The sequence below is a fragment of the Salmonella sp. 2018103 genome (genome assembly GCF_026247685.1).
GTDB classification, from domain to species: domain Bacteria; phylum Pseudomonadota; class Gammaproteobacteria; order Enterobacterales; family Enterobacteriaceae; genus Salmonella; species Salmonella enterica.
Genome location: NZ_CP111029.1, coordinates 456,346 through 570,900 on the forward strand (window position 1 = coordinate 456,346; position 114,555 = coordinate 570,900).

108 protein-coding genes, 2 tRNA genes and 1 pseudogene (1 of these 111 only partly in view) are annotated in these 114,555 nt (G+C 53.3%); 66 read left to right on the forward strand and 45 right to left on the reverse strand.

Annotation, left to right across the window (positions count from 1 at the left end):
- Nucleotides 1–2,078, reverse strand: partial view of an efflux RND transporter permease subunit gene (locus OLG56_RS02190; protein WP_001273283.1) — the 5' portion only. The gene continues 1,036 nt to the left of window position 1, outside the view; the window shows 2,078 of its 3,114 coding nt (coding positions 1–2,078); its start codon is at nt 2,076–2,078; the stop codon falls past the left edge of the window.
- An 11-nt stretch (nt 2,079–2,089) separates the two neighbouring features.
- Entirely contained in the window at nt 2,090–3,247 is a 1,158-nt protein-coding gene (locus OLG56_RS02195) for an efflux RND transporter periplasmic adaptor subunit (protein WP_000160383.1), read from the reverse strand.
- Nucleotides 3,248–3,658: 411 nt separating this feature from the next.
- Between OLG56_RS02195 and envR the strand changes: the two genes are divergently transcribed.
- A complete protein-coding gene (gene envR, locus OLG56_RS02200) occupies nt 3,659–4,321 on the forward strand; it encodes an acrEF/envCD operon transcriptional regulator (RefSeq protein ID WP_001085721.1) in 663 nt (220 codons plus the stop codon).
- A gap of 2 nt (nt 4,322–4,323) precedes the next feature.
- Here envR and OLG56_RS02205 read toward each other — a convergent pair whose 3' ends face one another.
- The 13 genes from OLG56_RS02205 to acuI form a co-directional block, all read right to left on the reverse strand.
- Complete coding sequence (locus OLG56_RS02205; protein WP_001145337.1) at nt 4,324–6,423, reverse strand: putative bifunctional diguanylate cyclase/phosphodiesterase; 2,100 nt, start codon at nt 6,421–6,423, stop codon at nt 4,324–4,326.
- A 149-nt stretch (nt 6,424–6,572) separates the two neighbouring features.
- Nucleotides 6,573–6,737 carry a DUF2556 family protein gene (locus OLG56_RS02210; protein WP_000620015.1) on the reverse strand — a complete coding sequence of 55 codons (165 nt, stop codon included), beginning with the start codon at nt 6,735–6,737 and terminating at the stop codon, nt 6,573–6,575.
- An 82-nt stretch (nt 6,738–6,819) separates the two neighbouring features.
- A complete protein-coding gene (yhdJ, locus tag OLG56_RS02215; RefSeq protein ID WP_000642611.1) occupies nt 6,820–7,704 on the reverse strand; it encodes an adenine-specific DNA-methyltransferase in 885 nt (294 codons plus the stop codon).
- Nucleotides 7,705–7,789: 85 nt separating this feature from the next.
- The gene (gene fis, locus OLG56_RS02220; protein ID WP_000462905.1) at nt 7,790–8,086 is read right to left on the reverse strand and encodes a DNA-binding transcriptional regulator Fis; all 297 of its coding nucleotides are present in this window, start codon (nt 8,084–8,086) and stop codon (nt 7,790–7,792) included.
- A gap of 25 nt (nt 8,087–8,111) precedes the next feature.
- Nucleotides 8,112–9,077: a tRNA dihydrouridine synthase DusB gene (gene dusB / locus OLG56_RS02225; protein ID WP_001219664.1), complete on the reverse strand. Its 966-nt coding sequence runs from the start codon at nt 9,075–9,077 to the stop codon at nt 8,112–8,114.
- 660 nt (nt 9,078–9,737) lie between these two features.
- The gene (gene prmA, locus OLG56_RS02230; protein WP_001145849.1) at nt 9,738–10,619 is read right to left on the reverse strand and encodes a 50S ribosomal protein L11 methyltransferase; all 882 of its coding nucleotides are present in this window, start codon (nt 10,617–10,619) and stop codon (nt 9,738–9,740) included.
- Between the two features lie 11 nt (nt 10,620–10,630).
- Entirely contained in the window at nt 10,631–12,082 is a 1,452-nt protein-coding gene (gene panF, locus OLG56_RS02235; protein WP_001175682.1) for a sodium/pantothenate symporter, read from the reverse strand.
- Entirely contained in the window at nt 12,072–12,314 is a 243-nt protein-coding gene (locus OLG56_RS02240) for a YhdT family protein (RefSeq protein WP_000340016.1), read from the reverse strand. Before OLG56_RS02240 ends, panF begins: the two co-directional genes overlap by 11 nt.
- A gap of 108 nt (nt 12,315–12,422) precedes the next feature.
- The gene (gene accC / locus OLG56_RS02245; protein ID WP_000884627.1) at nt 12,423–13,772 is read right to left on the reverse strand and encodes an acetyl-CoA carboxylase biotin carboxylase subunit; all 1,350 of its coding nucleotides are present in this window, start codon (nt 13,770–13,772) and stop codon (nt 12,423–12,425) included.
- Nucleotides 13,773–13,782: 10 nt separating this feature from the next.
- Nucleotides 13,783–14,253 (reverse strand): acetyl-CoA carboxylase biotin carboxyl carrier protein, encoded by a 471-nt coding sequence (accB, locus tag OLG56_RS02250; RefSeq protein ID WP_000354628.1) that lies wholly within the window; start codon nt 14,251–14,253, stop codon nt 13,783–13,785.
- 392 nt (nt 14,254–14,645) lie between these two features.
- Nucleotides 14,646–15,245: a protein-methionine-sulfoxide reductase heme-binding subunit MsrQ gene (gene msrQ / locus OLG56_RS02255; RefSeq protein ID WP_001240053.1), complete on the reverse strand. Its 600-nt coding sequence runs from the start codon at nt 15,243–15,245 to the stop codon at nt 14,646–14,648.
- On the reverse strand, nt 15,246–16,250 hold the full coding sequence (msrP, locus tag OLG56_RS02260; RefSeq protein ID WP_000723877.1) for a protein-methionine-sulfoxide reductase catalytic subunit MsrP: 1,005 nt from the start codon (nt 16,248–16,250) through the stop codon (nt 15,246–15,248).
- Between the two features lie 112 nt (nt 16,251–16,362).
- Nucleotides 16,363–17,337, reverse strand: coding sequence for an acrylyl-CoA reductase (NADPH) (acuI, locus tag OLG56_RS02265; protein WP_052942986.1), 975 nt, complete (start codon nt 17,335–17,337; stop codon nt 16,363–16,365).
- A gap of 203 nt (nt 17,338–17,540) precedes the next feature.
- Here acuI and csrD point away from each other — a divergent pair, with 203 nt between their 5' ends.
- The 8 genes from csrD to tldD all read left to right on the forward strand — a co-directional run bounded on the left by csrD (nt 17,541) and on the right by tldD (nt 30,002).
- Entirely contained in the window at nt 17,541–19,481 is a 1,941-nt protein-coding gene (csrD, locus tag OLG56_RS02270; RefSeq protein ID WP_001241372.1) for an RNase E specificity factor CsrD, read from the forward strand.
- Nucleotides 19,482–19,788: 307 nt separating this feature from the next.
- Complete coding sequence (mreB, locus tag OLG56_RS02275; protein WP_000913396.1) at nt 19,789–20,832, forward strand: rod shape-determining protein MreB; 1,044 nt, start codon at nt 19,789–19,791, stop codon at nt 20,830–20,832.
- A gap of 64 nt (nt 20,833–20,896) precedes the next feature.
- Nucleotides 20,897–21,949 (forward strand): rod shape-determining protein MreC, encoded by a 1,053-nt coding sequence (gene mreC, locus OLG56_RS02280; protein ID WP_000802538.1) that lies wholly within the window; start codon nt 20,897–20,899, stop codon nt 21,947–21,949.
- 2 nt (nt 21,950–21,951) lie between these two features.
- Entirely contained in the window at nt 21,952–22,440 is a 489-nt protein-coding gene (gene mreD / locus OLG56_RS02285; protein ID WP_000179403.1) for a rod shape-determining protein MreD, read from the forward strand.
- A gap of 8 nt (nt 22,441–22,448) precedes the next feature.
- The gene (locus OLG56_RS02290) at nt 22,449–23,042 is read left to right on the forward strand and encodes a Maf family protein (protein WP_000210306.1); all 594 of its coding nucleotides are present in this window, start codon (nt 22,449–22,451) and stop codon (nt 23,040–23,042) included.
- Complete coding sequence (rng, locus tag OLG56_RS02295) at nt 23,032–24,501, forward strand: ribonuclease G (RefSeq protein ID WP_000123188.1); 1,470 nt, start codon at nt 23,032–23,034, stop codon at nt 24,499–24,501. Before OLG56_RS02290 ends, rng begins: the two co-directional genes overlap by 11 nt.
- A gap of 110 nt (nt 24,502–24,611) precedes the next feature.
- The gene (gene yhdP, locus OLG56_RS02300; RefSeq protein ID WP_061377264.1) at nt 24,612–28,412 is read left to right on the forward strand and encodes an AsmA2 domain-containing protein YhdP; all 3,801 of its coding nucleotides are present in this window, start codon (nt 24,612–24,614) and stop codon (nt 28,410–28,412) included.
- A 144-nt stretch (nt 28,413–28,556) separates the two neighbouring features.
- Entirely contained in the window at nt 28,557–30,002 is a 1,446-nt protein-coding gene (tldD, locus tag OLG56_RS02305; protein ID WP_000055936.1) for a metalloprotease TldD, read from the forward strand.
- 121 nt (nt 30,003–30,123) lie between these two features.
- Here the strand turns inward: tldD and aaeR are convergent, their stop codons facing one another.
- A complete protein-coding gene (aaeR, locus tag OLG56_RS02310) occupies nt 30,124–31,053 on the reverse strand; it encodes an HTH-type transcriptional activator AaeR (protein ID WP_000440300.1) in 930 nt (309 codons plus the stop codon).
- A gap of 181 nt (nt 31,054–31,234) precedes the next feature.
- Here aaeR and aaeX point away from each other — a divergent pair, with 181 nt between their 5' ends.
- The 5 genes from aaeX (at nt 31,235) to OLG56_RS02335 (ending at nt 35,505) form a co-directional block, all read left to right on the forward strand.
- Nucleotides 31,235–31,438: a p-hydroxybenzoic acid efflux pump operon protein AaeX gene (gene aaeX / locus OLG56_RS02315; RefSeq protein ID WP_000051840.1), complete on the forward strand. Its 204-nt coding sequence runs from the start codon at nt 31,235–31,237 to the stop codon at nt 31,436–31,438.
- A gap of 7 nt (nt 31,439–31,445) precedes the next feature.
- On the forward strand, nt 31,446–32,378 hold the full coding sequence (gene aaeA, locus OLG56_RS02320; RefSeq protein ID WP_000855138.1) for a p-hydroxybenzoic acid efflux pump subunit AaeA: 933 nt from the start codon (nt 31,446–31,448) through the stop codon (nt 32,376–32,378).
- A gap of 5 nt (nt 32,379–32,383) precedes the next feature.
- Entirely contained in the window at nt 32,384–34,351 is a 1,968-nt protein-coding gene (gene aaeB, locus OLG56_RS02325; protein ID WP_000510913.1) for a p-hydroxybenzoic acid efflux pump subunit AaeB, read from the forward strand.
- 178 nt (nt 34,352–34,529) lie between these two features.
- On the forward strand, nt 34,530–34,988 hold the full coding sequence (gene tnpA, locus OLG56_RS02330; protein ID WP_000502119.1) for an IS200/IS605-like element IS200F family transposase: 459 nt from the start codon (nt 34,530–34,532) through the stop codon (nt 34,986–34,988).
- A 244-nt stretch (nt 34,989–35,232) separates the two neighbouring features.
- Complete coding sequence (locus OLG56_RS02335) at nt 35,233–35,505, forward strand: barstar family protein (RefSeq protein WP_001103888.1); 273 nt, start codon at nt 35,233–35,235, stop codon at nt 35,503–35,505.
- A gap of 59 nt (nt 35,506–35,564) precedes the next feature.
- On the opposite strand, the gene yhcN-B is transcribed toward OLG56_RS02335, so the two are convergent.
- From yhcN-B to argR, 3 genes are all read right to left on the reverse strand, one after another.
- Nucleotides 35,565–35,831: a DUF1471 family stress response protein YhcN-B gene (gene yhcN-B, locus OLG56_RS02340; protein WP_000853277.1), complete on the reverse strand. Its 267-nt coding sequence runs from the start codon at nt 35,829–35,831 to the stop codon at nt 35,565–35,567.
- Nucleotides 35,832–35,934: 103 nt separating this feature from the next.
- Nucleotides 35,935–36,198, reverse strand: coding sequence for a peroxide/acid stress response protein YhcN (gene yhcN, locus OLG56_RS02345; protein ID WP_000695695.1), 264 nt, complete (start codon nt 36,196–36,198; stop codon nt 35,935–35,937).
- Nucleotides 36,199–36,562: 364 nt separating this feature from the next.
- Nucleotides 36,563–37,033 (reverse strand): transcriptional regulator ArgR, encoded by a 471-nt coding sequence (gene argR, locus OLG56_RS02350; RefSeq protein WP_001257852.1) that lies wholly within the window; start codon nt 37,031–37,033, stop codon nt 36,563–36,565.
- Nucleotides 37,034–37,447: 414 nt separating this feature from the next.
- Between argR and mdh the strand changes: the two genes are divergently transcribed.
- The 10 genes from mdh (at nt 37,448) to OLG56_RS02400 (ending at nt 47,075) form a co-directional block, all read left to right on the forward strand.
- Nucleotides 37,448–38,386, forward strand: coding sequence for a malate dehydrogenase (gene mdh / locus OLG56_RS02355; protein WP_000861586.1), 939 nt, complete (start codon nt 37,448–37,450; stop codon nt 38,384–38,386).
- A 119-nt stretch (nt 38,387–38,505) separates the two neighbouring features.
- Entirely contained in the window at nt 38,506–39,135 is a 630-nt protein-coding gene (locus tag OLG56_RS02360) for a GntR family transcriptional regulator (RefSeq protein ID WP_000723776.1), read from the forward strand.
- Nucleotides 39,122–39,787, forward strand: a complete 666-nt coding sequence (locus OLG56_RS02365) for a GntR family transcriptional regulator (protein WP_061377027.1) — start codon at nt 39,122–39,124, stop codon at nt 39,785–39,787. The genes OLG56_RS02360 and OLG56_RS02365 overlap by 14 nt, the downstream gene beginning before the upstream one ends.
- Nucleotides 39,788–39,997: 210 nt before the next feature.
- Nucleotides 39,998–41,266, forward strand: a complete 1,269-nt coding sequence (locus OLG56_RS02370) for an SLC13 family permease (RefSeq protein WP_000433390.1) — start codon at nt 39,998–40,000, stop codon at nt 41,264–41,266.
- Between the two features lie 32 nt (nt 41,267–41,298).
- Nucleotides 41,299–42,198 carry a L(+)-tartrate dehydratase subunit alpha gene (gene ttdA / locus OLG56_RS02375; RefSeq protein WP_000045349.1) on the forward strand — a complete coding sequence of 300 codons (900 nt, stop codon included), beginning with the start codon at nt 41,299–41,301 and terminating at the stop codon, nt 42,196–42,198.
- Nucleotides 42,198–42,815 carry a L(+)-tartrate dehydratase subunit beta gene (ttdB, locus tag OLG56_RS02380; RefSeq protein WP_000162405.1) on the forward strand — a complete coding sequence of 206 codons (618 nt, stop codon included), beginning with the start codon at nt 42,198–42,200 and terminating at the stop codon, nt 42,813–42,815. The genes ttdA and ttdB overlap by 1 nt, the downstream gene beginning before the upstream one ends.
- Nucleotides 42,816–42,970: 155 nt before the next feature.
- Nucleotides 42,971–43,213 (forward strand): oxaloacetate decarboxylase subunit gamma, encoded by a 243-nt coding sequence (locus tag OLG56_RS02385; protein ID WP_000180123.1) that lies wholly within the window; start codon nt 42,971–42,973, stop codon nt 43,211–43,213.
- Nucleotides 43,214–43,228: 15 nt separating this feature from the next.
- A complete protein-coding gene (oadA, locus tag OLG56_RS02390) occupies nt 43,229–45,010 on the forward strand; it encodes a sodium-extruding oxaloacetate decarboxylase subunit alpha (RefSeq protein WP_061377028.1) in 1,782 nt (593 codons plus the stop codon).
- 12 nt (nt 45,011–45,022) lie between these two features.
- Complete coding sequence (locus OLG56_RS02395; RefSeq protein WP_061377029.1) at nt 45,023–46,324, forward strand: oxalacetate decarboxylase subunit beta; 1,302 nt, start codon at nt 45,023–45,025, stop codon at nt 46,322–46,324.
- Between the two features lie 19 nt (nt 46,325–46,343).
- Nucleotides 46,344–47,075 (forward strand): triphosphoribosyl-dephospho-CoA synthase, encoded by a 732-nt coding sequence (locus OLG56_RS02400; RefSeq protein ID WP_000602024.1) that lies wholly within the window; start codon nt 46,344–46,346, stop codon nt 47,073–47,075.
- A 33-nt stretch (nt 47,076–47,108) separates the two neighbouring features.
- On the opposite strand, the gene degS is transcribed toward OLG56_RS02400, so the two are convergent.
- The 3 genes from degS to zapG form a co-directional block, all read right to left on the reverse strand.
- Nucleotides 47,109–48,179: an outer membrane-stress sensor serine endopeptidase DegS gene (gene degS / locus OLG56_RS02405; RefSeq protein WP_000497705.1), complete on the reverse strand. Its 1,071-nt coding sequence runs from the start codon at nt 48,177–48,179 to the stop codon at nt 47,109–47,111.
- A 92-nt stretch (nt 48,180–48,271) separates the two neighbouring features.
- Nucleotides 48,272–49,639, reverse strand: coding sequence for a serine endoprotease DegQ (gene degQ / locus OLG56_RS02410; RefSeq protein WP_000716690.1), 1,368 nt, complete (start codon nt 49,637–49,639; stop codon nt 48,272–48,274).
- A 156-nt stretch (nt 49,640–49,795) separates the two neighbouring features.
- Entirely contained in the window at nt 49,796–50,194 is a 399-nt protein-coding gene (gene zapG / locus OLG56_RS02415; RefSeq protein WP_001519074.1) for a Z-ring associated protein ZapG, read from the reverse strand.
- 192 nt (nt 50,195–50,386) lie between these two features.
- Between zapG and zapE the strand changes: the two genes are divergently transcribed.
- The 11 genes from zapE (at nt 50,387) to nanQ (ending at nt 59,713) form a co-directional block, all read left to right on the forward strand.
- Complete coding sequence (zapE, locus tag OLG56_RS02420; RefSeq protein WP_023212287.1) at nt 50,387–51,511, forward strand: cell division protein ZapE; 1,125 nt, start codon at nt 50,387–50,389, stop codon at nt 51,509–51,511.
- A gap of 301 nt (nt 51,512–51,812) precedes the next feature.
- Nucleotides 51,813–52,241, forward strand: coding sequence for a 50S ribosomal protein L13 (rplM, locus tag OLG56_RS02425; RefSeq protein ID WP_000847559.1), 429 nt, complete (start codon nt 51,813–51,815; stop codon nt 52,239–52,241).
- Between the two features lie 15 nt (nt 52,242–52,256).
- Complete coding sequence (gene rpsI / locus OLG56_RS02430) at nt 52,257–52,649, forward strand: 30S ribosomal protein S9 (protein ID WP_000829815.1); 393 nt, start codon at nt 52,257–52,259, stop codon at nt 52,647–52,649.
- 313 nt (nt 52,650–52,962) lie between these two features.
- Entirely contained in the window at nt 52,963–53,601 is a 639-nt protein-coding gene (sspA, locus tag OLG56_RS02435; RefSeq protein ID WP_000257298.1) for a stringent starvation protein SspA, read from the forward strand.
- 5 nt (nt 53,602–53,606) lie between these two features.
- The gene (gene sspB, locus OLG56_RS02440) at nt 53,607–54,107 is read left to right on the forward strand and encodes a ClpXP protease specificity-enhancing factor (RefSeq protein ID WP_000366112.1); all 501 of its coding nucleotides are present in this window, start codon (nt 53,607–53,609) and stop codon (nt 54,105–54,107) included.
- A 108-nt stretch (nt 54,108–54,215) separates the two neighbouring features.
- A complete protein-coding gene (gene nanR, locus OLG56_RS02445) occupies nt 54,216–55,007 on the forward strand; it encodes a transcriptional regulator NanR (protein WP_000382923.1) in 792 nt (263 codons plus the stop codon).
- Nucleotides 55,008–55,141: 134 nt separating this feature from the next.
- The gene (gene nanA / locus OLG56_RS02450; RefSeq protein ID WP_001029667.1) at nt 55,142–56,035 is read left to right on the forward strand and encodes an N-acetylneuraminate lyase; all 894 of its coding nucleotides are present in this window, start codon (nt 55,142–55,144) and stop codon (nt 56,033–56,035) included.
- 115 nt (nt 56,036–56,150) lie between these two features.
- Nucleotides 56,151–57,641: a sialic acid transporter NanT gene (nanT, locus tag OLG56_RS02455; protein WP_061377030.1), complete on the forward strand. Its 1,491-nt coding sequence runs from the start codon at nt 56,151–56,153 to the stop codon at nt 57,639–57,641.
- Between the two features lie 46 nt (nt 57,642–57,687).
- The gene (locus tag OLG56_RS02460; RefSeq protein WP_000054439.1) at nt 57,688–58,377 is read left to right on the forward strand and encodes an N-acetylmannosamine-6-phosphate 2-epimerase; all 690 of its coding nucleotides are present in this window, start codon (nt 57,688–57,690) and stop codon (nt 58,375–58,377) included.
- Nucleotides 58,374–59,249 (forward strand): N-acetylmannosamine kinase, encoded by an 876-nt coding sequence (gene nanK, locus OLG56_RS02465; RefSeq protein ID WP_000208970.1) that lies wholly within the window; start codon nt 58,374–58,376, stop codon nt 59,247–59,249. The genes OLG56_RS02460 and nanK overlap by 4 nt, the downstream gene beginning before the upstream one ends.
- Nucleotides 59,246–59,713 carry an N-acetylneuraminate anomerase gene (gene nanQ, locus OLG56_RS02470; RefSeq protein WP_000979901.1) on the forward strand — a complete coding sequence of 156 codons (468 nt, stop codon included), beginning with the start codon at nt 59,246–59,248 and terminating at the stop codon, nt 59,711–59,713. The genes nanK and nanQ overlap by 4 nt, the downstream gene beginning before the upstream one ends.
- Before the next feature lie 81 nt (nt 59,714–59,794).
- Here nanQ and OLG56_RS02475 read toward each other — a convergent pair whose 3' ends face one another.
- The 4 genes from OLG56_RS02475 to tnpA (OLG56_RS02490) all read right to left on the reverse strand — a co-directional run bounded on the left by OLG56_RS02475 (nt 59,795) and on the right by tnpA (OLG56_RS02490) (nt 64,092).
- A complete protein-coding gene (locus tag OLG56_RS02475) occupies nt 59,795–61,075 on the reverse strand; it encodes a cytosine deaminase (RefSeq protein ID WP_001630971.1) in 1,281 nt (426 codons plus the stop codon).
- Nucleotides 61,062–62,315 carry a cytosine permease gene (codB, locus tag OLG56_RS02480; RefSeq protein ID WP_001542969.1) on the reverse strand — a complete coding sequence of 418 codons (1,254 nt, stop codon included), beginning with the start codon at nt 62,313–62,315 and terminating at the stop codon, nt 61,062–61,064. The genes OLG56_RS02475 and codB overlap by 14 nt, the downstream gene beginning before the upstream one ends.
- Before the next feature lie 115 nt (nt 62,316–62,430).
- Nucleotides 62,431–63,534, reverse strand: a complete 1,104-nt coding sequence (locus OLG56_RS02485) for a PDDEXK nuclease domain-containing protein (protein WP_061377031.1) — start codon at nt 63,532–63,534, stop codon at nt 62,431–62,433.
- A 153-nt stretch (nt 63,535–63,687) separates the two neighbouring features.
- Nucleotides 63,688–64,092 carry an IS200/IS605 family transposase gene (gene tnpA / locus OLG56_RS02490; protein ID WP_001169102.1) on the reverse strand — a complete coding sequence of 135 codons (405 nt, stop codon included), beginning with the start codon at nt 64,090–64,092 and terminating at the stop codon, nt 63,688–63,690.
- Nucleotides 64,093–64,150: 58 nt separating this feature from the next.
- On the opposite strand from tnpA (OLG56_RS02490), the pseudogene OLG56_RS02495 reads away from it, so the two are divergent.
- Nucleotides 64,151–65,378, forward strand: a pseudogene (locus tag OLG56_RS02495) (RNA-guided endonuclease InsQ/TnpB family protein).
- Between the two features lie 181 nt (nt 65,379–65,559).
- Here the strand turns inward: OLG56_RS02495 and gltD are convergent.
- Both gltD and gltB read right to left on the reverse strand, forming a co-directional pair.
- The gene (gltD, locus tag OLG56_RS02500; protein WP_000081633.1) at nt 65,560–66,978 is read right to left on the reverse strand and encodes a glutamate synthase subunit GltD; all 1,419 of its coding nucleotides are present in this window, start codon (nt 66,976–66,978) and stop codon (nt 65,560–65,562) included.
- A 9-nt stretch (nt 66,979–66,987) separates the two neighbouring features.
- Nucleotides 66,988–71,448, reverse strand: coding sequence for a glutamate synthase large subunit (gene gltB / locus OLG56_RS02505; RefSeq protein ID WP_061377033.1), 4,461 nt, complete (start codon nt 71,446–71,448; stop codon nt 66,988–66,990).
- Between the two features lie 671 nt (nt 71,449–72,119).
- Here gltB and mnmL point away from each other — a divergent pair.
- From mnmL to mtgA, 4 genes are all read left to right on the forward strand, one after another.
- On the forward strand, nt 72,120–73,049 hold the full coding sequence (mnmL, locus tag OLG56_RS02510; RefSeq protein WP_023214003.1) for a tRNA modification radical SAM protein MnmL/YtqA: 930 nt from the start codon (nt 72,120–72,122) through the stop codon (nt 73,047–73,049).
- Between the two features lie 93 nt (nt 73,050–73,142).
- Nucleotides 73,143–75,479 (forward strand): aerobic respiration two-component sensor histidine kinase ArcB, encoded by a 2,337-nt coding sequence (gene arcB / locus OLG56_RS02515; protein ID WP_000809826.1) that lies wholly within the window; start codon nt 73,143–73,145, stop codon nt 75,477–75,479.
- Between the two features lie 226 nt (nt 75,480–75,705).
- A complete protein-coding gene (gene elbB, locus OLG56_RS02520; RefSeq protein ID WP_000719811.1) occupies nt 75,706–76,359 on the forward strand; it encodes an isoprenoid biosynthesis glyoxalase ElbB in 654 nt (217 codons plus the stop codon).
- Nucleotides 76,356–77,084 carry a monofunctional biosynthetic peptidoglycan transglycosylase gene (mtgA, locus tag OLG56_RS02525; RefSeq protein ID WP_023214442.1) on the forward strand — a complete coding sequence of 243 codons (729 nt, stop codon included), beginning with the start codon at nt 76,356–76,358 and terminating at the stop codon, nt 77,082–77,084. Before elbB ends, mtgA begins: the two co-directional genes overlap by 4 nt.
- 74 nt (nt 77,085–77,158) lie before the next feature.
- Here the strand turns inward: mtgA and yrbL are convergent, their stop codons facing one another.
- From yrbL to OLG56_RS02585, 12 genes are all read right to left on the reverse strand, one after another.
- A complete protein-coding gene (gene yrbL / locus OLG56_RS02530) occupies nt 77,159–77,791 on the reverse strand; it encodes a PhoP regulatory network protein YrbL (RefSeq protein ID WP_000576805.1) in 633 nt (210 codons plus the stop codon).
- 249 nt (nt 77,792–78,040) lie between these two features.
- Nucleotides 78,041–78,313, reverse strand: a complete 273-nt coding sequence (npr, locus tag OLG56_RS02535) for a PTS phosphocarrier protein NPr (protein ID WP_000216797.1) — start codon at nt 78,311–78,313, stop codon at nt 78,041–78,043.
- Nucleotides 78,310–79,164, reverse strand: a complete 855-nt coding sequence (gene rapZ, locus OLG56_RS02540; RefSeq protein WP_000243749.1) for an RNase adapter RapZ — start codon at nt 79,162–79,164, stop codon at nt 78,310–78,312. The genes npr and rapZ overlap by 4 nt, the downstream gene beginning before the upstream one ends.
- Before the next feature lie 45 nt (nt 79,165–79,209).
- Complete coding sequence (ptsN, locus tag OLG56_RS02545) at nt 79,210–79,701, reverse strand: PTS IIA-like nitrogen regulatory protein PtsN (protein ID WP_000609332.1); 492 nt, start codon at nt 79,699–79,701, stop codon at nt 79,210–79,212.
- A gap of 117 nt (nt 79,702–79,818) precedes the next feature.
- Nucleotides 79,819–80,106: a ribosome hibernation promoting factor gene (gene hpf, locus OLG56_RS02550; RefSeq protein ID WP_001176589.1), complete on the reverse strand. Its 288-nt coding sequence runs from the start codon at nt 80,104–80,106 to the stop codon at nt 79,819–79,821.
- A gap of 22 nt (nt 80,107–80,128) precedes the next feature.
- On the reverse strand, nt 80,129–81,562 hold the full coding sequence (gene rpoN / locus OLG56_RS02555) for an RNA polymerase factor sigma-54 (protein WP_000809020.1): 1,434 nt from the start codon (nt 81,560–81,562) through the stop codon (nt 80,129–80,131).
- Between the two features lie 47 nt (nt 81,563–81,609).
- Entirely contained in the window at nt 81,610–82,335 is a 726-nt protein-coding gene (gene lptB / locus OLG56_RS02560; protein ID WP_000224104.1) for an LPS export ABC transporter ATP-binding protein, read from the reverse strand.
- A 6-nt stretch (nt 82,336–82,341) separates the two neighbouring features.
- Nucleotides 82,342–82,896, reverse strand: a complete 555-nt coding sequence (gene lptA / locus OLG56_RS02565) for a lipopolysaccharide ABC transporter substrate-binding protein LptA (protein ID WP_000669770.1) — start codon at nt 82,894–82,896, stop codon at nt 82,342–82,344.
- A complete protein-coding gene (gene lptC / locus OLG56_RS02570; protein ID WP_000047845.1) occupies nt 82,865–83,440 on the reverse strand; it encodes an LPS export ABC transporter periplasmic protein LptC in 576 nt (191 codons plus the stop codon). The genes lptA and lptC overlap by 32 nt, the downstream gene beginning before the upstream one ends.
- Nucleotides 83,437–84,003 (reverse strand): 3-deoxy-manno-octulosonate-8-phosphatase KdsC, encoded by a 567-nt coding sequence (gene kdsC, locus OLG56_RS02575; protein ID WP_000030029.1) that lies wholly within the window; start codon nt 84,001–84,003, stop codon nt 83,437–83,439. The genes lptC and kdsC overlap by 4 nt, the downstream gene beginning before the upstream one ends.
- A 20-nt stretch (nt 84,004–84,023) precedes the next feature.
- Nucleotides 84,024–85,010: an arabinose-5-phosphate isomerase KdsD gene (gene kdsD, locus OLG56_RS02580; RefSeq protein ID WP_000018617.1), complete on the reverse strand. Its 987-nt coding sequence runs from the start codon at nt 85,008–85,010 to the stop codon at nt 84,024–84,026.
- A 13-nt stretch (nt 85,011–85,023) separates the two neighbouring features.
- A complete protein-coding gene (locus OLG56_RS02585; protein WP_000922742.1) occupies nt 85,024–86,001 on the reverse strand; it encodes a calcium/sodium antiporter in 978 nt (325 codons plus the stop codon).
- A gap of 212 nt (nt 86,002–86,213) precedes the next feature.
- On the opposite strand from OLG56_RS02585, the gene mlaF reads away from it, so the two are divergent.
- The 7 genes from mlaF to murA all read left to right on the forward strand — a co-directional run bounded on the left by mlaF (nt 86,214) and on the right by murA (nt 91,077).
- On the forward strand, nt 86,214–87,026 hold the full coding sequence (gene mlaF, locus OLG56_RS02590; RefSeq protein WP_000531566.1) for a phospholipid ABC transporter ATP-binding protein MlaF: 813 nt from the start codon (nt 86,214–86,216) through the stop codon (nt 87,024–87,026).
- A 7-nt stretch (nt 87,027–87,033) separates the two neighbouring features.
- The gene (mlaE, locus tag OLG56_RS02595) at nt 87,034–87,816 is read left to right on the forward strand and encodes a lipid asymmetry maintenance ABC transporter permease subunit MlaE (protein WP_000925786.1); all 783 of its coding nucleotides are present in this window, start codon (nt 87,034–87,036) and stop codon (nt 87,814–87,816) included.
- 4 nt (nt 87,817–87,820) lie between these two features.
- Nucleotides 87,821–88,372 (forward strand): outer membrane lipid asymmetry maintenance protein MlaD, encoded by a 552-nt coding sequence (mlaD, locus tag OLG56_RS02600; protein WP_001193591.1) that lies wholly within the window; start codon nt 87,821–87,823, stop codon nt 88,370–88,372.
- An 18-nt stretch (nt 88,373–88,390) separates the two neighbouring features.
- The gene (gene mlaC / locus OLG56_RS02605; RefSeq protein ID WP_000476475.1) at nt 88,391–89,026 is read left to right on the forward strand and encodes a phospholipid-binding protein MlaC; all 636 of its coding nucleotides are present in this window, start codon (nt 88,391–88,393) and stop codon (nt 89,024–89,026) included.
- Nucleotides 89,026–89,322, forward strand: coding sequence for a lipid asymmetry maintenance protein MlaB (mlaB, locus tag OLG56_RS02610; protein WP_000188843.1), 297 nt, complete (start codon nt 89,026–89,028; stop codon nt 89,320–89,322). Before mlaC ends, mlaB begins: the two co-directional genes overlap by 1 nt.
- Nucleotides 89,323–89,509: 187 nt before the next feature.
- Complete coding sequence (ibaG, locus tag OLG56_RS02615; RefSeq protein WP_001518349.1) at nt 89,510–89,764, forward strand: BolA family iron metabolism protein IbaG; 255 nt, start codon at nt 89,510–89,512, stop codon at nt 89,762–89,764.
- A gap of 53 nt (nt 89,765–89,817) precedes the next feature.
- The gene (murA, locus tag OLG56_RS02620) at nt 89,818–91,077 is read left to right on the forward strand and encodes a UDP-N-acetylglucosamine 1-carboxyvinyltransferase (RefSeq protein ID WP_000357288.1); all 1,260 of its coding nucleotides are present in this window, start codon (nt 89,818–89,820) and stop codon (nt 91,075–91,077) included.
- 57 nt (nt 91,078–91,134) lie between these two features.
- Here the strand turns inward: murA and sfsB are convergent, their stop codons facing one another.
- On the reverse strand, nt 91,135–91,422 hold the full coding sequence (gene sfsB, locus OLG56_RS02625; RefSeq protein WP_000444168.1) for a DNA-binding transcriptional regulator SfsB: 288 nt from the start codon (nt 91,420–91,422) through the stop codon (nt 91,135–91,137).
- 231 nt (nt 91,423–91,653) lie between these two features.
- A complete protein-coding gene (ispB, locus tag OLG56_RS02630) occupies nt 91,654–92,625 on the reverse strand; it encodes an octaprenyl diphosphate synthase (protein ID WP_001047354.1) in 972 nt (323 codons plus the stop codon).
- Nucleotides 92,626–92,882: 257 nt separating this feature from the next.
- Here ispB and rplU point away from each other — a divergent pair, with 257 nt between their 5' ends.
- From rplU to cgtA, 4 genes are all read left to right on the forward strand, one after another.
- Nucleotides 92,883–93,194, forward strand: coding sequence for a 50S ribosomal protein L21 (rplU, locus tag OLG56_RS02635; protein ID WP_000271398.1), 312 nt, complete (start codon nt 92,883–92,885; stop codon nt 93,192–93,194).
- Nucleotides 93,195–93,213: 19 nt separating this feature from the next.
- Nucleotides 93,214–93,471, forward strand: a complete 258-nt coding sequence (gene rpmA, locus OLG56_RS02640) for a 50S ribosomal protein L27 (protein WP_000940593.1) — start codon at nt 93,214–93,216, stop codon at nt 93,469–93,471.
- A gap of 129 nt (nt 93,472–93,600) precedes the next feature.
- Complete coding sequence (locus OLG56_RS02645) at nt 93,601–94,566, forward strand: DMT family transporter (protein WP_000813052.1); 966 nt, start codon at nt 93,601–93,603, stop codon at nt 94,564–94,566.
- A gap of 15 nt (nt 94,567–94,581) precedes the next feature.
- A complete protein-coding gene (gene cgtA / locus OLG56_RS02650; protein ID WP_000673556.1) occupies nt 94,582–95,754 on the forward strand; it encodes an Obg family GTPase CgtA in 1,173 nt (390 codons plus the stop codon).
- Nucleotides 95,755–95,884: 130 nt separating this feature from the next.
- Here the strand turns inward: cgtA and dacB are convergent, their stop codons facing one another.
- Nucleotides 95,885–97,318, reverse strand: coding sequence for a serine-type D-Ala-D-Ala carboxypeptidase (gene dacB, locus OLG56_RS02655; protein WP_001212686.1), 1,434 nt, complete (start codon nt 97,316–97,318; stop codon nt 95,885–95,887).
- A 247-nt stretch (nt 97,319–97,565) separates the two neighbouring features.
- Here dacB and greA point away from each other — a divergent pair, with 247 nt between their 5' ends.
- Complete coding sequence (gene greA, locus OLG56_RS02660; RefSeq protein ID WP_001148008.1) at nt 97,566–98,042, forward strand: transcription elongation factor GreA; 477 nt, start codon at nt 97,566–97,568, stop codon at nt 98,040–98,042.
- A gap of 155 nt (nt 98,043–98,197) precedes the next feature.
- Here greA and yhbY read toward each other — a convergent pair whose 3' ends face one another.
- Nucleotides 98,198–98,491 carry a ribosome assembly RNA-binding protein YhbY gene (gene yhbY / locus OLG56_RS02665; protein ID WP_001592995.1) on the reverse strand — a complete coding sequence of 98 codons (294 nt, stop codon included), beginning with the start codon at nt 98,489–98,491 and terminating at the stop codon, nt 98,198–98,200.
- A 126-nt stretch (nt 98,492–98,617) separates the two neighbouring features.
- Here yhbY and rlmE point away from each other — a divergent pair, with 126 nt between their 5' ends.
- The 7 genes from rlmE to OLG56_RS02700 all read left to right on the forward strand — a co-directional run bounded on the left by rlmE (nt 98,618) and on the right by OLG56_RS02700 (nt 105,566).
- Entirely contained in the window at nt 98,618–99,244 is a 627-nt protein-coding gene (gene rlmE, locus OLG56_RS02670) for a 23S rRNA (uridine(2552)-2'-O)-methyltransferase RlmE (protein ID WP_000145974.1), read from the forward strand.
- 103 nt (nt 99,245–99,347) lie between these two features.
- Nucleotides 99,348–101,282, forward strand: a complete 1,935-nt coding sequence (gene ftsH / locus OLG56_RS02675) for an ATP-dependent zinc metalloprotease FtsH (protein WP_001107481.1) — start codon at nt 99,348–99,350, stop codon at nt 101,280–101,282.
- A 104-nt stretch (nt 101,283–101,386) separates the two neighbouring features.
- Nucleotides 101,387–102,235, forward strand: a complete 849-nt coding sequence (folP, locus tag OLG56_RS02680) for a dihydropteroate synthase (RefSeq protein ID WP_000764711.1) — start codon at nt 101,387–101,389, stop codon at nt 102,233–102,235.
- Nucleotides 102,228–103,565, forward strand: a complete 1,338-nt coding sequence (gene glmM / locus OLG56_RS02685; RefSeq protein ID WP_058111634.1) for a phosphoglucosamine mutase — start codon at nt 102,228–102,230, stop codon at nt 103,563–103,565. Before folP ends, glmM begins: the two co-directional genes overlap by 8 nt.
- A gap of 214 nt (nt 103,566–103,779) precedes the next feature.
- On the forward strand, nt 103,780–104,112 hold the full coding sequence (gene secG, locus OLG56_RS02690; protein ID WP_000272680.1) for a preprotein translocase subunit SecG: 333 nt from the start codon (nt 103,780–103,782) through the stop codon (nt 104,110–104,112).
- A gap of 13 nt (nt 104,113–104,125) precedes the next feature.
- Nucleotides 104,126–104,212, forward strand: a tRNA-Leu gene (locus tag OLG56_RS02695).
- Between the two features lie 98 nt (nt 104,213–104,310).
- A protein-coding gene (locus OLG56_RS02700; protein ID WP_094742629.1) for an IS3-like element ISSen1 family transposase occupies nt 104,311–105,566 on the forward strand; the annotation gives its coding sequence in 2 pieces (ribosomal slippage) (nt 104,311–104,662 and nt 104,662–105,566; 1,257 coding nt in all).
- A 158-nt stretch (nt 105,567–105,724) separates the two neighbouring features.
- On the opposite strand, the gene argG is transcribed toward OLG56_RS02700, so the two are convergent.
- Complete coding sequence (argG, locus tag OLG56_RS02705) at nt 105,725–107,068, reverse strand: argininosuccinate synthase (protein ID WP_000207653.1); 1,344 nt, start codon at nt 107,066–107,068, stop codon at nt 105,725–105,727.
- 343 nt (nt 107,069–107,411) lie between these two features.
- Here argG and OLG56_RS02710 point away from each other — a divergent pair.
- The 7 genes from OLG56_RS02710 to rpsO all read left to right on the forward strand — a co-directional run bounded on the left by OLG56_RS02710 (nt 107,412) and on the right by rpsO (nt 114,367).
- Nucleotides 107,412–107,488 (forward strand) — tRNA-Met (locus OLG56_RS02710).
- 207 nt (nt 107,489–107,695) lie between these two features.
- On the forward strand, nt 107,696–108,148 hold the full coding sequence (rimP, locus tag OLG56_RS02715) for a ribosome maturation factor RimP (protein WP_139763572.1): 453 nt from the start codon (nt 107,696–107,698) through the stop codon (nt 108,146–108,148).
- 27 nt (nt 108,149–108,175) lie between these two features.
- Nucleotides 108,176–109,678, forward strand: coding sequence for a transcription termination factor NusA (gene nusA / locus OLG56_RS02720; protein WP_001031038.1), 1,503 nt, complete (start codon nt 108,176–108,178; stop codon nt 109,676–109,678).
- A gap of 24 nt (nt 109,679–109,702) precedes the next feature.
- Complete coding sequence (gene infB, locus OLG56_RS02725) at nt 109,703–112,381, forward strand: translation initiation factor IF-2 (RefSeq protein WP_000133064.1); 2,679 nt, start codon at nt 109,703–109,705, stop codon at nt 112,379–112,381.
- 220 nt (nt 112,382–112,601) lie between these two features.
- Complete coding sequence (gene rbfA / locus OLG56_RS02730) at nt 112,602–113,003, forward strand: 30S ribosome-binding factor RbfA (protein WP_001040208.1); 402 nt, start codon at nt 112,602–112,604, stop codon at nt 113,001–113,003.
- The gene (gene truB, locus OLG56_RS02735) at nt 113,003–113,947 is read left to right on the forward strand and encodes a tRNA pseudouridine(55) synthase TruB (protein WP_079980905.1); all 945 of its coding nucleotides are present in this window, start codon (nt 113,003–113,005) and stop codon (nt 113,945–113,947) included. The genes rbfA and truB overlap by 1 nt, the downstream gene beginning before the upstream one ends.
- Before the next feature lie 150 nt (nt 113,948–114,097).
- Complete coding sequence (rpsO, locus tag OLG56_RS02740) at nt 114,098–114,367, forward strand: 30S ribosomal protein S15 (protein WP_000059465.1); 270 nt, start codon at nt 114,098–114,100, stop codon at nt 114,365–114,367.
- Nucleotides 114,368–114,555 lie beyond the last annotated feature (188 nt).

The following is a 114,555-nucleotide window of genomic DNA, read 5'->3' on the forward strand; positions in this document are numbered from 1 at the left end:
GCATCGTGACCGAGTCCTCCCTGATCAATCAGTTCAAAGTCGAAACCTGTCGCGGTACCTAACTCGACAATTGCCGGCATGTTGAAGGGGAACACCAACCCGTCGCGAATCTGGCTAAAGGCGCGTGTCGCTCTGGCGATAACGGCTTCGACGCTATTTTCTTCACCGTTACGCTCTTCCCAGGGTTTAAGGCTGACAAATGCCATCCCTGAGTTTTGTCCCTGACCGCTAAAGCTAAAGCCGTTTACGGTAAACACGCTTTCGACGTTCGCTTTTTCATTATTCAGGTAGTAATGAGTGACTTGATCCAGCACTTTCTGCGTACGTTCTTGCGTAGCGCCAGAGGGGAGCTGAATCATGGTCAGGAATACCCCCTGATCTTCTTCCGGCAGGAAGGAGGTCGGGAGGCGTAAAAACAGAACCGCCATTCCGACTACAATAAGTAGATAGATAATGAGATAGCGACCCGTATTACGCACGATGCCGCTTACGCTGTTAGTATAGTGGTTAACGCTGTGGTCAAACCTGGTATTGAACCAGCCAAAGAAGCCGCTTTTTTTCTCGTGATGTTCAGCTGATACGGGTTTAAGGAGCGTAGCGCATAGCGCTGGCGTCAGAATCAACGCAACCAGAACGGATAGCGCCATTGCTGAAACAATAGTAATAGAGAACTGGCGATAAATTGCCCCGGTCGAGCCGCCAAAAAAGGCCATCGGGATAAATACCGCAGACAGTACCATCGCGATACCAACCAGCGCTCCCTGAATCTGCGACATGGATTTTTCCGTCGCCTCTCGGGGAGAAAGGTTATCCTCCATCATTACACGTTCAACGTTTTCTACGACCACTATCGCATCGTCAACCAACAGTCCTATCGCCAGTACCATGCCGAACATCGTCAGGGTATTGATGGAATAGCCAAAGGCGGCGAGTACCGCAAAAGTGCCTAGCAATACGACAGGAACAGCGATGGTAGGAATCAGGGTTGCCCGGATATTCTGTAAGAACAGATACATTACCAGGAACACCAGAATAATCGCTTCAAACAGCGTTTTTACCACTTCGTGGATAGATATTTTTACGAAGGGCGTTGTGTCATAAGGATAAACCACCTTCATTCCCTGAGGGAAGAAAGGCTGCAGTTCTGCCAGTTTTGCTTTGATTGCGGTTGCGGTATCCAGCGCGTTAGCGCCGGTCGCCAGTTTAATACCGAGACCGGAGGCCGGTTTACCGTTAATGCGCGCTACAACGTTATAGTTTTCACCGCCAAGCTCAATACGCGCGACATCTTTGAGATGGACGACAGAGCCGTCGGTATTGACGCGCAACGTAACTTTGCCGAACTCTTCCGGATCTTTCAGACGCGTTTGGGCGATGATTGAGGCGTTAAGCTGCTGGCCCGGTAATGCTGGCGTGCCGCCCAGTTGGCCTGCCGCAATCTGGTCGTTCTGTACTTTTAACTGGTTGATGACGTCAACTGGCGTGAGCTGGTATTTATTTAGCAGATTCGCATCCAGCCAGATACGCATGGCGTACTGTGCGCCAAATAGCTGAACGTCGCCCACACCATTCAGACGGCTGATAGAATCCTTAATGTTAGAGGCGACATAGTCAGAGATGTCGTCCTGGGTAGTGTTCGGATTATCCGAGACGAACCCGGCGACCATCAAAAAGCTGCTGCTGGACTTTTCAACGCTAATCCCCTGCTGCTGGACTTCTTGCGGCAGTAAAGGCGTGGCGAGCTGCAATTTATTTTGCACCTGAACCTGCGCGATATCCGGATCGGTTCCGGACTGGAAGGTCAGGGTGATGGTCACGCTACCAGCAGAGTCGCTGGTAGAGGACATATACATCAGGTTATCGATACCGTTCATATTTTGTTCGATAACCTGAGTAACCGTATCCTGTACCGTCTGCGCATCCGCGCCAGGATAGGTTGCAGAAATAGAAACCGCTGGCGGCGCAATGGTTGGATACTGCGCAACGGGAAGTTGCATTATTGCCAGTGCGCCCGCCATCATCAGGATAATGGCCAGAACCCAGGCGAAAATAGGACGTCTAATAAAAAAGTTTGCCATGTACGGTTACCTTATTGCGCCGTTTTCGCTGCAGGAGCATCGGTAGTGGCTTTCACCTGGACGCCCGGTCGCGCTTTTTGTAAGCCGCTGACGATGACCTTATCGCCCGGTTTTAACCCTTCGCTGATGAGCCATTTATCGCCAATAGCCTGAGCCGCCACGACATTGCGGGCTTCAACCTGGCTTTTATCGTTAACCACCATCACCATTGCGTCGCCGCGCGGCGTGCGGGTTACGCCCTGCTGGGGGACAAGGATGGCATTGGGCTGGACGCCTTCATCAATGCGGGCGCGCACAAACATACCGGGAAGCAGACTGTGTTGCGGGTTAGGGAAAACTGCCCTGAGCGTGATAGAGCCGGTGCTTTCATCTACGGTAACGTCGGAAAATTGCAGCGTGCCTTTAATCGGGTAGACCTGACCATTTTCCATTACCAGTTGAACCGTGCTACTGGCGCTGTCTTTATGCAGGTTACCTTGTTCGACGGATTGCTTGAGTCGCATAAAGTCGTTGCTTGATTGCGTCACGTCGACATAAATCGGGTCGAGTTGTTGCACGGTAGCCAGTTCAGTTGACTGACCATTAGTCACCAGCGCGCCTTCAGTCACATTAGATTTTCCTATACGCCCGCTGATGGGCGAGGTGACTTTGGTATACGCAAGGTTAATACGCGCGCTTTCAACAGCGGCTTTTGCCGCCACAACGGCGGCATCGGCCTGGCGGGCGTCGGCAATCGCCTGATCATATTCCTGTTGGCTGATATATTTTGTGCCGACCAGTGGAACATAGCGTTTGACCGTCAGGTGCGCGATAGCCGCAGCCGCTTCGCTTTTAGCAAGTTCGCCTTTAGCGCTGTCATAATCGGCCTGATAGGTGGCAGGATCGATCTGATAAAGCGACTGCCCGGCCTCTACATCGCTACCTTCGGTGAAGTTTCTTTTAAGCACGATCCCGCTCACCTGGGGGCGAACTTCCGCAATGCGAAATGCGGACGTACGTCCGGGAAGTTCGGTCGTTACGGCTAGCGGCGCTGTTTCGACCACATGGACGGTGACTTGCGGCTCGCCGGCATGAGCCTGGGTATCTCCCTGGTCATTACAACCGGCCAGCAGCGCAGCAGAGAATATGATGAATGAGGGCAGGAGTGAAAACCTGGCATGTTTCGTCATTACTGTTCCTTAAAAAACCGAAAGCTCGTTATTCACCGGATAACGGTAAGGCGTTAACGCGCGAAAAATAGAATAGCAGTGGGGTATCCTACAAATTATTAGCTTGTGATGTAAGCAATACTTATTTTGGGATGGGGTTCACGGCACATAAAAGCAAAAAAAGAACTATTCCCTGTCGTTTCATAATGTCCCGATTAGTAAAATCATGATGTTGAATAACATAAATAGAAATATATATTTTATATGAATATGTTTTATTAATTTATTTGTTTTTATTATTGATTTGGCGATATTGTGCGAAATAAAAATAGCTGTCTCTCGTCTGACTAAAAAGGACATGATAAAGTTGTTTTTTGTGCTGAGTATTTTATCAGCGTATTTATCGTTTTTATGGTCCAGGATATCTTAATTATGGCGAAGAAAACGAAGGCGGATGCGCTTAAAACGCGGCAACATTTGATTGAAACCGCTATTGCGCAGTTCGCTTTGCGCGGCGTTGCCAACACGACGCTGAATGATATCGCTGATGCCGCTGATGTCACGCGGGGCGCCATCTACTGGCACTTTGAGAATAAAACGCAGTTGTTTAATGAGGTTTGGTTACAGCAACCACCTTTACGCGAACTTATTCAGGATAGGCTTACGGGATGCTGGAATGATAATCCTTTACAGGATCTACGAGAGAAATTTATTGCAGCCTTACAATATATTGCGGCAGTGCCTCGTCAGCAGGCATTAATGCAGATTTTATATCATAAATGTGAATTCCATAATGGTATGATATCGGAACAGGCCATTCGGGAGAAGATTGGTTTCCATCATCAGTCGCTGCTTGAAGTATTACAGCGATGTATGGATAAAAAGCTGATCTCAGGCAGTCTTGATCTGGATGTCATATTAATTATTCTGCATGGTAGTTTTAGCGGAATAGTAAAGAACTGGTTAATGAATCCCACAAGTTATGATCTTTATAAGCAGGCGCCTGCATTAGTCGATAATGTATTAAAAATGCTAAGCCCGGATGGCAGTGTGAGGCAATTAATGCCAAATGAACAACAGGCGGAAGAAGCCTGAGATTATTTTGAGTTGATATTATATATTGACCTTGTGAATATATTGGCAGGGTCCCGAATATCGCGAGCAATTTCCTCTGCCGTACGCGGCTTGCCAAGCAGGAACCCCTGAAGTGTATGGCATCCTAACTGGGTCAAAAATTGTTGCTGCGTTTCATTTTCTACCCCTTCTGCCACAATTTGCAGATTTAACGCTTTCGCCAGCGCGACAATAGCCGCAACAATGGTCGCGCCGTCGCTTGCCTCGCTGAGTTCATGTACGAAAGCGCGATCAATTTTTAGTTCGCACGCCGGAAGACGTTTCAGATAGAGAAGGCTGGAATAACCGGTGCCAAAGTCGTCAATAGAGGCCTTAACCCCCATTTCCGTTAATCTGGTGAGTATAGCGACGCTTTGCTCTGGCTTGTTCATCGCCGTGGTTTCGGTGATTTCCAGAATCAATAAATCGGGACGGATACTGTGTCGGGCCAGGCTCCGCGTAATGGTGTCCACAAGGCCGGGCTGCTCAAATTGTAAGGCGGAAAGATTTACCGCCACTGACCATAAGGCGTATCCCTGTAAGTGCCACTCGCGTAGCTGTCGACACGCCTCGTCTATCACCCAGCTACCGATAGTGACGATAAGACCCGTTTTTTCCGCCAGCGGTAAAAACTGGTCAGGATTCAGTACGCCTTGTTTTGGATGATACCAGCGCAACAGGGCCTCAAATCCTACAATGGGGCCGGCAGGAGCCTGAAATTTAGGCTGGTACACCAGCCTGAGCTCTTGTCTTTCCAGCGCCAGCCACAGGTCATTCATTAGCTGAAGCTGGGTTTGCGCCAACATATTCATTGATGGCTGAAAGAAATGGTATCCGTTACGCCCCGTATGTTTCGTGTGGTACATCGCGGCATCGGCGTTGAACATCAGTTCCCGTTCGTTTTTTCCGTCCAGCGGATAGAGCGCTATTCCCACGCTAAGGGTGACGACCAGTTCGTACGGATCTATCGTAAAGGGCGCATCTATCGAATGTACCAGCGCGCTGGCAAGGGAAGCCGCTTCGTCAGGCGCGCTGACTTCTGCAAGCAGCACAAATTCGTCGCCGCCAATCCGCGCCAGGGTAAACTGCCCGCTCAGCGGTTGGTTCAGACGATGCGTGACCGCTACCAATAGCTTATCGCCGATATCATGACCATAAGCGTCATTAACGGCTTTAAAGCCATCCAGATCCATAAACAGTAGCGCGAAAGACGTGCTTTCCCGATTCGCTTTGCTGATGGCCTGTTCCAGACGATCTTCAAGGAGTACCCGGTTTGGTAAACGGGTGAGCGTATCATGCAGCGCCAACTGCGCTAGTTCCTGGTTCGCCTGCGCCAGCGAAGAGGCAAGTAGTGCGGTGCGGGCCTGAAGCCGGGCGTCAAATAAAGAAACCAGCAGAGTAATGCCCAGGATAGTCAGCGCGACCACGCTGACAAGAACAGCCAGCCAGTTGCTATCGACGCCACGATGCTCCATCGGCCAGTTTTGGGGAAAGTGTGCGGCCTTCATGCCGGCGTAATGCATGCCGGCGATAGCTATTCCCATTAATACCGCAGCGCCTGCTCGCCTCAGGGCGACATCTGTTCCCTCATGACGCAGGCGGAACGTGAGCCACAGCGCGCCGCAGGACGCCAGTAGCGCGATAATGATAGAGAGGGCAACCCATGCGCTATTCCAGACGATAATGGAAGCAAATTGCAGCGCCGCCATCCCGGTATAATGCATTGCGCTGATGCCCAGTCCCATCACCAGCGCGCCCGGCAGTAAACGGCGCAGGCGCAGTTTTTCAGCGCTGACCAGCCATAGCGCAAACAGGGAGGAGCCGATCGCGATCAGCATGGAGAGGCCGGTGAGGAACGGATCGAAGCGCATGTTCATCGCGTGATCCATCGCCAGCATCCCGACAAAATGCATCGCCCAAATACCGACGCCCAGCGCGAAGCCGCCGCCCATTAGCCATATTCTGGCGTTTGATCGGGCGCTTCCGGCTACGCGTCCGGCCATATTTAATGCGGTATAGGACGCAAAAATAGCGACAGCAAATGAAACCGCCACAAGGATGTGGTTGTACTCACTAACCGGCATGTATCATTAGCTCATTGGTTATGCAGGAAAAAAAAGGACGAGACAGTATCACCCCTTCTTTTATCCTCAACGTGTTTTAATTCCCTGTTTTTATAAGGGATAAAAGAAATCCGGGTGATAAATAATCATAGGTTAAATCGCCCGGTTCGCTACTCCAGATCGGTACAATTGATCAATTTGAGAGGGTTAACCGAATCCATGTTTCGGCACTTATCCTGTTCAGTTGCCATCAATTCGATCCATTGCATCAAAAGCGCATCAAAAAGAAAAACGGAGACGGCAAAAACAACCAGCCACCAATACTTACGTATCATCGTCAAATCCTGTGTATTCATGCCCATGCGTGCTGGGAATATACATGAAATTTTGACGCTGAAAAGCGGACTTACAATGCTTTTACTTCTCTGAAGATAGCGCGTTTATCCCGACATTTCGCTGCTTTTTGGACAGGTTTTGTGTTTTTCTCTTTTTGACTTTTGCAAGTTCATTTTCTGAATAATGCGAAGTGACGCTCAATCTTCTGAGCCCCATTTTTACGTACTCATTATTGAGTTCAATACCGATAAACTTACGACCTGACGCCGCTGCGACAGCGCCTGTGGTGAAACTGCCCGCGAAAGGGTCCAATACGGTATCGCTCGGGTTAGAAGAGGCCAGTATGATCCGTTTTAACAGCGCGCTGGGCTTTTGCGTAGGATGGTTTTCATATTCATCCATCAGATAACGTACGCGAGGAAATGACCAGACGTTGCCCGGCACTTTTTTCTGATTGTATGGTTGGGGCGGGTTTTTTCGATAATCGATTAGCGCGCGCTTGGCGCCCGTGGTGGTCTCGACCAGAATCGCGTCACGGTTAAAGGTATAGCTTTTCGGGTTTTTTACCATCATCAGGATCGGTTCATACATAGAACCAAAGTATTTTTTCGCCTGCACCCCGGAACTATCATAGGACCAGACGATACGGCTTTTGATGGTAAAAAGCGTTCGGCATTTGAGATCGATATACGGCATATTTTCTGTGCTATTCATGATGTACATGGTGCCGTGTTTCTTCAGTACGCGGTGGCATTCATCAATGCATTCATACAGCCAGGCCAGAAAAGACGCTTCGTCCCAGGATTCCACCATACCGTCGAAATCTTTTCCGATATTGTAAGGTGGATCGGCAAAAATTAAGTCAATGCTTTCAGAAGGCAGTTTTTTAAGTTCTGTTAGCGCGTCACCGTGAATAATCTTCTTCGATTCATCGCCAAAGTACTGAGGTTCACATTCCGCTTTCATGACCAAATTCCATGTGATGCGTATAAAAAAGGCGCTTCCCCATGCCGAGTAGCGCCTTTTTAAACAAGCAGTTAGCTAATCGAAATTAGTTCATGCCGTATTTTTTTAATTTTTTACGCAGCGTACCACGGTTGATGCCCATCATCAGAGCAGCACGGGTCTGGTTACCACGGGTGTATTGCATCACCATGTCCAACAGGGGCTGTTCTACTTCAGCCAGTACCAGCTCATACAGGTCATTAACGTCCTGACCATTCAGTTGAGCAAAATAGTTCTTCAGTGCCTGTTTAACCGAGTCACGCAGGGGTTTTTGGGTTACCTGATCCTGAGAGTTAACGGTAGAAACGGTCAGTACGTCAGAATTTACGCGTTGTTCGAACATAGTTCTGTCAGCTCTTTATTTCTGTTTACGCAAAATTTTCGAAGTATGCCTCCAACGCCTCCAGCTGTTCGCTGGCGTCCTCAATAGCGTTGAATGTGCGCCGAAACTGGTCGTCTGGAGCGTGCTCCTGGAGATACCAGGAGACGTGTTTACGCGCGATTCGGTACCCTTTTGCCTGACCGTAAAAGTCATGCAGTTCCCGAACATGCGTGCAAAGCAAGCGCTTTACCTCTGCCAGCGGCAGCGGCGGAAGCAGCTCCCCAGTGTCCAGATAATGCTGGATTTCCCGAAAGATCCAGGGTCTTCCCTGAGCTGCGCGGCCTATCATCAGGGCATCCGCCCCTGTATAGTCGAGAACAGCTCTGGCTTTATGCGGGTTAGTAATGTCGCCATTCGCGATAATCGGAATGGAAACTTTCTGCTTAACTGCCCGAATACTGTCGTATTCAGCTTCTCCGTTGAACAAACAGGCGCGGGTGCGGCCATGGATGGTCAGAGCCTGAATACCACAATCTTCAGCCAGTTGGGCAATCTCTACGCAGTTACGGTGTTCCGGCGCCCAGCCGGTGCGAATCTTGAGAGTCACAGGAACGTCCACTGCGTTTACGACCCCGATGAGTATAGACTTCACTAAATCCGGGTACTGCAAGAGGGCTGAACCTGCCAGCTTACGATTCACTTTCTTCGCCGGGCACCCCATATTGATATCAATAATCTGGGCGCCGCTTTCCACGTTAATACGTGCGGCATCGGCCATCTCAACAGGGTCGCTACCGGCAATTTGCACCGTGCGAATTCCTGGCTCATCAACGTGCACCATCCGTAAACGAGATTTATCGCTTTCCCACACTTGCGGGTTAGAAGACATCATCTCGGATACTGTCAATCCTGCTCCCATCTCATAGCACAGCGTCCGGAAAGGTCTGTCAGTAATGCCAGCCATGGGCGCTGCGATCAGGCGATTTCTGAGCTGATATTGTCCGATGCGCATGAGTTAAGAAATGACCATACTGTGACTGCAAGGCGGCGTATATTACGCATTTTTTGCACGAGATGAAAGGCCAAACTTTGAACAATCCACTGTTGTAGATCAATGAATCGTGCTTAAAAACAGCAAAATAAATTTATAATTCAGTAAAATCATAGAGTTATTTATTGTCGGCGGTTTTGTACGCGCTTACAAATTCCCGTAACTTCTCTCTATTTCTTCGTCCAGAAACAAGATAAGCGGAATAATCTGCTTTTTTTATAAGCTAATTACCCCAAATGAATGGGATCGCCGTCTCGTTTCAGGACAAGATCACTTCCCGCTGCGCGTGACTTTTCTCCATTGCCAGTCGGAAGGGGGCGCACAGACGCGCTTTTGTGTTCATGAATGGCACGCATAAATTTTTCCAGCTGTGCTGAAGAGCGCGTTAGCGGATGCTGCAGAACAACCCGGACAGCATTTACTAAGCACGAGGGCGATGGCTGCGACCCGTTAAACGCCAGTACCTTTTGTCCGTTGGTAGCAGCTGTTTATCCAGACGGATAGTGACAAAGAAGTTATTTCAGGCATTCATTTGATGAATTTAATGATGTCTCGGTGACAGAAAGGTGTTAAGGCAGTTGTGTGGAGAAAAGCGTGGCCGGGCGACCACGCTGACAAGAATTATTTTTTACGGCCAGTAATGCGGCACCACTCTTCTTTTTCGACGACCGGGTCGAGAGTGAAAAGCTCGGCGTAAGCATCGCAGACGCTTTCCGCCTGGCTGGCTAGAATACCTGAAAGCCCCAGCAGACCGCCCTCAACGGGCAGTACGCTGATTAACGGGGCCAGTTCGCGTAATGGGCCTGCCAGGATGTTAGCGACGACCACGTCGGCTTTCATGGCTTCTGGCTGGTCTTTCGGCAGGTACAGCTCCAGCCGGTCAGACACGCCGTTGCGTTCGGCATTATCGCGACTGGCCTGAATAGCTTGCGGATCGATATCAATACCAATCGCCTTTGCCGCTCCCAGCTTCAGCGCGGCAATCGCCAGAATGCCTGAACCGCAGCCAAAGTCGATCACGGTTTTGCCGTTGAGATCGAGCCCGTCCAGCCATTGCAGACATAAAGAGGTGGTGGGGTGCGTACCCGTACCGAACGCCAGTCCCGGGTCGAGCATCACGTTGACGGCATTCTCGTCCGGAATGTCACGCCAGCTGGGACAAATCCACAGACGCTCGCCAAAACGCATCGGATGGAAATTATCCATCCATTCGCGTTCCCAGTCTTTATCTTCCAGTTGTTCGATTTTATGGGCAAATCCGGCACCCAGCAGCGGATGTTGCTCCAGAATCGCGACAACGTCTTTCATGTCGGTTTCGGCGTCGAACAGACCGATCACATCGGTATCGCCCCACAGACGGGTTTCGCCCGGCAACGGCTCAAAAACCGGCGTATCGTGCGTATCCTGAAAGGTAATGGAAACGGCGCCCGCTTCCATCAGCGCATCACTCAGCTCTTCAGCATTCGCGCCGGTGGTATTCAGTTTCAATTGGATCCATGGCATGGCAAAACTCTTTATTTATCAGTAGACAATACGGTGGCTTGCGAAGCGGAAGAGCCGAATCGGTTTCCGATCAGAAAAGCCAATAAACTTAACAGTAACGCGGGCACAATCGGATGAAAGCCCAGGTACTGAATATTAAATGTGGCAAGCAGGGCATATAGCACGCCGCCCACGATCATGGCGCTTAATGCGCCTGCCGCGTTTGCCCGCTCCCAGTAAAGGCCCAGTACCAGCGGCCATAAGAACACCGCTTCCAGGCCGCCAAACGCCAGCAGGTTGAGCCAAATGATCATCTCTGGCGGTTTCCATGCTGCCAGCAGCAACAGCGCGCCTAGCAGTAAAGTAATCGCTGCCGACATACGCTTCAGCCGGATCTCATTTTGCATCTGATCGGGGCGTAGATTGAGATAGAGATCTTTAATGATCGTCGCGGAACTTTGCAGCAGTTGGGCGTTAATTGTTGACATGATCGCCGCCATTGGCGCAGCGAGGAAGATCCCGGCGGCAAACGGCGGCAAAACTTTCACCATTAGCGTTGGGATCACCAGATCCGGCACCGTCAGATCCGGAAGCACCGCGCGACCCAGCGCGCCGGCAAGGTGCATCCCGAACATTAAAATCGCCACGACAATCGTACCGATAATAATGCCCCGGTGTACCGCTTTACTGTCTTTATAGGAGATGCAGCGCACCGCCGTATGCGGCAGGCCAATCACACCAAAACAGACCAGTACCCAAAAAGAGGTCATAAAGGCGGGAGAAAGTATGTCATCGGCGCCCTGCGGCGTTACCAGTTTGGGGTCGAGAGCGTGCAGCGTGTCAACGGCCTGACTTAGACCGCCCGCCGCATGGATCACGCCCACCAGCAGCACTATCGTGCCGACCAGCATCACCAGGCCCTGTAGCGTATCGTTAAGTACGCTGGCGCGAAAGCCGCCAAACGCCGTATAGAGTGCGATACTGACGCCAAATATCAGCAGGCCGGTTTCGTAGGGAATTCCCGCCGCAGTTTCCAGCAGTCGCGCGCCGCCGATAAATTGTACGGTCATTGCGCCAATAAACGCGACCAATAAACTCAGGCTTGCCAACCACACCAGCAGGCGGCTTTGGTAACGAGCGAATAGCATATCGTTAAGCGTGACGGCATTATAGCGACGCGCCAGGATAGCGAATTTTTTACCCAGAATACCCAGTGAAAGCCAGACGGCGGGAAGCTGGATCATCGCCAGCAAGACCCAGCCCAGACCGTATTTATAAGCCGCGCCGGGACCGCCGATAAATGAACTGGCGCTAATATAGGTGGCGGTAAGCGTCATCGCGAGCACGATCCCGCCCATCGAACGGCTGCCAAGAAAATATTCGTTTAAAAAGGTGCCGGCGGTACGCTTGCGCATAGCGTAAATCGAGACCCCGAAGACCACGATCAGATAGGCTACCAGCGGTAGAATGACCTCAAGCTGCATCGTCATCCTCCAGCGGAATATCGCGATAAATGAATTTCACCATCGCCCAGCACAGCAAAATAAAGACCAGCGGCGTCAATAAGCAGGCCATCTCGAACCAGTGCGGCAGACCGGTAATTCCCGGCGAGTCTCCAGGTAAGTAAGCAGCCACTAACCATGCCGCCAGATAGCAAAGGGTCAGCCACAGCGCCCAGCGCGCCTCTTTATGGGCCTGAACAAAACGAGCGTCCATTTTTTGTCCCTTATGGGTGAAGAAAGCGGGAATTGTACATGATGGGGCATCGCTATCCCCAGAAATAAAAAAGGCCGGATTCACCGGCCTTTTGAGATTAACGTGCGATTACTTTTCCTGAAGACCGAGTTTTTTCTCCAGATAGTGGATGTTAGTTCCACCGTGCTGGAAGTGTTCGTCATTCATGATGCGGGTCTGCAGATCGATATTGGTTTTGATACCATCGATAATCAGTTCCTGCAGGGCATTTTTCATACGGGCAATTGCCACGTCGCGGTTTTCACCGTAGCAGATGAGTTTGCCGATCATGGAATCATAGTACGGCGGTACCGTGTAGCCCGCGTAGATATGGGATTCCCAGCGAACGCCAAAGCCGCCAGGCGCATGGAAGCGCGTGATTTTGCCAGGGCTTGGCAGGAAGGTGTTCGGATCTTCGGCATTGATACGGCATTCTACCGCATGGCCTCGAACGACAACTTCGTCCTGTGTGATCGACAGCGGCTGACCCGCCGCGATGCGCAACTGCTCTTTGATCAAATCGACGCCGGTAATCATTTCAGTCACCGGGTGTTCAACCTGAATACGGGTGTTCATTTCGATGAAATAGAACTCGCCGTTTTCGAACAGGAATTCGAACGTCCCTGCGCCGCGATAGCCGATGTCTACGCACGCTTTCGCGCAGCGTTCGCCGATATAGCGACGCAGTTCCGGCGTAATGCCTGGCGCCGGGGCTTCTTCAACCACTTTCTGGTGGCGACGCTGCATGGAACAGTCGCGTTCCGCCAGATAGATAGCGTTGCCCTGGCCGTCCGCCAGCACCTGAATTTCGATGTGGCGTGGATTTTCCAGGTATTTTTCCATGTATACCATGTCGTTGCTGAAAGCCGCTTTCGCTTCCGCTTTGGTCATGGAGATGGACTGCGCCAGTTCAGCATCGCTACGAACCACGCGCATACCGCGGCCGCCGCCGCCGCCGGACGCTTTGATGATCACCGGATAGCCAATACGTTTGGCATGAGCGCGGTTCGCATTCATATCGTCGCCCAGCGGGCCGTCAGATCCTGGTACGGTCGGCACGCCCGCTTTTTTCATCGCGGTAATCGCGGACACTTTATCGCCCATCAGGCGGATGGTGTCCGCTTTCGGGCCGATAAAGATAAAGCCGGAGCGTTCAACCTGCTCGGCAAAATTGGCGTTCTCAGAAAGGAAGCCGTAACCCGGGTGGATTGCCACCGCGCCGGTGATTTCAGCGGCGCTAATGATAGCCGGGATGTTCAGATAACTTTTTACGGACGGTGCCGGGCCAATACAGACCGTCTCATCCGCCAGCAATACGTGTTTTAAATCGCGATCCGCGCTTGAGTGCACAGCGACGGTCTTGATGCCGAGTTCTTTACAGGCTCGAAGAATACGTAATGCGATCTCGCCGCGGTTGGCGATGACAATTTTATCCAACATGTTCGCCTCGTTACTCGATGACGACCAGTGGCTCGTCAAATTCTACCGGTTGACCACTTTCGACCAGAATCGCTTTCACAGTACCTGCTTTGTCTGCTTCGATCTGGTTCATCATTTTCATGGCTTCAACGATGCACAGGGTATCGCCCACGTTCACTTTCTGGCCCACTTCGATGAACGCTTTCGCGTCCGGGCTTGGGGTGCGGTAGAAAGTACCAACCATTGGGGAGCGTACGATGTGACCACTGATTTCCGCTGCGGCAGGCGCTTCCATTGCTGGAGTAGCCGTTGGCGCGACAGCGTTAGACAGAGCGGGTTGCTGCATCATCGGCGCCGCATAAGCCTGCTGCATCACCGGAAAACCGGCGTTTGCCGTTGTGCGGCTGATGCGAACAGATTCTTCGCCTTCAGAAATTTCCAGTTCGGAGATACCTGATTCTTCAACCAGCTCGATCAGTTTTTTAATCTTACGAATATCCATGAGTGGGTTCCGTACTCTTTGTTTAGTGTGATTGTGACAGGCGTTTTAGCGCCGTCTGTAAAGCATGTGAATGACTGCCGCGGGTAAAATACCGCGCATCTTTGATTTGCCTGTTATGCCGTAGCACCCGAAGGTGAAATTCATGATTTGCCAGTCATTGTGTGGCTATCTTCTGCCATTTTCGGGCAAAAAACAAAATATACCTTCATTGCACGATTGTCACCCTTTCTGCGAACGAAAATCGCCGTTGGGCAATGTAAAGTCGCACATTATAACTATTTCGTCGCAATTGGCAGCTAAATACTGGTCTTATCAGGGAAGATAATCAACCCGAAACATAAAAAGGACATTACCTGTTTTGCGTTTTGCAATCGACCGCACAGTTCACCAAACTAGCGCCACCACTGGCGAAACTTCCGGTAACGCAACGCTAAAAGGGCTAACGCTAATGCCGCGTAGATGACCGGTTGCGGTGATAAAATCTTTACCGACCACAGGTAATGTATGGGAGCCAGGATCGCGACAAGATAGACGACGTTATGCAATGTTTGCCAGCGTTTGCCCAATTTACGCTGCGCAAATTGCGTTGAGGTCAACGTCAGCGCCAATAACACCAGCCAGCTAATGATCCCAAGCGTCAAATAAGGGCGTGAAATCAACTCGCTTCCTAACAGCGCCAGGTTATGTATCCCCAGTTCCAGTAAGGCATAGCTGGTTAAATGCAGCGTAGCCCAAACGAAACACCATAACCCCAACAGGCGGCGTGTGCGTATCAATAATGGCTGTTTAGCGTAGCGCGCCAGCGGTGAAACCAGCAAGGTGGCGAGCAAAAATTTGAGTGCGGTTCTGCCGGTAAAGTGTTGGATATCCTTTACCGGGTCTGCGCTGAGTCCACCGTGATTTATCGCCCAAAAGAGCCACAGAAGCGGCAAAAAACCGGCAAGATGCAGACAAACTTTTAGCCAGGTTATCTGTTTTGCTGTCAGACGCACTTAAAAATTCTCCCGCAAATTGAGACCGCGATACAGCGAAGCGACTTCATTGGCGTAGCCGTTAAACAGCAGCGTCGGCTGCCTTTGCACATCAAGGATACCGCCTGAACCAATAAAGCGTTCGGTAGCCTGAGACCAGCGTGGATGATCCACATGCGGGTTCACATTGGCGTAAAAACCATATTCGTTGGGAGCCGACAAATTCCAGGTGGTTGGCGGACGTTCGCGGGTGAGTTTAATGCTAACAACAGATTTAATACCTTTGAAACCATACTTCCATGGAACGATGAGTCGAATGGGCGCACCGTTTTGCGGGGGTAACGCCTTACCATAGACGCCAACGGTCATCAGAGTCAGCGGATGCATGGCTTCGTCCAGACGTAGCCCTTCGACATAAGGGTATTTCAGTCCGCCGCCTATAAAACGATCTTTCTGTCCCGGCATATCATCCGGCGCGTATAGTGTTTCGAATGCCACATATTTAGCGTGGCTGGTGGGCTGTGCCTGCGCGAGTAGCTTATATAAAGGGAAACCAATCCACGGCACGACCATGGACCACGCTTCGACGCAGCGCATTCGATAGATACGCTCTTCTAATGGAAAACGATGTGTTAAATCGTCGTAATCCAGCGTAAATGGCTTCGCGACTTCCCCGCTGATTTTCAACGTCCACGGTTCGGTTTTCAGACTCCCGGCATTGGCCGCCGGGTCGGCTTTATCGAGGCCAAACTCATAGAAATTGTTGTAGCCCGTCACCTTATCTTCCGGCGTTAACGCTAAATCGCTTCGCCAGGCGGCAGGCTGACTAAACTCAAGCGGTTTACCGGCAGGCGCTTTCGGACGATCGTTGCCTTTAAACCAACTGAAGAGATCGGCCTGCGCCGTTGAGGGTAAGGATAAGGCGGCCGCGCTGATGCCTAATGCTTTTAGCACCTGTCGGCGCTGCATAAAAAAAGCCGATTCCGCAGTCACATCGGCTTCTGTTAATGGACGTATCTTTTTCATCACAGACTCCCGGTCTACCCACCACAACATGGCGTGTAGTGAATATGACAGGGAGTGTGTCAATGTGTAAAAATAAATAGTTAATTAAGTGTAAATTTTTTTATACGTGACGTTATTTTATCTTCACCAGCGTACGGCCCTGAACCTGATTATTGATGATGGCATCGGCGAACTTCGGCGCATCCGCCAGCGTAATCTCTGTGGCGGCCTGAGCATAGAACGATTCCGGCAGATCCTTAACCAAACGCGCCCAGGCTTCTGCGCGACGTGCCGGTGGGGTCATCACCGAGTCCACCCCTTGCAAACGCACATTACGCAGAATGAATGGCATAACGGTGGTCGGCAGCGCGAAGCCGCCCGCCAGGCCGCAGGCGGCCACGCAACCGCCATAGTTCATCTGTGCCAGCACTTTCGCCAGCACTTTATCGCCAACGGTATCAATTGCACCGGCCCACAGCTGTTTTTCCAACGGGCGAGATTCAGCAAACTCATCGCGGCTGAGAATACGGTTAGCTCCCAGACTCTTAAGATAGCCGTGGGTGCTTTCACGTCCTGATACTGCTGCAACCTGATAGCCCAGCTTATGCAGTAATGCAACGGCAGTGCTGCCCACGCCGCCGCTGGCGCCGGTGACGACAACCTCACCGTCTTGCGGGCGAATACCTGCATCTTCAAGCGCCATGACGCACAGCATGGCGGTAAAACCGGCGGTGCCGATGATCATGGCGTTACGGCTGCTCAGTCCCGCAGGCAGCGCGACCAGCCAGTCGCCTTTAACGCGTGCGCGTTCGGCCAGGCCGCCCCAGTGGTTTTCGCCCACGCCCCAGCCAGTCAGTAGTACTTCCTGGCCTGCATGAAAGCGAGGATCTTCGCTTGCGTGAACGGTGCCGGCGAAATCAATACCAGGAATCATCGGAAAATGACGGATAATTTTCCCTGTTCCGGTGATAGCCAGAGCATCTTTATAATTCAGGCTGGACCAGTGGACATCCACCGTCACATCACCTGCCGGCAGTTGACTCTCTTCGAGATGTTGCACGGATGCGAGGGTTTTACCGTCCTGCTGTTCTAAGATCAACGCCTGCATAACCTGTCCTCACTTTACATGGTAGATTGGAAAAATAGCTACGAAGACTATACTCGCTAATTAAAACGTGATGCCGATGCAACGCAATAAATTGCCAGATAGATCCATTTTGGTAGTATGCCTGCTTCATTGCGCGCCGTGGCGAATTCCGCCTTCAGATTCGCTTTTTCATACTGTTTATAACCGTCGGAGTTAACTCAAGGATGCGATTAACGACGAAATTCTCAGCTTTTATCACGCTGCTCACGGGGTTAACGATCTTCGTGACTCTGATAGGTTGCTCGCTAAGCTTTTATAACGCCGTACAGTCTAAGTATGTCAGCCGTGTGCAGGCGGCGGCGACAGCCATTGATACGCACCTGGTGACCCATGATATTGTCTCGCTGACGCCGCAAATCGACGAGCTCATGATCGCTTCCGATATTGTGCGTGTCGATCTGTTGCAGGGGGAGCGCAGCGTCTACAGCCATTCTCGCGCCAGAGGTTATCGGCCAGCTGGCACCAGCGACATGTATCGCGAGCTGGTCGTACCGCTGATAAAACATCCAGGAATGTCGCTACGTCTGGTTTATCAGGACCCGATGGGTAACTATTTTCACTCACTGATCACCACGGCGCCGCTGACGCTGGCGATCGGTTTTATCGTTCTGATTTTGTTTTTATCGGTGCGCTGGCTGCAGCGGCAGCTTTCCGGGCAGGAGCTTCTGGAAATTCGCTCAACGCGTATTCTGAACGGCGAACGTGGGGCGAATGTCCGCGGTTCTGTTTACGAATGGCCAGCGCGCACCAGTAGCGCGCTTGATGTATTGCTTTCCGAAATTCAGTTTGCTCACGAACAGCGTAGTCGCCTGGACACCCTCATTCGCTCCTACGCCGCGCAGGACACCAAAACCGGACTCGGTAACCGTCTGTTCTTTGATAACCAACTGGCGACGCTGCTGGAAGATCAGGAAAAAGTGGGAGTGCATGGCGTGGTGATGATGATCCGCTTGCCAGACTTCAATCTTCTGCGCGACAGCCTGGGAGGCAATCAGGCGGAAGAGCAGATGTTTATGCTTATCAATCTGCTATCGACATTTATTATGCGTTACCCAGGCTCGCTGCTGGCGCGTTATCACCGCAGCGACTTTGCCGTGCTGCTCCCGCATCGAACGCTGAAAGAAGCGGAAAGTATTGCCGGACAACTTTTAAAAGCTGTCGATGCGCTACCGGCTAACAAAATGCTCGATCGTGACGATATGGTACATATCGGCATTTGCGCCTGGCGCAGCGGACAGTCCACCGAGCAGGTGATGGAACATGCTGAAGCCGCGGCGCGGAATGCCGCCCTGCAGGGGGGAAATAGCTGGGCTATCTACGACGACACTCTGCCGGAAAAAGGGCGCGGCAATGTACGCTGGCGCACATTGATTGAGCAGATGCTGAACCGGGGCGGACCGCGACTTTATCAAAAACCAGCGGTCACGCGAGAAGGTCGTGTGCATCATCGGGAATTGATGTGTCGCATCTATGACGGTAAAGAAGAGGTGAGCTCGGCGGAGTATATGCCGATGGTGTTGCAATTTGGTTTATCGGAAGAGTATGACAGATTACAAATTAGCCGCCTGATTACGTTGCTGGGCTACTGGCCGGATGAAAATCTGGCAATGCAGTTGACGGTCGAGTCGCTGATTCGTCCGCGTTTTCAGCGCTGGTTGCGCGATACGTTAATGCAGTGTGAAAAATCACAGCGAAATCGCATAATTATTGAACTTGCGGAGGCAGATGTTTGTCAACACATCAGTCGGTTACAACCCATCCTTCGCTTAGTCAATGCGCTTGGCGTTCGGGTGGCGGTGACACAGGCGGGTTTGACGCTGGTTAGCACGAGCTGGATTAAAGCGCTCAATGTGGAATTACTCAAGCTGCATCCGAGTCTGGTCAGAAACATTGAGAAGCGAACGGAAAACCAGCTTCTGGTTCAAAGTCTGGTAGAGGCCTGCGCGGGTACGCCTACGCAGGTTTACGCGACGGGCGTCCGTTCGCGCGGCGAGTGGCAGACGCTGACAAAACGCGGCGTGGCTGGCGGGCAGGGTGATTTTTTTGCCTCCTCCCAACTACTTGACACAAACGTGAAAAAATATTCGCAAAGATACTCGGTTTAACCTGCCGTTTAATTTGTTTTCACGTAGAATAACGCGCGCTGCGCCTCATGGGGGTGTGCTTGTCTGCTCGCCAGATTGTTGCAGCAAATATGCAGGTGAATGACCTTTGACAGGTTGCAAACGAAGGCGAGGATTGCTGCTGATTTTTTCAGCCCTGAGGGACTCAGGCCGAGATTTGTAACAAAGGAAACGAACTGCACTAATTTTCACCGTAGCAGATGATTTTTGCGCCTTGTCGCTGCTGCGTGTGGTTGGTAAAGTAAGCGGATTTTGTTTTCCGCCCCAGCTTTCAGGATTATCCCTTAGTATGTTGAAAAAATTTCGTGGCATGTTTTCCAATGACCTGTCCATTGACCTGGGTACCGCGAATACCCTCATTTATGTAAAAGGACAAGGCATCGTATTGAATGAGCCTTCCGTTGTGGCCATTCGTCAGGATCGTGCCGGTTCGCCGAAAAGCGTGGCTGCAGTCGGTCATGATGCGAAGCAGATGCTGGGCCGTACGCCGGGCAATATCGCTGCGATCCGTCCGATGAAAGATGGCGTTATCGCTGACTTCTTTGTGACCGAAAAAATGCTCCAGCACTTTATTAAACAAGTGCATAGCAACAGCTTTATGCGCCCAAGCCCGCGCGTACTGGTATGCGTGCCGGTCGGCGCGACGCAGGTAGAACGCCGCGCGATTCGTGAATCCGCTCAGGGCGCAGGCGCCCGTGAAGTCTTTTTGATCGAAGAGCCGATGGCGGCCGCGATCGGCGCAGGTCTGCCAGTTTCTGAAGCAACCGGTTCAATGGTTGTGGATATCGGTGGTGGTACCACTGAAGTTGCCGTTATCTCCCTGAACGGCGTGGTTTACTCTTCTTCTGTCCGTATTGGTGGTGACCGCTTCGACGAAGCCATCATTAATTACGTTCGTCGTAACTACGGTTCTCTGATCGGTGAAGCTACCGCAGAACGTATTAAACACGAAATCGGTTCCGCTTATCCGGGCGACGAAGTCCGTGAGATCGAAGTGCGTGGCCGTAACCTGGCGGAAGGCGTTCCACGCGGCTTTACCCTGAACTCAAACGAGATTCTGGAAGCGTTGCAGGAACCGTTGACCGGTATCGTCAGCGCGGTAATGGTAGCGCTGGAACAGTGTCCGCCGGAGCTGGCGTCAGACATCTCCGAGCGCGGTATGGTGCTCACCGGCGGCGGCGCGCTGCTGCGTAACCTTGACCGTCTGTTAATGGAAGAGACGGGCATTCCTGTCGTGGTTGCTGAAGATCCGCTGACCTGTGTGGCGCGCGGCGGCGGCAAGGCGCTGGAAATGATCGATATGCACGGCGGCGACCTGTTCAGCGAAGAGTAGTTGGATACGGGCAGGATTATCCCTGGATTGTCCTGCCTCTCCGACGCGAGAATACGCATAGCCTATGAAGCCAATTTTTAGCCGTGGCCCGTCGCTACAGATTCGCCTTATTCTGGCGGTGCTGGTGGCGCTCGGCGTTATCATTGCCGACAGCCGCCTGGGGACGTTCAGTCAAATCCGAACGTACATGGACACTGCCGTCAGTCCTTTCTATTTTATTTCAAACGGCCCTCGTGAACTGCTCGACAGCGTGTCACAAACGCTGGCTTCTCGCGACCAGCTTGAGCTGGAAAACCGGGCGCTGCGCCAGGAATTACTGCTAAAAAACAGCGATCTGCTGATGCTGGGGCAGTACAAACAGGAGAACGCGCGGTTGCGCGAGCTGCTGGGGTCGCCGCTGCGTCAGGACGAGCAGAAAATGGTGACGCAGGTTATTTCAACGGTTAACGATCCTTACAGCGATCAGGTCGTTATCGATAAAGGCAGCGTTAATGGCGTATATGAAGGTCAACCGGTCATTAGCGACAAAGGTGTCGTAGGGCAGGTTGTCGCCGTGGCGAAACTGACCAGCCGCGTGTTGCTGATTTGCGATGCGACTCATGCGCTGCCGATTCAGGTACTGCGCAATGACATCCGCGTGATTGCCGCCGGTAACGGCTGTACTGACGATCTTCAGCTTGAACATCTGCCCGCCAATACCGATATTCGCGTCGGCGATGTGCTGGTAACGTCCGGACTTGGTGGGCGTTTCCCGGAAGGGTATCCGGTGGCGGTAGTCTCCTCCGTCAAGCTGGACACTCAGCGCGCCTATACCGTCATTCAGGCTCGTCCAACCGCGGGTTTGCAGCGTTTGCGCTATCTGCTGCTGTTGTGGGGAGCCGATCGTAACGGCGCCAATCCGATGACGCCGGAAGAGGTTCACCGCGTCGCCAATGAGCGCCTGATGCAGATGATGCCGCAGGTGTTGCCTTCTCCGGATGCGATGGGGCCGCCGGCACCAGTGCCGGATCCGGCGACGGGGATTACTCAGCCATCTGCGGGCCAGACTGCGCCGGTATCAACGCAACCATCGCCTTCGGGCGCGACCACGCCGCCTGCGCGTGCGCCGGGAGGGTAATGGTGGCGAGCTATCGTAGCCAGGGGCGCTGGGTTATCTGGCTCTCGTTTCTTATTGCGCTGTTGCTGCAAATCATGCCCTGGCCGGACGACATCATTGTTTTCCGGCCAAACTGGGTTTTGCTCATCTTACTGTACTGGATTCTGGCCCTGCCGCACCGCGTAAATGTGGGGACGGGATTTGTGATGGGTGCCATACTTGATCTCATCAGCGGTTCCACACTTGGCGTGCGCGCTCTGTCGATGAGTATTGTCGCCTATCTGGTCGCTCTGAAATTCCAGCTCTTCCGTAACCTGGCGCTCTGGCAGCAGGCGCTGGTGGTAATGTTGCTTTCACTGGCCGTGGACATTATTGTTTTCTGGGCCGAGTTTTTAGTGATCAACGTCTCTTTCAGACCGGAAGTGTTCTGGAGTAGTGTAGTCAATGGCGTGCTGTGGCCCTGGCTCTTTTTGCTGATGCGTAAAGTACGCCAGCAGTTTGCTGTGCAATAAAGGTCGATATGACAACTCTGTATCTTGCTTCCGGTTCCCCGCGTCGCCAGGAATTATTGACTCAACTTGGATTTTCATTCGAGCAGGTCGTGCCTGGTATTGAAGAGCAACGGCGTGCTCAGGAAAGCGCGCAGCAGTATGTTGTTCGGCTGGCGCGCGAAAAGGCGCAGGCTGGCGTGGCGCTGGTTCCCCGTGATCTGCCGGTGTTGGGCGCGGATACGATAGTCGTGTTAAACGGCGAGGTGCTGGAAAAGCCGCGCGACGCCGCTCATGCCGCAGAAATGCTGCGTTTGCTTTCCGGAAATACGCATCAGGTGATGACTGCTGTTGCGCTTGCGGACTCGCAGCAGACGCTGGATTGTCTGGTGGTAACGGAGGTGACTTTCCGCACGCTTTCTGCGCAGGATATTACTGGCTATGTCGCCAGCGGCGAGCCTTTAGATAAAGCAGGTGCATACGGTATTCAGGGGCGGGGTGGCTGTTTTGTCAGGAAGATAAATGGCAGCTATCACGCCGTGGTCGGCTTACCGCTGGTTGAAACGTATGAGTTGTTGAGTCATTTTAACGCACTGCGTGATAAAAGGGATAAACATGACGGCTGAATTGTTGGTAAACGTAACGCCATCGGAAACGCGCGTGGCGTACATTGATGGCGGTATTCTTCAGGAAATCCATATTGAGCGCGAAGCGCGACGCGGAATCGTAGGCAATATCTACAAAGGTCGTGTAAGTCGTGTACTTCCAGGTATGCAGGCGGCTTTTGTAGATATTGGGCTGGATAAAGCCGCATTTCTTCACGCTTCCGACATTATGCCGCATACCGAATGCGTGGCGGGCGACGAGCAAAAACAGTTTACCGTGCGCGATATCTCCGAACTGGTGCGTCAGGGACAGGATCTGATGGTGCAGGTAGTGAAAGATCCGCTCGGCACGAAAGGCGCGCGTTTGACCACGGACATCACGTTGCCCTCCCGTTACCTTGTTTTTATGCCCGGCGCGTCACACGTTGGCGTTTCCCAGCGTATCGAAAGCGAAAGTGAACGCGAGCGCCTGAAAAAGGTGGTGGCGGAATACTGCGACGAACAGGGCGGGTTTATTATCCGCACCGCGGCGGAAGGCGTGTGTGAAGAGGATCTCGCGTCTGACGCCGCCTATCTCAAGCGCGTCTGGACGAAAGTCATGGAGCGCAAAAAGCGTCCGCAAACGCGCTACCAGATGTATGGCGAACTGGCGCTGGCGCAGCGCGTGCTGCGCGATTTCGCCGATGCGCAGTTGGACCGAATTCGCGTCGACTCACGTCTGACCTATGAGTCGCTGCTGGAGTTTACCGCAGAATACATCCCGGAAATGACCAGTAAGCTGGAGCATTACAGTGGCCATCAGCCGATCTTCGATCTTTATGACGTGGAAAATGAAATCCAGCGCGCGCTGGAGCGTAAGGTTGAACTCAAGTCCGGCGGTTATCTGATTATTGACCAAACCGAAGCGATGACGACGGTAGATATCAATACCGGCGCGTTTGTCGGACACCGTAATCTCGACGACACCATTTTTAATACCAATATTGAAGCGACTCAGGCCATTGCCCGCCAGCTACGCCTGCGTAATCTGGGCGGCATTATCATTATCGATTTTATCGACATGAATAATGAAGATCATCGCCGCCGGGTGCTGCATTCGCTGGAACAGGCGTTAAGTAAGGATCGCGTGAAAACCAGTATTAACGGTTTTTCGCCGCTGGGGCTGGTGGAAATGACCCGTAAACGGACTCGTGAAAGCGTGGAACATGTGCTTTGTAACGAGTGTCCAACCTGTCATGGCCGCGGGACGGTAAAAACGGTGGAAACCGTCTGCTATGAGATCATGCGTGAAATTGTACGTGTTCATCACGCTTATGACTCCGATCGCTTCCTGGTTTATGCTTCTCCTGCGGTGGCGGAAGCGCTGAAAGGCGAAGAATCACACGCGCTGGCGGAAGTCGAAATCTTTGTCGGCAAACAGGTTAAAGTTCAGGTCGAACCGCTTTATAACCAGGAGCAGTTTGACGTCGTAATGATGTAATTGAGTAGTAGCACCAGCGCATGTAGGCCGGATAAGGCGCAAGCGCCGCCATCCGGCAATATACCTTCAAGGGGTGTGAGTCGTATTTTTTGGCAGACAAGGAGAGACGCGTGAGGCGATTGCCGGGGATTTTATTGCTCACTGGAGCCGCGCTCATCGTCATTGCAGCGCTGCTGGTTAGCGGGTTGCGCCTGGCGTTGCCTCATCTTGACGCCTGGCGTCCAGCTATCCTGAATAAAATTGAGTCTGTGACCGGCGTGCCGGTGGCCGCTAGCCAACTCTCCGCAAGCTGGCAAAATTTTGGCCCTACGCTGGAAGCGCATAATATTCATGCCGCCCTGAAAGATGGCGGCGAACTGTCGATAAAACGCGTTACGCTGGCGCTGGACGTCTGGCAAAGCCTGTTGCATATGCGCTGGCAGTTTCGCGACCTGACCTTCTGGCAACTCAATTTCCGCACCAACACGCCTCTTCAAAGCAGCGACGGCGAAGGCATCGAAACCAGCCGTTTAAGCGATCTTTTCCTGCGTCAGTTCGATCATTTCGATCTGCGCGATAGCCAAATCAGTTTTCTGACGCTTTCCGGACAACGCGCGGAACTGGCGATCCCACAGCTTACCTGGCTAAACGGCAAAGAGCGGCACCGCGCCGAAGGCGAGGTCAGTCTCTCCAGCCTGACCGGGCAGCACGGTGTGATGCAGGTGCGGATGGATTTACGCGATGACGACGGTTTGCTGAATAACGGCAGAGTCTGGTTACAGGCCGACGATATTGACGTCAAGCCGTGGCTGGGTAAATGGATGCAGGATAATGTGGCGCTCCAGACGGCGCGTTTCAGTCTGGAAGGCTGGATGACGCTCAGTAAAGGCGAAATCGCCGGAGGAGACGTCTGGCTGAAACAGGGCGGAGCAAGCTGGTTGGGCGATAACACGACGCACACGCTGTCTGTCGATAACCTTACGGCACAGATTAGCCGCGAGCAGCCGGGCTGGCAGTTTTATATTCCGGACACACGGATTACGCTTGATGGTAAACCCTGGCCGAGCGGAGCCTTAACCGTGGCCTGGCTCCCGCAGCAGGACGTCGGCGGCGAGAATCACACACGTAGCGATGAACTACGCATTCGCGCCAGTAATCTTGAACTGGCGGGGCTGGAAGCATTACGTCCGCTGGCGGCTAAACTGTCGCCTGTGCTGGGCGAAATATGGCAGGCTACGCAGCCGAGCGGAAAGATCGCCGCACTGGCGCTGGATATTCCGCTACAGGCGACCGAAAAAACGCGTTTTCAGGCATCGTGGGAAAATCTTGCCTGGAAACAGTGGAAGCTGTTGCCCGGCGCGGAACATTTTTCCGGTACGCTGGCGGGAAGCGTAGAAGACGGGCAGATGAAGGTTGCGATGCAGCAGGCTAAGATGCCCTATGAAACCGTTTTTCGCGCGCCGCTGGAAATTGAAAACGGCGTCGCGACGCTTAGCTGGTTGAAGAATGAGAACGGCTTTCAGCTTGATGGCCGCGACATTGACGTCAAAGCAAAGGCGGTACATGCGCGCGGCGGGTTCCGCTATCTGCAACCGACGGGCGACGAACCGTGGCTGGGGATTCTGGCCGGAATCAGTACCGACGATGGATCTCAGGCGTGGCGCTATTTTCCGGAAAACCTGATGGGCAAAGCGCTGGTCGATTACCTTAGCGGCGCGATTCAGGGCGGCGAGGCGGATAACGCCACATTGGTTTACGGTGGTAACCCGCACCTCTTTCCCTATAAGCATAACGAAGGTCAGTTTGAAGTGCTGGTGCCGCTGCGCAATGCGACGTTTGCTTTTCAACCCGACTGGCCGGCGCTAAAAAATCTCAACATTGAACTGGATTTCCTGAACGACGGCCTATGGATGCGTTCGGATAGCGTCGATTTGGGCGGGGTGAAGGCCAGCAAACTCGCGGCGGCGATTCCGGATTATTCCAAAGAGAAACTGCTCATTGATGCCGATATTAACGGGCCGGGAAAAGCCGTTGGGCCTTATTTCGACGAGACGCCACTAAAAGACTCGCTTGGCTCGACGCTGGCGGAGCTCCAATTAGATGGCGATGTGAATGCTCGCTTACATCTTGATATTCCGCTGGATGGCGAACAGGTTACCGCTGAGGGCGATGTCTCGTTGCGTAATAACAGTCTGTTTATTAAGCCGCTAAACAGCACGCTCAAAAATCTGAACGGTAAATTCAGCTTTGTGAATGGCGCGCTAAAAAGCGGGCCGCTGACGGCAAACTGGTTTAATCAGCCGCTTAACCTGGATTTCAGTACGACGGAAGGGGCAAAAGCCTATCAGGTCGCCGTCAACCTGAACGGTAACTGGCAGCCAACGCGTATGGGCGTCTTACCGCCGCAACTGAATGACGCCCTGAGCGGCAGCGTGACGTGGAATGGTAAAGTCGGCATCGATCTTCCGTATCACGCTGACACCACTTATCACATCGAGCTGAACGGCGATCTGAGAAATGTGAGCAGTCACTTACCTTCTCCGCTAAATAAACCCGCAGGCGAAGCCATTCCGGTGAACATTCAGGCTGACGGCAACCTGAAAAGTTTTGCGCTAACGGGGAGCGCAGGGAGTAAAAATCACTTTAACAGCCGCTGGTTATTAAATCAGAAGCTGACGTTGGATCGGGCTATCTGGACGACGGACAGCCGGACGATTCCGCCATTACCTGCTCAACAAGGCGTTGAGCTCAATCTGCCGGCGCTGGATGGCGCGCAGTGGCTGGCGTTATTCCAGAAAGGCGCGGCGGATAACGTGAGCAGTTCGGCCGAGTTTCCTCAACGCGTCACGTTGCGTACTCCCGCGCTATCGCTGGGCGGCCAGCAGTGGAACAATTTGAGCGTCGTTTCAGCCCCCTCGCTGAACGGAACAAAAATTGAAGCGCAGGGCCGTGAGGTGAACGCCACGCTGCTCATGCGCAACCATGCGCCGTGGCTGGCGAACATTAAGTACCTTTACTACAACCCTGGCGTCGCAAAAACGCACGCCTCGTCACCCACGCCGACATCGCCGTTGGCTTCGGCGAACACGATTAGCTTCCGCGGCTGGCCGGACTTACAGCTTCGCTGCGAAGAGTGCTGGCTGTGGGGGCAAAAATATGGGCGTATTGATGGCGATTTCGCCATCAAAGGCAATACGCTGACTCTGGCGAATGGCCTGATCGATACCGGATTCGCCCGTTTGAAAGCGAACGGCGAGTGGGTGAATGCGCCGGGTAATGAACGAACCTCGCTGAAAGGTAGTCTGCATGGTAGTAACCTCGACACGGCTGCCGGGTTCTTCGGCATCTCGACGCCAATCCAGAACGCGTCTTTTAACGTAGATTACGATCTGCACTGGCGAAACCCGCCCTGGCAACCTGATGAAGCCACGCTCAACGGGATTTTACGCACGCGTCTGGGTAAAGGTGAGTTTACTGATCTCAGTAGCGGTCATGCCGGACAGTTACTGCGGCTGCTCAGTTTTGATGCGTTGCTGCGTAAGCTGCGGTTTGACTTCAGAGATACCTTTAGCGAGGGCTTCTATTTCGACTCTATTCATAGTACCGCGTGGATTAAAGATGGCGTCCTGCATACTGACGATACGCTGGTGGATGGGCTGGAAGCGGATATTGCAATGAAAGGTTCTGTTGATCTGGTGCGTCGTCGTCTTGATATGGAGGCCGTTGTCGCGCCGGAAATTTCCGCCACCGTGGGCGTCGCTGCCGCGTTTGCCGTTAACCCGATTGTCGGCGCGGCGGTATTTGCCGCCAGTAAAGTGTTGGGGCCGCTATGGAGCAAGGTCTCCATTTTGCGATATCGCATTACCGGTCCGGTCGATGCGCCGCAGATCAACGAAGTTCTGCGCCAACCGAGAAAAGAAAGCCAGCAATGATTTGACGGGGGCGAGGAATTGCCCCACTCTCAGTAAATAGTCATGCCGGACGGCGCTGCGTTTATCCGGTTTGTACAATCTAACAACGTAGTCCGGATAAGGCGTGAACCGCCATCCGGCAGAAATCAACGAGTAGCAAAAACGATGAGTCTGAACCTGGTAAGTGAACAATTGCTAGCGGCGAATGGCCTGAACCATCAGGATCTGTTCGCTATTTTGGGCCAACTGGCCGAACGCCGTCTTGATTATGGCGACCTCTATTTTCAGTCGAGCTATCACGAATCCTGGGTTTTAGAAGACCGCATCATTAAAGATGGTTCATATAATATCGACCAGGGCGTTGGCGTTCGCGCCATTAGCGGCGAAAAAACCGGTTTTGCTTATGCTGACCAGATAAGCCTCCTGGCGCTGGAGCAGAGTGCGCAGGCAGCGCGAACCATTGTACGCGAGAACGGCGAAGGCAAGGTAAAAACGCTCGCCGCCGTAGCGCATCAGCCGCTCTACACCACCCTTGATCCGCTACAAAGTATGAGCCGCGAAGAGAAGCTGGATATCCTCAGACGCGTTGATAAAGCGGCGCGAGAAGCCGATAAACGCGTGCAGGAAGTTAACGCCAGCCTGACCGGCGTATATGAATTAATCCTCGTGGCGGCGACCGACGGGACGCTGGCGGCGGATGTCCGTCCACTGGTGCGGTTGTCCGTTAGCGTGCAGGTGGAAGAAGACGGTAAACGCGAGCGCGGCGCCAGCGGCGGCGGCGGTCGCTTTGGTTATGAGTATTTTCTTGCCGATCTCGACGGCGAGGTTCGCGCCGACGCGTGGGCGAAAGAAGCGGTACGCATGGCGCTGGTTAATCTCTCCGCGGTCGCTGCGCCAGCGGGGACGTTACCGGTGGTTCTGGGCGCCGGGTGGCCGGGCGTATTGCTGCACGAAGCGGTCGGGCACGGGCTGGAAGGTGATTTCAACCGTCGTGGGACGTCTGTGTTTAGCGGTCAGATCGGCGAGCAGGTTGCCTCCGCGCTTTGCACCGTAGTGGATGACGGCACAATGATGAACCGTCGTGGCTCCGTTGCTATCGATGATGAAGGTACGCCAGGCCAGTACAACGTATTGATTGAAAATGGCGTGCTGAAAGGATACATGCAGGACAAGCTGAACGCGCGCCTGATGGGCGCTGCGCCGACCGGTAACGGGCGTCGCGAATCTTACGCGCATCTGCCAATGCCGCGTATGACGAATACCTATATGTTGGCGGGGCAGTCAACGCCGCAGGAAATTATCGAATCCGTTGAATACGGCATCTATGCGCCTAACTTTGGCGGTGGTCAGGTGGATATCACCTCCGGCAAGTTTGTGTTCTCTACCTCGGAAGCGTATCTGATTGAAAACGGCAAAGTCACGACGCCGGTGAAGGGCGCGACGTTGATTGGATCAGGCATTGAAACGATGCAACAGATCTCCATGGTCGGCAACGACCTTAAGCTGGATAACGGGGTGGGGGTTTGCGGTAAAGAGGGTCAAAGTCTGCCGGTAGGCGTAGGCCAGCCGACGCTGAAAGTCGATAACCTGACGGTTGGCGGCACCGCATAACTCTCCGCCTTATCAGGCCTGTGGTGTGTGCCGCCCAGGCCTGATAAGCGCAGCGCCATCAGGCAATGTCTGCGTCGGGTGGCATCTGGCTACAATCGTCTTCAGCAATTACCCGGTGTTTTTATTTTTCTTTCCCTCGCCCGTGCATCCCCTGAAACAGGTGTGCGACATCGACAAAATAGTCAGTTAACGCGTTAATCACTACCTGCACTTTAAGCGGCAGCTTATCTTTTTCGGTGTACAGCGCGTACACCGGACGGGGATCGGACTGATAGCGAGGCAGCAGGATCTCCAGATCGCCACGATTGATCTCATCGATCACCCACATCAGCGGCACATAGGCGATTCCGGTTCCGGCGGTCAGCCAGCGTACCAGCGTCATCGGATCGTTAGTGACGAACCGCCCCTGTGGAATCAGTCGGGTAGAAATTCCTTCCGGCGCGATAAGTTCAAACTCATTATCCGGGCGCACGCTATATTCCAGCCAGGAATGGCTACTGAGATCGGCGGGTTTTTCCGGGACGCCGTACTGAGCGAGGTAGGGCTTGGCGGCGCACACAACCATCGGCATCGCGCCAAGTCGACGGGAAAACAGGCTGGAGTCTTGCAGCGCGCCCACGCGGATCACCACGTCCAGCCCGTCGGCAATTAAATCCGGAGCCGGAATTCCTGTCACCAGATTGACCGCCAGACCGGGATACTCTTTTAATAATTTTGCGGTAAGCCCGGCCAGCACATTTTGCGCCATGGTTGAAGAACAGCCGATACGCAATGTACCGATAGGCGTGTTATTAAAAGCGTAAAGCTGCTCGTGAACATCCTGCACTTCATGCAGCATACGACGACAGCCCTGATAATAGATTTTTCCAGCCTCGGTGAGCCCAATGCTGCGTGTGCTGCGGTTGAGCAATTTAACCTGAAGCTCATCTTCCAGTTTCGCCACAGTCTGGCTGATGGACGATACGCTCATTTGCAGCTGTCTGGCTGCGGCGGTAAAAGAGCCAAACTCGACAACTTTGGCGAATACCGACATTCGTTTTAATCGTTCCATTATTCACTCTGGCTTAAAAGTGATTTAGATCACATAATATAGATAACAGCATAACAATTACGTTAATATACTATTATTCGAATAAGAGCTATGTCGCTCTCGCCTGGCGTCTCTTGCCCTTCTCTGCGGCGATGTAGCTTAACAATCTATCGCCTGCTCTCTCTCAGAAATCAAGGTCAACATGAGTCTGTTTCCCGTTATCGTGGTGTTTGGTCTTTCCTTCCCACCGATATTTTTCGAATTGCTTTTGTCACTGGCTATTTTTTGGCTGGTGCGTCGGATGCTTGTACCGACGGGTATCTATGATTTTGTCTGGCATCCGGCTCTGTTCAATACCGCGCTGTATTGTTGTCTGTTTTATTTAATATCGCGCCTGTTCGTTTGAGGTTGAAGTGAAAACACTAACAAGAAAACTCTCCCGTACGGCCATTACCCTCGTACTGGTTATTCTGGCCTTTATCGCCATTTTCCGCGCCTGGGTGTATTACACCGAATCTCCCTGGACGCGTGACGCGCGTTTTAGCGCCGATGTCGTCGCTATTGCCCCGGATGTCGCGGGCCTGATTACCCATGTAAACGTGCATGATAACCAACTGGTGAAAAAGGATCAGGTCCTGTTTACCATCGATCAGCCACGCTATCAAAAAGCGCTGGCGGAAGCGGAAGCTGATGTAGCCTATTATCAGGTCCTGGCGCAGGAAAAACGCCAGGAAGCCAGTCGCCGTAATCGCCTCGGCGTACAGGCGATGTCCCGGGAAGAGATCGATCAGGCGAACAATGTTTTGCAGACTGTACTGCATCAACTGGCTAAAGCCCAGGCGACGCGCGATCTGGCTAAACTCGATCTGGAACGCACCGTCATTCGCGCGCCTGCCGACGGCTGGGTGACTAACCTCAATGTTTATGCCGGTGAATTTATTACCCGCGGTTCCACAGCCGTCGCCCTGGTGAAAAAGAACTCTTTTTACGTGCAGGCCTATATGGAAGAGACCAAGCTGGAAGGCGTGCGTCCGGGATATCGTGCCGAAATCACGCCGCTTGGCAGCAACCGGGTATTAAAAGGTACCGTCGATAGCGTGGCGGCAGGGGTAACGAATGCCAGCAGTACCAGCGATGCGAAAGGGATGGCGACGATAGACTCTAACCTCGAATGGGTGCGTCTGGCCCAGCGTGTTCCGGTGCGCATCCGGCTTGACGAGCAGCAGGGAAATTTGTGGCCTGCCGGTACGACGGCAACCGTCGTGATCACCGGTAAGCAGGATCGTGACGCAAGCCAGGACTCCTTCTTCCGTAAACTGGCGCACCGGCTGCGCGAATTCGGTTAATCGTCATGGGCATTTTCTCCATTGCCAACCAGCACATTCGTTTTGCGGTAAAGCTGGCGTGCGCCATTGTGCTGGCATTATTTATCGGCTTCCATTTTCAACTGGAGACGCCGCGTTGGGCGGTGCTGACCGCCGCGATCGTGGCGGCAGGCCCGGCATTTGCCGCCGGCGGGGAACCCTATTCCGGCGCTATCCGTTATCGCGGAATGTTGCGTATTATCGGGACGTTTATTGGCTGTATCGCCGCGCTTATCATTATTATCTCTATGATCCGCGCGCCGCTATTGATGATTCTGGTGTGCTGTGTCTGGGCCGGTTTTTGTACCTGGATCTCCTCTTTAGTACGGATCGAAAACTCTTATGCGTGGGGACTGTCAGGTTATACTGCGCTGATCATTGTGATTACCATTCAGACGGAGCCGCTGCTCACGCCGCAATTTGCGCTTGAGCGCTGTAGCGAAATCGTCATCGGCATTGGCTGCGCTATTTTAGCGGATCTGCTTTTCTCGCCGCGATCGATAAAGCAGGAGGTTGATCGCGAACTGGACAGTTTACTGGTAGCGCAATATCAGCTAATGCAACTTTGTATTAAGCATGGCGACAGCGAAGAAGTCGACAACGCCTGGGGCGATCTGGTGCGACGCACGGCGGCGCTGGAGGGGATGCGAAGTAATCTGAATATGGAATCTTCGCGCTGGGTACGCGCTAACCGCCGCCTGAAAGCGTTGAATACGCTTTCGCTCACGCTGATTACGCAATCCTGTGAAACTTATCTTATTCAAAACACGCGGCCGGAACTGATTACCGATACATTCCGGGAACTGTTCGAGACGCCGGTTGAAACGGTACAGGACGTCCACAGGCAGTTAAAACGGATGCGGCGTGTCATTGTCTGGACCGGCGAGCGCGAAACGCCCGTCACGCTTTATAGCTGGGTAGGCGCTGCGACGCGCTATCTGCTGCTTAAACGCGGCGTGATCAGCAACACCAAAATCAGCGCGACGGAAGAAGAGATCCTGCAAGGCGAGCCCGTAGTTAAAGTGGAATCCGCTGAACGCCACCATGCGATGGTGAACTTCTGGCGCACCACGCTTTCCTGCATTCTGGGGACATTATTCTGGCTATGGACCGGCTGGACATCGGGTAATGGCGCGATGGTGATGATTGCCGTGGTGACCTCGCTGGCGATGCGTTTACCCAATCCGCGCATGGTCTGCATTGATTTTATTTATGGCACTCTGGCGGCGTTGCCGCTGGGATTGCTCTATTTCCTGGTGATTATTCCCAATACGCAGCAAAGTATGCTGTTGTTATGTTTGAGCCTGGCGGTATTGGGGTTCTTTATCGGCATTGAGGTCCAGAAACGGCGTCTGGGGTCGATGGGGGCGCTGGCCAGTACGATTAACATTATTGTGTTGGATAATCCGATGACGTTCCATTTCAGCCAGTTCCTCGACAGCGCGTTGGGGCAAATTGTTGGCTGTATGCTGGCGTTTATCGTCATCCTGCTGGTGCGTGATAAATCCAAAGATCGAACCGGTCGCGTGCTGCTTAATCAGTTTGTTTCCGCTGCGGTCTCGGCAATGACGACCAACGTGGTACGTCGTAAAGAAAACCGTCTGCCTGCGTTATATCAGCAACTCTTTTTGCTGATGAATAAATTCCCTGGCGATTTGCCGAAGTTTCGCCTGGCGCTAACGATGATCATTGCTCATCAACGTCTGCGCGACGCGCCGATACCGGTTAATGAAGACCTGTCAGTGTTCCACCGCCAGCTTCGTCGTACCGCAGACCATGTTATTTCCGCCGGAAGCGATGATAAACGGCGACGCTACTTTGGTCAGTTGCTGGATGAGCTGGATATCTATCAGGAGAAATTACGTATCTGGGAGGCGCCGCCGCAGGTGACGGAACCGGTTAAACGCCTGACGGGCATGTTACATAAATACCAGAACGCGCTTACCGATAGCTAACCCACAAGAACCGATGCCAAAAGCGTCGGTTTTTTGTCTATGGAAAACCCCCAGCTAGGCTGGGGGTTCCGGAAAGCTTTCAGCTTTAAGCCAGTTATTAAAACCCCTTTTGATTTGTTAAAACATCTTGCGGTCTGGCAACTGCAAAAGTTCAACAAGAAATCAAAAGGGGGTCCCAATGGGGGACGAAAAGAGCTTAGCGCACACCCGATGGAACTGTAAATATCACATAGTTTTCGCGCCCAAATACCGAAGACAAGCGTTCTATGGAGAGAAGCGTAGGGCAGTAGGCAGCATATTAAGAAAATTGTGTGAATGGAAAAACGTACGAATTCTGGAAGCGGAATGTTGTGCAGATCATATTCACATGCTTCTGGAGATCCCGCCGAAGATGAGTGTGTCGAGCTTCATGGGATATCTGAAGGGTAAAAGTAGTCTGATGCTTTACGAGCAGTTTGGGGATCTAAAATTCAAATACAGGAACAGGGAGTTCTGGTGCAGAGGGTACTATGTCGATACGGTGGGTAAGAACACGGCGAAGATACAGGACTACATAAAGCACCAGCTTGAAGAGGATAAAATGGGTGAGCAATTATCGATCCCTTATCCGGGCAGCCCGTTTACGGGCCGTAAGTAACGAAGTTTGATGCAAATGTCAGATCGTATGCGCCTGTTAGGGCGCGGCTGGTAAGAGAGCCTTACAGGCGCATCTGAAAAACCTCCGGCTATGCCGGAGGATATTTATTATGACTATACTTATTTGAGATACAAAAACAGCGCAAGAGTGCTCCGGGGCTAAAAGCGTTTCTGGAAGTGAAACCTCTGCATAATGATGCTTAGTAGTAAAACAGACAATTGTCTGTCGGGGATGGTGGCTGGCTATGAATGTCTATACTTTTGATTTTAATGATATTAAAAACCAAAGCGATTTTTATCGCGAGTTTACGCAGACGTTTGGTCTTGCCAGTGAGAAAGTAAGCGATCTTGATACATTATGGGATGCGGTAATGAGCGATACCTTACCTCTACCGCTAGAGATTGAGTTCGTTCACCTGCCTGATAAACTGCGCAGGCGCTACGGGGCGCTGATTTTACTCTTTGATGAAGCGGAAGAAGAGCTGGAGGGGCGGCTACGGTTTAATGTCCGGCATTGAAAAAGCATAAAAAAGCCCCCGGCAGGCGGGGGCAAGTCGTCGGGTTAGACGACGAGGGTTTACTTATACAACTCGGCGGTGGCGTGCCAGTTATCACCTTCTTTTAATTCGATGATGCGATAGCTATTAGCGCCTGCTTTTTCGGCTTTAGCGACGATCTCCTGGCGCATATCCATTGGCGTACTGCCAATCTGCGAGACGGAAATGGTGCCCATCGGTTGCAGATTCTGCGCCTGTTCCGCGTTGACCTGGTGTACTGCGGCATTTGCGCCGAAAGAGAGCAGAGTGGCCAGGCCGAGTGATGCGATAATGTATTTCGTTTTCATGGTCTTTTATTCCTTTATAGGGTCAACCTCGCGGATTAATGGGCTTTTCTTATGCGATATCTCCGCGAAGTAACGACACGTTATATGCGATGGCAGGTGAATTTTATTTGTACAGTTCGGCAGTGGCATGCCAGTTGCTGCCGCTACGCGCTTCGGTAATGTGGTAGGCCGTAGCGCCTTGTTCATCCGCTTTTTTGCTCAGCATGGCGTTCATATCCATAGGCGATGAGCCGATAGCGCTGACTGAAACCGATCCGATTGCTTCACGATTTTGCGCTTGCTCTGCGCTGATAGGTTCTGCGGCGAAAGCGCCAAAAGAGAGAACGGACAGAACACTTAATGTTGCAACAGTGGTTTTGATTTTCATGATTTTTACCTCGTCGAATTCCTTTACTGGGGTCTTTGTTTCGTGACCCTCATCACAAAATTAAGTATACACTAATCACGCGATTAATTAATACCACGCTAATTGTTTCTGCTTTTTAAAGACATTAAAAATTTTATTTTTTATAACGTTATGGAATTAAAATTGCTGTTTTTCGCCGTCGTCTTTTAAAAAATAAAAGAAAATCAATTGGTTAAGAAATTTGACATTTTGTGCGTTTTTTTGATTTGCCATTCACGTGGTGAATGTTTAAGGGCATGATTTGCCAAATGATAGCCGTACAGGAAAGCGGCGAGGGGAGAGGACAAAAAGGTGCCTCCGCCGTACGACGACGGAGGAAGTGGGACTAGAGCTCTTGTTCAAAAAGTTCCAGAATGGCTTCGTACAGATCTCTTACGGAAAATCCGCTGGCAGGCGTAGTGAAGATAGTATCGTCGCCGGCAATCGTGCCGAGAATACCTTCTGCTTTCCCCAGTGAATCCAGCAGGCGCGCAATGAGTTGTGCCGCGCCGGGGCTGGTATGAATCACCACGACAGCGTCGTTATAGTCGATATCCAGCACCAGATTTTTCAACGGACTGGATGTTGTTGGGACGCCCAGTTCAGCCGGAAGACAGTACACCATTTCCATTTTTGCGTTACGTGTACGCACTGCGCCGAACTTAGTCAACATGCGCGAGACCTTGGACTGATTGATATTTTCAAAGCCCTGATCCTGCAACGCGAGGACGATTTCGCCCTGTGAGCTGAATTTTTCTTCTTTGAGGAGCGCTTTAAACGCTCTTACTAGTTCTTCTTGTTTAGCCGAGCTTCGCATAAGTCACCCGTAATATGGCGGTAGAAACAACATTATTGTGCATACAGATGAATTTTTATGCAAACAGTCTGCCTTGTTTAAGGCTGAAATAATGTTATGAAAGAGCGGAATTTTATCAAATTTCGTTATCAAGAAACATGCCTGTGTCACGCCTCGCAAATAAGATTAAAAGTAAATTAATTGTTATCAAAATGATGTTGTTTTGAGAGGATAGTAGGGTATATTGTCACCACCTGTAGGAACGTTGCTCTCTGGTTGCAGCCGATCCGGATTACGCAAATTAAATGCATAAAAGCCAAAATTGCGCGACTCCGCATTCTTGATGAGTGAGGATTGTAATCATTGAATTTGTGAATTAAGGTCGCCGCCGCGGAGCAATAGACACTTAGCTAATCATATAATAAGGAGTTTAGGATGAAAGTCGCAGTCCTCGGCGCTGCTGGTGGTATCGGTCAGGCGCTGGCATTACTTTTAAAAAACCAACTGCCTTCAGGTTCAGAACTCTCCCTGTACGACATCGCTCCAGTGACTCCCGGTGTGGCCGTTGATTTGAGCCACATCCCCACCGCTGTAAAAATCAAAGGTTTCTCCGGTGAAGACGCAACCCCGGCGCTTGAAGGCGCTGACGTAGTACTGATTTCTGCGGGTGTGGCGCGTAAGCCGGGTATGGACCGTTCCGACCTGTTTAACGTTAACGCCGGCATCGTGAAAAACCTGGTGCAGCAGATCGCTAAAACCTGTCCGAAAGCGTGCGTGGGCATTATCACCAACCCGGTGAACACCACCGTTGCGATTGCGGCGGAAGTGCTGAAAAAAGCAGGCGTATACGACAAAAACAAACTGTTTGGCGTCACCACGCTGGATATCATCCGCTCTAATACCTTTGTTGCAGAGCTGAAAGGTAAGCTGCCAACGGAAGTTGAAGTCCCGGTGATTGGCGGGCACTCCGGCGTGACGATTCTGCCGCTGCTGTCGCAGATTCCAGGCGTAAGTTTTACCGAACAAGAAGCGGCCGAGCTGACTAAACGTATTCAGAACGCCGGTACTGAAGTCGTCGAGGCGAAAGCCGGCGGCGGATCGGCAACCCTCTCTATGGGTCAGGCTGCCGCACGTTTCGGTCTTTCTCTGGTTCGCGCTCTGCAGGGCGAAAAAGGCGTGGTGGAATGCGCCTATGTGGAAGGCGACGGTCAGTATGCCCGTTTCTTCTCTCAGCCGCTGCTGCTGGGTAAAAACGGTGTAGAAGAGCGTAAATCCATCGGCACACTGAGCGCTTTCGAGCAACATTCGCTGGACGCTATGCTGGATACGCTGAAAAAAGATATTCAGTTGGGTGAAGATTTTATTAATAAATAAGCTGTTCCTGCCCGATGCCGGGGCTTTTGCTCCGGCTTCTTTGACTGTAAACAAGCCACGAAATCAAGTACTAAATCTGCTAAACTCCTCACGTCTTATCGGTTATTAACGAGAACGTCGTGAAAAAGATCCAAAGAACGCAAACCCGCGATCACATTACGCAAATGCTTCGCTATGAAATTCTTTCCGGCAATATAAAAGCGGGAGAAGAACTCGCGCAGGAAAGTATTGCGGAGCAGCTTGGTCTTTCACGAATGCCGGTTCGAGAAGCGCTACAGTCACTCGAACAGGAAGGTTTTTTAATCCGACTGCCCAACAGGCACATGCAGGTCGCGCATCTTGAGGCCGATCGCGTGAGTCATATTTTTCGCGTGATTGCCGCGATGGCCGCCGAAATGTTTTCGCTGATACCCAGCGAAGTAGGCGATGCCCTCCTGATACGTGCGCAAGCGCTGGCTGTCGCAGAAGACAAATCCTGCGAACTGGAGTGTCATGCGATGCTGATTTCTTATGTGAATAACCGCTATCTGGAAAAGGTGTATCAGCAGTTCCTGGACGGTTATGTCTCTTATGTTATTTTGCATCTGAAAAAAGATAATCAGGAGTCGGCGCAGCTTTTCGCTGAACTGGCTGACGTCATACGCCAGGGGCGGCGTGATGAGATTGGGCAAGTTATGCAGCGTTATTTCCTCTCTTTAGCAGAAATAATGCGTCAACATATGAAGGATTGGGAAAGTGCAGAAGCCTAAGTTAGGGAAGATTAAGCTTCTTTCAGCGAAAGAACAGGTCGCGGCGGTGCTGCGTAAAGCGATTCTTTCGAGGGAGTTAGTGGAAGGGCAGGAGATTACGTTAGAAGGCATTGCCGGAATGGTCGGCGTGTCCAGTATGCCAGTGCGCGAGGCGTTTCAGATTCTGGCGGCGGATGGGCTGATAAAAGTGCGCCCTAATAAAGGGGCGGTGGTGTTGGGCATCAATGAACAAACGATCCGTGAACACTATGAAATTCGCGCGCTGTTAGAAAGTGAGGCGGTGGCTAAAGCTTCTCGTCCCGGCACCGATATCTCGCGGATAGCCCAGGTGCATTATGCCGCTGAAAAGGCTCTCGCGGAAAATAACTCGGCGGAATACTCCGACCTGAATCAGGCATTTCATATGGAAATATGGAATGTTGCTGGCAACGAAAAAATGAAAATGTTGCTCTGTAATATGTGGAACGGCCTGTCGATGGGCCATAAGGTCACCGAAGAAGAGTATGCCGTGATTTCCATTCAGGAACATAAAAGTATTCTGCAAGCTCTTGAACTTCATGATGAAAAATTGGCACGCCAGCGCATGCGCGAACACATTATTCGCTCGATGGAGAATATGCTGACCCGCTATGTTGGTGACCCTTCTGCCTGATCTTTTCGCCTGCGTGAGCATCGCAGGCGCTTCAACCAATTCTTCAATTCTATTAATCACGTCCAGTAACGATCCAGCTACGATCTTGATGTAGATCCCACTCCTGCATTTTTCCTGAGAAACGATTTGACTTAGTTTTTGTATGGGAATAATTTCTCCTCGTCAACATTGGATACAATATCATATATCATTGATTGGATAATTATAAATATGGAACCCATTACCCTTACCTTATGTTTATTGGTGTTCGCTATCGTCATGTTTGTATGGGAAAAAGTGCCACTGGCCGTCACTTCCATGATTGTCTGCGTGGCCTTAGTTATCACCGGAGTTCTGAATATCAAACAGGCCTTTGCTGGCTTTATCGACACTAACGTCATCCTCTTTGTCGCGATGTTCATCGTAGGCGGTGCGTTGTTCGAGACCGGTATGGCAAACAAAGTGGGCGGCGTCATCACGCGCTTCGCGAAAACAGAAAAACAGCTGATCTTCACCATTATGGTGGTGGTGGGGTTGATGTCTGGCGTCCTCTCTAACACCGGTACCGCTGCGGTTTTGATTCCGGTGGTGATCGGCGTGGCGGCAAAATCGGGCTTCTCGCGTTCTCGTCTACTGATGCCGCTGGTTTTCGCCGCTGCGTTGGGCGGTAACCTGTCGTTAATTGGCGCGCCGGGAAATCTTATCGCGCAGTCTGCGCTACAGAATATTGGCGGCGGCTTTGGCTTTTTTGAATACGCAAAAATCGGTCTCCCGATGCTCATCTGCGGCATTCTCTACTTCCTGACTATTGGCTATCGCTTTCTGCCGAATAATGCGACCGGCGGTGAGGTGGGGAGCGTCGGGGAGCAACGTGACTACAGCCATGTTCCACAGTGGAAACAACGGCTCTCACTCGTGGTGTTGATCGCAACGATCCTCGGCATGATCTTTGAGAAGAAGATCGGTGTCAGCCTGGCCGTGACCGGTTGTATTGGCGCTCTTGTGCTGGTCGTAAGCGGCGTACTCACGGAAAAACAGGCCTATAAAGCCATTGATTCACAGACTATTTTTATCTTTGGCGGCACCCTGGCGCTGGCAAAAGCGCTGGAAATGACCGGGGCAGGCAAGCTGGTTGCGGACTATGTAATCGGCATGCTGGGGCAAAACTCCTCACCGTTCATGTTGCTGATCGCCGTTTTCGCCTTATCCGTTGTGATGACCAACTTTATGTCCAATACCGCAACGACAGCGCTGTTGGTGCCGGTGAGTTTGTCCATTGCCGCAGGTATGGGGGCCGACCCGCGTGCGGTTCTGATGGCGACGGTCATTGGCGGTTCCTGCGCCTACGCAACCCCTATCGGTATGCCTGCCAACATGATGGTGCTCTCCGCGGGTGGCTATAAATTTGTCGACTACGCTAAGGCCGGTATCCCCCTGATTATCGTTTCAACCATTGTCAGCTTGATCCTGCTGCCAATCCTTTTCCCTTTTCATCCGTAATTAACGGAAGCTGTTCTGACTAAGGAGCATTTATGAGCAAAAGTGAACAGATATCCCATATGACCGACGTTATGGCCAAGTTTGTGGGATATACCGGCAAAGTTTTGCCTGATGATGTCACTGCAAAACTGGAAGATTTGCATAAGAAAGAGACCAGTAAACTGGCCGACGTCATCTTTACTACCATGATTGAGAACCAGCGTCTGGCGAAAGAGCTGGATCGTCCTTCCTGCCAGGACACCGGTGTCATTCAGTTTCTGGTGGAGTGCGGGACGAACTTTCCGCTGATTGGCGAGCTGGAAGCGTTGTTGCGTGAGGCGGTGATCAAAGCAACTGTAGATTCTCCGCTGCGCCACAACAGCGTAGAAACTTTTGATGAATACAACACCGGTAAAAACGTGGGTAAAGGCACGCCGACGGTCTTCTGGGAGATCGTTCCCAATTCCGATCAGTGCAGCATTTATACCTATATGGCAGGCGGTGGTTGTTCTCTGCCGGGGAAAGCGATGGTGCTGATGCCGGGTGCAGGCTATGAAGGTGTGACCCGCTTTGTACTGGATGTGATGACCAGCTACGGCCTCAACGCGTGTCCGCCGCTGCTGGTTGGCGTGGGCGTAGCGACCTCTGTTGAAACGGCGGCACTGCTATCGAAAAAAGCGCTGATGCGTCCGATCGGTTCGCATAACGAGAATGAGCGTGCAGCCTCGCTGGAAAAAATGCTGGAAGACGGCATTAACAAAATTGGCCTGGGGCCGCAGGGGATGTCCGGTAATACCTCCGTTATGGGCGTGAACATTGAAAACACCGCGCGTCATCCTTCTACCATCGGCGTGGCGGTAAACGTCGGCTGCTGGTCGCACCGTAAAGGGCACATCGTTTTCGATAAAGATTTGAATTACACCATTACGTCTCACAGCGGAGTGAATTTCTGATGACTAAAAAAATCCTGACTACGCCAATTAAAGATGAAGATTTAGCGGATATTAAGGCTGGCGATATTATTTATCTCAACGGTCATATTGTTACCTGCCGTGACGTAGCCCATCGCCGTTTAATTGAAGGTGGTCGCGAGCTTCCGGTAGATGTTCGCGGCGGCGCTATTTTACACGCTGGCCCCATTGTCCGCCCAATTAAAGGCGAAGACGATAAGTTTGAAATGGTCTCCGTTGGACCAACCACCAGCATGCGTATGGAGAAATTTGAAAAAGAATTTATTGCGCAGACCGGCGTGAAATTAATTGTGGGTAAAGGCGGTATGGGTAAAGGTACCGAAGAGGGCTGTGCTGAACACAAAGCGCTGCACTGCGTATTCCCTGCCGGTTGTGCGGTTGTAGCCGCCGTGTGCGTGGAAGAAATTGAAGATGCCCAATGGCGCGATCTGGGGATGCCGGAAACGCTGTGGGTCTGTCGGGTTAAAGAGTTTGGCCCGCTGATTGTTTCTATTGATACCCATGGAAATAATCTGTTTGAACAGAACAAAATTATTTTTAATCAGCGTAAAGAGATCGTCGCTGATGAAATATGCCAGAACGTAAGTTTCATTAAATAAACCTGATTACGTAAATTGCACGATAATGGTGGTAATACGTTATGACGATAATAATAACCAAGGGCTCTGGCCGGGGCGGCTCAGGGAAATCCACCCTTATTATTTCATCGTCATAAATAGCCCCATTATCGTGCCTCCTGCCTGAAGGCTATTTTATGACTAATGCAGCTCTGCTATTAGGTGAAGGCTTCACCCTGATGTTCCTCGGCATGGGGTTCGTGCTGGCGTTTCTGTTCCTGCTGATTTTCGCCATCCGCGGCATGTCCGCCGTGATTACTCGCTTCTTCCCTGAACCCGTCGCCGCGCCCGCGCCGCGCGCCGTTCCCGTCGTGGACGACTTCACCCGCTTAAAGCCGGTGATTGCCGCCGCCATTCACCATCACCGCCTTAACGCTTAATTCCCGGAGGGATCCATGACTATTGCCATTACCGACGTCGTCCTGCGTGACGCCCACCAGTCCCTGTTCGCCACCCGCCTGCGTCTTGACGATATGCTGCCGATTGCCGCTCAGCTCGACGACGTGGGCTACGGCTCGCTGGAGTGCTGGGGCGGCGCCACCTTTGACGCCTGCATCCGTTTTCTCGGCGAGGACCCGTGGGTCCGCCTGCGCGAGCTTAAAAAGGCCATGCCCAAAACCCCCCTGCAGATGTTGCTGCGCGGCCAGAACCTGCTCGGCTACCGCCACTACGCCGATGACGTGGTGGAACGCTTCACTGAGCGCGCTGTCAAAAACGGCATGGACGTGTTCCGCGTCTTCGACGCCATGAACGACCCGCGCAATATGAAAGCCGCCCTGCAGGCGGTGCGCAGCCACGGCGCACACGCCCAGGGCACGCTCTCGTACACCACCAGCCCGGCCCACACCCTGCACACCTGGCTGGATTTAACGGAGCAACTGCTGGAAACCGGCGTTGACTCGATTGCCATCAAGGATATGTCCGGCATTCTCACGCCGATGGCGGCGTATGAGCTGGTCAGCGAAATCAAAAAACGTTTTGAGGTGCGCCTGCACCTGCACTGTCACGCCACCACCGGGATGGCGGAGATGGCCCTGCTGAAGGCTATCGAGGCGGGTGTTGACGGCGTGGACACGGCGATTTCCTCCATGAGCGCCACCTACGGCCACCCGGCCACCGAGGCGCTGGTGGCGACGTTGGCAGGTACTGAGCACGACACCGGGCTGGATATCCTGAAGCTGGAAAGCATCGCCGCCTACTTCCGCGAGGTGCGCAAAAAGTATCACGCCTTTGAAGGCCAGCTGAAAGGCTACGACAGCCGTATTCTGGTGGCGCAGGTGCCGGGCGGAATGCTGACCAACCTCGAAAGCCAGCTGAAGCAGCAGAACGCGGCGGACAAACTCGACCAGGTGCTGGCGGAAATCCCCCGCGTGCGCGAGGACCTCGGTTTTATCCCGCTGGTGACCCCCACCTCGCAGATTGTCGGCACCCAGGCGGTGCTCAACGTCCTGACCGGCGAGCGCTACAAAACCATCGCCAAAGAAACGGCCGGCATTCTGAAAGGCGAATACGGGCACACCCCGGTGCCGGTGAACGCGGTACTGCAGGCGCGGGTGCTGGAAGGGGGCGCTCCGGTGACCTGCCGTCCGGCGGATTTACTCAAACCGGAGCTGGCTGAACTGGAAGCGGACGTCAGGCGCCAGGCGCAGGAGAAGGGCATTCAGCTTGCGGGAAACGCCATTGACGACGTCCTCACCGTGGCGCTGTTCCCGCAACCCGGCCTCAAATTCCTTGAGAACCGCCACAACCCGGCGGCGTTTGAGCCACTGCCGCAGGCGGAAGCGGCGAAACCTGCCGTGAAAGCGGAGAAAGCCGCAAAACCCGCCGCTTCCGGTATCTACACCGTCGAAGTGGAAGGCAAAGCCTTTGTGGTGAAAGTCAGCGACGGCGGCGATATCAGCCATCTGACCGCGGCTTCATCTGCGCCGGTTCAGGCTGCATCTCCGGCTGCCCCGGCGGGCGCAGGCACCCCGGTAGCCGCGCCGCTGGCGGGCAATATCTGGAAAGTGGTGGCGACGGAAGGCCAGACGGTGGCCGAAGGCGACGTGCTGCTGATTCTGGAAGCCATGAAGATGGAAACCGAAATCCGCGCCGCGCAGGCCGGAACCGTGCGCGGCATCGCGGTGAAAGCCGGGGATGCGGTGGCGGTGGGCGACACCCTGATGACGCTTGCGTAACGGAGAGGACGAATGGAAAGTCTGAACGCCCTGCTTCAGGGCATGGGGCTGATGCACCTTGGCGCAGGCCAGGCCATCATGCTGCTGGTCAGCCTGCTGCTGCTGTGGCTGGCGATTGCGAAAAAGTTCGAACCGTTACTGCTGCTGCCGATTGGCTTCGGCGGGCTGCTGTCCAACATCCCGGAAGCGGGCATGGCGCTGACCGCGCTGGAAAGCCTGCTGGCACATCACGACGCCGGGCAGCTGGCGGTGATTGCCGCGAAGCTTAACTGCGCGCCGGACGTGCACGCCATCAAGGAGGCGTTAGCGCTGGCGCTGCCGTCGGTGCAGGGCCAGATGGAGAGCCTGGCGGTGGACATGGGCTACACGCCGGGGGTGCTGGCGCTGTTCTATAAAGTGGCGATTGGCTCCGGCGTCGCGCCGCTGGTCATCTTTATGGGCGTCGGCGCGATGACCGACTTCGGCCCGCTGCTGGCCAACCCGCGCACCCTGCTGCTGGGGGCGGCGGCGCAGTTCGGTATCTTCGCCACCGTGCTGGGGGCGCTGACGCTGAACTACTTCGGCCTGATTGCCTTCACCCTGCCGCAGGCGGCGGCCATCGGCATTATCGGCGGCGCGGACGGCCCGACGGCGATTTACCTGTCGGGCAAACTGGCGCCGGAGCTGCTGGGAGCCATTGCGGTAGCGGCGTACTCGTATATGGCGCTGGTGCCATTAATCCAGCCGCCGATTATGAAGGCGCTGACCACGGAGACGGAGCGGAAAATCCGCATGGTGCAGCTGCGCACCGTCAGCAAGCGGGAAAAAATCCTCTTCCCGGTGGTGCTGCTCATGCTGGTGGCCCTGCTGCTGCCGGACGCCGCGCCGCTGCTGGGGATGTTCTGCTTTGGCAACCTGATGCGCGAAAGTGGCGTGGTGGAGCGTCTGAGCGACACGGTACAGAACGGGCTGATTAATATCGTCACCATTTTCCTGGGGCTTTCCGTTGGCGCTAAGCTGGTGGCGGACAAGTTCCTGCAGCCGCAGACGCTGGGCATTCTGCTGCTGGGGGTGATTGCCTTTGGTATCGGGACGGCGGCCGGGGTACTGATGGCGAAGCTGCTGAACCTGTGCAGTAAGAACAAAATCAACCCGCTTATCGGTTCGGCGGGGGTGTCGGCGGTGCCGATGGCGGCCCGCGTATCGAACAAGGTGGGGCTGGAATCAGACCCGCAGAACTTCCTGCTGATGCACGCGATGGGCCCGAACGTGGCGGGTGTTATCGGTTCGGCGATTGCGGCGGGCGTGATGCTCAAGTACGTGCTGGCGATGTAATCCAATCTAATCGGGAGCAGTGATTCTGCTCCCGCAAAATGAGGACACAGTAATGAGTGAAATGGTTGCGTTTCGGCAAGGTACATCCATGCCATCCAGAGAAACCATCTTGCATTATGTTGTTGAGACGGTGAATCAGATAACTGAGCTTGAGCCAGCGCTGCATTTGCTGCCGTGGTCTGGCGTCAACTCAGCAATATATGAGCAACGTTTTGCACAGTGTTACGACGAGGGGCTTTGTGCCGCACAGACGTCGGCACCGAATGTTCCGCAGGGGATTCTGCCATCGACCGATTGGGCTCAGGGTATCGGGTTACTCTGTTTTGCCGCAGGGTATATGAGCGCAGGCGAGCGGCCATTAACACACAATCAGTTATGCGATTTCGTCAAACAGGCGGCTGTTGGTTTATCGCCGATTGAGGAGGAAGCGGCGAGCGGTTTCTCGACGGTACGTAGTATTGCATTACCCGTATTCAGGCGATTACAACGCGATGGTCACGCGTCTCGGATCCTGCTGTTACAAACGTTGCTGCATCTGGTTGCCTGGAAAAGCGCATCGCAGTATGCGCGTCAACAGGCGCAACGACTGCTCTGGATGGGCGGCATTCTGGGGGAAGGGGGCGAGTCTGGCTTATTGGCACTCGATAAGGCGCTGCGTGAAGAGGCCGTCGGGGAGAAAAGTCTCCCCGCTCTGCTGATTTTCACGAGTTTCCTGGCACATTTTCCGGCAGGGCCAGTCTTTATTGACTAGCCGTCGAACGACGCGGGCAAAAGCCGCGTCGTTTTAGTTCGACGCCGGGTATTCCTGCACCGTCACCTGGAACGTGAGCTGCTTATCATCCCGCATTACCACGACCGGAATGACGGAGCCCGGACGGATTTCCGCCACCTGATCCATCGTTTCCAGTGCGGACACAGCGGGTTTATTATTGACCGAAATAATCAAATCATTAACCTGAATACCGGCAAGCGCGGCGGGGCCGTTTGGCGTCACTTCATTAACGACAATGCCCTGAATCGGGTCCATGCCGCTACCCTGCTGCGCGTGCAGCGGTGCGATTTCTCGTCCGCCAATACCGATATAGCCGCGAATCACGCGACCGTCGCGGATAAGCTTATCCATAATTTTCGTGGCTAGCTGGAAGGGAATCGCAAAACCAAGGCCTTCCGGCGTTTCGCCATCGTTACTCTTATCAAAAGAGAGGGTGTTGATCCCCATCAGTTCGCCTAACGAGTTGACCAGCGCGCCGCCGGAATTACCGTGGTTAATCGAGGCGTCGGTCTGGAGAAAATTCTGTCGCCCCGTCGGGTTCAGGCCGATACGACCCGTTGCGCTGATGATCCCTTGGGTGATGGTCTGTCCCAGATTATATGGGTTGCCGATAGCCAGTACGACGTCGCCAATATGCGGTGTACGCTTTGTATTAATCGGGATGGTAGGCAGCCCGCCAGTGGCGTTGATCTTCAGCACCGCCAGATCGGTAAGCGAATCGGAGCCAACCAGTAGCGCTTCAAAGACGCGGCCATCCTGTAGCGCGACGATAATCTGATCGGCATCGTTAATCACGTGCTTGTTGGTAATAATATAACCGCGTTGATCCATGATCACGCCGGAACCCAGCGTGCGGATCTCCAGTTGATTATGCGCGGTACTGTTCATACTGCGGTTATAGACATTGACGACGGCAGGCGCGGCGCGGCGAACCGCAAAATTATAACTGGCTGGCGTCTCATCGGTACTGTCGAATTGCGGGACGGCGATAGGATTAATTTTGCGCAAAGAAGGCATGACGGCCAACAGAATAGCGCCGACAATTAAACCTATTGCGACCGAACGTAAGAGCTTCACAAACATGATGGAGGCGTCGTTAAAAAAGGGAACGGCAGCAGCATACCATGAGTTAACCGGACATCACATCGCAGGCTGATGCCCGGTTTAAGACAGGATTAGCGCAGCAATAGATAAATGTTCTCGTTGCCGCGTACTACCTGAAGAGCAATGATGGACGGTTTTGCCGCCATCACTTTGCGCATTTCGGCGATAGAACTGATACGATCGCGGTTAACGCCGATGATAACATCATCTTTTTGCAAACCGGCCTGCGCGGCAGGACTGCTTTTTTCGACGCTATCAACCTTAACGCCTTTCGTCCCGTCTTTCAGCTGGCCGTCGCTCAACGTCGCGCCTTGCAACGCCGGGGCGATCATTTCGGCGCTGGCGGAAGAAGAGGTATTGGAATCCAGCGTGACTTCCACCTCCAGCGGCTTACCATCGCGCAGCAGGCCCAGCTTCACTTTCGTGCCCGGTTCGGTGGTGGCGATACGTGAACGCAGTTCGGCAAAGCTATTCAGCGGCTTACCGTTAAGACTGATAATCACGTCTCCGGATTTCACCCCGGCCTTCGCCGAACCTGAATTGGGTAAAACCTCGCTGACAAAAGCGCCACGCTGAACGTTCAGTTTGAATGCCTTGGCGATATCAGCGGTCATTTCAGTGCCTTTAATTCCCAGCAATCCGCGTTTGATTTCGCCGAACTGAATCAACTGCTGCGCCAGCGTCTGCGCCATATTGGAAGGAATAGCAAAGCCAATGCCGATACTCCCGCCACCTGGCGCGAGGATCGCGGTATTAATCCCGATCAGCTCGCCGTTCAGGTTAAGCAGCGCGCCGCCGGAGTTGCCGCGGTTAATAGAGGCATCGGTTTGAATAAAGTTCTCAAGCCCTTCCAGATTAAGCCCGCTGCGTCCCAGCGCTGAAATAATCCCGGAGGTGGCGGTTTGCCCAAGACCAAACGGATTACCGACCGCTACGGCGAAATCGCCGACGCGGAGTTTGTCGGAATCGGCGATGGCAATTTGCGTTAACTTGCTGGGATTCTGAATTTGTAACAGAGCGATATCGCTCTGGTCGTCGCCGCCGATCAGCTTCGCGTCGAATTCGCGTCCGTCATTCAGTTGAATGCTGATCTTTTGTGCCTGATTAATCACATGATTATTGGTTAATACATAGCCTTTCGCGGCATCGATAATCACCCCCGAACCGAGTCCTTCAAACGGCTGGGACGGCTGGTCTGGCAGATCCTCGCCAAAGAATTTTTTAAACTCCTCCGGCACTTTTTGGCTCTGGGCGGCGGTTCCCTCGACTTTTACGCTGACGACAGCAGGCAGCACTTTCTCCAGCATAGGGGCAAGGCTTGGCAGCGTCGCCTGGCCTGGCACCTGGCCTGGTATCGATGCAAGGGCTGGAAACGGTGCCGAAAGAGTTAACCCGACACTTAACGCTAATGCACTTAACAGCTGGGTGTGTTTTTTCATGGATGCTGCTCTCGTACCTTGGATGAACGGATAGACAATTCAAAACAGATTGATGTTATTGAATTTTCAGCCTGGTAACAATGATAATAGCTGGGACAGGAAAGATAGAGAGAGGGCGCAAGCGATGCGCCCGATAAATTTCTTAACGGCGTGCGATTAATCGCGCTTTGCGCCGCTACGTAACAGGCCAGACGCGCCTTCAGAATAATCACGTGGCATTTGTACTGGCGCCTGATCGTTGCTCGCCTCAGACTCCGCCAGACGGTTACGGAACGGATTCGACTCCGCAGACATTTCCGGCAGCAGGCTGCTGGAGCTTTTCGCCATATGCTGATACAGCTGGCGGTAATCATGCGCCATGGTATCCAGCAGTTCCGCGCTGCGAGCAAAGTGGCTAACCAGCTCTTCACGGTACTCTTCCAGCTCAGCTTTGTTTTTTTCCAGTTCGTACTGCAATGCCTGCTGTTGACGTAACTTACGATTACCAAAACGCATGGCCACGGCACCAATGATGATACCGACGACTAATCCAATTAGCGCATATTCCCAGGTCATGAACATCTCCCGTTGTCTTATGTTTCCGTAGGGTGTTGGCTCCAGGCTCCATGCCCGCGCCTGATTATGCCACTATAACCGCTAATTCCGTAGAAGTGGAATCCCGGCAGCATATCGCGTAGTGTAGAACGGCCTTTTTTTCGTCAGCCGTGAACGACGGCACATCGATTTTCAAGGAATAACAATAACATTATGCAAAGCCTTTCCCCTACATCGCGTTATCTCCAGGCACTCAACGAAGGCACCCATCAGCCTGACGACGTACAGAAAGAGGCGGTCGACCGTCTGGAAACCCTTTATCAAGCGCTCACCGCGAAAAAATCGTCGGCTACGCCACCCGGCGGACTGATAGCGCGACTGGGGAAATTATTAGGCAAAAACGAACCGGACGCGCAAATACCGGTTCGCGGGCTGTATATGTGGGGGGGCGTGGGGCGCGGCAAAACATGGCTCATGGATCTCTTCTACCACAGCCTGCCGGGCGAGCGAAAACTACGCCTGCATTTTCATCGGTTTATGCTGCGCGTGCATGAAGAACTTACTGCGCTACAGGGACAGATCGATCCGTTAGACATTATTGCCGATCGGTTTAAAACCGAGACGGACGTACTGTGTTTCGATGAGTTTTTCGTCACCGATATTACCGACGCCATGCTGCTGGGCGGTTTAATGAAGGCGCTGTTTGCACGCGGCATTACGCTGGTCGCGACCTCCAATATTCCGCCGGATGAACTCTACCGCAACGGTTTGCAACGCGCCCGCTTCCTGCCGGCTATCGATGCCATTAAACAGCACTGCGATATTATGAATGTGGACGCCGGCGTCGATTACCGACTGCGGACGCTGACGCAGGCCCATTTATGGCTAACGCCGCTTAATGATGAAACCCGGCGGCAAATGGATAAACTGTGGCTGGCGTTAGCAGGGGCCGCGCGCGCGCGCGCTCCGACGCTGGAAATCAATCATCGCCCTTTATCCACCCTGGGCGTTGAAAACCAAACGCTAGCGGTCTCTTTCGCTACGCTGTGCGTCGAGGCCCGCAGCCAGCATGATTACATTGCGCTCTCAAGGTTATTTCACACGGTTCTGCTGTTTGACGTGCCGGTCATGACGCCGCTGATGGAGAACGAAGCGCGCCGCTTTATTGCGCTGGTGGATGAGTTTTACGAGCGCCACGTTAAGCTGGTGGTCAGCGCCGCCGCGCCGTTATATGAAATTTATCAGGGGGAGCGGCTCAAGTTTGAATTTCAGCGCTGTCTGTCACGCCTGCAAGAGATGCAGAGTGCGGAGTACCTCAAGCGGGAGCATATGCCGTAAGCCGGACAAGCGCAGCGCCCCGGCATTATGCGGTATTATATCTGTGCAACCTCCCCGACCGAGGGTGAACCAGGCCTGAACAAAACCCGCGGCAAATCGCAAAAAGGGGTCGATCTTTGACCTGGACTTCTCTATAATCCTGCGACCCCACGTTACAAGAGAGTTTTTTCCCAAACTTTCTCTGTGCCGGCCAAACATATCCGAGGGGGTAGGTTTACCGGACTTTGTCGTGTGAACCTCAACTATTTAAAACGTTTGGGTGTTCACCAACGTGTAACTTATTTATTTGGGTAAGCTTTTAATGAAAACTTTTACAGCTAAACCAGAAACCGTAAAACGCGACTGGTATGTTGTTGACGCGACCGGTAAAACTCTGGGCCGTCTGGCTACTGAACTGGCTCGTCGCCTGCGCGGTAAGCACAAAGCGGAATACACTCCGCACGTAGATACCGGTGATTACATCATCGTTCTGAACGCTGACAAAGTTGCTGTAACCGGCAACAAGCGTACTGACAAAGTGTACTATCACCACACCGGCCACATCGGTGGTATCAAACAAGCGACCTTTGAAGAGATGATTGCCCGCCGTCCTGAGCGTGTGATTGAAATCGCGGTTAAAGGCATGCTGCCAAAAGGCCCGCTGGGTCGTGCTATGTTCCGTAAACTGAAAGTTTACGCGGGCAACGAGCACAACCACGCGGCACAGCAACCGCAAGTTCTTGACATCTAATCGGGATTATAGGCAATGGCTGAAAATCAATACTACGGCACTGGTCGCCGCAAAAGTTCCGCAGCTCGCGTTTTCATCAAACCGGGCAACGGTAAAATCGTTATCAACCAACGTTCTCTGGAACAGTACTTCGGTCGTGAAACTGCCCGCATGGTAGTTCGTCAGCCGCTGGAACTGGTCGACATGGTTGAGAAACTGGATCTGTACATCACTGTTAAAGGTGGTGGTATCTCTGGTCAGGCTGGTGCGATCCGTCACGGTATCACCCGCGCTCTGATGGAGTACGACGAGTCCCTGCGTGGCGAACTGCGTAAAGCTGGCTTCGTTACTCGTGACGCTCGTCAGGTTGAACGTAAGAAAGTCGGCCTGCGTAAAGCACGTCGTCGTCCGCAGTTCTCCAAACGTTAATGGGTTTCTGCTTCGGCAGACAACTATTAGCGAAAAACCCGCTTCGGCGGGTTTTTTTATGGGCAATGCATTTATCTGTCACGATGAAATGCGGATTGTTGTCTCTTTTTCCCCAATTCCAGAATCGACTCACCACAAAGGTCACAAAATCTGGTAAACTATCATCCAATTTTCTGCCCAAATAGCGGGGAATGTTCATTTTTTGTCTCGTTTCTGAGCAATGATGGCTTTTTTCGCCCTGGGTGACATAACATCTGGCTGGTCACATTGTGGCTGGTAGCAGTAAAAATTCTGAATATACCTGGAGGTTTTCATGGCTGTCGCTGCCAACAAACGTTCGGTAATGACGCTGTTTTCTGGTCCTACTGACATCTATAGCCATCAGGTCCGCATTGTGTTGGCTGAAAAGGGTGTTAGTTTTGAGATCGAACATGTGGAAAAGGACAATCCACCTCAGGATCTGATTGACCTCAACCCGAATCAAAGCGTTCCGACACTGGTGGATCGTGAGCTGACCCTGTGGGAATCTCGCATCATTATGGAATATCTGGATGAGCGTTTCCCTCATCCGCCGCTGATGCCGGTTTATCCGGTCGCGCGCGGTGAAAGCCGTCTGTACATGCACCGTATTGAAAAAGACTGGTATACGCTGATGAACGTCATCGTAAACGGGTCTGCTTCCGAGGCCGACTCTGCGCGTAAACAACTGCGTGAAGAGCTGCTGGCGATTGCGCCGGTATTTGGTCAGAAACCGTATTTCCTGAGCGACGAATTCAGCCTGGTTGATTGCTACCTGGCGCCTCTCTTGTGGCGTTTACCGCAGTTGGGTATTGAATTCAGCGGCGCAGGGGCGAAAGAGCTGAAAGGCTATATGACCCGCGTCTTTGAACGTGATTCTTTCCTGGCTTCTTTAACCGAAGCTGAACGTGAAATGCGCCTCGGTCGGGGTTAACCTGTATGGATTTGTCACAGTTGACGCCGCGTCGTCCCTATCTGTTGCGTGCTTTCTACGAGTGGTTGCTGGATAACCAGTTGACCCCGCATCTGGTGGTGGATGTGATGCTGCCTGGCGTGCATGTCCCTATGGAATATGCGCGCGATGGGCAAATCGTCCTCAATATTGCGCCGCGAGCGGTAGGTAATCTGGAGCTGTCTAATGATGAAGTGCGTTTTAATGCGCGCTTCGGCGGCGTTCCCCGTCAGGTTTCTGTGCCTTTGGCTGCGGTGCTGGCGATTTACGCCCGTGAAAACGGCGCAGGCACTATGTTTGAGCCTGAAGCCGCCTATGATGAAGACGTTGTCAGCTTAAATGATGATGACAATACCGCAGGCGCGGAAAGCGAGACCGTGATGTCCGTCATTGATGGCGATAAGCCCGACCACGATGACGACAGTAGCCCTGATGACGAGCCGCCTCCGCCGCGTGGCGGACGTCCGGCGCTGCGCGTAGTAAAATAACCAACAGGCCCGGAAGGGCCTGTTTTGTTTGGTCTCCTCGCGGGTTCACCCTGCTTTTGAAGCTGTGTTACGATAAGCTTGCTATTATTTGCCACCGACCACTCATGAATGGACGTTATGAACGCATTTGATTCGCAAGCAGAAGATTCACCGACATCCCTCGGGCGTAGTTTGCGCCGCCGCCCGCTGGCGCGTAAAAAACTGTCTGAAATGGTTGAGGAAGAGCTGGAGCAGATGATCCGCCGTCATGAGTTTGGCGAGGGAGAACAGCTACCGTCTGAACGTGAATTAATGGCCTTCTTCAATGTGGGACGTCCCTCTGTGCGTGAAGCGTTAGCTGCGCTGAAGCGTAAAGGCCTGGTGCAAATCAATAACGGCGAACGCGCCCGCGTCTCGCGCCCCTCTGCTGATACCATCATCAGCGAACTGTCGGGTATGGCGAAAGATTTTCTTACTCATCCTGGCGGCATCGCTCACTTTGAACAGCTACGGCTTTTCTTTGAATCCAGCCTGGTACGCTATGCGGCGGAACATGCCACCGACGAGCAGATCGCGTTGTTAACGAAAGCACTGGAAATTAATAGCCAGTCGCTGGATGACAACGCGCTGTTTATTCGTTCGGATGTCGAGTTTCACCGGGTGCTGGCTGAAATTCCCGGCAATCCGATCTTTATGGCTATTCATGTTGCTCTGCTGGACTGGCTAATCGCCGCTCGCCCAAGCGTTCCCGATCGTGAGCTGCATGAACATAATAACTTGAGTTATCAACAGCATATTGTGATTGTTGATGCCATTCGCCAGCGAGATCCCGATAAAGCGGATCGCGCTCTGCAAACCCACCTCAATAGCGTTTCCGCTACCTGGCACGCGCTCGGTAAAAAAAGTCAAAAAATGCGGTAGCGATCGCACCTCCGATCCCGGTTTAGTGAAGCAGATCGCACTATAAGCGTTCTGTATTATTTGCTGCTTATTTGATCTGGTATAACAGGTATAAAGGTAGGTAGTTAATATATTCATCATCCGTAGAGGTAGGTATGGCAAAAGCATTGCAAGGCGTAATGGCGGCGTTGTTGACCCCATTTGATCATCAGCAGCAACTGGATAGCGAAAGCCTGCGCCGTCTGGTGCGTTTTAACATCGGCCAGGGTATCGACGGGCTGTACGTTGGCGGTTCCACCGGGGAAGCATTCGTACAGAGCCTTGCTGAAAGAGAGCAGGTACTGGAGATTGTCGCCGAAGAGGCGAAGGGAAAAATCACGTTGATCGCCCATGTCGGGACGGTAAGCACCGCAGAAAGCCAGCAGCTTGCCAGCGCCGCAAAGCGTTACGGTTTTGATGCGGTCTCTGCGGTGACGCCTTTTTATTACCCTTTCAGTTTTGAAGAGCACTGTGACCATTATCGGGCAATCATTGATTCCGCAGATGGATTGCCGATGGTGGTATACAACATTCCGGCGTTAAGCGGCGTAAAACTTACCCTCGATCAGATCAATACGCTGGTGACATTACCGGGCGTGAGCGCGCTGAAGCAAACCTCCGGCGATCTCTTCCAGATGGAGCAGATCCGCCGCGCACATCCGGATCTGGTGCTGTACAACGGTTATGACGAAATCTTCGCTTCCGGCCTGCTGGCGGGCGCGGACGGCGGTATCGGCAGCACATACAACATTATGGGCTGGCGTTATCAGGGGATTGTTCAGGCATTACGTGAGGGCGATGTGGCGAAAGCGCAGCGTCTGCAAACCGAGTGCAATAAGGTTATTGATTTACTGATTAAAACCGGCGTATTCCGCGGCCTGAAAACGGTCCTGCATTATATGGACGTGGTATCGGTGCCGCTGTGTCGTAAACCGTTCGCGCCTGTTGATGAAAAATATCTGCCGGCGCTCAAGGCGCTGGCTCAACAACTGATGGAAGAAAAGGCGTAACAGCATAATGCCGGGGGCGCTACGCTTGCCCGGCCTACAACAGTGTGAGCGGTAGGCCGGATAAGGCGGAGCCGCCATTCGGCATAACGACAACAAAAATCGTCGGGAGAGTAAAATGAGTACTTCTACCCAGAACATCCCGTGGTATCGCCATCTCAACCGGGCGCAGTGGCGGGCATTTTCCGCTGCCTGGCTGGGATATCTGCTTGATGGTTTTGATTTTGTGTTGATTGCTCTTGTACTGACTGAGGTACAAAGCGAATTTGGGCTGACGACGGTACAGGCGGCAAGCCTGATTTCTGCGGCTTTTATCTCTCGCTGGTTCGGCGGGTTATTACTGGGCGCGATGGGCGATCGCTATGGGCGTCGTCTGGCGATGGTCAGCAGCATCATTCTGTTTTCGGTGGGAACCCTGGCCTGCGGGTTTGCGCCCGGTTACACCACCATGTTCATCGCCCGACTGGTGATTGGTATGGGCATGGCGGGCGAATATGGTTCCAGCGCGACCTATGTGATTGAAAGCTGGCCAAAACATTTACGCAATAAAGCCAGCGGTTTTCTGATTTCCGGCTTCTCCGTCGGTGCGGTCGTTGCCGCGCAGGTGTACAGCCTGGTGGTGCCTGTCTGGGGCTGGCGCGCGCTGTTTTTCATTGGCATCTTGCCAATTATCTTCGCCCTCTGGTTGCGGAAAAACATTCCAGAAGCGGAAGACTGGAAAGAGAAACACGCGGGTAAAGCGCCGGTACGCACGATGGTTGACATTCTTTATCGGGGCGAACATCGCATCATCAACATTTTAATGACCTTCGCCGCCGCTGCTGCGCTGTGGTTCTGCTTTGCCGGTAACCTACAAAATGCTGCGATTGTGGCGGGGCTGGGACTACTGTGCGCGGTTATCTTTATCAGTTTTATGGTGCAGAGCAGCGGTAAACGCTGGCCCACTGGCGTCATGCTGATGCTGGTGGTACTGTTTGCTTTCCTCTATTCCTGGCCGATTCAGGCGCTATTACCTACTTATCTGAAAACCGAGCTGGCCTACGATCCGCATACGGTGGCGAATGTCCTGTTCTTTAGCGGATTTGGCGCGGCGGTTGGTTGCTGCGTAGGCGGTTTTCTTGGCGACTGGCTGGGAACGCGTAAAGCCTATGTCTGTAGCCTGCTGGCCTCGCAAATCCTCATTATTCCGGTCTTTGCGATTGGCGGCACAAACGTCTGGGTTCTGGGTCTGCTACTGTTTTTCCAACAGATGTTGGGGCAGGGGATTGCCGGGATTCTGCCGAAACTGATCGGCGGTTACTTCGATACCGATCAGCGCGCGGCGGGGCTGGGCTTTACTTATAACGTCGGCGCGCTCGGCGGCGCGCTGGCGCCGATCCTGGGAGCGCTGATCGCTCAACGTCTGGATCTGGGCACTGCGCTGTCATCGCTCTCTTTCAGCCTGACGTTTGTCGTGATCCTGCTTATTGGGCTTGATATGCCGTCTCGCGTACAGCGTTGGCTACGTCCGGAAGCGTTACGTACCCACGATGCTATCGACGACAAACCGTTCAGCGGAGCCGTACCGCTTGGCAGTGGTAAAGGTGCCTTTGTAAAAACGAAAAGTTAATCCGCTTGCCCGGTTTTCAACCGGGCAATATTTGTAAGGGAGTAGTATGTCGTTACTTGAACAACTGGATAAAAATATTGCCGCTTCTGGCGGCCTGATTGTCTCCTGCCAGCCCGTTCCGGGCAGTCCGCTGGATAAGCCGGAGATTGTAGCGGCAATGGCGTTGGCAGCGGAACAGGCGGGCGCGGTTGCGGTGCGTATTGAAGGCATAGACAACCTGCGTATGACCCGCTCGCTCGTTTCGGTACCCATTATCGGCATTATCAAACGCGATCTGGACGACTCTCCAGTGCGCATTACCCCTTTTCTCGACGATGTAGATGCGCTGGCACAGGCCGGAGCAGCTATTATCGCCGTTGATGGAACCGCTCGGCAACGGCCGGTAGCCGTTGAGGCGTTGTTGGCGCGCATTCATCACCACCATCTACTGGCGATGGCCGACTGCTCATCCGTGGACGATGGTCTCGCCTGTCAACGGTTGGGCGCGGACATTATCGGCACGACAATGTCCGGCTACACCACCCCCGATACGCCGGAGGAACCCGATCTGCCCTTAGTCAAAGCGTTGCATGACGCCGGATGCCGGGTAATAGCCGAAGGGCGCTATAACTCGCCAGCACTGGCGGCGGAGGCGATCCGCTATGGCGCATGGGCGGTGACGGTGGGGTCCGCCATTACCCGTCTGGAACATATCTGTGGATGGTATAACGACGCATTAAAAAAGGCGGCGTCATGACTACGTTAGCAATCGATATTGGCGGTACTAAACTTGCCGCCGCGCTCATCGACAAAAACTTGCGCATTAGCCAGCGTCGCGAGCTGCCGACCCCCGCAAGCAAAACGCCGGATGCGTTACGTGAAGCATTAAAGGCGCTGGTTGAACCACTACGGGCAGAGGCGCGTCAGGTAGCGATAGCTTCTACCGGGATCATTCAGGAAGGGATGTTACTGGCGCTAAACCCCCATAATCTGGGCGGCTTGCTACACTTTCCGTTAGTACAAACACTGGAAACGATAGCAGGCCTGCCGACGCTGGCGGTGAACGACGCGCAGGCGGCGGCCTGGGCGGAGTATCACGCGCTCCCTGATGATATTCGCGATATGGTATTTATCACCGTTTCAACCGGCGTTGGCGGCGGCGTTGTCTGCGACGGCAAGCTCCTTACCGGAAAAGGCGGTCTGGCCGGGCACCTGGGACACACCCTGGCGGACCCACACGGGCCCGTATGCGGCTGTGGACGCGTTGGCTGCGTAGAGGCCATCGCCTCCGGACGAGGGATGGCCGCGGCGGCGCGGGACGATCTGGCGGGATGCGACGCCAAAACCCTATTTATTCGCGCTGGCGAAGGTCATCAGCAGGCGCGACATCTGGTAAGCCAATCCGCGCAGGTGATAGCGCGGATGATCGCCGATGTGAAAGCGACTACCGACTGCCAGTGTGTGGTCATTGGCGGCAGCGTAGGGTTAGCTGAGGGATACCTGGAGCAGGTTCGCGCGTTTTTGATGCAAGAGCCTGCGCCTTATCACGTGGCGCTGAGCGCCGCTCGCTATCGGCATGACGCAGGATTATTAGGCGCTGCTTTGTTAGCTCAAGGAGACACATTATGATGATGGGGGAAGTACAGTCGTTGCCTTCTTGCGGGTTGCATCCGCGACTGCTGGATGCCTTGACTCTCGCGCTGGCGGCAAGGCCGCAGGAGAAAGCGCCGGGGCGCTATGAATTGCAGGGCGACAATATCTTTATGAATGTAATGCAGTTAACGACACAAATGCCGGCCGAGAAGAAAGCGGAATTGCATGAACAATACATTGATATTCAGCTACTACTAACCGGCGTCGAGCGTATTGCGTTTGGGATGTCCGGTGCCGCTCGCCAGTGCGAGGAGATGCACGTTGAAGAGGATTACCAGCTTTGTAGTCAAATTGTCGACGAGCAGACTATTACGCTGCAAGCGGGGATGTTTGCTGTGTTTATGCCGGGAGAACCGCATAAACCGGGATGTGCAGTGGGTGAGCCGGATGACATCAAGAAAGTGGTAGTGAAAGTACGCGCCAGTCTGCTGGCGGCCTGAATCTCTTGCCGGAGCAGTCTTCCGAACGCAGCCCCTTACGGGCTGCGTGGTGAATGTGCCGGAGAGCGCGGGTATGACGGGTTAACGCTTAAACGTCACGGCTTCCGGCTGGGGCAGGTGCAGCGTCGTCTGGCTCGGCACCGTCTCGGCAATCACTCGCCCGTGGCGAATCGAGTAACGGGCAGGCGTCTGGCGACGTACCGCATCGAATCCATTCTCAGCGGGTAAGATAACCAGATTCGCGGCATGGCCGACACTCAGACCGTAGTCCTGTAAATGCAGGGTTTTTGCGCTGTGGGTAGTGATCAGATTTAACCCGTCGTTGATTTGCCCATACCCCATCAACTGGCAAACGTGTAACCCCATATGCAGCACCTGCAGCATATTGGCGGTGCCTAATGGATACCACGGATCGAAGACGTCATCATGGCCAAAGCAGACGTTGATCCCCGCTTCCAGCATCTCTTTCACTCGCGTGACGCCACGACGTTTCGGGTAAGTGTCAAACCGCCCTTGCAGATGAATATTCACCAGCGGGTTGGCGACGAAGTTAATCCCCGACATTTTCAACAGGCGGAACAGGCGTGACGCATACGCGCCGTTGTACGAGTGCATAGCCGTGGTGTGGCTGGCGGTCACGCGCGACCCCATGCCATCACGATGCGCCAGTGCCGCGACCGTTTCGACAAAGCGAGACTGCTCGTCATCAATTTCGTCGCAGTGCACATCGATCAAGCGATCGTATTTCTGCGCCAGGGCGAAGGTTTTGTGCAGCGATTCAACGCCATATTCCCGCGTGAACTCAAAGTGCGGAATGGCGCCAATAACGTCAGCGCCCAAACGCACGGCTTCCTCTAACAGCGCTTCACCGTTGGGATAAGACAGAATACCTTCTTGCGGAAAGGCGACAATTTGCAGGTCTACCCACGGCGCAACCTCTTGCTTCACTTCCAGCATGGCTTTCAGCGCGGTGAGCGTAGGATCTGAAACGTCAACGTGAGTACGAACGTACTGGATGCCGTTAGCCATCTGCCATTTCAGGGTCTGCATCGCGCGCGCTTTCACATCTTCATGCGTGAGCATTGCTTTACGTTCTGCCCAGCGCTCAATCCCTTCAAACAGTGTGCCGGACTGGTTCCAGCTCGGTTCACCCGCCGTTTGCGTGGTATCCAGGTGGATATGTGGCTCAACAAACGGTGGAATAGCCAGACCGCCTTCGGCATCAAGCACTTCGCCCTGCGGTAACGATGCGGCTTCCTGAGGATCAATCCGGCTAAAGCGCCCGTTTTCAATCGTAATCTGCCATAATCCTTCGTGTCCCTGCAGACGCGCCTGACGAATGGTGATGTTATTGTTCTGCATGGCTGACCTCTGGTGATTTAGCAAGGCTGCGGTTGAAAAGTGGATTCAGCAGGATATAGCTGAAGACGCCGCCGAGTACGGCGTTGACGGGCACAATACCAGGAACATAATGTCCGGCGGCGATGCCCAGCGCGACGGAAAGAATAGCAATCCAGTTAACGGGAATAAAGCGCACGGTGTTGAAGTCAGCATAGCGGCGGCGGTTCAACAGATAGTCGGCAATAATCACTCCGCCAATCGGTGGGATGGCAGATGACAGGAACGTCAGCCAGCCGACAAAATTATTATAAAGCCACAGCGCGCACACGGTACCGATAATCCCGTTCACCACCGACAGCGTGCGGCTGGAAAGACCGGTAATATTGGCGAAGCCCAGACCCGATGCGTACAGCGCGTTATCGTTGGTGGTCCAGATATTCAGGCCGAGCACCACAATCGCGGGCAGCAGCAGCCCCTGCGCTATCATCACGTCAGAGATATCCGCCTGACCGACGGCGGCAGCGCCTGCCGCGCCAAAGATAAACATCAGCGAGTTGCCGAGGAAAAAAGCGACCATCGCAATCAGTACGGCGCTTTTGGCATGACGTCCGAAGCGGACGAAGTCGGCGGTCAATGTACCGGCGCTGACAAACGAGCCCACCACCAGCGCCAGCGCGCTGGAAAAATCCAGCGGCGTCTGCGGCACTATCGTTTTTAAATGCTCCAGCCCACCCACGCCGCTGACCGCCAGCCAGACGGAGTAGCTGCCCAGAATCACGATCGCGGGTACGGCAATGATAGACAAAATGGTCAACGCCGAGATGCCGAAAAAAATGGTCAGGGTCATCAGCAGACCCGAAACGGCAATCAGAATATTGGCATCAATGCCCGTCGCTTTACTGACCGGAATAGCGAACATCGCTACGCCAACGCCAAACCAGCCTACCTGTGTGCCGCCAAGCAGCAAGGAGGGAAGCCATGAGCCTTTAACGCCAAAGGAGTAACGTGCAAGGAGGTGGGTGGAGAGTCCGGTTTTTGCGCCGATGTAACCAAGAAATGCAGTGTAGATACCGAGGAGGAGATTACCGAAGAGAACTGCGAGGAAGAAATCGTGATAGGTAAGACCGGTGCCGAGTGTCCCTCCGGTCCACATACTGGCGGAAAAAAACGTTAAACCCAACATGACAAACGTCAGTGGAATCACGCCCTTCCGCGCCGCCAGAGGGACGGGGCCCTGGCTATAATTGTTGTCCTGCGACACAACGCCTCCATGAATTTTGCCCAAAAAATCCGCCGCATAATATACAGTTCTCAGAATAAAGCAAACGTTTTCGTGTGATATTTTTTTGATAATTATTCATGGCATTAATGGTTCGTTAGTTTTTCTCCGTTGTCAGTGAACCACCGCGTGTGAGTTGAGTTTCCAGCATGGTTTGCGAACGAATAAGTTCGTCTGTGAGTAATTTTTCGTCGGGCAACTGCACTTTGTACTCGCTCGCCATGATGGTGTTTGGCAGGCCAGTCAGCGCGTAATGCGCTTCCCCCGCGCCTTTCCCTGCGCACAAAACCAGGCCGACTGGCGGGTTTTCTCCGGGCATTGTCCAGTGCTCTTTGGCATAGTTCAGGTAGATATTCATCTGCCCGGCATCCGCATAACCGAATTTGCCTACCTTCAGGTCAACGAGCAACAGGCAACGCGAGCGACGATGGAAGAACAGCAGATCGACGCGGAACCAGCTGTCGTCTATGCGTAGTCGGCGTTGGCGGCCAACAAAAGCAAAATCGTCACCGAGCTCCAGCATAAAGTCCATCAGGTGGCTGAGCAGCGCGTCTTCGAGATCTGATTCGGAATACTCGTCCTTCAGGTTAAGAAATTCCAGAATGAACGGGTCGCGTATGGTTTGCTCCGGCAAAACGTTTGGCTCGGCGGGTGCAGGCTGCTGCAACATGGCGGATTTGTCGTGGGACAGTAGCGTTCGTTCGTAAAATTGAGTGGCGATTTGCCTGTCGAGCTGCCGTACGGACCAGCCGTTACGTAGCGTCTCTTTCTCGTAAAAAGTGCGGGCATTGGGATTTTTTACCGACAAGAGGCGGACATACGCCGACCAGGGGAGTGGGAAAGATTTAGCCAGTTGCGCCAAATGGAGAGATTCTCCAGACACTGTCTGGAGAATCTCAATTTTTTGAAAATAAAGATAAAACTTTTTAAATTGCCATAGATTACTGGCAGAAAAACCTCGTTTATATCTTTGGCTTAAATCCTGTGATAAACGATCAATTAGCTGTTCATCATAAGCAGCTCTGGCTTCACCGCCTTGTTCAAATTCAACAATGCGTCGACCCATTTCCCAATAGGTTGCTGTCATGATGGTGTTGATGCTGCGAACGGTTTGTGTCCGCGCTGTATCCAGCAGTTGAACAATTCCGTCATGAATTTGCTGATATTCATCAGACTGTGGCGCTAAAGTTGGATTCGTTATGTCATCCCTTACGTGATAGTTTCATTGTGAAATTAGAACGCTATTAATACGCTTCAGGCGTAAACGGATCAATCCATCTTAACTCCAAAGGGTACTCCCGCCGACATAAGGCGGGAGGGGAATTTGGACGGGCTTGAAAAGCCCGAAGGATCATCAGCCACGCTGATGTTGAATGTATTGCTTCACAACTTCCAGCGGCGCACCTCCGCACGAGCCAGCAAAGTATGACCTCGACCAGAGCACGGCTTTTCCGTATGCTCCCCGCAAATCAATAAATTCGTTTCGCAGACGGCGGGATGTCACAGCTTTCAGTGAGTTAACCAGTACCGAAAGCTGCACTGTTGGTGGGTATTCGATCAGCATGTGGACATGATCGACGTCTCCGTTACTTTCTTTAAGTTCTGCACCAAAATCACGGCAGACTTCTGCTGCATACTGATGGAATGCAGCATAGTGTGACTCTCCCAGTATCTTTCGACGGTATTTTGTTACAAAGACAAGATGAACATGCAAAAGGAAGGCGGCATGTCTTGAACGATTAATATTATGTTTTTGCATTGAAGTTGACCGTAAAAACAGTAACATAGCAAACAAATCTCCTACACACTGAGTGATGATGCTAATCCTGAAAGCCTACAAATTCAGACTGGAACCAACGCCTGAACAGTCGCAGCGTTTGCGGCAGTTATGTGGTTGCGCCCGTTTTGTCTGGAATTTAGGTCTTGCGGAGACAAAGTGCATCCTTGGCTCAGGCGAAAAGTTACCTTCGGCTTTCGAGTTGAACAGGATGCTTACAGTGTGGAAAAAAATGCCGGAACACATCTTTTTACAGGATGCTTATACCGACAATCTGCAACAAAAGTTGAAAGATCTGCATGCTGCATGGAAACGTTGCTTTGATAAAAAGCTCGCAGCTAAGGCCCCGGTATGGAAACGAAAAAATGAGGGCAGAGACTCAATCCGTTTTGTGAACTTTGAGAAATATTGCCGCCTTGAAAATCGCAGAGTGAAGCTACCGTCAGGTCTTGGGGGGGTAAAATTCCGGCAATCTCAACGTGTGAACGGTAAAATCAAAAATGCGACAATCAGTCAGTTAGCGGGACAGTGGTATATCTCGTTTCAGGTTGAAGTTGAAACGGCAGAACCCAATCACACAAGCACAACGATAGTCGGTCTGGACGCAGGAGTAACAAAACTCGCCACGCTTTCAGACGGTACGGTATATCAACCAGTCAACAGTTTTAAAGCAAGTCAGCGCAAGCTGGCAACACTCCAGCGGCAGTTAAGTCGTAAAGTCAAATTCAGCAGTAACTGGCAGAAACAAAAGCGAAAAGTCCAGCGTCTGCACTCGCACATAGCCAATATCCGGCGCGACTACCTTCATAAAGTTACCAGTGAAATCAGCAAAAACCACGCGATGATAGTCATTGAGGATTTGAAGGTTAGTAACATGTCGAAATCGGCAAAAGGTACAGCAGAACAGCACGGACGAAACGTCAAGGCCAAATCAGGTCTAAACCGTTCGATACTGGATCAGGGCTGGTATGAAATGCGCCGCCAGCTTGAGTACAAACAGCTCTGGCGTGGCGGTCAGGTGCTTGCGGTTCCGCCAGCATACACAAGCCAGCGTTGCGCGTGCTGTGGTCATACCGCGAAAGAAAATCGCCTGTCACAAAGTAAATTTGTGTGTCAGGTATGCGGATATACAGCGAACGCTGATGTAAATGGCGCTCGTAACATTTTAGCGGCGGGGCACGTCGTTCTTGCCTGTGGAGGGATGGTGCAGTCAGGCCGCCCGTCTGAAACAGGAACCAGACGCTGAGCAATCAGTCGTCACCCACTAATGGGAATCCCCCACCTGAGTCACGAAGTGCGAAGGTGGGGGAGGATGTCAAGAACGGATTTTACATGGCATTACATCTCGATTTACGAGCGGTTTTCCAGAATCGGCAGGAGAGATATTGAGGAGAGGAATATCGGCTCCCCAGCCATCAGCACAAGGCATTAACCGGGGAGCCGGAAGGGTTATACTTCGAGGTAGTTCATAATCCCGTCAGCCGCTTTACGGCCTTCCGCAATCGCCGTCACCACCAGATCGGAACCGCGCACGATGTCGCCACCGGCGAAGATTTTCGGGTTGCTGGTCTGGAAAGCATTATCGCTGCGTTCCGGCGCGATAATTCGTCCCTGCGAGTCCAGTTCCACGCTGTGTTTCGCCAGCCATTCCATGCTGTGTGGACGAAAACCAAACGCCATCACCACCGCATCAGCCGGAACCACATGCTCGGAACCGGCGACGATCTCCGCCCGCCGACGGCCTTTGGCATCCGGTTCGCCCATTTCAGTGCGCACCATTTTTACGCCGCTCACTTTGCCGTTGGCATTGACTTCAATGCCCAGCGGTTGAACGTTAAACTGAAATTCGACACCTTCCTCGCGCGCGTTCTTCACTTCGCGTCTGGAACCCGGCATGTTCTCTTCATCACGACGATAAGCACAGGTTACGTGCGTTGCGCCCTGACGAATGGAGGTACGTACGCAGTCCATTGCGGTATCGCCGCCGCCCAGCACCACCACGCGTTTGCCTTCCATGCTGACATATGGTTCGTCGCTGGTTTCGCCAAACCCCATGATCTGTTTCGTATTGGCGATAAGGAACGGTAGAGCGTCGAATACGCCGTCCGCATTTTCATTTTCCAGCCCGCCGCGCATCGACTGATAGGTACCGACGCCAAGGAACACCGCGTCGTACTCTTTCAACAGCTCGTCAAGTTCGACGTCGCGGCCCACTTCGGTATTAAGTTTGAACTCAATACCCATGCCGGTGAAGATCTCGCGACGACGGGTCATCACCTCTTTTTCCAGTTTGAAAGCTGGAATACCGAAGGTCAGCAGGCCGCCGATTTCCGGATGGCGATCAAAGACCACCGCCTTCACGCCGTTGCGGGTCAGCACGTCGGCGCACGCCAGCCCTGCCGGACCTGCGCCGATAATCGCTACCCGTTTGTCCGTCTGGCGCACGCCGGTCATATCCGGGCGCCAGCCCATTTCGAACGCTTTATCGTTGATATAGCGCTCAATGTTACCGATGGTCACCGCGCCGAACTCATCGTGCAGCGTACAGGAGCCTTCGCACAGGCGGTCCTGCGGGCAGACGCGGCCACACACTTCCGGCAGGGTGTTGGTCTGGTGCGATAGCTCAGCCGCCTCAAAAATACGCCCTTCGTTAGCCAGTTTCAGCCAGTTCGGGATGTAGTTATGTACCGGACATTTCCACTCGCAGTAGGGGTTCCCGCAGGACAAACAGCGATCCGCCTGGGCTTTCGCCTGACCTTCAGAAAACGGTTCGTAGATTTCAACAAACTCGATCTTACGGATCTTCAGCGGTTTCTTCGGCGGATCAACGCGCTGCAGGTCGATAAATTGATAAACATTCTGGCTCATTTCAATTCCTTACTGCGCCTGCACGCGCAATTCTGCCGCACTACGACTACGGTGGCCCAACAGGGCTTTGACATCGCTGGACTTGGGCTTCACTAACGCGAATTGGGTTGAGAAGCTTGACCACCTGGACAGGATCTCTTCGCCGCGTTGCGAACCAGTATGCTGCACGTGCTCGGTGATCAGGCCGCGCAGATGCTCTTCGTGGATAGCCAGCGAATCAACGTCCAGTACTTCTACCAGTTCCGGGTTCACGCGTTTACGAAATTCGCCATCTTCGTCCAGCACATAGGCGAAGCCGCCGGTCATCCCCGCGCCGAAGTTAACGCCGGTTTTACCCAGCACGCAGACGATGCCGCCGGTCATGTATTCACAGCCGTTGTCGCCGATGCCCTCTACTACGGTAATCGCCCCGGAGTTACGCACGCCGAAACGTTCGCCCGCGCGGCCCGCTGCGTACAGACGGCCACCGGTCGCTCCATACAGGCAGGTGTTGCCGATAATGCTGGCTTTATGGCTGAGGAAGGCGGAACCTACCGGCGGTCTGATGGCGATCAAACCGCCTGCCATACCTTTACCGACATAGTCGTTGGCATCGCCAGTCAGATATAACTCCACGCCGCCCGCGTTCCACACGCCAAAGCTCTGGCCTGCGGTACCGCTGAAGTGCGCTTTAATCGGATCGGAAGCCAGCCCCTGATCGCCGTGGGTCTGTGCGATGTAGCCGGAAAGCGACGCGCCGACGGAACGATCGGTGTTGCGGATGTCGAACCAGAAGGTTTTGCTCTGGCGCGCATCGACAAACGGCTTCGCCTGCTGCAACAGTTGCGCATTCAGCACACCGTTATCAAACGGCGGGTTATTCTCGGTGCAGTACAGCGCTTTACCCGGATGAGGTTCAGCGGTTTCCAGTAGACGAGACAGCGCCAGCTTCTGCTGTTTAGCGGTGAAGCCATCCAGCTTTTTCAGCAGGTCGGTGCGGCCAATCAAATCCACCAGGCGGGTCACGCCAAGCGAAGCCATCAGCTCGCGCACTTCTCGGGCGATAAATTCAAAGTAGTTGGTTACTTTGAACGGCAGGCCGTGATAGTGGTTCTTACGCAGTTTTTCATCCTGCGTCGCCACGCCGGTTGCGCAGTTGTTCAGATGGCAAATGCGCAGGTATTTACAGCCCAGCGCCACCATCGGGCCGGTGCCGAAGCCGAAACTTTCCGCACCGAGAATCGCCGCTTTAATGATATCGACGCCGGTTTTCAGACCGCCGTCCACCTGCAGACGAATCTTGTGACGCAGGCCGTTGGCGACCAGCGCCTGCTGGGTTTCGACCAGACCCAGTTCCCACGGACAGCCAGCATATTTCACCGAAGACAGCGGGCTTGCGCCGGTACCGCCGTCGTAGCCAGCGATGGTGATGAGGTCTGCATAGGCTTTCGCCACGCCGGTCGCGATGGTGCCAACGCCCGGTTCGGACACCAGCTTCACGGAGATCATCGCCTTCGGGTTGACCTGCTTGAGGTCGAAAATGAGCTGCGCTAAGTCCTCGATAGAGTAGATATCGTGGTGCGGCGGCGGGGAGATCAGCGTCACGCCCGGCACTGAATAACGCAGTTTAGCGATATACGGAGTGACTTTATCCCCCGGCAACTGACCGCCTTCGCCCGGTTTCGCGCCCTGCGCGACTTTAATCTGGATCACATCGGCATTGACCAGGTAGGCCGGCGTCACGCCAAAGCGACCAGAGGCCACCTGTTTGATACGCGACACTTTATTGGTGCCGTAGCGCGCAGGGTCTTCACCGCCTTCGCCGGAGTTGGAGTTGCCGCCGAGGCTGTTCATCGCTTCCGCCAGCGCTTCGTGCGCTTCCGGACTTAATGCGCCGATAGACATGGCTGCGGTATCAAAGCGTTTAAACAGCTCACTGGCGGGCTCAACCTCGTCGATAGTCACCGCCTCGCCGTCTGGATGTATCGCCAGCAGATCGCGCAGCGTTGCCGCCGGACGCTCATTGACCAGTTTGGCGTATTCCTGATAATCACTGTACTCGCCGCTCTGTACCGCCTGTTGCAGGGTACGCACGACATCCGGGTTATAGGCGTGATATTCGCCGCCGTGGACGTACTTCAACAGGCCGCCAGGGCTAATGGGTTTGCGCGCCAGCCAGGCGCGTTTGGAGAGATTCAGCAGATCCTGCTGGAAGTCATCAAAGCTCGCGCCGCCGATACGGCTGACCACGCCCTGGAAGCACAGTTTTACCACATCATCGTGCAGCCCGACCGCTTCAAACAGTTTGGAGCAGCGGTAAGAGGCAATGGTCGAAATGCCCATTTTGGACATAATCTTGTACAGCCCCTTGTTGATGCCGTTACGGTAGTTCTGCATCACGGTACGGTAGTTTTTGGCGATGGCCTGGGTATCAATCAGACGCCCCAGCGTTTCGTAGGCCAGGTACGGATAGATGGCCGTTGCGCCAAAGCCGAGCAGTACCGCAAAGTGATGCGGATCGCGGGCGCTTCCGGTTTCTACGATGATGTTAGCGTCGCAGCGCAGGCTTTGTTCTACCAGACGCGTTTGCACCGCGCCCACCGCCATCGGCGCGGGCACCGGCAGGCGATTCTTACCGATATTGCGATCCGAGAGAACCAGCAGCACGGTGCCGTTACGCACCATCTGTTCCGCTTTATCGCACAGCGCTTTAACCGTCGCGTCCAGTGTGGTTTCGGTGACATCAAAGGTAATATCAAGCCAGTCGGCGCGGTAGTGATGCTCGCTCATGGTGGTGAGCTGTTTGAAATCGGAGTACAGCAGAATTGGCGATTTAAAACTCAGGCGATGGGCCTGACCTTCCGCTTCGCAGAAGACGTTCATTTCGCGACCGATGCTGGTGGCGAGCGACATGACGTGCGCTTCACGCAGCGGGTCGATAGGCGGGTTAGTGACCTGCGCGAACTGCTGGCGGAAGTAGTCGTAAATAATACGCGGCTGGCTGGAGAGCACGGCAAAGGGGGTGTCGTCGCCCATTGAGCCGACGGCTTCCTGGCCGTTTTCGCCCAACACGCGGATAACCGAGTCCAGCTCTTCGGCGCTGTAGTTAAACTGTTTCTGATAGCTGGCGAGCAGGTCATCGTCCAGTTCGCGGCTACCGACTTCTTCATCAGGCAGCTCTTCAAACGGCACCAGACGGCGAACATTCTTTTCCATCCACGCTTTATACGGATGGCGGCTTTTCAGATCGTCATCGGTTTCCGCGGAATGCAGAATACGTCCGCCGCGGGTGTCGATCACCATCAGCTCGCCTGGGCCGACGCGGCCTTTCTCGACCACTTCATCCGGCTGATAGTCCCAGATACCGACTTCGGAGGCGCAGGTGATCAGCTTATCTTTGGTAATGACATAGCGTGCCGGGCGCAGGCCGTTACGGTCAAGGTTACAGGCGGCGAAGCGCCCGTCGGACATCACGATGCCTGCCGGACCGTCCCACGGCTCCATATGCATGGAGTTAAAGTCAAAGAAGGCGCGCAGATCCTGGTCCATATCGGGGTTGTTCTGCCAGGCGGGCGGCACCAACAGGCGCATGGCGCGGATAATGTCCATCCCGCCTGCCAGCAGCAGTTCCAGCATGTTGTCCAGCGAGCTGGAATCCGAACCGGTTTCGTTAACAAACGGCGCAGCGGACTGTAAATCCGGGATCAGCGGCGTCTGGAATTTATAGGTACGGGCGCGCGCCCACTGGCGGTTGCCGGTGATGGTGTTAATCTCGCCGTTATGCGCCAGGTAGCGGAACGGCTGCGCCAGCGGCCAACGCGGCACGGTGTTAGTGGAAAAGCGCTGGTGGAACAGACAGATGGCCGATTCCAGACGCAGATCCGCAAGATCCAGGTAGAAGCGCGGCAGATCCGCCGGCATACACAGACCTTTATAAATGTTGACCAGGTTCGACAGGCTGCATACGTAGAAATCTTTGTCGTCCTGCAGGCGTTTTTCAATGCGTCGGCGGGCGATAAACAGACGGCGCTCCATATCACGCGGACGCCAGCCCGCCGGAGCGTTGACAAAAATCTGCTCAATACGCGGCAGGGAGGAGAGGGCGATTTCACCGAGCACGCCTTCATTGGTTGGCACATCGCGCCAGCCGACAATCGACAGGGTTTCCTGTTGTAATTCTTCTTCGACAATATGGCGTGACGCGGCGGCCAGTTCAGGATCTTTATTCAAAAAGATCATCCCGACGGCGTAGTTTTTGGCTAAGCGCCAGCCGCGCTCTTCGGCCACGATGCGAAAGAAACGGTCAGGTTTTTGTAACAGCAAGCCGCAACCGTCGCCGGTTTTACCGTCGGCAAGGATCGCGCCACGGTGCTGCATCCGGGCCAGCGCGTGTATGGCGGTACGCACTACCTTGTGGCTAGGTTCGCCTTCTATGTGGGCGATCAGGCCGAAACCACAGTTATCCTTCTCAAGGGATTTATCGTACAACATATCAGTGAACCTCCCCAGGCTCTACGGGACGCTCTCCCAACCGACGGCGCGCGGGCACAGCAAGAGCATGGCGACGGGGCTGGCGCATCATACGCTTACCTCGCATTCGCCCTCTTTGTGTCCTTTGCGCATTGGTAAATACGGTTAAGAGGGAATCTCAATTACTGCATAAATATGATGAGCAGACGGCTCATCCAGAAAGCTTCCAGCGGATCCCCAACTTATCGGGAATCCACACCCAGGTCAAATGGCAAACTGATTTATGCAAAAGTGTGCTGTAGCACAGATAACTTTTTGAATATATTGAAATTAAAAGGTTTTTTATAGAGTGGCTGCTAATACGGAGCGGCAGAAAGCCTGTGATCTGTCTCACTATAAGAGCCGCTCGCCAGACGTTATCTGACCTTGCTTTTTCAAAAATCTTGGCATTTTATGCTGTTTTAAGCGTGAGCAGTATTGAATGCTACTGTTTTTATCGATGACCCAGCAAACGCTGAAAAAAGAGGGGAATATCAGGAAAAATCATCAGCGGGATTATGAATGAAATATCGTTTATTTTGCTTGATTATGCAATGGATAAAAGCCTTCCGGGACGATTGATCCAGGTCATCGCCAAAGGAGACTAAAAATGGCAGGCTTTGGCCTCTTTTTAAGAGGCGGTCTATCAGATTATGCAGTTACAGAAATTAGTCAATATGTTTGGTGGGGATCTTTTACGTCGGTATGGGCAAAAGGTTCATAAGCTGACGCTTCATGGCGGTTTTAGCTGCCCTAATCGCGACGGTACCATCGGGCGTGGCGGTTGCACCTTCTGTAATGTCGCCTCTTTTGCCGATGAGGCGCAGCAGCATCATTCGATTGCCGAGCAGCTTGCGCATCAGGCGCATCTGGTGAACCGCGCTAAACGCTATCTGGCCTATTTCCAGGCCTACACCAGCACCTTTGCGGAAGTGCAGGTGCTGCGTTCCATGTATCAACAGGCGGTCAGCCAGGCCAGTATCGTCGGGTTATGTGTCGGTACGCGTCCGGATTGCGTCCCTCAGGCAGTAGTAGATTTACTGTGTGAATATAAAGATCAAGGCTACGAGGTGTGGCTGGAACTGGGATTGCAAACCGCGCACGATAAAACCCTGCGCCGAATTAACCGCGGGCATGACTTCGCCTGCTATCAGCGTACCACCCGGATTGCCCGGGAGCGCGGGCTGAAAGTGTGCGCGCATCTGATTGTGGGGCTGCCGGGAGAAGGGCAGGCAGAATGCCTGCAAACCATGGAGCGTGTGGTGAAGACGGGCGTAGACGGTATTAAACTGCATCCGCTACATATTGTGAAAGGCAGTACGATGGCCAAAGCCTGGGAAGCGGGGCGGCTGAACGGCATCGAACTGGAAGACTACACGCTAACGGCAGGTGAGATGATTCGTCATACGCCGCCGGAGATAATTTATCACCGGATTTCAGCCAGCGCTCGCCGTCCGACGCTGCTTGCCCCGCTGTGGTGTGAGAATCGCTGGACGGGGATGGTTGAGCTGGACAAATACCTGAATGAGCATGGCGTACAGGGCTCTGCGCTGGCCCGTCCCTGGATACCACCTGTAGCGTAGCGTGATGAGGGGCGCTACGCATATTTCGCACAATATTCAACGCGGTTCCCATAATTGGGTATTATGTGCGAAGTTGTGGTGAAGGAATCCTCTATGAAGCAAATTCGTATGCTGGCGCAATACTATGTCGACCTGATGATGAAATTGGGTCTGGTGCGCTTTTCCATGCTCCTGGCGTTGGCATTGGTGGTGCTGGCGATTGTCGTGCAGATGGCGGTGACCATGGTGCTGCATGGTCAGGTTGAAAGTATCGACGTTATTCGTTCCATCTTTTTTGGCCTGTTAATTACGCCCTGGGCGGTCTATTTCTTATCCGTTGTTGTTGAACAACTGGAAGAGTCAAGGCAGCGACTGTCGCGTCTGGTGCAAAAGCTGGAGGAGATGCGCGAGCGCGATCTCAAGCTTAACGTACAGTTGAAGGACAATATTGCCCAGCTTAATCAGGAAATTGCCGATCGCGAAAAAGCGGAAGCGGAGCTGCAAGAGACATTTGAACAGCTAAAAGTAGAAATTAAAGAGCGTGAAGAGGCGCAAATCCAGCTAGAACAGCAATCCTCTTTTCTGCGCTCCTTTCTGGACGCCTCGCCGGATTTGGTTTTTTATCGTAATGAGGATAAAGAATTTTCCGGCTGTAACCGCGCAATGGAATTGCTAACCGGCAAGAGCGAAAAACAGCTGGTGCATTTGAAGCCGGAAGATGTGTACTCTCCCGAAGCGGCGGAGAAAGTCATTGAAACCGACGAAAAAGTATTCCGCCATAACGTCTCCCTGACCTACGAACAGTGGCTGGATTACCCCGACGGACGAAAGGCCTGCTTTGAAATTCGTAAAGTGCCTTATTACGACCGTGTCGGTAAACGTCATGGTCTGATGGGATTTGGTCGTGATATTACCGAACGTAAGCGTTATCAGGACGCGCTGGAACGCGCCAGCCGCGACAAGACCACATTTATCTCTACCATCAGTCATGAGCTGCGCACCCCGCTTAACGGCATCGTCGGTTTAAGTCGCATCCTGCTGGATACCGATCTCACCGTCGAACAGGAAAAATACCTTAAGACAATCCATGTCTCCGCCGTGACGTTAGGCAATATTTTCAATGATATCATTGATATGGATAAGATGGAGCGGCGTAAGGTTCAGCTTGATAACCAACCGGTTGATTTCACCAGCTTTATGGCCGATCTGGAAAACCTTTCCGGTTTGCAGGCGCAGCAAAAAGGGCTACGTTTTGTGCTTGAGCCGACGCTGCCGCTGCCGCACAAAGTCATTACCGACGGAACGCGTCTGCGCCAGATTTTATGGAATTTGATCAGCAATGCGGTGAAGTTTACTCAGCAGGGCCAGGTGACGGTGCGGGCGCGCTATGATGAAGGCGACATGCTGCACTTTGAAGTGGAAGATTCCGGGATCGGCATTCCGCAGGATGAGCAGGATAAAATTTTCGCCATGTATTATCAGGTGAAAGACAGTCATGGCGGTAAGCCGGCGACGGGTACCGGTATCGGGCTGGCGGTCTCCCGTCGGCTGGCGAAAAATATGGGCGGCGATATTACCGTTTCCAGTCTGCCGGGCAAAGGATCGACCTTTACGCTAACGGTCCATGCGCCAGCGGTGGCGGAAGAGGTGGAGGACGCCTTTGATGAAGACGACATGCCGCTGCCCGCGCTGCATGTTCTGCTGGTCGAAGATATTGAACTGAACGTGATTGTGGCGCGTTCAGTACTGGAAAAACTGGGTAACAGCGTGGATGTCGCGATGACCGGCAAGGCGGCGCTGGAGATGTTCGCGCCGGGCGAATATGACCTGGTCTTACTGGATATTCAGCTACCGGATATGACGGGGCTGGATATTGCCAGAGAACTGACCCGTCGCCACACGCGGGAAGATTTACCGCCGCTGGTAGCGCTTACGGCTAACGTTCTGAAAGATAAAAAAGAGTATCTGGACGCCGGTATGGACGATGTGCTGAGTAAGCCGCTGTCAGTGCCGGCCTTAACCGCGATGATTAAAAAATTCTGGGATGCCACCGATAAAGAGGAGAGTACCGTGACGCCTGAAGAGAGCGATAAAGCGCAAGCGCTGCTGGATATCCCGATGCTGGAACAATACATCGAGTTGGTTGGGCCTAAATTGATCACCGACGGCCTCGCGGTGTTTGAAAAAATGATGCCTGGCTATTTAAGCGTGCTGGAGTCCAATCTGACGGCGCGTGACAAAAAAGGCGTCGTTGAGGAAGGGCATAAGATTAAAGGCGCCGCCGGTTCGGTAGGGCTGCGTCATCTGCAACAGCTTGGCCAGCAAATCCAGTCGCCGGATCTTCCCGCCTGGGAAGATAATGTCGCGGAATGGATTGAAGAGATGAAGCAGGAGTGGCAGCACGATGTCGCGGTGCTGAAAGCCTGGGTGGCAAACGCGGAAAAAAAATGACCCCGGTTTGACCGGGGTGCGCGAATACTGCGCCAACACCAGGGAAATCGTGGCTGCGCCGTGCTTATTATGATGATGTCAAAGGCGCAGTCCTGTTTTCAGGCCGCACGCAGTTAAGATAGCAAATCCTAAATGATTTGTTACATGAATCATTTAAATGTGTGAAGCGTAGCATTTTAATCAAAATTATTAATGGGCTTGAGTCGGTTGCAGGAGGATGTTCACCATGAAAAAAATTGGCGTAGTGCTCAGCGGATGCGGCGTCTATGACGGCGCCGAAATTCATGAGGCCGTTCTGACGCTGTTGGCCATTGCCCGCAGCGGCGCGCAGGCTGTCTGCTTCGCGCCGGATAAACCACAAGCGGATGTTATTAATCACCTGACCGGCGAAGCGATGGCGGAAACGCGTAACGTCCTGATTGAGGCGGCGCGTATTACGCGGGGCGATATTCGTCCCCTGTCCCAGGCTCAGCCAGAGGAGCTGGATGCGCTCATTGTGCCTGGCGGTTTCGGCGCGGCGAAGAACCTGAGTAATTTCGCCAGCCAGGGGAGCGAATGCCGGGTGGATAGCGATGTCGTCGCGCTGGCGAAGGCCATGCACCAGTCCGGCAAGCCGCTGGGATTCATCTGTATCGCGCCCGCAATGTTGCCGAAAATCTTTGACTTCCCGCTACGTCTGACAATAGGGACGGATATTGATACCGCTGAAGTACTTGAAGAGATGGGGGCCGAACACGTACCTTGCCCGGTTGATGATATCGTTGTGGACGAGGATAACAAGGTCGTGACCACCCCTGCCTATATGCTGGCGCAGGATATCGCCCAGGCGGCAAGCGGCATTGATAAATTAGTGTCGCGCGTGCTGGTTCTGGCGGAATGAGCAAACGACGCATCGCGCCGTTAAGGTTTTTGCGCCGTCTACTTTTACGTATCCTTGCTGCGCTCGCCGTCTTTTGGGGCGGCGGCATTGCGCTGTTTAGCGTGGTTCCGGTGCCTTTTTCGGCGGTGATGGCGGAACGGCAGATTAGCGCCTGGCTGAGTGGAGAGTTCGGTTATGTGGCGCATTCTGACTGGGTCAGTATGGCGGATATCTCGCCGTGGATGGGGCTGGCGGTAATTGCGGCGGAAGACCAGAAGTTCCCTGAGCACTGGGGCTTTGATGTTCCGGCGATTGAAAAAGCGCTGGCGCATAATGAGCGGAATGAGAGCCGTATTCGCGGCGCCTCTACGCTTTCGCAGCAAACGGCGAAAAATCTCTTTTTATGGGATGGACGCAGTTGGGTGCGCAAAGGTCTGGAGGCTGGGCTAACGCTGGGCATTGAAACTGTCTGGAGCAAAAAGCGCATCCTCACGGTTTATCTGAATATCGCGGAGTTTGGCGATGGTATTTTTGGCGTGGAGGCTGCGGCACAACGGTATTTTCATAAACCTGCCAGCCGCTTAAATATGTCCGAAGCCGCGTTGCTGGCGGCCGTGCTGCCTAACCCGATTCGCTATAAGGCGAATGCGCCTTCCGGCTATGTGCGTAGCCGGCAGGCGTGGATTATGCGCCAGATGCGCCAACTGGGCGGGGAATCTTTTATGACGCGCAACCAGCTTAATTAATTTTGTCGAATGGCGGCGCGAACGCCTTATCCGGCCTGCGATCTGTGTCGTCCAGGCCTGATAAGCACAGGCCATTAAGCTTCGTGAGAAGTAAGCGCCAGCCGTTTCTTGTCTTTTGGCTGCGCGTCCCTCTCCAGGGCAACGGCCAGTGCAGGCTGGGCGATAAACCGCTGCCACACTCTCTCCAGTTTGCGTTCACAGCACCATGTTGACCAGGTCGCCAGCGGGATAAAGGTACTTTCCCCCAGATTGTCGCAAACCACCGGAACCACTTCTGACTCGCTGATACGCTGGCACAGGATGTTTTGCGGCTTCAGCGACATCGTCACAATATGGTTATCCAGCAGGTAACGTTTCAGTTTTTTCAGTAGCCGCCGCAGGACAGCGACATCCTCTTCATAACGACATTGCGCGGCGAACTCGGTCAGGGTAATAGAGGGCGCGCCGTTGAAATCGGTAATCATGTCGTAGACATAGCCGGTGCCGCAATCGGTTTCTACCGTGCCGTAATAACGGGGGATAGCGCTCCAGTCCGTCAGGTAGCGGGACAGATGCGCATAGTAGTTCAGTTCACGCCGAATCTCTTTATCACCGCCGTGGTTACGGTTGTAAATGACTTTTATGCAACGCCGGGCATTATCCGGATGCGTATAGCATTTACGATGTCGACCGGTGCCCAGCGGAGTCTGTTTGGATAAGAAGATCATGGCAAGTCCTGGAAAAATTTATTCACATAAATTTAGTATGGACAAAGAACTTAAACAAAACCTAAACGAAATTTTTTAAGGTTTTCTTAATGTTTTTATGCATAGGTAAAGCGCACGAAATGTACAAATCTTACGAAAGGGTGGGGCTGCGGGACAAGTGGCAGGCAGGCGTAACACGCCCGGTTTTGGGGTGACTGTCATCAAATACCGGGACGGCGTTGGGGGAAAATAGGGTATAGAGGGGGAGGTTTAGTCTTCGTCAAAGCCGGAATTGAACAGCGCGATAACCGCCGCCAGCGCTTCAACTTCTTGCGGGCCGGTGGCTTCAATTTCGATCTGACGCCCTTTGGCGGAGTCGAGCATTAACAGAGCGATGACGCTATTTGCTTCCGCTTCGGTGCCTTCGTCATTGCGTAATAGCACCTCGGCGTCAAAACCCTGCATCAGTTCGAAAAGCTTCATGGCAGGCCGGGCATGCATGCCCAGCTTATTGGTGACTTCAACAGTTTGCTTTACGGTCATGTTTTGCGTTTTTCCAGCGTGCGATGGCGAGACTGGACATTTTTACCGCGCGAGCGGAAGTAGTCTGCCAGCTGTTCTGCAATATACACCGAACGGTGTTTCCCGCCGGTACAACCGATAGCGACGGTAAGGTAGCTGCGGTTGTTGGTCTCCAGCATCGGTAACCATAGCTCAAGATAGCTGCGAGTCTGATAGATAAAATTGTGAACTTCTGTGTGTCGGTCAAGAAACGCGGCTACCGGCTTATCAAGCCCGGTCATGGGGCGCAGTTTTGGATCCCAGTGCGGGTTGGGCAGAAAGCGGACATCAAACACATAGTCCGCATCAATCGGGATACCATGTTTAAAGCCGAAGGACTCAAATACCATCGTCAGTTCGCGCTCGCGTTTGCCCAACAGCCGGGTACGCAGCATCTCCGCCAGCTCATGGACGGACATTTCTGAAGTGTCGACGATCAGATCCGCACGTGAGCGTAACGGCTCCAGCAAGTCACTCTCTTTATCGATCGCACTCTCTAAAGAAAGGTTTTTGCTGGAAAGCGGATGCAAACGGCGCGTGTCGCTGTAGCGGCGAATCAAGGTATTGCGGTCGGCATCAAGAAACAGCAATTGCGGCGAGAAAGCGCCAGGCAGATTATTCATCGCCTGTTCAAAAATCTCAGGTGATTCAGGCATATTGCGCACATCAATGCTGACGGCGGCGGAAATCTGGCGATCGGCCAGCGTTCGCGCCAGATCGGGCAACAGCACGACGGGGAGGTTATCCACGCAGTAAAATCCCATATCTTCCAGCGCGCGCAGAGCGACAGATTTACCTGATCCGGAACGCCCGCTGACGATCATCAGTACCATGTACCGTTTCTCCTCACAACGACAGAAAGAAATGCCATTGAGTTGTTATGCCTCATTCTGCTCACCTTCGGTGTCAGTAATGATTTGATACAGCTCTTCATCATTCAGCGCCGCGCGCAGGCGGCGGCAGATCGTTTTATCCGCCAGACGTTTCGCCACCAGCGACAGCGTGTGCAGATGCGTTTTAGTTTGATCGGCGGGCACCAGCAGGGCGAAGAGGAGATCGACCGGCTGGTTATCGATGGCGTCGAACGCGATCGGCGTTTCGAGCTGAACGAACACGCCGACGGCGCGTAAGGTATCTTCTTCCAGTTTCCCGTGCGGGATGGCGATACCATTACCAATACCGGTACTGCCCATTTTTTCGCGTGTCAGAATGGCTTCAAACACGACCTGAGGAGGTAAACTGAGCTGTTTTGCCGCCAGTTCGCTGATGATTTCCAGCGCGCGTTTCTTACTCTGACAATGAACGCCGCTACGCGTACACTCCTGGTTAAGTACACTGCTCAGTTGTAGAGTCGTATCGTTATTTATCATAATTTCACCTAAGAACCTGTCCTGTCAGGTTGATGGCCAGGTTCGGAGCGCTAACTGTACAAATGGCCCGTTGTGTCACACAACAGGCCGTCCTGCACTGGCTAACTGCCCGGACAATTAGTGTTGTTTCAGTTTATCTTTATGCCTGGTTAACTGCCTTGCCAGTTTATCAATCAAGCCGTCAATGGCGGCATACATATCCTGGCCTTCCGCGCTGGCGTGAATTTCGCCGCCGTTAACGTGTAGCGTCGCATCCGAGATATGCGTGACCTTCTCCACTTTCAACACCACGTATACCTGATTAATCCGCTCAAAATACTGTTCAAGTTTGGCGAATTTCGTCGTCACAAATTCACGCAGGGCTTCAGTAATTTCGACATTATGTCCGGTGATATTGAGCTGCATAGTGTCTTCCTTATCGGTTGGGTCAAACCAGCTGTTTGCGTTGGTTTGACGGCGGAATGGATAAAGACTCTCGGTACTTCGCAACAGTGCGGCGCGCCACCATGATACCTTGTTCTGACAGCAGAGAGGTTAACTTGCTGTCGCTCAGTGGTTTCGCGGGGTTTTCCGCCGCAATTAACTTCTTCACCAGCGCGCGAATCGCGGTGGAAGAGGCTTCGCCTCCGCCTTCGGTATTGACGTGGCTGGAAAAGAAATATTTGAGTTCAAAAATACCGCGCGGGCTGTGCAAATACTTCTGCGTGGTCACGCGGGATATGGTGGATTCGTGCATCTCGACGGCCTGGGCGATATCCGCCAGTACCATCGGTTTCATATATTCTTCGCCCTGTTCAAAAAAGGCTTGCTGTTGCTCGACGATGCAGCGACTGACACGCAGCAGCGTGTCGTTGCGGCTTTCAAGGCTTTTTATCAGCCACTTCGCATCCTGTAAATTACTGCGGATGAACTGGCTGTCGGCATCGTTGCGCGCGCTGTTGCACATGGCGGCATAGTGCTGGTTAATCTGTAAACGGGGAATACTGTCGCTATTAAGCTCCACCGTCCAGCGACCGTTATGCTTGCGTACCAGCACATCCGGGATAACGTACTCCGGCTCACCGGTCTGGATCGATTGACCGGGTCTGGGATCGAGCGACTGAATCAGGTTTACCGCCTCTTTCAGCACCTCTTCTTTTAGTCGGGTAACGCGCATCAACGTGCGGAAATCGTGGTTGGCCAGCAGATCAAGGTGATCGCAGATAATAAGCCGCGCCTCTTCCAGCCACGGCGTGGATTTGTCGAATTGTGAAAGCTGGATCAGCAGACAGTCGCGAAGATCTTTTGCCGCGACGCCTACCGGATCAAAACGCTGAATGCGCTTCAGAACGGCTTCAACCTCATCGAGATCCACCTCTACATCGCCCATGCTTTCGCGAATTTCGTCCAGGGATACGGTGAGATAACCGGTATCATCTACCGCGTCGACAATGGATGTCGCAATAGCGCGATCGGTGTCCGAGAAGGGCGTTAGCTCAACCTGCCACATCAGATAATCCTGCAACGACTGCGTCGTTTCGCCCTGATAGACGGGCAGCTCATCGTCGATATAATCGCCGCTGGGGCCGGACGGCGTCCCGGCGGTGTAAATTTCATCCCAACTGGCGTCAAGCGGCAGCTCTTCCGGCATCTCTTTTTGTTCGAGCGCGTCGGCGGTATCGAGAGGATCGTTATCCTGAGGTTGCTGAGTGTCGATTTCGTCATGAAGATCGGTTTGCTCAAGCAGCGGGTTATTTTCCAGCGCTTGCTGGAGTTCCTGCTGAAGTTCCAGCGTAGACAACTGCAACAGACGGATGGCCTGTTGTAGCTGAGGCGTCATCGCCAGTTGTTGGCTAAGCCTGAGTTGCAAACCTTGCTTCATATTCAGAGTCGTTTTCTCCCGCTAGAGCAGCATAGCCCTCTACCCTATCAGAGTCTGAAGTCTTCCCCAAGATATACACGCTTAACGTGTTCGTCTTGCAGGATTTCTGTCGGCGTACCGTGGGCAATAAGGTGGCCCTGGCTCACGATATAGGCGCGTTCACAGACTGCCAGCGTCTCACGGACGTTATGGTCGGTGATCAGCACGCCGAGCCCGCTATCGCGCAGATGCTCGATAATGCGTTTGATGTCGATAACGGAAATCGGGTCAACGCCGGCAAACGGTTCATCCAGCAGGATAAATTTGGGATTAGCGGCCAACGCGCGGGCTATTTCTACACGACGGCGTTCACCACCGGACAGCGCCTGTCCCATACTGTCGCGCAGATGCTCAATATGAAACTCTTCCATCAGCTCGTTGGCGCGGTCTTCTCGCTGTTCTGCGGTCAAATCGTCACGAATTTGCAGTACCGCCATCAGGTTATCAAATACGCTGAGACGGCGGAAAATAGAGGCTTCCTGCGGCAAATAGCCGATACCGCGGCGCGCGCGCGCGTGCAGCGGCAGCAGACTGATATCTTCATCATCAATGATGATATTGCCCGCGTCACGCGGCACGATACCGACGACCATATAAAAGGTGGTGGTTTTACCCGCGCCGTTTGGACCGAGCAGCCCGACAATCTCCCCGGAGTTAACGGTCAGACTGACATCTTCCACTACGCGACGGCCTTTATAGGCCTTCGCCAGATTCTTTGCAGTTAATGTTGCCATAACGAATTAGTTACTCTTCTTTTGCGCCGGAGTCTGGCCTTTGTTTTTGTCTTGCAACTGCGACGGCACCAGAACGGTGGTGACGCGTTTGCCTTTCTCGCTGAAGGCCTGCATTTTCTGCTCTTTCACCAGGTAGGTGATTTTGTCGCCGGTAATGTTGCTGTCAAGCTGCTCCAGATAAGCGTTGCCGGTCAGCACCACAAAATCTTTCGCCAGCTCGTAATGCATATGGGAAGCGTGGCCTTTCACCGGCTTACCGTTGTCCTGCATCTGGTAGAAGGTGGCCGGATTGCCGTAACCGTCGATCACCTCTTTCCCCTGTTCGCCGCCAGGGCGGGTAACCACGACTTTATCGGCGTTGATCTTAATCGTGCCCTGGGTCATCACCACGTTGCCCGTAAAGGTCACGACGTTGCCTTGCATATCCAGCGACTGTTGATCCGAGTCAATATGAATAGGCTGTTCGGTATCGCCCGTGACGGCGAAAGCCGGAATGCTGGCGGCCAGCAGCGAGCCGGCAAGCATAAGATTAAGGCTGAGTTTGTTTGTTTTGAATTTCATAAGAGGTTCTAACCTTTTCAATCAGCTCGGCGTTCTTGCTGCGTAAGTTACCGCGCATTTTCAGTCCGCTGGAGTTAAATGTTGTGCCGTATAACGTCACCAGATCGTTCGAGGTAACATCCTGCGTCACCAGATTAATCTGCGCGTTATCGGTGGTAATTCTGCGTAATTGAGCGTCAGGCACCAGGGCGTTGACTTCAACATGGCCATACAGATAGAGCATCCGATCGTTAGTCAATTTGGCTTTATCGGCCTTGATCGACCATGTCGGCACTTTATCCTTATCAAAGGTGGTTAATACCGGTTGCGTAAACCATGAGACCGCCTGATCGGAAAAATATTCAACGTGCTGCGCGATCAGACGATAGCTCAACGCGCCTTCCGGACTGTACACGACGGTATCCGTATGCTCGCTTTTATACGTGGGATCGTTGCTGTTGACCATCACGGCAGCAGGATCGTCTTTATCCGCCAGATTGATACCAATCAGTACCAGAATGGCCAGCGACAGTAGAATGATAACCCAACGTCTGGTTTTACTCATATCGATTGCCCTTTGGCCTCATCCAGCTTGCCCTGCGCCAGCAGCAGCAAATCGCACACCTCACGTACCGCGCCGCGCCCGCCGGCAATGTGCGTCACATAGTCAGCGCGGGGGATCAGCAGCGGATGCGCATCCGCAACGGCAACGCTTAACCCCACTTTTTCCATCACTGGCCAGTCAATCAGATCATCGCCGACATAGGCAACATTTTCCGGCGCAATGGCCAGTTTTTCCAGCAGATCGCTAAAGGCGATCAGCTTATTCGACTGTCCCTGATAAAGATGGACAATCCCCAGCGTGGCGCAGCGATCTTCTACAAGTTTAGCCTTTCGTCCGGTAATAATGGCAACCTCGATATTGGAGGTCAAAGCACAGCGAATACCATAGCCGTCACGAACGTTGAAAGCCTTCAGCTCTTCGCCGTTATTGCCCATATAAATCAGGCCGTCAGACAATACGCCATCCACGTCCAGGATGAGCAGGCGGATATTCTCCGCTTTGGTCATGACATGGGTGCTGACGGGGCCATAACAGGTCGCAAGCGACGCACCTGCTTTACTCATCGTTAATTATCCTTGAGTTTCTACACGACGCCTGCACGCAGGAGATCATGCATATGTAACACACCGAGTAACTGGTCGCCATCAGCAACCAGTACGGAGGTGATATGGCGGGACTGCATTAAATTCAGCGCATCGACAGCGAGAATACCGGGACGCACGCGAATGCCCCCTGGCGTCATCACCTCGGCGATCCCCAACTGGCGCATATCGCCGCCCATATCGAACACGCGACGTAAATCGCCGTCGGTGAAGATACCGTCGATCTTCATGGATTCATCGCAAATGACGGTCATACCGAGATTTTTACGCGTAATTTCTAACAGCGCATCACGCAGGGTGGCATGTTTATTAACATGCGGGATCTCATCACCAGTATGCATAATATCGCTTACGCGCAGCAGTAGCTTACGTCCCAGCGCGCCGCCAGGATGTGACAGAGCGAAATCCTCGGCGGTAAAGCCGCGCGCTTTTAACAATGCCACGGCGAGCGCGTCGCCCATCACCAGCGTTGCGGTGGTACTACTGGTAGGCGCCAGTCCTAACGGACACGCTTCTTTGGGCACTTTAACACACAGATGCACATCTGCCGCACGCGCCATGCTGCTTTCCGGTCGCCCGGTAATGCAAATTAACGGCACGTGCAGCCGTTTAAGCACCGGTATTAGCGCCGCGATCTCGCTGGATTCGCCGGAGTTGGAGATAGCGATAACCACATCCTGCGGCGTAACCATCCCCAAATCGCCGTGCGCGGCTTCGCCCGGATGTACAAAAAAGGAAGAGGTGCCGGTACTGGCGAACGTGGCGGCCATTTTCCGTCCGATATGGCCGGATTTCCCCATCCCCATGACCACCACTTTTCCGGTGCAGTTGAACATTTTTTCACAGGCCAGCGTGAAATGCTGGTTGATATATTGATCAAGCTCCGCCAGGCCTTCACGTTCAATTTCCAGGACCTCTTTGCCTGCCTGCTGAAAGTCAAACCCCGGTTGCAACGCTAAATGCGACATAATCCGTTTCCAGTTATCCAACAAGAAGTGGCGATAGCCAATAGAGCATCGCCAGCCATACGATAAACCCGCCGGTCAGCAGTATACCTGCGCCCCGACCAATCTGACGCGGATGCCGCCAGCAAAGTAAAGCGAAAACCACGCTAACCAGCAACATCACGCTATAATCACGCCCAAACGCCAGCGGGTTGATCTCTCCCGGCGCGATCAGCGCAGGCAGTCCCAGCACGATGGCGAGATTAAAAATATTGGCGCCAATGAGATTACCAACGGCAATATCATTTTCGCCTTTTCGCACGCCGGCAATCGCCGTCGCCAGCTCTGGCAGACTGGTGCCGACGGCGATGACTGTCAGACCGAGCGTTAATTCACTCATGGCGAAATAGTTCGCCAGCACCGTAGCGTTATCGATTACCATGCGCGTCGCCATCGGCATGATGACCAGCGCAATGCCCAGCCATAAGAACGCGACGGGGAGCCCGCCTTCGCGCGGCAGCTCCGCCAGTTGTTCGCGGGTGAGGCTGTCATTCCCCTGGCGTTCGGCCAGACGCGCGATTTTAACAATGAATAACAGCCATAGCACAGCCAGAAGCAGGAGAAAGATACCATCACTGCGACTTAACTGTCCGTCATGCAGTACGGAACCGGCTACCACGCTAACAAATAACATTAATGGCAATTCGCGACGTAGAACATCGGAATGCACGGTAAATGGACGAACCAGCGCCGCCAGCCCTAAGATCAGCAAAATATTGGTGATGTTAGAACCGAGCGCCGCGCCGACGGCCAAATCGAGCTGACCGTGTAGCGATGCGGCGACCGACACAATAATTTCCGGCAGCGAGGTGCCGATACTCACGACCGTCATCCCGATGATCAGCGGGGGAATACCGAATGTACGGCATAAAATAGAGGCCGCAAACACCAGACGATCGGCGCCGTAGGCCACCAGAAGCAAACCAATTATGAGTAGCGCCATCGCTAAAAGCATCTAAAGTCCTTTCTTCAGGTATACTCGCCGGTCCCCTGGAAGGGATATCTGGAAGCCGTAACGAAGTCCTAATTTTGACTTTATGCGGCTAAAAAGTAAAACGAATGCCAGCTTTCGCTAACCCTGTCAGTTAATATTCTGTAATTATGTCGAACCCATGGTTAAATTCAGCGCCATGGTTACCTCAACAAGGCAATACGAAGGATGAATCAATGGGTCAGTCTGCGGCCAATTTAGTCGATATGCGCGACGTCAGCTTTTCCCGTGGCGAACGCTGCATTTTCGATAATATTTCCCTGACGGTGCCGCGCGGGAAGATCACGGCGATCATGGGGCCGTCGGGCATCGGTAAAACCACGCTGTTGCGCCTGATTGGCGGACAGATCCCGCCGGATAAGGGCGAGATCTTATTTGATGGCGAGAATGTGCCGGCCATGTCCCGTTCGCGGCTCTACACCGTCCGCAAACGTATGAGTATGTTGTTTCAGTCGGGAGCGCTGTTTACCGACATGAACGTGTTTGACAATGTGGCCTATCCGCTACGGGAGCACACCAATTTACCCGCGCCGCTGCTAAAAAGCGTTGTGATGATGAAACTGGAAGCTGTCGGGCTGCGCGGTGCGGCAAAACTGATGCCTTCCGAGCTCTCCGGTGGGATGGCGCGTCGCGCCGCGTTGGCGCGCGCCATCGCTCTGGAACCGGATCTCATCATGTTCGATGAGCCGTTTGTCGGCCAGGACCCGATTACCATGGGCGTTCTGGTGAAGCTGATTTCAGAATTGAACAGCGCGCTGGGCGTGACCTGCGTGGTGGTCTCGCATGATGTGCCAGAGGTGCTCAGTATTGCGGATCACGCCTGGATCATGGCGGACAAAAAAATCGTCGCTCACGGTAGCGCTCAGGCGTTGCAGGAGAATACGGACCCGCGCGTGCGTCAGTTCCTTGACGGCATTGCCGACGGGCCGGTTCCGTTCCGCTATCCGGCGGGCGACTATCACCTTGATTTACTCGAAACAGGGAGTTAAGCCACTCATGCTGTTAAATGCGCTGGCAGCACTCGGACACAGCGGGATCAAAACCGTCAGGACGTTCGGGCGCGCCGGGTTAATGTTATTCAATGCGATTATCGGTAAGCCGGAGTTTCGCAAACATGCGCCGCTGCTGGTGCGCCAGCTTTATAATGTGGGCGTCTTGTCGATGCTTATCATTATTGTCTCCGGCGTATTCATCGGTATGGTGCTGGGGCTGCAAGGCTATCTGGTTCTGACTACTTACAGCGCGGAGACCAGTCTTGGCATGTTAGTGGCGCTTTCGCTGCTGCGCGAGCTGGGGCCGGTGGTCGCGGCGTTGCTGTTTGCCGGGCGGGCCGGGTCGGCGTTGACGGCGGAAATCGGCCTGATGCGGGCGACGGAGCAGCTCTCCAGTATGGAGATGATGGCGGTCGATCCATTGCGCCGGGTGATTTCGCCGCGCTTTTGGGCGGGCGTGATTTCGTTGCCGCTACTGACCATTATTTTTGTGGCGGTCGGTATCTGGGGCGGCTCGCTGGTCGGCGTAAGCTGGAAGGGAATCGACGCCGGGTTCTTCTGGTCCGCGATGCAGAATGCCGTCGACTGGCGTATGGACCTGGTGAACTGTCTGATAAAGAGCGTGGTGTTCGCCATTACGGTAACATGGATTGCGTTATTCAACGGTTATGACGCAATACCGACTTCTGCCGGGATTAGCCGGGCAACGACGCGTACCGTGGTTCACGCATCGTTGGCCGTTCTGGGGCTGGATTTTGTGCTGACCGCACTGATGTTTGGGAATTGAGTTCATGCAAACGAAAAAAAATGAAATTTGGGTAGGCGTTTTTTTGCTGGTAGCGTTGCTGGCGGCGCTGTTTGTTTGCCTGAAGGCGGCAAATGTGACCTCTATGCGCACGGAGCCGACCTATAAGGTTTATGCGACCTTCGATAACATCGGCGGTCTGAAAGTGCGTTCCCCGGTACGCATCGGCGGGGTGGTTGTCGGGCGGGTTGAAGATATCTCGCTTGATCCGAAAACATACCTGCCGCGCGTAACGCTCGACATCGAAGAGCGTTATAACCATATTCCCGATACCAGCTCGTTGAGTATTCGTACTTCCGGGCTGCTGGGGGAGCAATATCTGGCATTAAACGTCGGTTTTGAAGATCCTGAGCTGGGAACGTCTATCCTCAAAGATGGGAGTACGATTCAGGACACCAAGTCTGCAATGGTGCTGGAAGATATGATTGGCCAGTTCCTTTATAACAGCAAAGGCGACGACAATAAGAATTCTGGCGATGCGCCAGCCGCAACGGAAGGCCATACTGAAGCCACAACGCCCGCGGGCGAAACGAAATAATCTCAGGAGAATTGAGGCATGTTTAAACGACTGATGATGGTGGCCCTGCTGGTCATTGCGCCATTAAGCGCAGCAACGGCAGCGGATCAGAGCAATCCTTATAAACTGATGAACGAGGCGGCGCAGAAAACTTTTGATCGCCTAAAAAACGAACAGCCGAAAATTCGTGCCAATCCGGATTACCTGCGCGACGTTGTTGATCAGGAACTTCTGCCGTACGTGCAGGTAAAATATGCCGGCGCGCTGGTGCTGGGCCGCTACTACAAAGAGGCGACCCCGGCGCAGCGTGAAGCCTATTTTGCAGCGTTTCGCGAATACCTGAAACAGGCCTACGGTCAGGCGCTGGCGATGTACCACGGCCAGACTTACCAGATAGCGCCTGAGCAACCGCTGGGCGATGCGACCATTGTGCCTATCCGTGTAACGATTATCGATCCCAACGGTCGTCCGCCGGTACGCCTGGATTTCCAGTGGCGCAAAAACACTCAGACCGGCAACTGGCAGGCGTATGACATGATTGCGGAAGGCGTCAGCATGATCACTACCAAGCAAAATGAGTGGAGCGATCTGCTGCGTACTAAAGGCATTGACGGCCTGACCGCACAACTGAAATCTATCTCTCAACAGAAAATTACTTTGGACGAGAAACAGTAATGACGCCGCAACTCACCTGGACGCGTGAGGCGGACACTCTGGTGCTGGCGGGAGAGCTGGATCAGGACGTGTTGGCGCCGCTATGGGACGCGCGCGTAGAAGCGATGAATGGCGTTACCCGTATCGACCTGAGCCAGATCTCCAGGGTGGATACAGGGGGACTGGCGCTGCTGGCGCACCTTGTGAACCAGGCAAAAAAGCAGGGCAATGCCGTGTCGCTGTCTGGCGTTAACGACAAGGTTTACGCGCTGGCGCAATTATATAACTTGCCCGAAGACGTACTTCCCCGTATGTAATGAATGCCGGATGGTTTATCCGGCCTACACTTCGCATGATCCCCGTAGGCCGGATAAGTTGCGTTAGCAGCACCATCCGGCACTTTTACCGCGCTGATTTATCAGCGTAATCTTTTGCTTATTTAAGACGGCGCGACTTTGCTCTAAGATGTTGGGCTGTTTTCACTATTTGACGAATAAAGAACCCATGGAAAATCATGAAATTCAGAGTGTGCTGATGAATGCCCTCTCCCTCCAGGAAGTCCACGTCTCCGGCGATGGCAGTCACTTTCAGGTTATTGCCGTGGGCGAGATGTTTGACGGCATGAGCCGGGTCAAGAAACAGCAAACGGTCTATGGGCCGCTAATGGAGTACATTGCGGACAACCGTATCCATGCCGTATCGATCAAAGCATATACCCCGGCGGAATGGGCGCGCGATCGTAAACTTAACGGATTTTAAGCTACGGGTAACCTGCCGGTAGCGGAGATGAATGCTTAACTGAGAATACAATAATGGATAAATTTCGTGTACAGGGGCCAACGACGCTCCAGGGCGAAGTCACAATTTCCGGCGCCAAAAACGCCGCGCTGCCGATCCTGTTCGCCGCTCTGCTGGCAGAAGAACCGGTAGAGATCCAAAACGTTCCAAAACTGAAAGACGTGGATACGTCGATGAAGCTCCTGAGCCAATTAGGTGCGAAAGTGGAACGCAATGGATCGGTACACATTGACGCCAGCCAGGTGAACGTGTTCTGCGCGCCTTATGATCTGGTTAAGACCATGCGCGCCTCGATATGGGCGCTGGGGCCGCTGGTTGCCCGTTTTGGTCAGGGACAAGTCTCTCTGCCGGGGGGCTGTACTATCGGCGCGCGTCCGGTTGATCTGCATATTACCGGTCTGGAACAACTGGGTGCGACCATCAAGCTGGAAGAGGGCTACGTAAAGGCCTCCGTCGAAGGACGTCTTAAAGGGGCGCATATCGTGATGGATAAGGTCAGCGTCGGCGCGACCGTCACCATTATGTGCGCCGCTACGCTGGCGGAAGGGACGACCATCATTGAAAACGCCGCGCGCGAGCCGGAAATTGTCGACACCGCTAACTTCCTGGTTACGCTGGGGGCGAAGATCGCCGGGCAGGGCACCGATCGTATTACGATCGAGGGCGTAGAGCGTCTGGGCGGTGGCGTTTATCGTGTGCTGCCGGATCGTATCGAAACGGGGACTTTCCTGGTGGCGGCAGCGATCTCTCGCGGCAAAATCCTCTGCCGTAACGCGCAACCGGACACTCTGGACGCGGTACTGGCGAAACTGCGCGATGCTGGCGCGGATATCGAAGTGGGCGAGGACTGGATTAGTCTGGACATGCACGGCAAACGACCGAAGGCGGTCAATGTCCGTACCGCGCCGCACCCGGCATTCCCGACCGATATGCAGGCGCAGTTCACGTTGCTGAACCTGGTGGCGGAAGGGACGGGCTTTATCACTGAAACCGTCTTTGAAAACCGTTTTATGCACGTGCCTGAACTCAGCCGCATGGGCGCGCGTGCGGAAATTGAAAGCAATACCGTCATATGCCATGGCGTAGAAACGCTCTCTGGCGCCCAGGTCATGGCGACAGATCTGCGGGCATCTGCGAGCCTGGTGCTGGCGGGCTGTATTGCGGAAGGCACGACGATTGTGGATCGCATTTATCACATCGATCGCGGTTATGAGCGCATCGAAGACAAACTGCGCGCGCTAGGCGCGAATATTGAACGCGTGAAAGGCGAATAACCTTCTGTACGCTGAATAACCCCCGCGAACGCGATGCGGGGGTTGTTTTACAGGCACTTACTCTACATTCTGTTTGTTTTTATTACGCGCTCTCATAAGCCGCGTTCTGTCGATAAACTCATGCGTGCGCGGATCGTGATAACGCGATGGCCAAATAACCCAGGGTTCCGTTCCCAATGCTTTCGCGATAATCAACTCTCCTTTCGGCCACGGGCGCGTTAATGCATTGGCCAGCGTGGATGAACTCAATCCATTCCGGCGTGACTCAGCGGCCATTGAAGTCCCTTTTTTACGTAGTCCGGCAATGATATCGGCCGGATGCCAGTCAATAAGCTTGCTTTCCATACATCCATCACTCCTTAGGTTAATCACTTACGGTTTTAACAACCCGACGACGTTCGATACTATAACGCTTCGTGAAGGAATGTTCTAAAAAGTTCATGTAAGTGTCGGCAATATTCAGAATATGCCAGGGGAAGTCCTGGGTGAGTATGTGAAAGACAGGCGATAGGGTATCTGGAGTTTATTAGAACTTAATGGGATATCCCGCGCAGTGCGCGGGATAAGAGAACGGCATTAACGATCGCGCTGCACCGCGATGTGTGCGAGACCGATTAGCGCCTCACGCCATGGAGTATCCGGCAATATCTGCAACGCGGATATCGCTTTGTCGGCTTCTTCTTCCGCTCGCTGACGCGTCCATTCCAGCGAGCCGCAGGTGGTCATCGCTTCCAGAACCGGTTCCAGAAGATGACGACCATTACCTTGTTCAATAGCGGTACGGATCATCGCTGACTGTTCTGGCGTACCGTGGCGCATGGCGTGAAGCAACGGTAAGGTGGGTTTGCCCTCATTGAGGTCATCACCCACATTTTTACCGAGATGCTCGCCGTCGGCGCTGTAATCCAGCAGATCGTCAATGAGCTGGAAAGCCGTACCAAGGTAGCGGCCATAGTCCTGCAACCCTTTCTCTTGCTCAGGCGTACAACCGGCAAGAATACCGGAGCACTGGGCGGCGGCTTCGAACAGACGGGCCGTTTTACTGTAAATCACCCGCATGTAATTTTCTTCGGTAATGTCCGGGTCATTCACGTTCATCAATTGCAGCACTTCGCCTTCTGCAATCACGTTGACCGCTTCCGACATCACTTCCAGCACTTTTAACGAGCCGAGGCTGGTCATCATCTGGAAGGCGCGGGTATAGATAAAGTCGCCGACCAGCACGCTGGCGGCATTACCGAAGGCGGCATTTGCCGTTGCCTTGCCGCGACGCATATCGGATTCATCCACCACATCATCATGCAGCAGCGTCGCCGTGTGGATAAACTCGATCAGAGCGGCGATAGTCACGTGCGCGTTACCCTGATAACCCACCGCACGCGCGGCAAGAACGGCAATCATCGGACGAATGCGTTTCCCGCCGCCGCTAATAATGTAATATCCTAGCTGATTAATCAGTTGAACGTCGGAATTAAGCTGTTCAAGGATTGTCGCATTGACACCCGCCATATCTTGCGCGGTTAACTCGTTGATTTTTTCTAAATTCATCGCAAAAGCCGGGCTTATCGCCCCGATTATCCCATGTCTGAATGAGGTAACGTAGGGTTTATGGTTAGAAATATACCCTGATTGTACTGAAAAAACGCCGCAGATAAACGTTACCGTATGCGTTGTGTTTTTTTTCTTCATGTATTGATGGTAGCACTTGTCAAAGCCGTGCAATTTGCGTAATATTCGCGCCCTATTGTGAATATTTATAGCGCGCTCTGAATCATTGAAAGGTGTGCGCGGAAGCGGAGTTTTTTATGTACGCGGTTTTCCAAAGTGGTGGTAAACAACACCGAGTAAGCGAAGGTCAGACCGTTCGCCTGGAAAAGCTGGACATCGCAACTGGCGAAACTATCGAGTTCGCTGAAGTTCTGATGGTCGCAAACGGTGAAGAAGTCAAAATCGGCGTTCCTTTCGTTGATGGCGGCGTAATCAAAGCTGAAGTTGTTGCCCACGGTCGTGGCGAGAAAGTTAAAATCGTTAAGTTTCGTCGCCGTAAACACTACCGTAAGCAGCAGGGCCATCGTCAGTGGTTCACTGATGTGAAAATTACCGGCATCAGCGCTTAAGATTAGGGGAGCAGATTAAATGGCACATAAAAAGGCTGGCGGCTCGACTCGTAACGGTCGCGATTCTGAAGCTAAACGTCTGGGCGTAAAACGCTTTGGCGGTGAAGCAGTTCTGGCAGGCAGCATCATCGTTCGTCAACGTGGTACTAAATTCCACGCTGGCACCAACGTTGGTTGCGGTCGTGACCACACTCTGTTTGCTAAAGCAGACGGTAAAGTGAAATTCGAAGTTAAAGGCCCGAAAAACCGTAAATACATCAGCATCGTTGCTGAGTAAGTTTTTTGTGGTCCGGTAACGGATGAAAGCCCCGCACCTGTTGCGGGGCTTTTTACATTCGATGGCCGACTAAAATATACCCGTGTGGCTGTGCGAATGCCGTTAACGGGTCTTTGCAGGGAACACGGCATGAAGCAGCAGGCAGGCATTGGCATTCTTTTAGCGCTCACTACCGCGATGTGCTGGGGAGCGTTGCCAATAGCAATGAAGCAAGTGCTGGAGGTGATGGAGCCTTCAACCATTGTCTTCTACCGCTTCTTAATGGCCAGTATTGGCCTCGGGGCGATACTGGCAGTAAAAAGAAAGCTGCCGCCGCTGCGTATTTTTCGTAAGCCGCGCTGGTTGGTGTTATTAGCGATAGCGACCTGCGGACTGTTCGGTAATTTCATTTTGTTCAGTTCTTCCCTGCAATATTTAAGCCCAACCGCGTCGCAGGTTATCGGCCAGCTCTCGCCGGTTGGCATGATGGTCGCCAGCGTCTTTATTCTGAAAGAAAAGATGCGCGGTACGCAGGTGATTGGCGCGCTGATGTTATTGAGCGGGCTGGTGATGTTTTTTAACACCAGTCTGATCGAGATTTTTACCCGACTGACCGACTACACCTGGGGCGTTATTTTTGGCGTAGGCGCGGCGATGGTGTGGGTGAGCTATGGCGTGGCGCAAAAAGTATTATTGCGACGTCTGGCCTCGCAGCAGATCCTGTTTTTACTGTACACTTTATGTACGATAGCGCTCTTGCCGCTGGCAAAACCGATGGTGATAGCGCAACTGAGCGACTGGCAGCTCGCCTGTTTGATTTTCTGCGGGCTAAATACGCTGGTAGGATATGGCGCCCTGGCGGAAGCGATGGCGCGTTGGCAGGCGGCGCAGGTGAGTGCGATAATCACGCTTACACCGCTATTTACCCTGCTGTTTTCAGATCTTTTATCTATGGCCTGGCCCGATTTCTTCGCCAGACCGATGTTAAACCTTTTAGGTTATCTCGGTGCGTTTGTCGTGGTTGCGGGCGCGATGTATTCCGCCATTGGTCATCGTATTTGGGGCGGTTTACGCAAGCATGAAACGGTGGTTTCGCAACCCCGCTCAGGCGAATGATTTACGGAGAATAAAATGAAGTTTGTTGATGAAGCATCGATTCTGGTCGTTGCAGGCGATGGCGGTAATGGCTGTGTGAGCTTCCGCCGCGAAAAATATATCCCGAAAGGCGGCCCGGACGGCGGTGATGGCGGCGACGGCGGCGACGTCTGGATGGAAGCCGATGAAAACCTGAATACGCTGATCGATTACCGCTTTGAAAAATCATTCCGCGCTGAACGTGGTCAGAATGGCGCGAGCCGCGACTGTACCGGTAAACGCGGTAAAGACGTGACCATCAAAGTGCCGGTCGGTACGCGCGTTATCGACCAGGGAACCGGTGAAACGATGGGCGACATGACCAAACACGGTCAGCGTCTGTTGGTCGCGAAGGGCGGCTGGCATGGGTTAGGCAATACCCGTTTTAAATCCTCGGTTAACCGTACGCCGCGCCAGAAAACCAATGGTACGCCGGGCGATAAGCGCGACCTGCTGCTGGAACTGATGCTGCTGGCGGATGTCGGGATGCTGGGGATGCCAAACGCCGGTAAATCAACGTTCATTCGCGCGGTATCGGCAGCAAAACCGAAAGTCGCGGACTATCCGTTTACCACGCTGGTGCCGAGCCTGGGCGTGGTACGAATGGACAGCGAAAAGAGTTTTGTGGTGGCTGACATTCCGGGGTTGATCGAAGGCGCGGCGGAAGGCGCGGGCCTGGGGATTCGCTTCCTGAAGCACCTCGAACGTTGCCGCGTACTGCTGCACCTCATTGATATCGATCCGATCGACGGTTCCGATCCGGTGGAAAACGCCCGTATCATTATTGGCGAACTGGAAAAATACAGCCAGGATCTGGCGGCTAAACCGCGCTGGTTAGTGTTCAACAAGATCGATCTGATGGATAAAACCGAAGCGGAAGAGAAAGCGAAAGCGATCGCCGAAGCGTTGGGCTGGGAAGGGAAATACTATCTGATTTCCGCCGCCAGTCAGCTGGGGGTGAAAGATCTCTGCTGGGATGTGATGACCTTTATCATCGAGAATCCGATCGCGCAGGCTGAAGAAGCAAAACAGCCGGAAAAAGTCGAGTTCATGTGGGACGATTATCATCGCCAGCAGTTGGCTGAAGTGGAAGAAGACGCAGACGATGACTGGGATGACGACTGGGATGAAGACGACGAAGAAGGCGTCGAGTTCATCTACAAACGTTAATCTCGTAGCCGGATGGCGCTAACGCTTATCCGGCCTACAAAAGCCAACGGGCCGCATTTGCGGCCCGTTTTATTATGTTCGTTGTAGGCCGGACAAGACGCGTTAGCGCCGCCATCCGGCAATAATGCACTCAGTTATTCTGATAAATATCCTTGTACAACCGACTCTCGAAGCGTACCAGCGGAATACGCCGATTACGCTGATCGGCAGGTGGAACCGCGTAGCCCGACAAATACTGTACAAATGCCATCCGTTGCCCGCTTGCGGTGGTAATAAAGCCCGCCAGATTATACACGCCCTGCAGTGACCCAGTTTTCGCCGAAACCTTACCGTCTACGCCCGCCTGATGCAGTCCGGCGCGGTATTGCAATGAACCATCATAGCCCGCCAGCGGCAGCATAGAGATAAAGTTCAGCTCGTTATCGTGTTGGGCGATATATTGCAGCACCTGCATCATCGTGGCGGGAGCGATCAGGTTATGGCGAGAAAGACCGGAACCGTCGGCAATAATGGTATTGCCGATATCAATTCCCGCCTGTTGGCGCAGGATCTGGCGAACGGCATCCGATCCCGCCCGCCAGGTGCCAGGCACGTTAAACCTGACATGACCAATCATCCGAAAAACAGTATCGGCGATCATGTTGTCTGACTTTTTCAGCATAATCTTAAGCAGATCGTGCAGTGGCGCCGACTGTTTACTGGCGACGATCGTTCCGGGCTCGTTAACCTGCGTCTGGCGCAGCAGTGTGCCGCGGTAAGTTATCCCGGCCTCTTTCAGTTCCTGCTTGAGGATCGCGCCCGCGTAGCTGGCGCCGTCCTGAATAGCAAAGGCCAGCGGCAGCGGGTCGGCGCGCTGTGGTAAACAGCCGGTAAGCGTATAACGGTTCAAATCGCCAGGCACAACATCCAGCTCGCAATACTGCGCGTCTGCCGAACCGCGCGGCAGAGTCCGTACCTGGCTGAACATCGTTACCGGATAATAAGAGGCCACGCGAATAAAAGCTAAATCGTTTGGTTTTTGCGCGCTATAAAGCGACACAGAAAAACAGTTGCGGTCAACAATGGCGGCGGCGGGAGGCGCGCTGAAACACTGCGTCAGGTCGTTCCACGGCCAGCCTGGCGCTTTATCGTGGCTGGCGAAAATCGACGTGTCGATAAGCACATTGCCGTCGATTTGCGTGACGCCTGACTTTTTCAACGTCGCGACCATATTGCGAATATCCTGACGTCTTAGCGTTGGATCGCCACCGAATCGCGCAATTACGTCACCTTTCAGGATGCCGTTATCGACGTTGCCTTTAGTCTCCAGCGTGGTCGTAAAACGGAAATCCGGGCCGAGTTGAATCAGCGCCGCCAGCGCGGTAATCACCTTTTGGGTACTGGCGGGAAGCGCCATCTGCTGACTATGATAATCAATAGCTGGCGCGGGCGCGCCAATCTTTTGCACCATCAGCGCGAGGTTGGCGCCGGCCGGAAGCTGTTTGATGTATTCGTCAATATTCGCGGCCTGAACGCTGAACGCTATACTGGTGGTCAATCCGATGATAAATCTGGAAAATCGCATAATCTCGCGCTAACACCCTGGAAACAAGCCGTCATACTACGGCGCAACGCCCTAAAAAGTAAACGATGACCCATAGGGAACTCCAGGGTAAAATGGTTATCAAAGAGGAAATTGTAGCTGACCTGGGACTGCGCGCCCGGGTTGGTGTTTTTTTGCTTCTGACCCTGGTATGGCATATGCCGGGGCTGGCTTAGCAGCCGGGGTAGAGTTCATTGCCCCCTACAGGAATGTTCAAGAGGTATAACAAATGCAAGCTATTCCGATGACCTTACGCGGAGCCGAAAAACTGCGCGAAGAGCTGGATTTTCTGAAATCTGTGCGCCGTCCTGAAATCATCGCCGCTATCGCCGAAGCGCGCGAACATGGCGATTTAAAAGAAAACGCGGAGTATCATGCTGCACGCGAACAGCAGGGTTTCTGCGAAGGACGCATTAAAGATATCGAAGCAAAACTGTCGAATGCGCAGGTGATTGATGTCACTAAAATGCCGAACAATGGTCGCGTGATTTTCGGCGCTACCGTCACGGTGCTGAACCTGGACACCGACGAAGAGCAGACCTATCGTATTGTTGGCGATGATGAGGCGGATTTTAAGCAAAATCTCATTTCGGTAAACTCGCCAATCGCTCGCGGCCTGATCGGCAAAGAGCAGGATGACGTCGTGGTGATCAAAACGCCTGGCGGCGATGTGGAATACGAAGTGCTTAAAGTGGAATACCTTTAAGCAGTACTCAATACGCAAATTGTTGGTGTATTGTAAAGAAAGGAAAAAGGCCGCATAGCGGCCTTTTATCAACGGAGAGAGCGTGGCATTTTGCTCTCCTGCTCGTGGAAAACCCCTCGTTTTACACAGATTTTGTGTTCGACTTTAGGATATCCTTAACGCGGCAGCGAGATTTTACGCTCTTTAGTTGGGCGATACAGCACCAGCGTTTTACCGATGACCTGTACGTTACAGGCGCCGGTTTCGCGCACGATAGCGTCCACGATCAAGGTTTTTGTTTCGCGATCTTCCGAGGCGATTTTCACCTTGATAAGTTCATGGTGCTCTAACGCTTGTTCAATCTCGGCCAGTACCCCTTCGGTCAAACCATTATTGCCAAGCATAACAACAGGCTTGAGCGGATGTGCCAGACCTTTTAGGTGCTGTTTTTGTTTAGTACTCAGATTCATCGTATATTTTTGCTTACGTTGGGATTGAAAACGGGTCATTCTACCGCCATCTCCCTTATATCGCCAAATAGGCGTGTAGAAATTTACGCCATTGGCTACGATGAACTGCCCCGACGGGAAAGTTAAATGACAGGTAAAAAGCGTTCTGCCAGCTCAAGCCGCTGGCTTCAGGAACACTTTAGCGATAAATATGTTCAACAGGCGCAGAAAAAGGGGCTACGCTCCCGTGCCTGGTTTAAACTTGATGAAATACAGCAAAGTGACAAACTTTTTAAGCCGGGAATGACGGTAGTCGATCTCGGCGCTGCGCCAGGAGGCTGGTCACAGTATGTGGTCACGCAGATTGGCGGCAAAGGCCGCATCATCGCTTGTGATCTTTTACCTATGGATCCTATCGTTGGTGTGGACTTTCTTCAGGGCGATTTTCGTGATGAACTTGTCATGAAAGCGTTACTGGAACGCGTGGGTGACAGTAAAGTACAAGTTGTCATGTCGGATATGGCACCAAACATGAGCGGAACACCGGCGGTGGATATCCCCCGTGCCATGTATCTGGTGGAGCTGGCGTTAGAGATGTGCCGCGATGTGCTGGCGCCAGGCGGAAGTTTTGTAGTGAAGGTGTTCCAGGGCGAAGGTTTCGATGAGTATCTAAGGGAAATTCGCTCCCTGTTTACGAAGGTTAAAGTTCGTAAGCCGGACTCTTCGCGTGCGCGTTCGCGTGAAGTGTACATTGTAGCGACCGGGCGAAAGTGATAACCGGCAGATTTCAGACGTAAGGTTTGAAAGAAACTGGATATAGAGTATCCTGACGCTGTTTTTAACACAGTTGTAATAAGAGGTTAATCCCTTGAGTGACATGGCGAAAAACCTAATACTCTGGCTGGTCATTGCCGTTGTGCTGATGTCAGTATTCCAGAGCTTTGGGCCCAGCGAGTCTAATGGCCGTAAGGTGGATTACTCTACCTTCCTGCAAGAGGTCAATCAGGACCAGGTTCGCGAAGCGCGTATCAACGGACGTGAGATCAACGTTACCAAGAAAGATAGTAACCGTTACACGACTTACATTCCGATTAATGATCCGAAGCTGCTTGATAACCTGCTGACTAAAAACGTCAAGGTTGTTGGCGAACCACCTGAAGAGCCAAGCCTGCTGGCTTCTATCTTCATTTCCTGGTTCCCGATGCTGTTGCTGATCGGCGTCTGGATCTTCTTCATGCGTCAGATGCAGGGCGGCGGTGGCAAAGGCGCCATGTCGTTCGGTAAGAGCAAGGCGCGTATGCTGACGGAAGATCAGATCAAAACCACGTTTGCTGACGTCGCGGGCTGTGACGAAGCGAAAGAAGAAGTGGCGGAACTGGTTGAATACCTGCGTGAACCGAGTCGTTTCCAGAAGCTGGGCGGTAAAATTCCGAAAGGCGTCCTGATGGTCGGCCCGCCGGGTACCGGTAAAACCCTGCTGGCAAAAGCCATTGCGGGTGAAGCGAAGGTGCCATTCTTTACGATTTCCGGTTCTGACTTTGTGGAAATGTTCGTCGGTGTCGGCGCGTCTCGTGTGCGTGACATGTTCGAACAGGCCAAGAAAGCGGCGCCGTGCATTATCTTCATCGATGAAATCGACGCCGTCGGTCGCCAGCGTGGCGCAGGTCTTGGCGGCGGTCACGATGAACGTGAGCAGACGTTGAACCAGATGCTGGTTGAGATGGACGGCTTCGAAGGTAACGAAGGTATCATCGTTATCGCCGCAACTAACCGTCCGGACGTCCTTGACCCGGCGCTGCTGCGTCCTGGTCGTTTCGACCGTCAGGTGGTGGTAGGCCTGCCGGATGTTCGCGGTCGTGAGCAGATTCTGAAGGTGCATATGCGTCGCGTACCGTTAGCGACGGATATTGATGCGGCGATCATTGCGCGCGGTACGCCGGGCTTCTCCGGTGCGGACCTGGCGAACCTGGTCAACGAAGCGGCGCTGTTTGCGGCTCGTGGTAACAAGCGCGTTGTGTCGATGGTTGAGTTCGAGAAAGCGAAAGACAAAATCATGATGGGCGCCGAACGTCGCTCCATGGTGATGACGGAAGCGCAGAAAGAGTCGACCGCGTACCACGAAGCGGGCCACGCGATTATCGGTCGCCTGGTGCCGGAACACGATCCGGTGCACAAAGTGACGATTATCCCGCGCGGTCGTGCGCTGGGCGTGACCTTCTTCCTGCCTGAAGGCGACGCGATCAGCGCCAGCCGTCAGAAGCTGGAAAGCCAAATCAGCACGCTGTACGGCGGTCGTCTGGCGGAAGAGATCATCTACGGCGTTGAGCATGTTTCTACCGGGGCGTCGAACGACATTAAAGTCGCGACTAACCTGGCGCGTAACATGGTCACCCAGTGGGGCTTCTCGGAGAAACTCGGTCCGTTGCTGTATGCGGAAGAAGAGGGCGAAGTGTTCCTCGGCCGTAGCGTCGCAAAAGCGAAACATATGTCTGATGAAACTGCGCGTATCATCGACCAGGAAGTGAAAGCGCTGATTGAACGTAACTACAATCGCGCTCGTCAGATCCTGACTGACAATATGGATATTCTGCACGCGATGAAAGATGCGCTGATGAAATATGAAACCATCGATGCGCCGCAGATTGATGACCTGATGGCGCGTCGTGAAGTGCGTCCGCCTGCGGGCTGGGAAGATCCAAACGGCACCAATAACTCTGACAGCAATGGTACGCCTCAGGCGCCGCGTCCGGTTGATGAACCACGCACGCCGAACCCGGGCAACACAATGTCAGAGCAGCTGGGCGACAAATAAGCGTTTGTTGTACAACATTATGTTTAGCGCTCACCGAAACCCTGGGGCTTGCCCCGGGGTTTTTCTTTTTTTTACTCACCACAAATAAAACAGGGATTTTGACCATGAAACTCTTCGCTCAGGGCGCCACGCTCGATCTCACTCATCCGCATGTTATGGGGATCCTGAACGTAACGCCGGATTCGTTCTCCGACGGCGGCGCGCATAACACGCTGATTGAGGCGGTGAAACATGCGAATTTAATGGTGAATGCCGGGGCGACAATTATTGATGTGGGGGGGGAATCAACGCGACCAGGCGCGGCGGAAGTGAGCGTGGAAGAAGAGCTGGATCGCGTTATTCCGGTACTGGAAGCAATCGCGCAACGCTTTGAAGTGTGGATTTCTGTGGATACCTCTAAACCCGAGGTGATCCGTGAAGCGGCAAGGGCGGGCGCGCATATTATCAATGATGTCCGTTCGCTCTCCGAACCCGGCGCGTTGGAAGCGGCAGCGGAAACCGGCTTGCCGGTCAGTCTTATGCACATGCAGGGCAACCCCAAAACCATGCAGGAGGCGCCGAAATATGACGATGTCTTTGCCGAGGTGAATCGCTACTTTATTGAGCAAATAGCACGTTGTGAGAAGGCCGGCATCGCAAAAGAGAAATTGTTGCTCGACCCCGGATTCGGTTTCGGTAAAAATCTCTCTCACAATTATACCTTACTGGCGCGGCTGGGTGAGTTTCATCATTTTAACCTGCCGCTGCTGGTGGGCATGTCACGTAAAACGATGGTTGGTCAGTTACTTAACGTGGGACCATCAGACCGTCTGAACGGCAGCCTTGCGTGCGCGGTAATTGCCGCGATGCAGGGCGCGCAGATCATTCGCGTCCATGACGTCAAAGAAACCGTAGAGGCGATGCGGGTGGTAGAAGCCACTCTGTCTGCAAAGGGAAACAAACGCTATGAGTAATCGTAAATATTTCGGTACCGATGGGATTCGCGGACGTGTAGGCAATGCCCCCATTACACCTGATTTCGTGCTTAAACTGGGTTGGGCTGCCGGAAAAGTGCTGGCGCGTCATGGCTCGCGTAAAATCATTATCGGTAAAGATACGCGTATTTCCGGCTATATGCTGGAGTCCGCGCTGGAGGCGGGCCTTGCCGCTGCGGGGCTGTCGGCCTCGTTTACCGGACCTATGCCAACGCCAGCCATCGCCTATTTGACGCGGACTTTCCGCGCGGAGGCGGGTATCGTTATCTCGGCTTCGCATAACCCGTTCTATGATAACGGCATTAAATTCTTCTCTATCGACGGTACGAAACTGCCTGACGATGTGGAAGAAGCCATCGAAGCCGAAATGGAAAAAGAGATCACCTGCGTAGACTCCGCCGAGCTGGGGAAAGCGAGCCGCATCGTCGACGCCGCCGGACGCTATATTGAGTTCTGTAAAGGCACCTTCCCGAACGAACTGAGCCTCAACGGTCTGAAAGTGGTTGTGGATTGCGCCAACGGCGCTACCTACCATATCGCACCGAATGTGCTGCGCGAGCTGGGCGCGACCGTTATCGCCATCGGCTGTGAGCCAAACGGCGTCAACATTAACGAAGAAGTGGGCGCGACCGACGTGCGCGCGTTGCAGGCGCGCGTGTTGGCGGAGAAGGCGGACCTCGGCATTGCGCTTGACGGCGACGGCGACCGGGTCATCATGGTTGACCATGAAGGCAATAAAGTCGATGGCGATCAGATCATGTATATCATCGCGCGCGAAGGGCTGCGCCAGGGGCAACTGCGCGGCGGCGCGGTGGGGACGCTGATGAGCAATATGGGGCTGGAGCTGGCGCTCAAGCAGCTTGGCATTCCGTTTGCCCGGGCGAAAGTGGGCGACCGCTACGTGCTGGAAAAATTGCAGGAAAAAGGCTGGCGCATCGGCGCGGAAAACTCTGGTCACGTTATTCTGCTGGATAAAACGACCACTGGCGACGGTATTGTAGCGGGGCTACAAGTTCTGGCGGCGATGGTGCGTAATCATATGAGTCTGCACGATCTGTGCAGCGGTATGAAAATGTTCCCGCAGATTCTGGTTAACGTGCGTTACACCGCCGGTAGCGGCGATCCGCTGGAAAATGAAGCGGTGAAAGCGGTAACGGCGGACGTAGAAGCCACGCTCGGCAATCGTGGGCGGGTACTGCTACGTAAATCCGGTACCGAACCGCTGATTCGCGTGATGGTGGAAGGCGAGGATGAAGCGCAGGTTACGGAATTCGCCCATCGTATCGCGGATGCGGTAAAAGCCGTTTAAGTGACTAAAAAGGCGGCGGTTGCCGCCTTACGGCCCGCAAAAAACAACGCTTTTGCTGTTTTTTTCCGCAGTTGATACAATGCGCTTAAATTGCCCTTGCGAAGGTCATTCGCTTTGGTTAGTATTCACACCCGCTTCAGTGGGAAACAGTAAAAATCCCGCTTTATTGGTAGAAGCATTGGTACGCGGCAACTCCGCAAGGAACAGGTTGATTATGTACGAAGCTCTTTTAGTTGTTTTCCTTATTGTGGCAATTGGCCTTGTAGGTCTGATCATGCTGCAGCAAGGTAAAGGCGCTGATATGGGAGCCTCCTTCGGAGCAGGCGCTTCCGCTACGCTATTTGGTTCAAGTGGTTCTGGTAACTTCATGACCCGAATGACGGCGGTATTGGCGACGCTGTTCTTCATCATCAGTCTGGTGTTGGGTAATATCAATAGCAACAAAACCAATAAAGGAAGCGAGTGGGAAAATCTGAGCGCGCCGGCGAAGACCGAGCAGACTCAACCTGCTGCACCGGCCCAGCCGACCAGCGATATCCCGCGCTAATAGCAGTATCCGTGCCGAGGTGGTGGAATTGGTAGACACGCTACCTTGAGGTGGTAGTGCCCAATAGGGCTTACGGGTTCAAGTCCCGTCCTCGGTACCAATATTCCGAAAGAAAGACGCTGAAAAGCGTCTTTTTTTTCGTTTGTGACCCGTCCTGAATAGCGTTGACACGTTCCAGACTTAAATCCGGAGAACGTGATGATGACTGAGTTCAAACGCACCCAACGCGATTATCCTCTATCCTTTAAAATAGCCGTCGTTGAGCAGGTCGAAAAAGGCGAGATGACCTATAAACAGGCCCAGCAGCGATATGGCATTCAGGGGCGCTCCACCGTACTTGTCTGGCTGCGTAAATATGGCCGGCTTGACTGGAGACCCGGACTTCCTGACCTGGTGAAGAGGAAACTGCCTGTGGCTCAGACAACTATCCCGCTGACACCCGAGCAAAGAATCAGGGAACTTGAAGAGCAGCTTGAGCTGGCAAACCAGAAAGCTGAGTTTTTTGAGTCCGTTATCAACGTCCTGAAAAATGATTACGGGGTAAGTGTTGTAAAAAAGCGGCCCGGCAAGTCCTCACGCAAAGTCAGGCCCCCAAAATAACAGTTACGCGTGCATGTCAGTTCCTGGGGCACAGCAGACAGGCGTGGTACCAGTACAATACAAGATGTAATAAACGGCAGGAGCATCATGCTCAGGTTCTTGATTTTGTTGCCCGTACCCGGTGCCGTCAGCCGCGAATCGGTACGCGTAAACTGCACTATATGCTGAACATGCAGGCCGATAAAACGCTGAATATCGGACGGGACCGTCTGTTTAATCTGCTGGGTGAATACCGGCTCCTGGTACCCGTGAAACGGGCATATCACAAAACCACCAACAGCCATCATCGCTTTTACCGGCATCCTAATCTGCTGAAACCCGGCCCTGAACAGGTTACCGCCCTTGAGCCAGAGCAGGTCTGGGTCGCCGATATTACTTACCTTCCACTACGCAGCGGCACGGCCTATCTGAGTCTGGTCACCGATGCCTGCTCCAGAAAAATCGTGGGTTACCATGTCGGGGAAAACCTGCAGACAGAAAATGTGGTAAAGGCATTCAGGCAGGCTCTGAGACGGAGAAAAACGACAGGTCCGCTGGTACATCACTCTGACAGAGGACTGCAATACTGTTCGGTACTTTATCAGTCAGTTCATGAGCGAAACGGAATAACCTGTTCAATGACCGATGGTTACGACTGCTACCAGAATGCGCTGGCTGAGAGAATAAACGGGATACTGAAAAATGAGTTTTTACTCTCGCGTCCTGCAGACCTGGCGCAAGCGCGGGAAATAGTAAAAGAGTCCGTGGCAATTTATAACCATGAACGGCCACACCTGGCCCTGAAATACAAAACGCCCGATGATGTTCATCAGGCGTTTTACAGACAAAAAACTGTCAACCTATATCAGGACTAGTCATTGTTATTTGTGGTTGTCTGTAGGTCGGATAAGACGTTTACGCCGCCATCCGACATTATTACAACCCATGATGGCGCTACGTTTATCAGGCCAACAGACACCTTATATTCCGCGCATAAAAAAGGCCGCTTTCGCGGCCTTAAAATGATAAATGTTTACTTCGCTTTGTTTTCCAGATTCTCAACCTGCGGCAGACCGGTCGCGGAAGAGGCGGTTAACAGACCCGCTTTCGCGTAGCCGAACAGTTTCTCGCGGGTATCGGTAATGTCCAGATTACGCATGGTCAATTGACCGATACGATCGTCCGGTGAGAACACGGACTCGCCTTTCTCCATGGTCAAACGCTCAGCCTTATAGGTCAGGTTGTCAGACACCGTGTTCAGGATGGAGTAGTCGTTGCCGCGACGCAACTCGAGTGTGACCTCACCGGTAATCTGGCTGGCGACCCAACGTTGCAGGCCGTCACGCAGCATCAGCGCCTGAGAGTCGAACCAGCGGCCCTGATACAGCAGTTTACCCAGCTGACGACCATGAGAATGATACTGTTCAATGGTGTCTTCGTTGTGAATACCGGTCAGCAGACGCTCGTAAGCGATGTGCAGCAGTGCCATTCCGGGGGCTTCATAAATACCGCGGCTTTTCGCTTCAATGATGCGGTTTTCAATTTGGTCGCTCATGCCCAGGCCGTGACGGCCACCGATGCGGTTCGCTTCCAGCATCATCTCAACATCATCGCTGAAGGTTTTACCGTTCAGGGCAACAGGGTGACCCTGCTCGAAGCGGACGGTCACAACTTCTGCCGGGATCTTCACGCTTTCGTCCCAGAACTTCACGCCCATAATCGGGTTGACGATCTTGACGCTGGAGTTAAGAAACTCCAGATCTTTCGCTTCATGCGTGGCGCCGAGCATGTTGGAGTCGGTGGAGTAGGCTTTTTCGACTGACATCTTATAGTCGAAACCGCAGGCAATCATAAATTCAGACATCTCATGGCGACCACCCAGCTCATCGATAAAGTCGGTATCCAGCCACGGTTTGTAAATCTGCAGCTCGGCGTTGGTCAGCAAGCCGTAACGATAGAAACGTTCAATATCGTTGCCTTTATAGGTGCTGCCGTCGCCCCAGATATTCACGCCGTCTTCTTTCATCGCGGCGACCAGCATCGTGCCGGTCACGGCACGGCCCAGCGGCGTGGTATTGAAATAGGTCAGTCCGCCAGTCGTATTATGGAAAGCGCCGCACTGAATCGCTGCGATCCCTTCTGCAACCAACTGCTTGCGGCAATCAATCAGGCGAGCATTCTCTGCGCCATACTCCATTGCGCGACGAGGAATGGCGTCATAGTCATCCTCATCCGGTTGTCCCAGATTCGCAGTATAGGCATATGGGACAGCTCCTTTTTGTCGCATCCACAGCAGCGCGGCGCTGGTGTCCAGACCGCCGGAAAAAGCGATACCAATACGTTGACCTGCTGGAAGATGCTTAAGAATCGTCGTCATAGAATAGAACCCTGCTTGATTGACTGATAATGAGATCGGTTTCTGCTTTAGTGCATTTTTATGCAAAATAAATGAGTTTTCATTTAATCATCTTTTAGCAGAGACAGGAAGCGTTTAGTGAAGGTTTACTGAAATAACGTTGTGAAATGCGTGTATAAGCCGGAGAGATGGGATGAGTATAACGAAGAGTGATATTCATTCATCTGCATATTGGGAATAGGGTTGACATAACTCATGCCTGGTCACTATACTGTGCGCAGATTTTACGTCCCGTCCTCGGTACCAAATCCCAGCAGTATTTGCATTTTTTACCCAAAACGAGTAGAATTTGCCACGTTTCAGGCGCGGGGTGGAGCAGCCTGGTAGCTCGTCGGGCTCATAACCCGAAGGTCGTCGGTTCAAATCCGGCCCCCGCAACCACTTTCCCTTAGAGTTCTTTTTCAAATATACTGTGAAGATTATGTCCTTCGTAGCTGGATTTGAAAAAAATTCTTTCGGAAGGTACACCAGACCGCCGTTGCGGTTATAGGGTTCAGTTATCTAAAGCCCCGATTTATCGGGGTTTTTTGTTATCTGACTACAGAATAACTGGGCTTTAGGCCCTTTTTTTATGTCTTGGGGGTGGGCTTGTCCACATTAGAGCAAAAATTAACAGAGATGATTACAGCGCCAGTTGAAGCCTTAGGCTACGAGCTGGTCGGCATCGAATTTATTCGCGGTCGCACATCCACACTGCGCATCTATATTGATAGTGAAGATGGCATCAATGTTGATGATTGTGCTGATGTGAGCTACCAGGTAAGCGCGGTGCTGGACGTTGAAGATCCTATCTCCGTGGCTTACAACCTTGAAGTCTCGTCACCGGGTCTCGACCGTCCTATGTTCACTGCCGATCATTATGCGCGTTTCCAGGGTGAAGAAGTCGCGCTGGTTCTTCGCATGGCGGTACAGAACCGTCGCAAGTGGCAGGGCATTATCAAAGCGGTGGACGGTGAAATGATTACCGTCACAGTCGAAGGCAAAGATGAAGTGTTCGCGCTGAGTAATATCCAGAAGGCGAACCTGGTTCCCCACTTTTAACAGTCTGGATGAGGTGAAAAGCCCGCGATGAACAAAGAAATTTTGGCTGTTGTTGAAGCCGTCTCCAACGAAAAAGCGCTGCCACGCGAAAAAATTTTTGAAGCGCTGGAAAGTGCGCTGGCGACAGCAACAAAGAAAAAATATGAGCAGGAGATCGATGTTCGTGTAGAAATCGATCGTAAAAGCGGTGATTTTGATACTTTCCGCCGTTGGTTGATCGTTGAAGAAGTGACCATGCCGACGAAGGAAATTACGCTGGAAGCGGCGCGCTTTGAAGACGAAAGTCTGAATGTCGGCGACTATGTTGAAGATCAGATTGAATCTGTCACCTTTGACCGTATCACCACGCAGACTGCGAAACAGGTTATCGTGCAGAAAGTGCGTGAAGCCGAACGGGCGATGGTTGTCGATCAGTTCCGCGACCAGGAAGGCGAAATCGTCACTGGCGTGGTGAAGAAAGTAAACCGCGACAATATCTCTCTGGAAATTAAATCTGAAGGGATGGCCGGTAACGCTGAAGCGGTGATTCTGCGTGAAGATATGCTGCCGCGCGAAAACTTCCGTCCTGGCGACCGTATTCGCGGCGTGCTGTATGCTGTTCGCCCGGAAGCGCGTGGCGCGCAGCTGTTCGTCACCCGTTCCAAGCCGGAAATGCTGATCGAACTGTTCCGCATCGAAGTGCCGGAAATCGGCGAAGAAGTGATTGAAATTAAAGCGGCGGCTCGCGATCCGGGTTCTCGTGCGAAAATCGCAGTGAAAACTAACGATAAACGTATCGATCCGGTCGGCGCTTGCGTGGGGATGCGTGGCGCGCGCGTTCAGGCGGTCTCTACCGAACTGGGCGGTGAGCGTATCGATATCGTGCTGTGGGATGATAACCCGGCGCAGTTCGTCATTAATGCGATGGCGCCGGCAGACGTCGCGTCTATCGTGGTGGACGAAGATAAACATACCATGGATATCGCCGTTGAAGCCGGTAATCTGGCGCAGGCGATCGGACGTAATGGTCAGAACGTCCGCCTGGCTTCGCAATTGAGCGGCTGGGAACTCAACGTAATGACCGTTGATGACTTGCAGGCTAAACATCAGGCTGAAGCACATGCCGCTATCGAGATCTTTACTAAATATCTTGATATTGATGAAGAGTTCGCGACCGTTCTGGTAGAAGAAGGTTTCTCCACGCTCGAAGAACTGGCCTATGTGCCAATGAAAGAACTGCTGGAAATTGACGGCCTTGATGAGCCGACCGTTGAAGCACTGCGCGAGCGTGCTAAAAACGCACTGGCCACTCTGGCGCAGGACCAGGAAGCAAGCCTCGGTGATAACAAACCGGCTGACGATCTGCTGAATCTGGAAGGATTAGATCGCGATATGGCTTTCAAACTGGCGGCTCGTGGTGTTTGTACGCTGGAAGATCTCGCCGACCAGGGCATTGATGATCTGGCTGATATCGAAGGGTTGACCGACGAAAAAGCCGGTGAGCTGATTATGGCTGCCCGTAATATTTGCTGGTTCGGCGACGAAGCGTAATAAACTGTAGCAGGAAGGAACAGCATGACAGATGTAACCCTAAAAGCGCTGGCCGCAGAGAGACAGGTTTCCGTGGATCGCCTGGTACAGCAGTTTGCTGATGCAGGTATCCGGAAATCTGCTGACGACTCTGTGTCCGCACAAGAAAAACAGACTTTACTGGCGCACCTGAACCGCGAAGCGGTTTCTGGTCCCGATAAACTGACGCTGCAGCGTAAGACGCGCAGTACCCTGAATATTCCAGGTACCGGTGGAAAAAGTAAATCGGTACAAATCGAAGTCCGCAAGAAGCGCACCTTTGTGAAACGCGATCCGCAAGAGGCTGAACGCCTGGCCGCGGAAGAGCAGGCGCAGCGTGAAGCGGAAGAGCAAGCCCGTCGTGAGGCAGAAGAACAGGCCAAACGCGAGGCGCAACAAAAAGCTGAACGCGAGGCCGCAGAACAAGCTAAGCGTGAAGCCGCTGAAAAAGCGAAACGTGAAGCTGCGGAAAAAGACAAAGTGAGCAATCAACAGACTGACGATATGACCAAAACCGCCCAGGCCGAAAAAGCCCGCCGTGAGAATGAAGCTGCAGAGCTGAAGCGTAAAGCGGAAGAAGAAGCACGTCGCAAACTCGAAGAAGAAGCGCGTCGTGTAGCAGAAGAAGCTCGCCGCATGGCGGAAGAAAACAAATGGACCGCAACGCCTGAGCCAGTAGAAGACACCAGTGACTATCATGTCACCACTTCTCAGCACGCGCGCCAGGCCGAAGACGAAAACGATCGTGAAGTTGAAGGCGGTCGTGGTCGTGGCCGTAATGCAAAAGCGGCGCGTCCGGCGAAAAAAGGCAAACATGCCGAATCCAAAGCCGATCGCGAAGAAGCGCGTGCTGCGGTTCGCGGCGGTAAAGGCGGCAAGCGTAAAGGGTCTTCTTTACAGCAAGGCTTCCAGAAGCCCGCTCAGGCCGTTAACCGTGACGTGGTGATCGGTGAAACCATCACCGTTGGCGAACTGGCGAACAAGATGGCGGTGAAAGGTTCTCAGGTCATCAAAGCGATGATGAAGCTGGGCGCCATGGCCACTATCAACCAGGTCATCGACCAGGAAACCGCACAGCTGGTTGCCGAAGAGATGGGCCACAAAGTTATCCTGCGTCGTGAAAACGAACTGGAAGAAGCGGTAATGAGCGACCGTGATACCGGCGCTGCGGCTGAACCGCGCGCACCGGTTGTGACCATCATGGGTCACGTTGACCACGGTAAAACCTCTCTGCTGGACTACATTCGTTCCACGAAAGTAGCCTCTGGCGAAGCGGGCGGCATTACCCAGCACATCGGTGCTTACCACGTTGAAACTGACAACGGGATGATCACCTTCCTGGATACCCCGGGTCACGCCGCGTTTACTTCTATGCGTGCTCGCGGCGCCCAGGCAACGGATATCGTGGTTCTGGTGGTAGCGGCAGACGACGGTGTGATGCCGCAGACTATCGAAGCTATCCAGCACGCGAAAGCGGCAGGTGTGCCGGTCGTGGTTGCGGTGAACAAAATCGATAAGCCGGAAGCCGATCCGGATCGCGTTAAGAACGAACTGTCCCAGTACGGCATTCTGCCGGAAGAGTGGGGCGGTGAAAGCCAGTTCGTTCACGTGTCTGCGAAAGCGGGTACCGGTATTGACGAACTGCTTGATGCTATCCTGCTGCAGGCCGAAGTTCTGGAACTGAAAGCGGTACGCAAAGGTATGGCGAGCGGCGCGGTGATCGAATCCTTCCTGGATAAAGGTCGTGGTCCGGTGGCTACCGTTCTGGTACGCGAAGGTACGCTGCATAAGGGCGATATCGTGCTGTGTGGCTTCGAATACGGCCGCGTGCGTGCGATGCGTAACGAACTGGGTCAGGAAGTGCTGGAAGCGGGTCCGTCCATTCCGGTGGAAATCCTCGGCCTGTCCGGCGTTCCGGCTGCGGGTGACGAAGTGACCGTCGTTCGCGACGAGAAGAAAGCGCGTGAAGTTGCTCTGTATCGTCAGGGTAAATTCCGTGAAGTTAAACTGGCGCGTCAGCAGAAATCTAAACTCGAGAACATGTTCGCCAACATGACCGAAGGCGAAGTTCACGAAGTGAACATCGTGCTGAAGGCCGACGTACAGGGTTCTGTGGAAGCGATTTCCGACTCTTTGCTGAAACTGTCTACCGACGAAGTGAAAGTGAAGATCATCGGTTCTGGCGTAGGTGGTATCACCGAAACCGACGCGACCCTGGCTGCGGCGTCCAACGCCATTCTGGTGGGCTTCAACGTTCGTGCCGATGCCTCTGCGCGTAAAGTGATCGAATCTGAAAGCCTGGATCTGCGTTACTACTCCGTCATCTATAACCTGATCGACGAAGTGAAAGCGGCGATGAGCGGTATGCTGTCTCCGGAACTGAAACAGCAGATCATCGGTCTGGCTGAAGTGCGCGATGTGTTCAAATCGCCGAAATTCGGCGCGATCGCGGGCTGTATGGTTACCGAAGGTACGATTAAACGCCATAACCCAATCCGCGTTCTGCGTGACAACGTGGTTATCTATGAAGGCGAGCTGGAATCCCTGCGCCGCTTCAAAGATGACGTTAACGAAGTCCGTAACGGCATGGAATGTGGTATCGGCGTGAAGAACTACAACGACGTTCGCGTTGGCGATATGATCGAAGTATTCGAGATTATCGAGATCCAACGTACTATCGCTTAATCTTCGTCGTCTTTTGGGCCGCAACGGCGTTGGCTGCGCTCGCTCACCCCGGTCACATAGTTATCTATGCTCCCGGGGATTTACGAGCTTGCCGCCTTGTTGCAATCCAAAATCCTTAGAAGATGATTAGGCGTAGGCCGGGTAAGCGAAGCGCCACCCGGCAAGAAATTTAAAAAGGGGCTTATGGCCCCTTTTTTGTCTTTATTCTGGAGAATTTATTATGGCGAAAGAATTTGGTCGCCCTCAGCGCGTAGCGCAAGAGATGCAGAAAGAGATCGCGCTCATCCTGCAACGCGAAATCAAAGATCCACGTGTAGGTATGATGACCACCGTATCGGGTGTTGAAATGTCCCGCGATCTGGCATACGCCAAAGTATTCGTGACGTTCCTCAACGATCAGGACGAAGCGGCTGTGAAAAACGGCATTAAGGCCCTGCAGGAAGCGTCTGGTTTCATCCGCAGCTTGCTGGGTAAAGCGATGCGTCTGCGCATCGTACCGGAACTGACCTTCTTCTACGACAACTCGCTGGTGGAAGGGATGCGTATGTCCAACCTGGTGACTAACGTGGTGAAACATGACGAAGAACGTCGTGTGAACCCGGACGACAGCAAGGAGGACTGATGAGTCGTCCTCGTCGTCGTGGCCGCGACATTCACGGCGTGCTGCTGCTGGATAAGCCGCAGGGTATGTCCAGCAATGACGTGCTGCAGAAAGTTAAGCGCATCTACAATGCCAACCGCGCCGGGCATACCGGCGCGCTGGACCCGCTGGCGACCGGCATGTTGCCGATTTGCCTCGGCGAAGCGACAAAATTTTCGCAGTACCTGCTGGATTCTGACAAACGCTATCGTGTTATTGCCCGTCTGGGGCAGCGCACGGATACCTCTGACGCCGATGGTCAAATCGTGCAGGAGCGTCCGGTGACTTTCAGCGCTGAGCAGCTTGCGAGCGCGCTGGAGACCTTTCGTGGGGATATCGAACAGATTCCCTCGATGTATTCGGCGCTGAAGTATCAGGGCAAGAAACTGTACGAATATGCCCGCCAGGGTATCGAAGTGCCGCGCGAAGCCCGCCCGATTACCGTCTATGAGCTGCTGTTTATTCGCCATGAAGGTAACGAGCTGGAGCTGGAAGTTCATTGCTCCAAAGGCACCTATATTCGTACCATTATTGATGATTTAGGTGAGAAACTGGGCTGTGGCGCGCACGTAACGTACCTGCGTCGTCTGACGGTCAGCAAGTATCCGGTGGATCGTATGGTGACGCTGGAGCATTTGCAGACGCTGGTAGCACAGGCGGAACAGCAGGGCGTTCCGGCGGCGCAGTTGCTCGATCCATTATTGATGCCAATGGACAGTCCAGCTTCGGACTATCCGGTTGTTAATCTACCGTTAACATCTTCGGTATACTTCAAGAATGGCAACCCGGTTCGTACCACGGGCGCGCCGTTGAAGGGACTGGTTCGTGTGACGGAAGGTGAAGACGGTAAATTTATCGGTATGGGCGAAATTGACGACGAAGGCCGTGTCGCGCCTCGTCGGCTGGTAGTAGAGTACCCAGCGTAATGTCGCTTCGTCTTGCGATAAGAGAGCGCTGCGAGTAGAATACCGCCGCTTAACGTCGCGTAAATTATTTAACAGTTTACGCGGCGTACACTGGGATCGCTGAATTAGAGATCGGCGTCCTCTCATTCTTAAATACTTTGGAGTTTTAAAATGTCTCTAAGTACTGAAGCTACAGCTAAAATCGTTTCTGAGTTCGGTCGTGACGCAAACGACACCGGTTCTACCGATGTTCAGGTTGCTCTGTTGACTGCACAGATTAACCACCTGCAGGGTCACTTTGCAGAGCATAAAAAAGATCACCACAGCCGTCGTGGTCTGCTGCGTATGGTTTCTCAGCGTCGTAAACTGCTCGACTACCTGAAACGTAAAGATGTTGCACGCTACACCGCGCTGATTGAGCGTCTGGGTCTGCGTCGCTAATTCTTTCGAGTTTCAGAAAGAGGGGGCCTTCATGGCCCCTTTTTTCCAGCAGATGGCAGCAATTCGCTGGAAACTAATGTATTGTTGCTATGAATGATCTTCCGTTGCAGAGGTTCGCGCGGCTAATGAGAGGCTTTACCCATATCAGGGTTAGGGTTGTCATTAGTCGCGAGGATGCGCAGAAGATC

What these genes read in the sequence shown, in the direction of transcription:
- OLG56_RS02460 (WP_000054439.1), top strand. Translation starts at nt 57,688, where the DNA reads ATGTCGTTACTTGAACAACTGGATAAAAATATTGCCGCTTCTGGCGGC.
- ftsH (WP_001107481.1), top strand. Translation starts at nt 99,348, where the DNA reads ATGGCGAAAAACCTAATACTCTGGCTGGTCATTGCCGTTGTGCTGATG.
- sspA (WP_000257298.1), top strand. Translation starts at nt 52,963, where the DNA reads ATGGCTGTCGCTGCCAACAAACGTTCGGTAATGACGCTGTTTTCTGGT.
- lptC (WP_000047845.1), bottom strand. Translation starts at nt 83,440, where the DNA reads ATGAGTAAAACCAGACGTTGGGTTATCATTCTACTGTCGCTGGCCATT.
- yhcN-B (WP_000853277.1), bottom strand. Translation starts at nt 35,831, where the DNA reads ATGAAAACGAAATACATTATCGCATCACTCGGCCTGGCCACTCTGCTC.
- mlaF (WP_000531566.1), top strand. Translation starts at nt 86,214, where the DNA reads ATGGGTCAGTCTGCGGCCAATTTAGTCGATATGCGCGACGTCAGCTTT.
- OLG56_RS02335 (WP_001103888.1), top strand. Translation starts at nt 35,233, where the DNA reads ATGAATGTCTATACTTTTGATTTTAATGATATTAAAAACCAAAGCGAT.
- rpsI (WP_000829815.1), top strand. Translation starts at nt 52,257, where the DNA reads ATGGCTGAAAATCAATACTACGGCACTGGTCGCCGCAAAAGTTCCGCA.
- tnpA (WP_000502119.1), top strand. Translation starts at nt 34,530, where the DNA reads ATGGGGGACGAAAAGAGCTTAGCGCACACCCGATGGAACTGTAAATAT.
- rng (WP_000123188.1), top strand. Translation starts at nt 23,032, where the DNA reads ATGACGGCTGAATTGTTGGTAAACGTAACGCCATCGGAAACGCGCGTG.
- tnpA (WP_001169102.1), bottom strand. Translation starts at nt 64,092, where the DNA reads ATGCAAAAACATAATATTAATCGTTCAAGACATGCCGCCTTCCTTTTG.
- ptsN (WP_000609332.1), bottom strand. Translation starts at nt 79,701, where the DNA reads ATGATAAATAACGATACGACTCTACAACTGAGCAGTGTACTTAACCAG.
- oadA (WP_061377028.1), top strand. Translation starts at nt 43,229, where the DNA reads ATGACTATTGCCATTACCGACGTCGTCCTGCGTGACGCCCACCAGTCC.
- envR (WP_001085721.1), top strand. Translation starts at nt 3,659, where the DNA reads ATGGCGAAGAAAACGAAGGCGGATGCGCTTAAAACGCGGCAACATTTG.
- mnmL (WP_023214003.1), top strand. Translation starts at nt 72,120, where the DNA reads ATGCAGTTACAGAAATTAGTCAATATGTTTGGTGGGGATCTTTTACGT.
- mlaC (WP_000476475.1), top strand. Translation starts at nt 88,391, where the DNA reads ATGTTTAAACGACTGATGATGGTGGCCCTGCTGGTCATTGCGCCATTA.
- aaeB (WP_000510913.1), top strand. Translation starts at nt 32,384, where the DNA reads ATGGGCATTTTCTCCATTGCCAACCAGCACATTCGTTTTGCGGTAAAG.
- lptB (WP_000224104.1), bottom strand. Translation starts at nt 82,335, where the DNA reads ATGGCAACATTAACTGCAAAGAATCTGGCGAAGGCCTATAAAGGCCGT.
- yhcN (WP_000695695.1), bottom strand. Translation starts at nt 36,198, where the DNA reads ATGAAAATCAAAACCACTGTTGCAACATTAAGTGTTCTGTCCGTTCTC.
- kdsD (WP_000018617.1), bottom strand. Translation starts at nt 85,010, where the DNA reads ATGTCGCATTTAGCGTTGCAACCGGGGTTTGACTTTCAGCAGGCAGGC.
- tldD (WP_000055936.1), top strand. Translation starts at nt 28,557, where the DNA reads ATGAGTCTGAACCTGGTAAGTGAACAATTGCTAGCGGCGAATGGCCTG.
- degS (WP_000497705.1), bottom strand. Translation starts at nt 48,179, where the DNA reads ATGTTTGTGAAGCTCTTACGTTCGGTCGCAATAGGTTTAATTGTCGGC.
- sspB (WP_000366112.1), top strand. Translation starts at nt 53,607, where the DNA reads ATGGATTTGTCACAGTTGACGCCGCGTCGTCCCTATCTGTTGCGTGCT.
- ttdA (WP_000045349.1), top strand. Translation starts at nt 41,299, where the DNA reads ATGAGCAAAAGTGAACAGATATCCCATATGACCGACGTTATGGCCAAG.
- truB (WP_079980905.1), top strand. Translation starts at nt 113,003, where the DNA reads ATGAGTCGTCCTCGTCGTCGTGGCCGCGACATTCACGGCGTGCTGCTG.
- yhbY (WP_001592995.1), bottom strand. Translation starts at nt 98,491, where the DNA reads ATGAATCTGAGTACTAAACAAAAACAGCACCTAAAAGGTCTGGCACAT.
- panF (WP_001175682.1), bottom strand. Translation starts at nt 12,082, where the DNA reads ATGCAGCTTGAGGTCATTCTACCGCTGGTAGCCTATCTGATCGTGGTC.
- fis (WP_000462905.1), bottom strand. Translation starts at nt 8,086, where the DNA reads ATGTTCGAACAACGCGTAAATTCTGACGTACTGACCGTTTCTACCGTT.
- ttdB (WP_000162405.1), top strand. Translation starts at nt 42,198, where the DNA reads ATGACTAAAAAAATCCTGACTACGCCAATTAAAGATGAAGATTTAGCG.
- ibaG (WP_001518349.1), top strand. Translation starts at nt 89,510, where the DNA reads ATGGAAAATCATGAAATTCAGAGTGTGCTGATGAATGCCCTCTCCCTC.
- mreC (WP_000802538.1), top strand. Translation starts at nt 20,897, where the DNA reads ATGAAGCCAATTTTTAGCCGTGGCCCGTCGCTACAGATTCGCCTTATT.
- ispB (WP_001047354.1), bottom strand. Translation starts at nt 92,625, where the DNA reads ATGAATTTAGAAAAAATCAACGAGTTAACCGCGCAAGATATGGCGGGT.
- argR (WP_001257852.1), bottom strand. Translation starts at nt 37,033, where the DNA reads ATGCGAAGCTCGGCTAAACAAGAAGAACTAGTAAGAGCGTTTAAAGCG.
- OLG56_RS02385 (WP_000180123.1), top strand. Translation starts at nt 42,971, where the DNA reads ATGACTAATGCAGCTCTGCTATTAGGTGAAGGCTTCACCCTGATGTTC.
- OLG56_RS02240 (WP_000340016.1), bottom strand. Translation starts at nt 12,314, where the DNA reads ATGGACGCTCGTTTTGTTCAGGCCCATAAAGAGGCGCGCTGGGCGCTG.
- infB (WP_000133064.1), top strand. Translation starts at nt 109,703, where the DNA reads ATGACAGATGTAACCCTAAAAGCGCTGGCCGCAGAGAGACAGGTTTCC.
- zapE (WP_023212287.1), top strand. Translation starts at nt 50,387, where the DNA reads ATGCAAAGCCTTTCCCCTACATCGCGTTATCTCCAGGCACTCAACGAA.
- prmA (WP_001145849.1), bottom strand. Translation starts at nt 10,619, where the DNA reads ATGCCATGGATCCAATTGAAACTGAATACCACCGGCGCGAATGCTGAA.
- OLG56_RS02395 (WP_061377029.1), top strand. Translation starts at nt 45,023, where the DNA reads ATGGAAAGTCTGAACGCCCTGCTTCAGGGCATGGGGCTGATGCACCTT.
- rpsO (WP_000059465.1), top strand. Translation starts at nt 114,098, where the DNA reads ATGTCTCTAAGTACTGAAGCTACAGCTAAAATCGTTTCTGAGTTCGGT.
- kdsC (WP_000030029.1), bottom strand. Translation starts at nt 84,003, where the DNA reads ATGAGTAAAGCAGGTGCGTCGCTTGCGACCTGTTATGGCCCCGTCAGC.
- rpmA (WP_000940593.1), top strand. Translation starts at nt 93,214, where the DNA reads ATGGCACATAAAAAGGCTGGCGGCTCGACTCGTAACGGTCGCGATTCT.
- yrbL (WP_000576805.1), bottom strand. Translation starts at nt 77,791, where the DNA reads ATGATCTTCTTATCCAAACAGACTCCGCTGGGCACCGGTCGACATCGT.
- mdh (WP_000861586.1), top strand. Translation starts at nt 37,448, where the DNA reads ATGAAAGTCGCAGTCCTCGGCGCTGCTGGTGGTATCGGTCAGGCGCTG.
- hpf (WP_001176589.1), bottom strand. Translation starts at nt 80,106, where the DNA reads ATGCAGCTCAATATCACCGGACATAATGTCGAAATTACTGAAGCCCTG.
- accB (WP_000354628.1), bottom strand. Translation starts at nt 14,253, where the DNA reads ATGGATATTCGTAAGATTAAAAAACTGATCGAGCTGGTTGAAGAATCA.
- OLG56_RS02210 (WP_000620015.1), bottom strand. Translation starts at nt 6,737, where the DNA reads ATGATACGTAAGTATTGGTGGCTGGTTGTTTTTGCCGTCTCCGTTTTT.
- mlaD (WP_001193591.1), top strand. Translation starts at nt 87,821, where the DNA reads ATGCAAACGAAAAAAAATGAAATTTGGGTAGGCGTTTTTTTGCTGGTA.
- OLG56_RS02585 (WP_000922742.1), bottom strand. Translation starts at nt 86,001, where the DNA reads ATGCTTTTAGCGATGGCGCTACTCATAATTGGTTTGCTTCTGGTGGCC.
- arcB (WP_000809826.1), top strand. Translation starts at nt 73,143, where the DNA reads ATGAAGCAAATTCGTATGCTGGCGCAATACTATGTCGACCTGATGATG.
- cgtA (WP_000673556.1), top strand. Translation starts at nt 94,582, where the DNA reads ATGAAGTTTGTTGATGAAGCATCGATTCTGGTCGTTGCAGGCGATGGC.
- mtgA (WP_023214442.1), top strand. Translation starts at nt 76,356, where the DNA reads ATGAGCAAACGACGCATCGCGCCGTTAAGGTTTTTGCGCCGTCTACTT.
- gltD (WP_000081633.1), bottom strand. Translation starts at nt 66,978, where the DNA reads ATGAGCCAGAATGTTTATCAATTTATCGACCTGCAGCGCGTTGATCCG.
- accC (WP_000884627.1), bottom strand. Translation starts at nt 13,772, where the DNA reads ATGTTGGATAAAATTGTCATCGCCAACCGCGGCGAGATCGCATTACGT.
- rplU (WP_000271398.1), top strand. Translation starts at nt 92,883, where the DNA reads ATGTACGCGGTTTTCCAAAGTGGTGGTAAACAACACCGAGTAAGCGAA.
- argG (WP_000207653.1), bottom strand. Translation starts at nt 107,068, where the DNA reads ATGACGACGATTCTTAAGCATCTTCCAGCAGGTCAACGTATTGGTATC.
- npr (WP_000216797.1), bottom strand. Translation starts at nt 78,313, where the DNA reads ATGACCGTAAAGCAAACTGTTGAAGTCACCAATAAGCTGGGCATGCAT.
- rapZ (WP_000243749.1), bottom strand. Translation starts at nt 79,164, where the DNA reads ATGGTACTGATGATCGTCAGCGGGCGTTCCGGATCAGGTAAATCTGTC.
- dacB (WP_001212686.1), bottom strand. Translation starts at nt 97,318, where the DNA reads ATGCGATTTTCCAGATTTATCATCGGATTGACCACCAGTATAGCGTTC.
- yhdJ (WP_000642611.1), bottom strand. Translation starts at nt 7,704, where the DNA reads ATGAAAGCGGAATGTGAACCTCAGTACTTTGGCGATGAATCGAAGAAG.
- secG (WP_000272680.1), top strand. Translation starts at nt 103,780, where the DNA reads ATGTACGAAGCTCTTTTAGTTGTTTTCCTTATTGTGGCAATTGGCCTT.
- nanR (WP_000382923.1), top strand. Translation starts at nt 54,216, where the DNA reads ATGGACGTTATGAACGCATTTGATTCGCAAGCAGAAGATTCACCGACA.
- zapG (WP_001519074.1), bottom strand. Translation starts at nt 50,194, where the DNA reads ATGACCTGGGAATATGCGCTAATTGGATTAGTCGTCGGTATCATCATT.
- rbfA (WP_001040208.1), top strand. Translation starts at nt 112,602, where the DNA reads ATGGCGAAAGAATTTGGTCGCCCTCAGCGCGTAGCGCAAGAGATGCAG.
- mlaE (WP_000925786.1), top strand. Translation starts at nt 87,034, where the DNA reads ATGCTGTTAAATGCGCTGGCAGCACTCGGACACAGCGGGATCAAAACC.
- OLG56_RS02205 (WP_001145337.1), bottom strand. Translation starts at nt 6,423, where the DNA reads ATGCCGGTTAGTGAGTACAACCACATCCTTGTGGCGGTTTCATTTGCT.
- nanQ (WP_000979901.1), top strand. Translation starts at nt 59,246, where the DNA reads ATGATGATGGGGGAAGTACAGTCGTTGCCTTCTTGCGGGTTGCATCCG.
- elbB (WP_000719811.1), top strand. Translation starts at nt 75,706, where the DNA reads ATGAAAAAAATTGGCGTAGTGCTCAGCGGATGCGGCGTCTATGACGGC.
- rplM (WP_000847559.1), top strand. Translation starts at nt 51,813, where the DNA reads ATGAAAACTTTTACAGCTAAACCAGAAACCGTAAAACGCGACTGGTAT.
- glmM (WP_058111634.1), top strand. Translation starts at nt 102,228, where the DNA reads ATGAGTAATCGTAAATATTTCGGTACCGATGGGATTCGCGGACGTGTA.
- dusB (WP_001219664.1), bottom strand. Translation starts at nt 9,077, where the DNA reads ATGCGCATCGGACAATATCAGCTCAGAAATCGCCTGATCGCAGCGCCC.
- OLG56_RS02370 (WP_000433390.1), top strand. Translation starts at nt 39,998, where the DNA reads ATGGAACCCATTACCCTTACCTTATGTTTATTGGTGTTCGCTATCGTC.
- sfsB (WP_000444168.1), bottom strand. Translation starts at nt 91,422, where the DNA reads ATGGAAAGCAAGCTTATTGACTGGCATCCGGCCGATATCATTGCCGGA.
- OLG56_RS02290 (WP_000210306.1), top strand. Translation starts at nt 22,449, where the DNA reads ATGACAACTCTGTATCTTGCTTCCGGTTCCCCGCGTCGCCAGGAATTA.
- rpoN (WP_000809020.1), bottom strand. Translation starts at nt 81,562, where the DNA reads ATGAAGCAAGGTTTGCAACTCAGGCTTAGCCAACAACTGGCGATGACG.
- lptA (WP_000669770.1), bottom strand. Translation starts at nt 82,896, where the DNA reads ATGAAATTCAAAACAAACAAACTCAGCCTTAATCTTATGCTTGCCGGC.
- OLG56_RS02475 (WP_001630971.1), bottom strand. Translation starts at nt 61,075, where the DNA reads ATGCAGAACAATAACATCACCATTCGTCAGGCGCGTCTGCAGGGACAC.
- gltB (WP_061377033.1), bottom strand. Translation starts at nt 71,448, where the DNA reads ATGTTGTACGATAAATCCCTTGAGAAGGATAACTGTGGTTTCGGCCTG.
- rlmE (WP_000145974.1), top strand. Translation starts at nt 98,618, where the DNA reads ATGACAGGTAAAAAGCGTTCTGCCAGCTCAAGCCGCTGGCTTCAGGAA.
- nanK (WP_000208970.1), top strand. Translation starts at nt 58,374, where the DNA reads ATGACTACGTTAGCAATCGATATTGGCGGTACTAAACTTGCCGCCGCG.
- OLG56_RS02645 (WP_000813052.1), top strand. Translation starts at nt 93,601, where the DNA reads ATGAAGCAGCAGGCAGGCATTGGCATTCTTTTAGCGCTCACTACCGCG.
- aaeR (WP_000440300.1), bottom strand. Translation starts at nt 31,053, where the DNA reads ATGGAACGATTAAAACGAATGTCGGTATTCGCCAAAGTTGTCGAGTTT.
- nanA (WP_001029667.1), top strand. Translation starts at nt 55,142, where the DNA reads ATGGCAAAAGCATTGCAAGGCGTAATGGCGGCGTTGTTGACCCCATTT.
- msrP (WP_000723877.1), bottom strand. Translation starts at nt 16,250, where the DNA reads ATGAAAAAGATACGTCCATTAACAGAAGCCGATGTGACTGCGGAATCG.
- greA (WP_001148008.1), top strand. Translation starts at nt 97,566, where the DNA reads ATGCAAGCTATTCCGATGACCTTACGCGGAGCCGAAAAACTGCGCGAA.
- csrD (WP_001241372.1), top strand. Translation starts at nt 17,541, where the DNA reads ATGCGATTAACGACGAAATTCTCAGCTTTTATCACGCTGCTCACGGGG.
- murA (WP_000357288.1), top strand. Translation starts at nt 89,818, where the DNA reads ATGGATAAATTTCGTGTACAGGGGCCAACGACGCTCCAGGGCGAAGTC.
- nusA (WP_001031038.1), top strand. Translation starts at nt 108,176, where the DNA reads ATGAACAAAGAAATTTTGGCTGTTGTTGAAGCCGTCTCCAACGAAAAA.
- degQ (WP_000716690.1), bottom strand. Translation starts at nt 49,639, where the DNA reads ATGAAAAAACACACCCAGCTGTTAAGTGCATTAGCGTTAAGTGTCGGG.
- acuI (WP_052942986.1), bottom strand. Translation starts at nt 17,337, where the DNA reads ATGCAGGCGTTGATCTTAGAACAGCAGGACGGTAAAACCCTCGCATCC.
- aaeX (WP_000051840.1), top strand. Translation starts at nt 31,235, where the DNA reads ATGAGTCTGTTTCCCGTTATCGTGGTGTTTGGTCTTTCCTTCCCACCG.
- mreB (WP_000913396.1), top strand. Translation starts at nt 19,789, where the DNA reads ATGTTGAAAAAATTTCGTGGCATGTTTTCCAATGACCTGTCCATTGAC.
- mlaB (WP_000188843.1), top strand. Translation starts at nt 89,026, where the DNA reads ATGACGCCGCAACTCACCTGGACGCGTGAGGCGGACACTCTGGTGCTG.
- OLG56_RS02195 (WP_000160383.1), bottom strand. Translation starts at nt 3,247, where the DNA reads ATGACGAAACATGCCAGGTTTTCACTCCTGCCCTCATTCATCATATTC.
- folP (WP_000764711.1), top strand. Translation starts at nt 101,387, where the DNA reads ATGAAACTCTTCGCTCAGGGCGCCACGCTCGATCTCACTCATCCGCAT.
- nanT (WP_061377030.1), top strand. Translation starts at nt 56,151, where the DNA reads ATGAGTACTTCTACCCAGAACATCCCGTGGTATCGCCATCTCAACCGG.